102 protein-coding genes and 1 pseudogene (2 of these 103 only partly in view) are annotated in these 115343 nt (G+C 66.7%); 86 read left to right on the top strand and 17 right to left on the bottom strand.

The features are described 5' to 3' along the window. Positions 1–267, bottom strand: partial view of a DNA translocase FtsK gene (locus tag LMF57_RS09910; protein WP_117310385.1) — the 5' portion only. Its footprint begins 2097 nt before the window's first position; 267 of the gene's 2364 nt are visible here — the first part of the coding sequence; it begins with the start codon at positions 265–267; the stop codon falls past the left edge of the window. Positions 268–499: 232 nt separating this feature from the next. Here LMF57_RS09910 and trxB point away from each other — a divergent pair, with 232 nt between their 5' ends. After that, a complete protein-coding gene (gene trxB / locus LMF57_RS09905) occupies positions 500–1471 on the top strand; it encodes a thioredoxin-disulfide reductase (protein WP_099818427.1) in 972 nt (323 codons plus the stop codon). A 172-nt stretch (positions 1472–1643) separates the two neighbouring features. Then, positions 1644–2768 carry a GNAT family N-acetyltransferase gene (locus LMF57_RS09900; RefSeq protein WP_229291306.1) on the top strand — a complete coding sequence of 375 codons (1125 nt, stop codon included), beginning with the start codon at positions 1644–1646 and terminating at the stop codon, positions 2766–2768. A 61-nt stretch (positions 2769–2829) separates the two neighbouring features. Here the strand turns inward: LMF57_RS09900 and LMF57_RS09895 are convergent, their stop codons facing one another. After that, entirely contained in the window at positions 2830–4098 is a 1269-nt protein-coding gene (locus tag LMF57_RS09895) for a hypothetical protein (RefSeq protein WP_229291305.1), read from the bottom strand. A 71-nt stretch (positions 4099–4169) separates the two neighbouring features. Here LMF57_RS09895 and aat point away from each other — a divergent pair, with 71 nt between their 5' ends. The 3 genes from aat to LMF57_RS09880 all read left to right on the top strand — a co-directional run bounded on the left by aat (position 4170) and on the right by LMF57_RS09880 (position 5814). After that, positions 4170–4910 carry a leucyl/phenylalanyl-tRNA--protein transferase gene (gene aat / locus LMF57_RS09890; protein ID WP_208081593.1) on the top strand — a complete coding sequence of 247 codons (741 nt, stop codon included), beginning with the start codon at positions 4170–4172 and terminating at the stop codon, positions 4908–4910. A gap of 86 nt (positions 4911–4996) precedes the next feature. After that, complete coding sequence (gene infA, locus LMF57_RS09885; protein ID WP_005409596.1) at positions 4997–5215, top strand: translation initiation factor IF-1; 219 nt, start codon at positions 4997–4999, stop codon at positions 5213–5215. A 203-nt stretch (positions 5216–5418) separates the two neighbouring features. After that, positions 5419–5814: a hypothetical protein gene (locus tag LMF57_RS09880; RefSeq protein ID WP_208081590.1), complete on the top strand. Its 396-nt coding sequence runs from the start codon at positions 5419–5421 to the stop codon at positions 5812–5814. A gap of 73 nt (positions 5815–5887) precedes the next feature. Here LMF57_RS09880 and clpA read toward each other — a convergent pair whose 3' ends face one another. Continuing rightward, complete coding sequence (clpA, locus tag LMF57_RS09875) at positions 5888–8170, bottom strand: ATP-dependent Clp protease ATP-binding subunit ClpA (protein ID WP_117310381.1); 2283 nt, start codon at positions 8168–8170, stop codon at positions 5888–5890. A gap of 137 nt (positions 8171–8307) precedes the next feature. Here clpA and LMF57_RS09870 point away from each other — a divergent pair, with 137 nt between their 5' ends. Continuing rightward, a complete protein-coding gene (locus LMF57_RS09870; RefSeq protein WP_229291304.1) occupies positions 8308–9120 on the top strand; it encodes an APH(6) family putative aminoglycoside O-phosphotransferase in 813 nt (270 codons plus the stop codon). Positions 9121–9166: 46 nt separating this feature from the next. On the opposite strand, the gene clpS is transcribed toward LMF57_RS09870, so the two are convergent. After that, entirely contained in the window at positions 9167–9493 is a 327-nt protein-coding gene (clpS, locus tag LMF57_RS09865; protein WP_025879127.1) for an ATP-dependent Clp protease adapter ClpS, read from the bottom strand. A gap of 113 nt (positions 9494–9606) precedes the next feature. Here clpS and LMF57_RS09860 point away from each other — a divergent pair, with 113 nt between their 5' ends. The 7 genes from LMF57_RS09860 (at position 9607) to LMF57_RS09830 (ending at position 14537) form a co-directional block, all read left to right on the top strand. After that, a complete protein-coding gene (locus LMF57_RS09860; protein WP_117310379.1) occupies positions 9607–10095 on the top strand; it encodes a hypothetical protein in 489 nt (162 codons plus the stop codon). A gap of 1 nt (position 10096) precedes the next feature. After that, on the top strand, positions 10097–10558 hold the full coding sequence (locus LMF57_RS09855) for an NUDIX hydrolase (protein ID WP_025879125.1): 462 nt from the start codon (positions 10097–10099) through the stop codon (positions 10556–10558). Continuing rightward, positions 10555–11697, top strand: coding sequence for a tRNA 2-thiouridine(34) synthase MnmA (mnmA, locus tag LMF57_RS09850; protein WP_229291303.1), 1143 nt, complete (start codon positions 10555–10557; stop codon positions 11695–11697). Before LMF57_RS09855 ends, mnmA begins: the two co-directional genes overlap by 4 nt. Further along, entirely contained in the window at positions 11694–12308 is a 615-nt protein-coding gene (hflD, locus tag LMF57_RS09845) for a high frequency lysogenization protein HflD (protein WP_117310377.1), read from the top strand. Before mnmA ends, hflD begins: the two co-directional genes overlap by 4 nt. 129 nt (positions 12309–12437) lie before the next feature. Beyond that, complete coding sequence (locus LMF57_RS09840) at positions 12438–13628, top strand: methyl-accepting chemotaxis protein (RefSeq protein ID WP_093818271.1); 1191 nt, start codon at positions 12438–12440, stop codon at positions 13626–13628. Between the two features lie 98 nt (positions 13629–13726). Continuing rightward, on the top strand, positions 13727–13942 hold the full coding sequence (locus tag LMF57_RS09835; protein ID WP_025879121.1) for a hypothetical protein: 216 nt from the start codon (positions 13727–13729) through the stop codon (positions 13940–13942). Between the two features lie 67 nt (positions 13943–14009). Next, positions 14010–14537 carry a hypothetical protein gene (locus tag LMF57_RS09830; protein WP_229291302.1) on the top strand — a complete coding sequence of 176 codons (528 nt, stop codon included), beginning with the start codon at positions 14010–14012 and terminating at the stop codon, positions 14535–14537. A 137-nt stretch (positions 14538–14674) separates the two neighbouring features. Here LMF57_RS09830 and LMF57_RS09825 read toward each other — a convergent pair whose 3' ends face one another. Then, the gene (locus LMF57_RS09825; RefSeq protein ID WP_229291301.1) at positions 14675–17434 is read right to left on the bottom strand and encodes an EAL domain-containing protein; all 2760 of its coding nucleotides are present in this window, start codon (positions 17432–17434) and stop codon (positions 14675–14677) included. Between the two features lie 144 nt (positions 17435–17578). On the opposite strand from LMF57_RS09825, the gene LMF57_RS09820 reads away from it, so the two are divergent. Together LMF57_RS09820 and LMF57_RS09815 are read left to right on the top strand one after the other, a co-directional pair. Then, a complete protein-coding gene (locus LMF57_RS09820; RefSeq protein WP_208081645.1) occupies positions 17579–19681 on the top strand; it encodes a PAS domain-containing sensor histidine kinase in 2103 nt (700 codons plus the stop codon). A 4-nt stretch (positions 19682–19685) separates the two neighbouring features. Beyond that, complete coding sequence (locus tag LMF57_RS09815; protein ID WP_229291300.1) at positions 19686–21461, top strand: EAL domain-containing protein; 1776 nt, start codon at positions 19686–19688, stop codon at positions 21459–21461. A gap of 72 nt (positions 21462–21533) precedes the next feature. Here the strand turns inward: LMF57_RS09815 and LMF57_RS09810 are convergent, their stop codons facing one another. The 4 genes from LMF57_RS09810 to flgA form a co-directional block, all read right to left on the bottom strand. Then, positions 21534–22751, bottom strand: coding sequence for an ATP-binding protein (locus LMF57_RS09810; protein WP_229291299.1), 1218 nt, complete (start codon positions 22749–22751; stop codon positions 21534–21536). A 92-nt stretch (positions 22752–22843) separates the two neighbouring features. Further along, complete coding sequence (locus LMF57_RS09805) at positions 22844–23182, bottom strand: flagellar protein FlgN (RefSeq protein WP_208081380.1); 339 nt, start codon at positions 23180–23182, stop codon at positions 22844–22846. After that, the gene (flgM, locus tag LMF57_RS09800) at positions 23179–23484 is read right to left on the bottom strand and encodes a flagellar biosynthesis anti-sigma factor FlgM (RefSeq protein ID WP_025879113.1); all 306 of its coding nucleotides are present in this window, start codon (positions 23482–23484) and stop codon (positions 23179–23181) included. The genes LMF57_RS09805 and flgM overlap by 4 nt, the downstream gene beginning before the upstream one ends. Before the next feature lie 75 nt (positions 23485–23559). Beyond that, positions 23560–24216 (bottom strand): flagellar basal body P-ring formation chaperone FlgA, encoded by a 657-nt coding sequence (gene flgA / locus LMF57_RS09795; RefSeq protein ID WP_229291298.1) that lies wholly within the window; start codon positions 24214–24216, stop codon positions 23560–23562. A gap of 132 nt (positions 24217–24348) precedes the next feature. Between flgA and LMF57_RS09790 the strand changes: the two genes are divergently transcribed. The 65 genes and pseudogenes from LMF57_RS09790 to LMF57_RS09470 all read left to right on the top strand — a co-directional run bounded on the left by LMF57_RS09790 (position 24349) and on the right by LMF57_RS09470 (position 94301). Continuing rightward, the gene (locus LMF57_RS09790) at positions 24349–25293 is read left to right on the top strand and encodes a chemotaxis protein (RefSeq protein ID WP_117310372.1); all 945 of its coding nucleotides are present in this window, start codon (positions 24349–24351) and stop codon (positions 25291–25293) included. Positions 25294–25453: 160 nt separating this feature from the next. Further along, positions 25454–25849 (top strand): flagellar basal body rod protein FlgB, encoded by a 396-nt coding sequence (gene flgB / locus LMF57_RS09785; RefSeq protein WP_025879110.1) that lies wholly within the window; start codon positions 25454–25456, stop codon positions 25847–25849. A gap of 3 nt (positions 25850–25852) precedes the next feature. After that, entirely contained in the window at positions 25853–26260 is a 408-nt protein-coding gene (flgC, locus tag LMF57_RS09780; protein ID WP_025879109.1) for a flagellar basal body rod protein FlgC, read from the top strand. Positions 26261–26283: 23 nt separating this feature from the next. Next, positions 26284–26967, top strand: coding sequence for a flagellar hook capping FlgD N-terminal domain-containing protein (locus LMF57_RS09775; RefSeq protein ID WP_229291297.1), 684 nt, complete (start codon positions 26284–26286; stop codon positions 26965–26967). Between the two features lie 32 nt (positions 26968–26999). Continuing rightward, complete coding sequence (flgE, locus tag LMF57_RS09770) at positions 27000–28223, top strand: flagellar hook protein FlgE (RefSeq protein WP_117310370.1); 1224 nt, start codon at positions 27000–27002, stop codon at positions 28221–28223. Between the two features lie 32 nt (positions 28224–28255). Beyond that, on the top strand, positions 28256–29005 hold the full coding sequence (locus tag LMF57_RS09765; protein ID WP_117310369.1) for a flagellar basal body rod protein FlgF: 750 nt from the start codon (positions 28256–28258) through the stop codon (positions 29003–29005). A gap of 103 nt (positions 29006–29108) precedes the next feature. Next, a complete protein-coding gene (gene flgG / locus LMF57_RS09760) occupies positions 29109–29894 on the top strand; it encodes a flagellar basal-body rod protein FlgG (protein ID WP_025879105.1) in 786 nt (261 codons plus the stop codon). 22 nt (positions 29895–29916) lie between these two features. Further along, positions 29917–30609, top strand: a complete 693-nt coding sequence (gene flgH, locus LMF57_RS09755) for a flagellar basal body L-ring protein FlgH (RefSeq protein WP_117310368.1) — start codon at positions 29917–29919, stop codon at positions 30607–30609. A gap of 8 nt (positions 30610–30617) precedes the next feature. Next, positions 30618–31754, top strand: a complete 1137-nt coding sequence (locus LMF57_RS09750) for a flagellar basal body P-ring protein FlgI (protein WP_032952134.1) — start codon at positions 30618–30620, stop codon at positions 31752–31754. A 1-nt stretch (position 31755) separates the two neighbouring features. Further along, entirely contained in the window at positions 31756–32949 is a 1194-nt protein-coding gene (gene flgJ, locus LMF57_RS09745; protein WP_229291296.1) for a flagellar assembly peptidoglycan hydrolase FlgJ, read from the top strand. Positions 32950–32957: 8 nt separating this feature from the next. Then, a complete protein-coding gene (gene flgK, locus LMF57_RS09740; protein ID WP_229291295.1) occupies positions 32958–34838 on the top strand; it encodes a flagellar hook-associated protein FlgK in 1881 nt (626 codons plus the stop codon). Then, positions 34835–36037, top strand: coding sequence for a flagellar hook-associated protein FlgL (gene flgL / locus LMF57_RS09735; RefSeq protein ID WP_229291294.1), 1203 nt, complete (start codon positions 34835–34837; stop codon positions 36035–36037). Before flgK ends, flgL begins: the two co-directional genes overlap by 4 nt. Before the next feature lie 533 nt (positions 36038–36570). Further along, positions 36571–37788: a flagellin gene (locus LMF57_RS09730; protein ID WP_229291293.1), complete on the top strand. Its 1218-nt coding sequence runs from the start codon at positions 36571–36573 to the stop codon at positions 37786–37788. A gap of 72 nt (positions 37789–37860) precedes the next feature. Next, positions 37861–39051 (top strand): flagellin, encoded by a 1191-nt coding sequence (locus tag LMF57_RS09725; RefSeq protein WP_117310363.1) that lies wholly within the window; start codon positions 37861–37863, stop codon positions 39049–39051. A gap of 87 nt (positions 39052–39138) precedes the next feature. After that, positions 39139–40317 carry a flagellin gene (locus LMF57_RS09720; RefSeq protein ID WP_117310362.1) on the top strand — a complete coding sequence of 393 codons (1179 nt, stop codon included), beginning with the start codon at positions 39139–39141 and terminating at the stop codon, positions 40315–40317. A 442-nt stretch (positions 40318–40759) separates the two neighbouring features. Then, positions 40760–42178 carry a flagellar filament capping protein FliD gene (gene fliD / locus LMF57_RS09715; RefSeq protein WP_229291292.1) on the top strand — a complete coding sequence of 473 codons (1419 nt, stop codon included), beginning with the start codon at positions 40760–40762 and terminating at the stop codon, positions 42176–42178. Positions 42179–42307: 129 nt separating this feature from the next. Then, the gene (fliS, locus tag LMF57_RS09710) at positions 42308–42724 is read left to right on the top strand and encodes a flagellar export chaperone FliS (protein WP_117310360.1); all 417 of its coding nucleotides are present in this window, start codon (positions 42308–42310) and stop codon (positions 42722–42724) included. Further along, complete coding sequence (locus LMF57_RS09705) at positions 42721–43014, top strand: hypothetical protein (RefSeq protein WP_117310359.1); 294 nt, start codon at positions 42721–42723, stop codon at positions 43012–43014. The genes fliS and LMF57_RS09705 overlap by 4 nt, the downstream gene beginning before the upstream one ends. Continuing rightward, complete coding sequence (locus tag LMF57_RS09700; protein WP_229291291.1) at positions 43011–43589, top strand: PilZ domain-containing protein; 579 nt, start codon at positions 43011–43013, stop codon at positions 43587–43589. Before LMF57_RS09705 ends, LMF57_RS09700 begins: the two co-directional genes overlap by 4 nt. A 91-nt stretch (positions 43590–43680) precedes the next feature. After that, the gene (locus LMF57_RS09695) at positions 43681–44313 is read left to right on the top strand and encodes a response regulator transcription factor (protein WP_025879002.1); all 633 of its coding nucleotides are present in this window, start codon (positions 43681–43683) and stop codon (positions 44311–44313) included. Positions 44314–44613: 300 nt separating this feature from the next. After that, positions 44614–46023, top strand: coding sequence for an RNA polymerase factor sigma-54 (gene rpoN / locus LMF57_RS09690; protein ID WP_229291290.1), 1410 nt, complete (start codon positions 44614–44616; stop codon positions 46021–46023). 14 nt (positions 46024–46037) lie between these two features. Further along, a complete protein-coding gene (locus LMF57_RS09685; protein WP_025879000.1) occupies positions 46038–46415 on the top strand; it encodes a response regulator transcription factor in 378 nt (125 codons plus the stop codon). Beyond that, a complete protein-coding gene (locus LMF57_RS09680; protein WP_025878999.1) occupies positions 46412–47917 on the top strand; it encodes a sigma-54 dependent transcriptional regulator in 1506 nt (501 codons plus the stop codon). Before LMF57_RS09685 ends, LMF57_RS09680 begins: the two co-directional genes overlap by 4 nt. 249 nt (positions 47918–48166) lie before the next feature. Then, positions 48167–48583, top strand: a complete 417-nt coding sequence (locus tag LMF57_RS09675; RefSeq protein ID WP_080148827.1) for a hypothetical protein — start codon at positions 48167–48169, stop codon at positions 48581–48583. A 458-nt stretch (positions 48584–49041) separates the two neighbouring features. Beyond that, positions 49042–49407, top strand: a complete 366-nt coding sequence (fliE, locus tag LMF57_RS09670; protein ID WP_025878997.1) for a flagellar hook-basal body complex protein FliE — start codon at positions 49042–49044, stop codon at positions 49405–49407. A gap of 12 nt (positions 49408–49419) precedes the next feature. Further along, complete coding sequence (fliF, locus tag LMF57_RS09665; RefSeq protein ID WP_229291289.1) at positions 49420–51066, top strand: flagellar basal-body MS-ring/collar protein FliF; 1647 nt, start codon at positions 49420–49422, stop codon at positions 51064–51066. A gap of 10 nt (positions 51067–51076) precedes the next feature. Then, positions 51077–52063: a flagellar motor switch protein FliG gene (gene fliG, locus LMF57_RS09660; protein ID WP_099818764.1), complete on the top strand. Its 987-nt coding sequence runs from the start codon at positions 51077–51079 to the stop codon at positions 52061–52063. Between the two features lie 29 nt (positions 52064–52092). Continuing rightward, entirely contained in the window at positions 52093–52701 is a 609-nt protein-coding gene (locus LMF57_RS09655) for a FliH/SctL family protein (RefSeq protein WP_170919592.1), read from the top strand. Continuing rightward, complete coding sequence (gene fliI / locus LMF57_RS09650) at positions 52698–54098, top strand: flagellar protein export ATPase FliI (protein ID WP_117310354.1); 1401 nt, start codon at positions 52698–52700, stop codon at positions 54096–54098. Before LMF57_RS09655 ends, fliI begins: the two co-directional genes overlap by 4 nt. Next, positions 54095–54562 (top strand): flagellar export protein FliJ, encoded by a 468-nt coding sequence (fliJ, locus tag LMF57_RS09645; protein ID WP_208081829.1) that lies wholly within the window; start codon positions 54095–54097, stop codon positions 54560–54562. The genes fliI and fliJ overlap by 4 nt, the downstream gene beginning before the upstream one ends. Further along, positions 54562–55710 (top strand): flagellar hook-length control protein FliK, encoded by a 1149-nt coding sequence (locus LMF57_RS09640; RefSeq protein ID WP_229291288.1) that lies wholly within the window; start codon positions 54562–54564, stop codon positions 55708–55710. The genes fliJ and LMF57_RS09640 overlap by 1 nt, the downstream gene beginning before the upstream one ends. Positions 55711–55908: 198 nt before the next feature. Beyond that, a complete protein-coding gene (locus LMF57_RS09635; protein ID WP_025878990.1) occupies positions 55909–56424 on the top strand; it encodes a flagellar basal body-associated FliL family protein in 516 nt (171 codons plus the stop codon). 10 nt (positions 56425–56434) lie between these two features. Continuing rightward, positions 56435–57439: a flagellar motor switch protein FliM gene (gene fliM, locus LMF57_RS09630; protein WP_100465290.1), complete on the top strand. Its 1005-nt coding sequence runs from the start codon at positions 56435–56437 to the stop codon at positions 57437–57439. Further along, positions 57436–57771 (top strand): flagellar motor switch protein FliN, encoded by a 336-nt coding sequence (gene fliN / locus LMF57_RS09625; protein ID WP_025878988.1) that lies wholly within the window; start codon positions 57436–57438, stop codon positions 57769–57771. Before fliM ends, fliN begins: the two co-directional genes overlap by 4 nt. Beyond that, positions 57768–58175: a flagellar biosynthetic protein FliO gene (gene fliO / locus LMF57_RS09620; protein ID WP_093818248.1), complete on the top strand. Its 408-nt coding sequence runs from the start codon at positions 57768–57770 to the stop codon at positions 58173–58175. Before fliN ends, fliO begins: the two co-directional genes overlap by 4 nt. Position 58176: 1 nt before the next feature. Next, the gene (gene fliP, locus LMF57_RS09615; protein ID WP_117310351.1) at positions 58177–58956 is read left to right on the top strand and encodes a flagellar type III secretion system pore protein FliP; all 780 of its coding nucleotides are present in this window, start codon (positions 58177–58179) and stop codon (positions 58954–58956) included. A 77-nt stretch (positions 58957–59033) separates the two neighbouring features. Beyond that, positions 59034–59303, top strand: coding sequence for a flagellar biosynthetic protein FliQ (locus tag LMF57_RS09610; RefSeq protein WP_005413254.1), 270 nt, complete (start codon positions 59034–59036; stop codon positions 59301–59303). Between the two features lie 16 nt (positions 59304–59319). Continuing rightward, the gene (fliR, locus tag LMF57_RS09605; protein ID WP_032974840.1) at positions 59320–60111 is read left to right on the top strand and encodes a flagellar biosynthetic protein FliR; all 792 of its coding nucleotides are present in this window, start codon (positions 59320–59322) and stop codon (positions 60109–60111) included. Between the two features lie 161 nt (positions 60112–60272). Continuing rightward, on the top strand, positions 60273–62402 hold the full coding sequence (locus LMF57_RS09600; protein WP_229291287.1) for a bifunctional diguanylate cyclase/phosphodiesterase: 2130 nt from the start codon (positions 60273–60275) through the stop codon (positions 62400–62402). Positions 62403–62938: 536 nt separating this feature from the next. Then, a complete protein-coding gene (gene flhB, locus LMF57_RS09595; protein ID WP_033831035.1) occupies positions 62939–64069 on the top strand; it encodes a flagellar biosynthesis protein FlhB in 1131 nt (376 codons plus the stop codon). Then, a complete protein-coding gene (flhA, locus tag LMF57_RS09590) occupies positions 64066–66168 on the top strand; it encodes a flagellar biosynthesis protein FlhA (RefSeq protein WP_032974843.1) in 2103 nt (700 codons plus the stop codon). Before flhB ends, flhA begins: the two co-directional genes overlap by 4 nt. Before the next feature lie 145 nt (positions 66169–66313). Continuing rightward, a complete protein-coding gene (flhF, locus tag LMF57_RS09585; RefSeq protein WP_117310347.1) occupies positions 66314–67933 on the top strand; it encodes a flagellar biosynthesis protein FlhF in 1620 nt (539 codons plus the stop codon). Beyond that, the gene (locus LMF57_RS09580) at positions 67920–68807 is read left to right on the top strand and encodes a P-loop NTPase (RefSeq protein ID WP_025878980.1); all 888 of its coding nucleotides are present in this window, start codon (positions 67920–67922) and stop codon (positions 68805–68807) included. Before flhF ends, LMF57_RS09580 begins: the two co-directional genes overlap by 14 nt. Next, positions 68804–69547 (top strand): RNA polymerase sigma factor FliA, encoded by a 744-nt coding sequence (locus LMF57_RS09575; protein WP_025878979.1) that lies wholly within the window; start codon positions 68804–68806, stop codon positions 69545–69547. Before LMF57_RS09580 ends, LMF57_RS09575 begins: the two co-directional genes overlap by 4 nt. A 19-nt stretch (positions 69548–69566) precedes the next feature. Further along, a complete protein-coding gene (gene cheY / locus LMF57_RS09570; RefSeq protein WP_005413247.1) occupies positions 69567–69959 on the top strand; it encodes a chemotaxis response regulator CheY in 393 nt (130 codons plus the stop codon). Continuing rightward, positions 69959–70564: a protein phosphatase CheZ gene (locus LMF57_RS09565; protein ID WP_117310346.1), complete on the top strand. Its 606-nt coding sequence runs from the start codon at positions 69959–69961 to the stop codon at positions 70562–70564. The genes cheY and LMF57_RS09565 overlap by 1 nt, the downstream gene beginning before the upstream one ends. Positions 70565–70566: 2 nt before the next feature. Next, positions 70567–72393, top strand: a complete 1827-nt coding sequence (locus tag LMF57_RS09560) for a chemotaxis protein CheA (protein ID WP_117310345.1) — start codon at positions 70567–70569, stop codon at positions 72391–72393. 145 nt (positions 72394–72538) lie between these two features. Next, positions 72539–73279: a flagellar motor protein gene (locus LMF57_RS09555; RefSeq protein WP_049469710.1), complete on the top strand. Its 741-nt coding sequence runs from the start codon at positions 72539–72541 to the stop codon at positions 73277–73279. Between the two features lies 1 nt (position 73280). After that, a pseudogene (gene motD / locus LMF57_RS09550) lies at positions 73281–74165 on the top strand (flagellar motor protein MotD); the annotation flags it as partial. 133 nt (positions 74166–74298) lie between these two features. Continuing rightward, positions 74299–75081, top strand: coding sequence for a ParA family protein (locus LMF57_RS09545; RefSeq protein ID WP_032974847.1), 783 nt, complete (start codon positions 74299–74301; stop codon positions 75079–75081). Continuing rightward, a complete protein-coding gene (locus LMF57_RS09540) occupies positions 75078–76307 on the top strand; it encodes a chemotaxis protein CheW (RefSeq protein ID WP_117310343.1) in 1230 nt (409 codons plus the stop codon). The genes LMF57_RS09545 and LMF57_RS09540 overlap by 4 nt, the downstream gene beginning before the upstream one ends. Positions 76308–76401: 94 nt before the next feature. Then, on the top strand, positions 76402–76710 hold the full coding sequence (locus LMF57_RS09535; RefSeq protein WP_059064119.1) for an STAS domain-containing protein: 309 nt from the start codon (positions 76402–76404) through the stop codon (positions 76708–76710). Beyond that, entirely contained in the window at positions 76707–77072 is a 366-nt protein-coding gene (locus LMF57_RS09530; protein WP_025878971.1) for a response regulator, read from the top strand. The genes LMF57_RS09535 and LMF57_RS09530 overlap by 4 nt, the downstream gene beginning before the upstream one ends. A 45-nt stretch (positions 77073–77117) precedes the next feature. Next, positions 77118–79097, top strand: a complete 1980-nt coding sequence (locus LMF57_RS09525; RefSeq protein WP_025878970.1) for a chemotaxis protein CheA — start codon at positions 77118–77120, stop codon at positions 79095–79097. A gap of 384 nt (positions 79098–79481) precedes the next feature. Continuing rightward, entirely contained in the window at positions 79482–81728 is a 2247-nt protein-coding gene (locus LMF57_RS09520) for a methyl-accepting chemotaxis protein (protein WP_117310342.1), read from the top strand. A 213-nt stretch (positions 81729–81941) separates the two neighbouring features. Beyond that, positions 81942–82715, top strand: a complete 774-nt coding sequence (locus tag LMF57_RS09515; protein ID WP_117310341.1) for a flagellar brake protein — start codon at positions 81942–81944, stop codon at positions 82713–82715. Between the two features lie 340 nt (positions 82716–83055). Beyond that, positions 83056–83547 carry a chemotaxis protein CheW gene (locus LMF57_RS09510; RefSeq protein ID WP_117310340.1) on the top strand — a complete coding sequence of 164 codons (492 nt, stop codon included), beginning with the start codon at positions 83056–83058 and terminating at the stop codon, positions 83545–83547. A 137-nt stretch (positions 83548–83684) separates the two neighbouring features. Continuing rightward, positions 83685–84068: a hypothetical protein gene (locus tag LMF57_RS09505; protein ID WP_025878966.1), complete on the top strand. Its 384-nt coding sequence runs from the start codon at positions 83685–83687 to the stop codon at positions 84066–84068. A 98-nt stretch (positions 84069–84166) separates the two neighbouring features. Further along, positions 84167–86542 (top strand): methyl-accepting chemotaxis protein, encoded by a 2376-nt coding sequence (locus tag LMF57_RS09500; protein WP_208081406.1) that lies wholly within the window; start codon positions 84167–84169, stop codon positions 86540–86542. A 760-nt stretch (positions 86543–87302) separates the two neighbouring features. Beyond that, entirely contained in the window at positions 87303–89567 is a 2265-nt protein-coding gene (locus LMF57_RS09495) for a methyl-accepting chemotaxis protein (RefSeq protein ID WP_229291286.1), read from the top strand. 32 nt (positions 89568–89599) lie between these two features. After that, the gene (locus LMF57_RS09490; protein ID WP_032975462.1) at positions 89600–90469 is read left to right on the top strand and encodes a CheR family methyltransferase; all 870 of its coding nucleotides are present in this window, start codon (positions 89600–89602) and stop codon (positions 90467–90469) included. Then, positions 90466–91062 (top strand): chemoreceptor glutamine deamidase CheD, encoded by a 597-nt coding sequence (cheD, locus tag LMF57_RS09485; protein WP_025878962.1) that lies wholly within the window; start codon positions 90466–90468, stop codon positions 91060–91062. The genes LMF57_RS09490 and cheD overlap by 4 nt, the downstream gene beginning before the upstream one ends. Next, on the top strand, positions 91059–92132 hold the full coding sequence (locus LMF57_RS09480; protein ID WP_099783897.1) for a chemotaxis response regulator protein-glutamate methylesterase: 1074 nt from the start codon (positions 91059–91061) through the stop codon (positions 92130–92132). The genes cheD and LMF57_RS09480 overlap by 4 nt, the downstream gene beginning before the upstream one ends. Before the next feature lie 87 nt (positions 92133–92219). After that, a complete protein-coding gene (locus LMF57_RS09475; RefSeq protein ID WP_229291285.1) occupies positions 92220–93815 on the top strand; it encodes a hypothetical protein in 1596 nt (531 codons plus the stop codon). A gap of 129 nt (positions 93816–93944) precedes the next feature. Beyond that, a complete protein-coding gene (locus tag LMF57_RS09470) occupies positions 93945–94301 on the top strand; it encodes a hypothetical protein (RefSeq protein ID WP_229291284.1) in 357 nt (118 codons plus the stop codon). A 115-nt stretch (positions 94302–94416) separates the two neighbouring features. Here the strand turns inward: LMF57_RS09470 and LMF57_RS09465 are convergent, their stop codons facing one another. The 4 genes from LMF57_RS09465 to LMF57_RS09450 all read right to left on the bottom strand — a co-directional run bounded on the left by LMF57_RS09465 (position 94417) and on the right by LMF57_RS09450 (position 99566). Continuing rightward, positions 94417–96192: a WG repeat-containing protein gene (locus tag LMF57_RS09465; protein ID WP_229291283.1), complete on the bottom strand. Its 1776-nt coding sequence runs from the start codon at positions 96190–96192 to the stop codon at positions 94417–94419. A 113-nt stretch (positions 96193–96305) separates the two neighbouring features. Then, entirely contained in the window at positions 96306–98897 is a 2592-nt protein-coding gene (acnB, locus tag LMF57_RS09460) for a bifunctional aconitate hydratase 2/2-methylisocitrate dehydratase (protein WP_229291282.1), read from the bottom strand. Positions 98898–98936: 39 nt separating this feature from the next. Beyond that, positions 98937–99335, bottom strand: a complete 399-nt coding sequence (locus LMF57_RS09455) for a type II toxin-antitoxin system VapC family toxin (protein WP_008267153.1) — start codon at positions 99333–99335, stop codon at positions 98937–98939. 6 nt (positions 99336–99341) lie between these two features. Continuing rightward, positions 99342–99566 carry an AbrB/MazE/SpoVT family DNA-binding domain-containing protein gene (locus LMF57_RS09450; RefSeq protein ID WP_006364928.1) on the bottom strand — a complete coding sequence of 75 codons (225 nt, stop codon included), beginning with the start codon at positions 99564–99566 and terminating at the stop codon, positions 99342–99344. A gap of 299 nt (positions 99567–99865) precedes the next feature. On the opposite strand from LMF57_RS09450, the gene acnA reads away from it, so the two are divergent. Further along, complete coding sequence (gene acnA, locus LMF57_RS09445) at positions 99866–102619, top strand: aconitate hydratase AcnA (protein ID WP_099842411.1); 2754 nt, start codon at positions 99866–99868, stop codon at positions 102617–102619. A gap of 318 nt (positions 102620–102937) precedes the next feature. Here acnA and LMF57_RS09440 read toward each other — a convergent pair whose 3' ends face one another. Continuing rightward, positions 102938–103393, bottom strand: a complete 456-nt coding sequence (locus tag LMF57_RS09440) for a hypothetical protein (protein WP_208083269.1) — start codon at positions 103391–103393, stop codon at positions 102938–102940. Positions 103394–103490: 97 nt separating this feature from the next. Beyond that, complete coding sequence (locus tag LMF57_RS09435; RefSeq protein ID WP_229291281.1) at positions 103491–105041, bottom strand: BCCT family transporter; 1551 nt, start codon at positions 105039–105041, stop codon at positions 103491–103493. A gap of 170 nt (positions 105042–105211) precedes the next feature. On the opposite strand from LMF57_RS09435, the gene betI reads away from it, so the two are divergent. The 5 genes from betI (at position 105212) to LMF57_RS09410 (ending at position 112073) form a co-directional block, all read left to right on the top strand. After that, positions 105212–105802: a transcriptional regulator BetI gene (gene betI / locus LMF57_RS09430; RefSeq protein ID WP_025878951.1), complete on the top strand. Its 591-nt coding sequence runs from the start codon at positions 105212–105214 to the stop codon at positions 105800–105802. A 41-nt stretch (positions 105803–105843) separates the two neighbouring features. Continuing rightward, a complete protein-coding gene (gene betB, locus LMF57_RS09425; protein WP_208083267.1) occupies positions 105844–107316 on the top strand; it encodes a betaine-aldehyde dehydrogenase in 1473 nt (490 codons plus the stop codon). A gap of 101 nt (positions 107317–107417) precedes the next feature. Continuing rightward, entirely contained in the window at positions 107418–109100 is a 1683-nt protein-coding gene (betA, locus tag LMF57_RS09420) for a choline dehydrogenase (protein ID WP_229291280.1), read from the top strand. 262 nt (positions 109101–109362) lie between these two features. Next, positions 109363–111039 carry a long-chain fatty acid--CoA ligase gene (locus LMF57_RS09415; RefSeq protein WP_117310330.1) on the top strand — a complete coding sequence of 559 codons (1677 nt, stop codon included), beginning with the start codon at positions 109363–109365 and terminating at the stop codon, positions 111037–111039. 161 nt (positions 111040–111200) lie between these two features. After that, positions 111201–112073 (top strand): crotonase/enoyl-CoA hydratase family protein, encoded by an 873-nt coding sequence (locus tag LMF57_RS09410; protein WP_117310329.1) that lies wholly within the window; start codon positions 111201–111203, stop codon positions 112071–112073. A 106-nt stretch (positions 112074–112179) separates the two neighbouring features. On the opposite strand, the gene LMF57_RS09405 is transcribed toward LMF57_RS09410, so the two are convergent. Further along, on the bottom strand, positions 112180–114351 hold the full coding sequence (locus tag LMF57_RS09405) for a response regulator (RefSeq protein ID WP_208081559.1): 2172 nt from the start codon (positions 114349–114351) through the stop codon (positions 112180–112182). Further along, a protein-coding gene (locus LMF57_RS09400; protein WP_117310328.1) for a two-component system response regulator crosses the window boundary here: on the bottom strand, positions 114348–115343 show its 3' portion. Its footprint extends 150 nt past the window's final position; only the last 996 of its 1146 coding nucleotides appear in the window; its start codon lies beyond the right edge, outside the window; it ends in the stop codon at positions 114348–114350. The genes LMF57_RS09405 and LMF57_RS09400 overlap by 4 nt, the downstream gene beginning before the upstream one ends.

Here is a 115343-nt window from a genome sequence, read left to right as displayed (position 1 = left end):
CAGCACATCGGCGATCCACGCGCCCGCGCGGCCGCCCATGTTGTGCACCGGCGCAACCACGCTGCCGGTGTGCGACCAGCCCGGATCGGTAGCTGAATAGGTGAAAAGACTGGCGGCCAGATACAGCAGCGCCGGCGCGATGGCGATCAGACCCAGGTCGCGCCACAGGCGCTGACGGCGTGGGTTGTCGGTCGTGGCCGCTGCCGCCGAGCGACGCGATGCCTTTTTGTCGTCGGACCTGGAGCGTTCGGGGACCTGCTTCGCCACCTTAGACCATACCTTTGGAATGCGCTGTTAGTGTTTGATAATAAACGAGACGGCGTCAGTTTTCAGTTATCCGTTGCCGCATGGGCAGGGACAAGCCCCAAAACCGCCCATGGATGACGGCGTTCTGTTCATCGGCTTGAATCGCCCTGCCCCAGCCGCCACTCTATGACCAGCCAAGGATGCCGTGCAAACATCGCCGCGCCTTGTCCCATCTACCTTTTCGCGAGTCTACATGAGCACCAGCCTGCCCTCCCGCCACCAGCGTCTTGTCATCCTCGGTTCCGGCCCGGCCGGCTGGACTGCCGCCGTCTACGCTGCCCGCGCCAACCTGAAGCCGGTCGTCATCACCGGCCTGCAGCAGGGTGGCCAGCTGATGACCACCACCGAAGTGGACAACTGGCCGGGTGACGCCCATGGCCTGATGGGCCCGGACCTGATGGCGCGCATGCAGGCCCACGCCGAGCGCTTCGAGACCGAGGTCATCTTCGACCACATCCATACCGCAGACCTGTCGCAGCGCCCGTTCAAGCTGATCGGCGACAGCCACGAGTACACCTGTGACGCCCTGATCATCTCCACCGGTGCAACCGCCAAGTACCTGGGTATTCCGACCGAAGACGAGTTCAAGGGCCGCGGCGTGTCCGCCTGCGCCACCTGCGACGGCTTCTTCTACCGCGACCAGGACGTGGTCGTGGTCGGCGGCGGCAACACCGCCGTGGAAGAAGCGCTGTACCTGTCCAACATCGCCCGCAAGGTCTATCTGGTCCACCGCCGCGACACCCTGAAGGCGGAAAAGATCATGCAGGACAAGCTGTTCGCCAAGGTTGAAGCCGGCAAGATCGAAACCGTCTGGCACCACCAGGTGGAGGAAGTGCTGGGCAACGAGGCCGGTGTGACCGGCGTGCGCGTGAAGTCGACCCTGGACGGCAGCACCCGCGACATCGATGCCCACGGCTTCTTCGTGGCCATCGGCCACCACCCGAACACCCAGCTGTTCGACGGCCAGTTGGCGATGAACAACGGCTACCTGGAAATCCGTTCGGGCCTGGGCGGCAACGCCACCCAGACCTCGGTGGAAGGCGTGTTCGCCGCCGGCGACGTGGCCGACCAGCACTACCGCCAGGCGATCACCTCGGCCGGCTTCGGCTGCATGGCCGCACTGGACGCAGAGCGTTACCTGGATGCACAGGGCAAGGCCAGCTGAGGCTGGCTTCTGCAGCGTCGAGGTGTGGTTGACCGGGAAGGCCGACGCGAAAGCGTCGGCCTTTTCCTTTCAGCAGTGCCAGGCCATGCCTGGCAAGCACGACTGAGCCCGCAACAAACCGGACCGGTTACGTAAACCCAGCTCACATCCCACCTGCCCTATCCTTTCTCCCATGCCCACCGCCCGCTTCCTCGACTCCCTGCAGTCCGTTCCCGCCACGGCCTGGGACGCCCTGCACGATGGCCGCAATCCATTCGTCAGCCACGCCTTCCTGTCCGGCCTGGAAACCTACGGTTGCCTGCGCGAGGACTGGGGCTGGCAGCCGCAGCACTTCACCCTGTGGGACGGTGATGCCCTGGTCGGCGCCATTCCCGGCTACCTGAAGACCAATTCCCATGGTGAATTCGTGTTCGACCACGCCTGGGCCAATGCCTATGCGCGGCACGGGCGCGACTACTATCCGAAGTGGCTCGGCGCGGTGCCGTACTCGCCGGTGACCGGCCCGCGGTTGCTGGCCCGCGACGATGCGCAGCGCACCGCCCTGCTGACGGCACTGCGCGAACAGTTGCCCGCGCTGGATGTGTCATCAGCACACATCAACTTCCACACGGCGGCTGACGAAACGATCTTCGACGACGACTGGCTGCTGCGTGAGGACATCCAGTTCCAGTGGCAGAACCCGGGTGACTGGGTGACGTTCGAACAGTTCCTGGGTGCGATGGACCACAAACACCGCAAGAACATCCGCCAGGAGCGCGCCAAGGTCGGCCGCCAGGGCATCAGCTTCCGGGTGGTGCATGGCGATGAGGCCACCCGCGCCGATCTGCAGGCGATGTACCGCTTCTACCTGCAGACCTTCCTCGAATACGGCAATGCGCCGGCGCTGACCGAAGCGTTCCTGCGCCATCTGGCGATTTCACTGGGACGCGGGCTGGTGCTGTTCCTGGCCGAACAGGACGGCACCCCCATCGCCGGCGCGTTGTGCCTGCGCGGTGGCGACACGCTGTACGGCCGCTACTGGGGCGGTGCCACCCTGCCCGGCCTGCACTTCGAGGCCTGCTACTACCAGGGCATCGAGTACTGCCTGCGCGAGGGCGTGGCCCGCTTCGAGCCGGGTGCGCAGGGCGAGCACAAGCTGGCACGTGGCTTCCTGCCCGCCATCGTGCGCAGCCGGCACTGGGTGGCCGATGCGGAATTTGCCGAGGCACTGCGCGACTGGTGCCGGCAGGAGCGGCGGGATGTGCGGCGCTACCAGCAGGAGCTGCAGGGGCATGGCCCGTTTCGTGCGGAGCCGTAGTCTCGGAGAAGCGTGCCAACCAAGGTTGGCATCTACCACGGCAACGGCAGGGGTGCTGCGCTCAGGTGCACTGCCAGAAGTGCCCGCTCACCCGGCACTTCGCGCACCAGAAGCTGTACAGCATGCCGCCACTACCCCACAGCAACATGCCTTCATTGGTGGTCGGCAACGTTGAGTCCAGCTGCATCACGAAAGGCATCTGCTCGCCGCAATCGATGCACGCCGGGTAGTGCGCGCTCTGCACCCAGCTCGGTGCGCCACCCACCCGCGACAGGTTCTGCCGGTGATTGGACTGGCCCCAGTCCTGCTGCTGCCAGCGATGGCCGTCCATCGCGGCAAGACCCACCTCGGCCTGCAGCAGGTCGCCGCTGTCGGTGGGATTGATCGGCACCTGGCAGTGCTGGCTGGGGTGGCAGCTCGGCATGCCTTCTGCATCGTGCCGATAGAAACGCACGGGCGGGTCTTCCCAGCCACAGCAGTCCAGGCACAGCCCGAGCGTGACCTCACCCTCCGCGTCCGGCTGCAGCGCCGCAGCATCGGACTGCAGCAGACGCTGCAGCGGCGCATGACAGCTGCCGCACAAGGCATCGAGCAGCCCGCCCACGCGCCCGGCGTGAAGCACCTGGCCGCCATTCCAGGTGGGATGCAGCCGCCAGATCCGCTTGCGCCAGGCAGGCTCTTCGGCCACCTGTGCACGATGCTGTTCGCGCCCGAAGCGCAGGTGCAGCGGTTGCCGGCCATGCAGATGGCGCAGACGCGGGCCATCGGCCAAGCCCGCCCAGTGCGCCCAGACCTCGGCATCCAGATCGTTCCAGTCGGCCAGGTAGCCACGGGCGGCGGCATGGGTCTCCGGCTGGGTGGCCAGCAGCACTGCCTTGGCCCGCTCCAGTTCGCGATCGTCGTCTGCCTCGGTCAACCGATGCGCCCAGTCAGTCGCAACCGACGGTGGCAATGCCTGCCAGACCTGCGAGGCCAGCTGGATGTGATCCTCGATGGCGACCTCCAGCAGCGCCTCCCAATCGTCCTGCAGCGTGTGCGGCGCCTGGTAGCTGGCAAACTCCAGCACGCTGGTCAGCAGCTCGCCGCGCTCGCCGTCACGATAGCGCCGCCAGGCGTCAATACAGACCGGGGCGACAGCCTCGTCCGGCAGCAGATCCAGGGCGGTGTCGAGGAAGGTGGAGCTGGGCGAGCGGCGGTCCAGCGCCCGCAGCAGCAGCGCGCCAAGCTGGGGACGGTCTTCGCTGGCCAGGGTCAACAGCATGGCCAGGCTGTCATTGCGTTTGCTCGGCGCATCGTGCGCATCGAGGATGGCGGTGATCGGATCGCTCATGCGGGGCTCCTTGCCGGTAGTGCGTGATGGTGCCAGACATCGCGCATCGCCACGACGAATACAATGCCGGCATGACCCGTCAGTTGCCCTGGCGCCTGGCCGATGCGCCGGATGCCCCCTTCCCGCCGGCCGAGACAGCGCTGCGCCAACCCGATGGCCTGCTTGCGGTGGGCGGCGACCTGCATCCGCTGCGCCTGCTCAACGCCTATGCCGGTGGCATCTTTCCGTGGTTCAGCGAAGGCGAGCCAATCCTGTGGTGGTCGCCGGACCCGCGCATGGTGTTCCGTACCGACGGCGTGCACCTGAGCAGCAGGTTCCGCCGGCAACTGCGCGGCAACCGCTGGGAAGTGACCGCCGATACCGCCTTCAGCCAGGTGATGCGTGCCTGCGCCAGCGCGCCCCGCCCCGGCCAGGACGGCACCTGGATCAGCCCGGCGATGGTGGATGCCTACAGCCAGCTGCACGACCTGGGTTTCGCACATTCCTTCGAGGTGTGGGATCGGCAGACACTGGTCGGCGGCATCTATGGCGTGGCCATCGGCGAGATGTTCTTTGGTGAAAGCATGTTCAGTGGCGAAAGTGGCGGCTCCAAGGTGGCGCTGGCCGCACTGGCACGCACGCTGCACGGCTGGGGTTGGCCACTGATCGACGCGCAGGTGGAAAATCCGCATCTGCTGCGCATGGGCGCCGAGCATCTGCCGCGCGCGCCGTTTCTGCAGCAGGTCCGCAGCGCGGTACAGGCGCCGGGCCGGGAAGGCGCCTGGACCCGGCTCGTCGGGCGCGTGCCGGCAGCGGATTTTGCCGGGGAATAACACAATCTTTGCAAGCTGGGCGTTTGACGCGTAAAATGCTGCGCCTTAGGCCCAGCGTGGCCGTTTTCTGAACCGCACAGGACTACATGTCGAAAGACGATTCCATCGAGTTCGAGGGCACCGTCAGCGAGACGCTGCCGAACACCACTTTCCGCGTTCGTCTGGAAAATGGGCACGAAATCATCGCCCACATCTCCGGCCGCATGCGCAAGAACTACATCCGCATCCTCACCGGTGACCGGGTCAAGGTTGAAATGACCCCGTACGACCTGACCAAGGGTCGTATCACCTACCGAATGAAGTAAGCGGCTGGCGCGTTGCGCCACCTCGACAAGGCCAGCCCTGGACGCTGGCCTTTTGTCATGCCTGCAATCCGGCCCTGCCGGACGGCACCCTGACCGAATGCACCGTGACATCGGTCAGCCATGCTTGCGGCAGATTCGCATTCGCAGCGGCGGCGTCATCGTGGCATCCGATCCAGTCCGGATCGCCACCCCCTGCCCCTGCCATGAACGTGACCTCCCTGCCCGCTGGCTTCGCCGCCCTGGTACTCGGCACTGCCGCCCTGATCGCACCCGCCGCCCAGGCCGCCGACACGCCGTCGGCAAGCGCCGGTGACAGCTGCATTGCCTTGAGCGAAGACCAGCAGATCGTCCGCGCCGGCGCTGATCGCGATGTGCTGCTGCGCAATGGTGACCAGCACTACCGCGTGGTGTTCAAAGCCTCCTGCAGCAGCGCCGTGACCTCGCGGCGGCTGGCATTTGAAACCCAGGGTGAAGGCAACCAGCTGTGCGCCGGCTCCCGCAGCGTACTGAAGACCGACCGTGCCAGCTGCACGGTCGAGCGGATCGAACCCCTCGAAGCTGCCACCTTCCAGCGCATGGCCCGCCAACGCAGCCGGTAAGGCGCTGACACGACAAGGGCGGCCTGCGCCGCCCTGTCGTTGCTGCCAGTGCCGGGCAATGCCCGGCACATCCTTACTCCACCGTGGCCGGCAACAGCCGTTCCGGCTCGGCCTGCGCCTCGACCACCAGCTCGTCGTTGCGCACGTCGATGCTGACCTTGCCGCCGTTGACCAGCTTGCCGAACAGCAGTTCGTCGGCCAGCGGGCGCTTCACCTTGTCCTGCAGCACCCGCGCCATCGGGCGGGCACCCATCAGCGGGTCGAAACCGTGGTGGGCCAGCCAGTCGCGCGCAGTCGGCGTGGCCGACAGGCTGACGTGCTTCTCCTGCAGCAGCATCTCCAGTTCGATCAGGAACTTGTCCACCACGCGCAGGATGTGTTCGAAGCCCAGCGGCTGGAACTGCACCACCGCATCGAGGCGGTTGCGGAATTCCGGGGTGAACGCACGACGGATGGTCTCCATCGCATCGGTGGCGTGGTCCTGCTTGGTGAAACCGATCGAGCGCCGCGAGGCCTGCGCCGCGCCGGCGTTGGTCGTCATCACCAGCACCACGTTCTTGAAATTGGCTTCGCGGCCGTTGGTGTCAGTCAGCACGCCGCGGTCCATCACCTGCAACAGGATGTTGAAGATGTCCGGGTGCGCCTTCTCGATTTCATCCAGCAGCAGCACGCAGTGCGGCGTCTTGACGATCTTCTCGGTCAGCAGGCCACCCTGGTCGAAGCCGACGTAGCCCGGGGGCGCACCGATCAGGCGGCTGATCGAATGCGGCTCCATGTATTCGGACATGTCGAAACGGACCAGTTCGATGCCCAGCTGCAGCGCCAGCTGCTTGGTCACCTCGGTCTTGCCGACACCGGTGGGGCCGGCGAACAGGAAGTTGCCGATCGGCTTTTCCGGATTGCCCAGGCCCGAGCGTGCCAGCTTGATGGCCGACGCCAGGGTGCCGATGGCAGGATCCTGGCCGAAGATCACCATCTTCAGGTTGCGCTCCAGGTGCTGCAGCACATCCTTGTCGGTGGCGCTGACCTGCTTGGCCGGGATGCGCGCCATCTTGGCGACGATGGCCTCGACTTCCTCGACGTCGATCAGCTCCTTGCGCTGGTCTTCCGGCATCAGGCGCTGGCGGGCACCGGCCTCATCGATCACGTCGATGGCCTTGTCCGGCAGCAGGCGATCGGCGATGTGCTTGACCGACAGGTCGACGGCGGCCTGCAGCGCTTCATCGGCATAGGTGACGCCGTGGTGGGCTTCGTACTTGGACTTCAGGCCCTGCAGGATCTCGTAGGTTTCGCCCACGGTCGGCTCGACGATGTCGATCTTCTGGAAGCGACGGGCCAGCGCCCGGTCCTTCTCGAAGATGCCGCGGTATTCCTGGAAGGTGGTCGAGCCGATGCAGCGCAGCTCGCCCGACGCCAGTGCCGGCTTGATCAGGTTGGAGGCGTCCATGGTGCCACCCGACGCCGAACCGGCGCCGATGATGGTATGGATCTCGTCGATGAACAGCACTGCATTGGGCACCTTCTTCAGTGCGGTCAGCACGCCCTTCAGGCGCTTTTCGAAGTCGCCACGGTATTTGGTACCGGCCACCAGCGCGCCGAGGTCGAGCGAATAGATGACCGCATCGGCCAGCACGTCCGGCACCGAGCCTTCAACGATGCGTCGGGCCAGGCCCTCGGCAATCGCGGTCTTGCCGACGCCGGCTTCGCCCACGTACAGCGGGTTGTTCTTGCGGCGGCGGCACAGGACCTGGATGGTGCGCTCGATCTCGTCGGCACGGCCGACCAGCGGGTCGATGCGACCGGCACGCGCCTGCTCGTTGAGGTTGCTGGCGAACTCGGTCAAGGCATCGCCCTTGGGCTCGCCCTCGCCCCCTTCCATGCGGCCCTCACCGTCGGAGGAGGACGGCTGCTCGCCTTCCTCGCCCAGCTTGGCGATGCCGTGGGACAGGTAATTGACCACATCCAGCCGGGTGACATCCTGCTGGTTGAGGTAATAGACCGCGTGGGAGTCCTTCTCGCCGAAGATGGCGACCAGCACGTTGGCGCCGGTGACCTCCTTCTTGCCGGAGGACTGCACGTGGTACACGGCCCGCTGCAGCACGCGCTGGAAGCCCAGGGTTGGCTGGGTATCGCGGCCGTCATCTTCGGCCAGGCGGGACACGGAGGCCTCGATGGCCTGCTCCAGCTCCTGGCGCAGGCGGTCGGCGTCGGCGCCACACGCCTTCAATACGGCCTGGGCGGACGGGTTGTCGAGCAGTGCCAACAGCAGGTGTTCGACCGTCATGAACTCATGTCGGGCCTCACGGGCGCGCTTGTAGCACTGGCCGATGGTGTGTTCGAGGTCTTTGCTGAACATGGATTACTCCGGCGGCAGTTGGAGACAATATGCGGCCTGACTACACGATTTCCATCACCCTAGCGGATTGCGACGTTCAGATGGCGTTAGCACTACCAAACGCTTGATCATCGTTCACTCCAGGACAGCCCACCCACATGAGCGAACCCTACCTGAGCCGCTGGCGATTGCGACGTGATGGTCCTTCGATCCGTACCCCCCATGCCCGGCTCTGGCCAGTACTGACCGCCTCTGGCGAGGCGGCCATGTTGAAGGTGAGCACGGAGACAGAGGAACAGAACGGCCATCGCCTGCTGCGCTGGTGGAACGGCGACGGTGCCGCACGCCTGCTGGCCCACGAGGGGCCGGCGATCCTGATCGAACGGGCGCACGGCGATTCGCTGCGGCCACGCTCGATCAAGGGCGAGGACGACGCCTGCACCATGATCCTGTGCCAGGTCCTGCAGCAGCTGCACCGGCCACGGAGCGCGCCACCAGAAGATCTGGTCTGCCTGCGTAGATGGTTCGCCGATCTGCTGCAACCAAGGGCACCGCTGCCGCCATTGCTGGAACAGTGCAGATCGCTGGCGATGGCACTGCTGGAGGACGAGCAGGAGATCCGGCCCCTGCATGGCGACCTGCACCACGACAACGTGCTGGATTTCGGCGCGCGGGGCTGGCTGGCGATCGACCCGAAGCGGTTGCTGGGCGACCGCGCGTTCGACTACACCACGCTGTTCAGCAATCCGGACCTGTGCGGGCCGGGCATCCATGTGGCAACACGACCCGAGCGCTTCCACGCCCGGGTGGAACAGGTCTGCCGGCTGGCCGATCTCGAGCGCATGCGGCTGCTGCGCTGGATCGCGGCCAGTGCCGGCCTGTCAGCGGTGTGGTTCAGGGATGATGGCGACCCGGCCGACATCGATGAGGCGGTGGCCGAGATGGCCGTGCAGGCGCTGGCGGAGGCGTGACTCGAACCTGGCAGGCGCCCACCCTGGTGGGCACACCGCGCCAAGATCAGGCCTTTTCCATCGTGCACAGCAGCGGGTGCTGGTTCATCCGCGCGTACTCGTTGACCTGGGCCACCTTGGTTTCGGCCACTTCGCGGGTGAATACACCGCAGACGCCACGGCCACGGGTGTGGACGTGCAGCATCACCTGGGTGGCCTTGTCCAGGTCCATGTTGAAGAACTGCTGCAGGACGTCCACGACGAAATCCATCGGGGAGTAGTCGTCATTGAGCAGCATGACCTGGTAGAACGGCGGCGGCGCCACTTCCGGGCGCGCGGGCTCCACGGCAACGCCGTGCTCGTGGTGGGAATCGGGGGCGGACTCGCGAGGCATCTGCCGATTATAAAGGGTGCGACGGCCGTGCGCAGGCCCTGCGTGGAATGGACGGCACGGGCGCCCGCCGTCACAATTGCACCTTCCCACACTCTTGGTTTCACAGGATCTTCATGAAAAGGACCCTTCTCTCCGCCCTGCTGATCGCCCTGGCTGCCGCAGGTACTGCTGGCGCCGCGACCACCACTGACAGCGCGAAGGCCGACAAGGCCATTGCCCGTCACCTGGAAAAGCTGGGTTACACCTACGAGGTGGATGAAGACGGCGATTACCAGATGGTGTTCGACGTTGAAGGGGACCGCACCCAGATCGTCTATGTGCGCTCGGCGGTGGAAGACTTCGGCACCCACAACATCCGCGAGATCTGGTCGCCGGGTTACACCGCGCAGACCAAGCAGTTCCCGGTGGCCGTGGCCAACCGCCTGCTGGAGGATTCGCAGGACGCCAAGATGGGCGGCTGGGTGAAGCAGGAGTCGACCGCGATGTTCGTGGTGAAGATCGATGCCGATGCCACCGCCGACCAGCTCAGCGACGCCATCGATGCGGCCATCCGCACCGCCGACGCGATGGAGCTGGAGCTGACCAAGAAGGACGATCTCTGAGTTGAACACCTCGCCGGACCCGCGCTGGGCACCGCATGCAACCGTCGCCACCGTGGTGGTCGACGGCGGCAGGGTGCTGCTGGTGGAAGAAACCATCGAGGGCCGGCAGGTGCTGAACCAGCCGGCCGGGCATCTGGAGCCGGGTGAAAGCCTGGCCGAGGCCGCCCTGCGCGAGACCGTCGAGGAAACCGGCTGGACGGTGGAACTGACCGCCTTCATCGGCTGCTACCAGTGGACCGCCGGTGACGGCACCCCGTTCCTGCGCTTCTGTTATGCCGCGCGCCCGGTCTCGCACGACCCGGCGCGGCCGCTGGATGCCGGCATCGACCGGGCGCTGTGGATGACCCCGGCCGAACTGCAGGCCGCCGCCGGACGCCAGCGCAGCCCGCTGGTCTGGCAGGTGCTGGCCGACTACCTGGCCGGCCAGCGCTATCCGCTTGCACTGGTCCGGGAGGTCGCATGAGCAGCCCACGGGTGATGGTTGGCGTGTCTGGCGGCGTGGATTCTTCCGTGGCTGCCTGGCGCCTGGTGCAGCAGGGCGAGGCCGTGGCCGGTCTGTTCATGCAGAACTGGGCCGACGACGGCAGCGGTGACTGCCGCGCCGAGGACGACCGTCGCGACGCGGTAGCGGTCTGCGGACTGCTGGGCATTCCGTTCCATTTCCGCGACTTCTCCAACGAATACTGGCAGGGCGTGTTCGAGCACTTCCTGGCCGAGTACGCCGCTGGCCGCACGCCGAACCCGGACGTGCTGTGCAACCGCGAAGTGAAGTTCAAGCACTTCCTTGATGCGGCCCGCGAACTGGGCGCCGAGCGGATCGCCACCGGCCATTACGCGCGCATTGCCCAGCGCGGCCATCAGTGGCTGCTGCTGCGCGGCGCCGACCGTTCCAAGGACCAGAGCTACTTCCTGCACCAGCTGGGGCAGGAGCAGCTGGCGGCCACCCTGTTCCCGATTGGTGACCTGGAAAAGAGCGACCTGCGCCGGATTGCCCGCGACGTCAGCCTGCCGACCCACGCCAAGAAGGATTCCACCGGCATCTGCTTCATCGGCGAGCGCGATTTCCGTGAGTTCCTTGGACGCTACCTGCCGGCCAAGGCCGGGCAGATCCTCGATCCCAGCGATGGCAGCGTGATCGCCGAACATCCTGGCGTCTTCTATTTCACCCTGGGCCAGCGCGAAGGCCTGAACATCGGCGGCGTGCGCGGCCGCCCTGCCGCGCCCTGGTATGTGGTCGGCAAGGACGTGGCCAGCAACGTGCTGTACGTGGACCAGGACCGTGACAGCCCGTGGATGCTGTCCAGCCGGCTGCGCTCGGAGACCGCGCACTGGATTGCCGGCGCACCACCGGCACGGCGTTTTGAATGCAGCGCGCAGACCCGCTACCGCCAGCCCGATGAGCCGTGCACGGTGGATGTGCTGGACGACGGCAGCGTGCAGGTCACCTTCGCCCGGCCGCAGCGTGCAGTCACCCCCGGGCAATCGTTGGTGCTGTATGACGGTGAGGTCTGCCTGGGTGGCGCGGTGATCGCCGCCACCGACGCGCCGCTGGAACAGCGCCTGCGCACCACCCCTTCTCCTTTTGAGGTAATCGCTGCATGAGTTTCACTGTCGACGACCGCGTTCTGGCTTTGGCCGGCATTGCCCAGGCCCTGCAGCAGGTACGCCGTATCGCCGATACCGGCCACTCCGACGCCGCTGCCGTGCGCACTGCCGTGGACAGCGTGTTCCGCATCGATGCGGCCTCGCCGCAGGCGGTTTTTGGCGATCGGCACGCCCTGAAATCCGGCCTGCGCCTGCTGCACAATTATTTCCGCAGCCAGGGCCAGGACCCGATCCTGCCCAAGCTGGCCCTGTCGGTACTGCAGCTGGAGCGCCGCTTCGTGCAGGACGGCGCCACTGTGAACAAGGTCGCCTCAGGCATCGAGCGCGCCCAGCGCCAGGCCGCCGAGCTCGGCGACAGCGGCCACCCGGATGTTCTGGCTGCGCTGGGCGGCCTGTATGCAGACACCATCAGCCACCTCAAGCCGCGGGTCATGGTGCAGGGCAACCCGCATTACCTGGGCCAGGCCGGCGTGGTGGCCGAGATCCGCGCGCTGCTGCTGGCCGCCGTGCGCGCCGCCGTGCTGTGGCGGCAGCTGGGTGGCAGCTACTGGGACTTCCTGCTCAGCCGCAAGGCGATGGTCGAGGCCGTGGACCGGCAGCTGGCCTGAGGGCGGGGAGCCCGCCGGGCATGGCCCGGCGGACGGCGCCGGAAATCCGGCGCATTCAGAGAGCACATCGACGTTAAAGAGAAAGGGGGTACGGCCGATACATCCTCCGTGCACCTCCCGAGAACGTCCATGTACTCACGCATTTTCATCCGTCTGGCCGCCCCCCTGGCCCTGACCCTGCTGCTCCCCTTCGCCATCGGTTTCGAATGGCCGGCCGCCCTGCGCTGGGCGATCCTGACCACGATGACGCTGAGCTGGCTCGGCTTTGCGTGGTGGACCGCCCGCGCCCAGGCGCACCGTTCCCCGGAACATGCCCGTGTCCTGCGTGAGCAGGACCAGCTGCTGACCGAACTGCGCAACTTCGTCGGCAACGAGATCGACGGTTCGCGTGGTGAAGTGGAACGCGCCCGCGACCTGATCCGCCAGGCCGTCTCCAGCCTCGGCGGCAGCTTCGATGCCATGAACCGCAAGTCGCGCCAGCAGAGCCAGGCCCTGTCGCGCATCGTCGACCGCGCCGGTGACGAAGGCGGCGCCGGCCTCGACGTTGCCCGTTTCGCCCAGCACGCCAGCCACCGCATGGAACAGCTGGTGGAAGCGCTGGAGCAGGTCAGCGGCCAGAGCAGCACCACCGTGCAGCACATCGACCAGATGGCGCAGCACCTGGATGGCATCTTCGCGCTGCTGGAAGACGTCAAGTCGATTGCCGACCAGACCAACCTGCTGGCCCTGAACGCTGCCATCGAAGCTGCGCGTGCCGGTGAAGCCGGTCGTGGTTTCGCCGTGGTTGCCGACGAGGTCCGCAACCTGTCCGAGCGTTCGACCACCTTCAACGAGCAGATCCGCAAGCTGGCGCACAGCTCCAAGGATGCCATCGCCAAGGTCCGCGAGACGGTTTCGCACATGGCCTCGCGCGATATGGACCGCTCCCGTGAAGCGCGCCAGGAAGCGGCGGCGATGCTGGACAACGTGGCGCAGATCAACGCTTCGCTGGGTGACGGCATGCGCGAAGTGTCCGACTGCGCGCGCTCGATCGATGGCAGCGTGGCCGAAGCCGTGCGTGCCCTGCAGTTCGAGGACATCGCCACCCAGGCCCTGGGTGGCGTGCATACCCACCTGGACCGCCTGACCGCGATCAATCGCGAAGCGGTGGCCCTGCAGGAACTGCTGCATCGCAATGGCGGCGTGTTCGACGAAGAAATCGCCTCTGCCCTGCAGCGCACCGGCAACCGCCTGCGCGAACTGCGCAGCGAATGGGAGCGCCCGCCGCACAAGCCGGTTGCCCAGCAGAGCATGGGCGCCGGTACGGTCGAGCTGTTCTGATCCTGATGTCCGCTGCCCCGTCCGGCAGCGTGCGAGGCCCCGGTTCTGCCGGGGCCTTTGCGTGTGACCCGCCTTTGAATGCATCCTGCAAGCGCACCATGACCCTGATCCGCGCCCTGCCCCCGATCAACGAGAACGAGCGCCCGCGCAATGCGGGCGTACGTGAGCAGCTGCGCCAGCTGGAAGAGGTGGCCCGCGAAGAAATCCAGGAGCTGCAGAAGCTGGCCGACGCGCGCCCTGCCCCACCGGCAGCCGGCGATGACGTACTGGGCCTGGCGTGGGACCTGGGGCTGGATGGCAGTGCTTTGAAGTAGATCCACGCCATGCGTGGATGCAACTGCCCACATGGCATGATGCGCCGGCCCCGTTCATGGAAGACCGATGGCCATCGCCCTGATCGCATTGCTGCTGATCGAACTCCTGCTGCTGGCCCTCTGCGCGCCGTTCTTCTTCCGCACCGGCATCGCGCTGTTCAACCGGCGCATCGCCGCTACGCCGGCAGAGCTGGCGCAGCTTTCACTGGCCGGGCTGGAGCATGACCTGCCGCCCGATACCTGGCTTTGCCTGGTGTTCCGCGCGCTGCCGGACGGCAGTATCGCCTTTCGCGAGAGCTTCGTGCCGAGCGTTGGCCGTCGCTACTTTCCGCTGATGCGCGGGCGGGTGATGATCGACGCACGGCGCAGGGAGGTGCGGGTGGTCGGGCTGTGCAGCTGGTTCGCGCTGGGCCTGACACTGATGCTGGTGCCGGTCATCCTCGTCCGACCCGCTGCGTGGCCGATGCTGGTGGCCCTGCTGCTGTTCTACATGGGCTATTTCATCCAGCGCCGACGCTATGTAGAGGTGGTCGAAGCGGTACGCGCACGACTTCGCTCCGAATTTCCGCAGCGCTTGGTTGCCGCGCCGCAGTAGATCCACGCCATGCGTGGATGGCCGCGGGCGCAGGCATCAGTGCCGACCAACGGTCGGCACCCACCAAAACTTGCCCAAGGTCGGCACCCACCAGGGCGGGCCCAGAAGTAGATCCACGCCATGCGTGGATGAGTGCGTCAGCGCGCCAGCATCACTTCGCTGGCGGCATCGGTGCGGCCTGGGGCGAGGTGCTGCTGGCGCAGCCACTGCGCCAGGTCGCGCGGCGTGAGCGGGCGCGAGTACAGGTAGCCCTGGATCTCGTCGCAGCCCTGGCGGCGCAGCATGTCTTCTTCCTGGTGCGTTTCCACGCCCTCGGCCACCACCTTCATGCCCAGTGCGTGGCCAAGATGGACGATGGCCTGGGTCACCTCGGCGGTGCCCGAGTCATGCAGCATGCCCTGCACGAAGCTGCGGTCGATCTTCAGGCGGCCGACCGGGAAACGGTTGAGGTAATTGAGGTTGGAGAAGCCGGTACCGAAGTCGTCCACCGCCAGCGGCACGCCGTGCCGTTCCAGCACATCGAAGCAGTGGCGCAGGATGTCGGTGTCACGGATCAACGCAGATTCGGTCAGCTCCAGCTCCAGCCGCTGCGGCGGCCAGCCGTGCGCGTGGCAGATCTCGATCACGCGCTCGGCAAAGCCACGATCGCGCAACTGCACTGCCGACACGTTTACGGCGATGCGCTCGAACTGCAGGCCGGCACGATCCCACGCGGCTGCCTGGCGACAGGCTTCGGACAATACCCAGTCGCCGATGCGGACGATTTCGCCGCACTTCTCGGCGATCGGAATGAATTCTGCCGGGCTGCAGTAACCGATGCCCGGGCGATGCCAGCGCAGCAACGCCTCGATTGCGGGGGGCTCGCCGTGATGGGCGTGCAGCAGTGGCTGATAGGCCAGGCTGAACTCGTCGCGTTCGATGGCGCCGTGCAGGCCGTGCTCGATCTCCAGCCGGCGCTGGATCCGCGCCAGCGCGTCCTGGCTGTAATACTGATAGGTATTGCGACCAGCTTCCTTGGCCGCGTACATCGCTGCGTCGGCAGCGCGCAGAAGCGAATCGAAGTCGGTCTGGCTCTCGCCGAGCATGGCGATGCCCACGCTGGCGCCCACTTTCAAGGTGGTGTCGCCACGGCGCAGCGGCTCGGCCAGCGAATTGATCAGCTTGCGCGCCACGTGCCCGGCATCTTCCGGTTCGGCCAGGTCGCGCAGCACCACGATGAACTCGTCGCCGCTGAAGCGGCCGAACAGGTCGTTGTTGCGCAGGTTCTGGTGCAGCCGGGTGGCGGCGGCCTTCAGCAGCGCATCGCCGGTGGCGTGGCCGAAGCTGTCGTTGATGTTCTTGAAGCCGTCCAGGTCGATGAACAGCATCGCCAGCGAGGTGCCGCGATCGCGCGCCTCCTCGATGGCTTCGGAGGTCTGCTCGCCCAGCAGCACCCGGTTGGGCAGTCCGGTCAGCAGATCGTAGTGGGCCAGCAGTTCAATCCGCTCGTTCGCTTCGCGCTCGCGAGTGATGTCACGGAACAGGACCACAAAGCGCGGCGGCAGGCCATCACGACGGTCCAGTTCGATCAGCACCTGCACCCATACGCGCAACCCGGACTGGCGGTAGAAGCACAGATCCAGCTGCTCCGGCAGGCCGCCACCGGCGATCCGCCCCAGCGCCGCTTCAAACGCCGCACGCGAATCCTCGGCATACAACGCGAGCGCCTGGTCGAGGGTGATCGGTTCCTTGCGCAGGCCGTGGATGCGATAGCACTCCTCGGTCCATTGCATGTTGCGCGTCGCCACTTCGATCTCGCAACCACCGATGCGACCCAGCGCGGACACGCGGTTGAGCAGTTCGGTACGCCAGCGGATGAGGGCATCGGTCTGATGCTGTTCGGTGATGTTCTGCACCTGCCCCAGCAGGCGCCTGGGCTGCCCGTCCATGTCCAGCAACGGTTGCATCCACAACCGCAGATGCTGCGAGGGTTCGTTGCCGCGGGTCAGTTCCAGTTCCAGGTTGGCGGCCCGGCCATCGCGCCACAGGCGGCGCCAGGCCGCACGCAGTGCACCACGTGAGCGCGGGTGCAGCTGCTTGAGCCAGCGTCGCTGCCCCGGGATGCTGTCCTGCCGCAGCGCCAGCAGCGAGCGCAGTTCCGGCGACCACCAGAACTGGCGGCTGTGCGGATCGAACGACCAGCTGCCCATGCTGGCGATGCGCTGGGCTTCGCGCAGATGCAGTTGTTGCTCCTGCAGCAGGGCTTCCAGCTGCTTCTGCTGCTCGATGTCGGTATGGGTGCCGACCATGCGCAGCGGCTGGCCATCGGCGGTACGGGCCACCACCCGGCCGCGGTCCAGCACCCACCGCCACTGGCCATCGGCCTGGCGGAAGCGGAACTGGGCGCTGTACTGATCACTGTCGCCGTGCAGGTGTTCATCCAACGCGGCACGCACCTGGGTGATGTCGTCGGCGTGCACGCGCGCCAGCATCTGCGTGGCGGTTTCCTCACCCAGTGTCGGCGTGCGCGCCACCCGGTCGCTGGGGATGTCCCAGTCCCACAGGCTGTGGCCGGCGCTGTCCAGTGCAAGTTCCCAGCGACCGCCCCCATCAACCGGTACCGGCTCGGGCACGCTGAGGGTGAAGGCGAGCAGGTTGCCGCTGCCGTCGTGCACGGCGCGCAGGTGGCCATCGTAGTGACCGCGCGGGCCGCCCGGCAGCGTGCAGGCGACGATGCCACCGTCGGCAGCCAGCAGGCGCAGGTCTTCCAGCATCGGCGCGTAGGCGGCCACCGTGGCCGGCAGGCCATGCTCGCGCGCAGCCGGATTGGCCGCGAGCGGGCGCCCGCTGCGGTCGACGATGACCAGCGCCGAGGCAAGCGGATGCTGCAGCAGGCTGGCGATGATCCCTTGGTCCACGCGATCTTGCTCCGGATGAAACGCCCGACAGCGGGGCACGCAGTGGTTAACGGCGCCTGCGGCGGATAATTGAGTGGCCAGGGCACACCTGCGCGGTAAGATGGCCAGCACCCCTTCTTCCCTGCCCGCCTCCCTGCCCTGCCCATGCCCGTAGAACCGACCGGCACCGCCCCTGTTCCCGACCCGCGGATGGCGCAGGCGCTGGGGCGCGACCGTCGGCGCATCGTGCTGAGCTACCTGGCGATGGCGCTGGCCTGGATGATCGCCACCGACGGCGCGGTGACCGCGCTGGTGCCCGACCCGCAGCAGGCGGCGCTCTGGCAGAGCATGAAGGGCGCGTTCTTCGCCTTGGCCAGCGCCGGCCTGCTGTACCTGCTGCTGCGGCCGCTGGCCGAACACGTGCTGCACACCCATGCCCGCCTGCAGGCCTCCGAACTGCGCCTGCGGCAGATGTTCGAGGGCAACCCGGGCCCGATCCTGGTGTATGACCTGGACAGCCTGGCCATCCTTGATGCCAATCCCGCGGCCTGCAGCACCTTCGGCTGGGACCGCGAGGCGCTTCTGGCGCGGACCATCGACGTGCTCTGGCCACCCGGCCAGGACCAGGCGTTGCAGACCAAGCTGGAGGAGATCCGCGGCGCGCCCGAGCAGCTGTGCATCCTGCGCGCGCAGTTGCAGCTGCGTGATGGCAGCCTGCGGCAGATGGAACTGCGTTCGAACGCGATCGACTACGACGGCCACACTGCGCGCCTGCTGATCGCCATCGACCGCACCGCTGAAGACCTGGCCCAGCTGCGACGCGACCAGGCATTGGCCCGCGTGGAAGAAGCCCACGAGCTGGCCCGGATCGGCGCGTGGGAGCTGGACCCGTCCACCGGCCAGGGCCGTTACTCCAACCAGGTCTATCGCCTGCTGGGCCGTCGCCCGCCCGAGGCGCGACGCTGGCACCGTTTCGACGAGCTGCTGGTGGCAGCCGACCCGGCCACGGCCGCACAGACCGACCAGGTGCTGGCCGAGCTGTGCTCGGGTGAGCAGGTGCAGGTGGACGTGCTGCTGCCGGTACTGGCAATGGATGGCCGTGCACTGATGGTGCACCTGCGCGCCGCCAGCGGCGTGGATGAAGCCGGACGTGACCGGATACTGGGCACGTTGCAGGACGTGACCGAGCGTGAGCAGTCGCGGCGCCTGCTGCGCGAACGCGAAGAGCAGTTCCGCGAGCTGGTCCGAGTGCTGCCCGATGGCGTGGTGATCCTGTCCGACGAACATGTGCTGTATGCCAATGCGTGGGCGGCCGGCCTGTTCGGCTACGGCAGCCACACGCTGCTGGGCGAGCCGCTGTCAGCCCTGGTGGCAGCCGGCGACCTGGCCCGGATGCGCGCGCAGATGCGTGCTGGGCAGCCCCAGCACAGCCCGGGCCACAGCAGCGTGGTGGCCATGCAGCGCGCCGATGGCCGCAGCTTCCAGGCTGGCATTGCGGTAGGTGACGTGCGCTACGGCGGGCGCGACTGCAAGCTGCTGATCGTGCGCGACCTGAGTGAATCCGAACAGACCCGCAGCGCGCTGGAGACCAGCAACCGCGAACTGCAGGCGATGGCTGGCCGCCTGTTCTCGCTGCAGGAGGACGAGCGCCGGGCGATCTCGCGCGACCTGCACGATGACATCGGCCAGGCGATCACCGCGATCAAGCTGTCGGCCTATGCGGCGCAGGACGAGGACGATGCGCAGCGGCGCGGCGAGGACCTGGCGCAGATCGTCAGCCTGGCCGATACCACCGTTGCCAAGCTGCGCGACATCTCCACCCTGCTGCGGCCACCGCAGCTGGATGCGCTGGGCCTGGAAGCGGCATTGAGCTGGCAGGCACGCGTGCTGTTCCGCTCGTCCACCGTCGAGCTGCAGGCCGAGATCGAATCGCTGCCCACGCGCCCGGACAACAGCATCGAGCAGGCCTGCTTCCGCATCGCCCAGGAAAGCCTGACCAATGCGCTGCGCCACGCGCGCGCCAGCCAGGTGGTGCTGCAGCTGCGCGACGTCGACCAGCGCGGGCTGCACCTGATGATCCGTGACGATGGCGAAGGGTTCGATCCGGATGGCCCGCGCGGCCTCGGCCTGATCGTGATGCGCGAGCGCGCGCAGAGCGTGGGCGGCCACGTGCGGATCGAGTCGGCGCATGGCGCCGGTACCCTCGTCGATGTGCACCTTCCTTACCAGGCCGCTGTTACGGCGGCCGTCGAGTCAGCGGAATACTGAGCCCATGTGGAACCCCAACCTGCCCCCGGTCAGCATCGACGATGCGCCTGATCGCCTCGGCGCCGGCAACCCCGAGCTGCAGGCGATGGTCGCCGAAGCCGCCTCCGGAGGTACCCCGCTGATGCTGATGCATGTGGACATCGACCACTTCGCCTCGGTCAACGAGAACATGAGTGCGGAGGTTGGTGACCAGGCCCTGGTGCTGGTGGCCCAGCGCCTGCAGTCCTACCTGCGCGGACGCGGCATGCTGTGGCGGCATGGCAGCGATGAGTTCCTGATCGCCGTGCCGCGCACCGCGGATCTGCCCCTTGCCGAGGATTTCGCCGAAGAGATCCGCCAGCAGATGGAACTGCCCCTCTCGGTACTGCCCTATACGCTGTTCATGACCGGCAAGCTGGGGGTGAGCCTGTGCCCGGAGCACGCCAGCAATGCCTCGCGCCTGCTCGACCATGCCGAGGATGCGCTGTACCAGGCCGCCCGCGAAGGCGGCAATGCGGTGCGCATCCATGCGGTGGACACGCCGCCGAGCGCGCACAGCGAGAGCATCATCGCGCGGCAGATCGTCGATGCCATTCCCAACGGCGAACTGAAGCTGCGTTACCAGCCGCTGGTCAGTGCCCGCGATGGCCACGTGGTGGGCATGGAGGCGCTGCTGCGCTGGCAGTCGCCGACCCTGGGCATGCTGGTGCCGGAGCGTTTCATGCGCACCGCCGAGCGCCTGGGCATCATCGTGCAGATTGGTACGTGGGTGCTGGAAGGCGCGTTGAAGCAGGCCCGGCTGTGGCGCGACCAGGGCTTTGATGACTTCACCATCGCGGTGAATGTGTCCACCCTGCAGCTGCTGCGCCCGAATTTCTTTGCCGAAGTGATGGGCGTGATCCAGGCGTCCGGCGTGCCGGCGCAGATGCTGACACTGGAAATCAACGAAAGCGCGCTGACCAACAACGTCAACTTCGTCCACGAAACCCTGGCCAACCTGCGCAACGAAGGCATCAGCCTGAGCCTGGACAACTTCGGCACCGGCGATTCGAGCCTGAGTGCGCTGGTGCGCTACCCGGTGGACAAGCTGAAGATCGACCGCAGCTTCATCAAGAGCGCCCCGGCCGGTAACCGCGAAGCGGCGATCGCACGCGCGATCATTGCGATGGGCCACCAGCTGGGCATGACGGTGATCGCCAACGGCGTGGAATCGCAGGCACAGCTGGGCTTCCTGCGCCGCAACGACTGCGACGTGTTCCAGGGCTACCTGTTCGGCGAACCGATGTCCGCCGATGCCGCCGGCATGACCCTGCGCCGCCGCTACCTGCGCCCCGAAGCGTTCGCCGAAACCCGGTCGGACCGCACCCTGCTGCTGCTGGATGACGAGGAAAACGTGCTGCGCTCGCTGGTGCGCCTGTTCCGCCGCGATGGGTACCGCATCCTGGCGGCAGGCAACGTGCGCGATGCGTTCGATCTGCTGGCCATCAACGATGTGCAGGTGATCCTGTCCGACCAGCGCATGAGCGACATGAGCGGCACCGAGTTCCTGGGCCGGGTGAAGATGCTGTATCCGGACACGATCCGGCTGGTGCTGTCCGGCTACACCGACCTCAACACGGTGACCGATGCGATCAACCGCGGTGCGATCTACCGGTTCCTGACCAAGCCGTGGAACGACGACGAGCTGCGCAAGCACATCCACCAGGCCTTCCGCACCTACGAGGAACAGCGGCGAAGCAACGGTGGCCTGGCGGCTGTCGAGCCGGCCGACGGCGGTGAGGATCGTTCGCCGCTGCGGTAACCGCATCCGCCGGGCATGGCCCGGCGCTACGGGGGACCAGGGATAGCGCCAGGCCATGCCCGGCGACCACGATCAGCGCGGCTGCTTGGTCGGCAGCACCAGGCGGAAGCGCGAGCCGACGCCTGGGGTGCTGTCCAGATCGATGCGGCCGTGGTGCTTGTTGATGATGCTGTAGGAGATCGACAGGCCCAGGCCGGTACCGCTGCCCACCGGTTTGGTGGTGAAGAACGGATCGAAGATGCGCTGGCGCAGTTCCGGCGAAATGCCGCCGCCGGTGTCTTCGAACTCGACCCACACCGTGTCGCCGTCCACGCCGGTACGCACGGTGATCGTGCCGCGCTCGGCAATGGCATGGCCGGCGTTGAGCAGCAGGTTCATGTAGACCTGGTTCAACTCCGAGGGCAGGCATTCCACCAGCGGCAGCTGGCCGAACTCGCGCACCAGGTGCACCTTGTACTTGAGCTCGTTCCAGATGATGTTGATGGTCGATTCAAGGCCGGAATGCAGGTCGACCAGCTTCCACGATTCGTCGCGGCCGGAATAGGAGAAGTCCTTCAGGTCACGCACGATGCGGGTGACGCGCTCGATGCCTTCGCGTGACTCGGCCATCAGCTGCGGCAGGTCGCGGCTGATGAAATCGATGTCCAGGCGGTCACGGATATCGTCGATTTCCGGAATCAGCGCCTTCGGGTCGGGCGCGCGCAGGGCGCGTTCGTAGGCTTCGATCACCGTGAACAGGCTGCGCAGGTATTCCTGCAGGCTGCCCAGGTTGGAATGCACGTAGCCGATCGGGTTGTTGATCTCGTGCGCCACGCCGGCGGCAAGCTGGCCGATGGACGCCATCTTCTCCGACTGCAGCAGCTTTTCCTGGGTGCCGTTCAAGCGCAGGTAGGCCTGGCGCAGTTCGGCATGGCGCTGCTGCAGTTCGCGTTCGTAGTCTTCCTGGCCTTCGATATGGCGGAACAAGGCCAGGTAGTGCCCCGAACCGGGTTCGCCATGGAAGTACAGATGGGCGATGACCACGCCCTCGCCCAGCGGCAGGCTGCCGTTCCAGTGACCGTGCTGGCGCGCATGTTCCAGCGCATCCGGCGGCAGCAGCTGGCGCAGGCGCTGTGGCGGCGGCAAGGTGGCTTCATCGCTGCCCAGCAGGCTCTGCGCGGCCGGGTTGGCCAGGGCGACCTGCCCATCTTCGGTGAACAGCAGCAGGCCCTCGCGCAGGCGCTCTAGCAGGGCCTGCAGCACCGGTTGCGGCGGAAGGGGGGCGGTAACCAGAACGTTGGCGGCAGACACGGCGGCTCGGGGCGATCAAACAGGCGCCCAATATACGCGTTCATGCGGCGGCCTACAGCCGCCATCGGGCGGTCAGCCGACCGCCGGTCCTGTCAGGCGACGGCGAGCGGCCGCCGCGCGGTGACGGTATGTGACTGGCCCTTGGCATCGTATGCCGAGGACTCTTCGGTGCGGCCCATCTGGCGCAGCGCCCAGTTGACCTCGCGCCGGCGCCGCGACAGCAGCACGCCGTTGGCGCGGTTGCGCTCGGCCAGTTCCTGCAGCTGCTCGCCCTCGCCCACCGGCGGCGTGCCTTCCAGCGCACGCAGCGCTTCCAGCTTCGCACCGGTGGCACGGATCAGGGCGTGCACGTCGTGCTCGACCAGGGCCTGGCGCTCAACGTCCAGGGCCTGGGCAAGGCGCTGCAGCGGCTCGCTCATTGCCGCGGTCATCCTTGCAGCTGCTGGTCCAGTTCAAGCATGCGCGAAGCGATCGCGTCCGGATTGATCTTGTAGGTGCCGTTCTGCAGCGATTCGCGCACCGCTGCAACACGCTGGGCGTCGATCGCCGGGGCGGTGCTCAGCTCACGCTCGATGGCCTGCAGGTTGGTGGCTTCGCCGGTCAGGCGCAGGCTGTCGGCCGCCTCGACTGGACGTGCCGCCGAATCGGTGCTGACGCCGGGCTTGGCGGCCGGGGTGGTCACGCTGCGCAGTGCCTGGGGGACCTGCAGGTTGCCGTCGATTTTCTGGCTCATGGGGTGTCCTGGAGTTGCCGTACACAAGGGATAACGGCCGCAGGGCCGTGATCTTTAGGGGAATTCTGCATTATTTCAACGCGCCACGATTACGTCACCGGTCGCATCCACCGTGCCCTGCACGATACGGCGCGAGGACAGGTTTTCCACCGAGACGCGCTCGTTCTGCCCGGCATCGCCCAGTGCGCGTCCGGCAATGCGGACCTCGACCGAACCACGCCGCGATACCAGCGCCACACTGTCTCCTCGCCTGATGAGACGCTGTGCAACCAGATCGTTGCTCGACAACAGTGTTCCCGCCGGCAACGGCCGACGGGCGATGCGGCCGATCGCTGCGGCAGGATCGGCCAGCACTGCGCCGGCAATCCGTGCCGCGTCACGCTGGGCAGTACTGATATCGGCGGCGGCGATGGATTCTCCAGTGCCGATGCCGCGGGTCAGCACCAGCACGGTCTGGTTGCGGCGCACCTTCACCGGCACGAACAGGCGCCAGCCACCGGCGTCGGGACAACTCACTTCCACGGTGGTGTTGGCCGTGGGCTGCACCTGCAACGCGCCGCCGCATTTTGGAAGGCGCAGCGCATCGGCAACCACGGCCTCACCTTCAGTGCCGGCGGCCAGGGTCGACAGCGCGGCAGCACGGATGCTGGCCACCGGCTGCCAGTCGGCTGCGGTTGCCCACGGCGCGGCTACGGCCATGGCAGTGGCAAGGAATAGAGCAATGCGGCGCATGGCGCCTCCTGTCGGTAAGACCTGGCCCAGACGCGTGCAAGCTGCGTGCCACAGCCGCGCCACGGAAATCTCAATGGGCCCGGCCCTGCACTCGCCCTCAAGTTCCACCCTGCCCGCGCCGATACAGCAGCCATGTCCCATGACCTGCTCAACCGGATCGACCAGCGAACCCGACTGGCCGGCCACAATCGCCTGGCGCTGCTGCTGTTCCGCCTCGGCGGACGTCAGCTTTTTGGCGTCAATGTCTTCAAGGTGCAGGAAGTGCTGCGCCGCCCGGACCTGTTCCAGGTGCCCGGCCTGCCCGGCCAGTTCGCCGGCGTGGCCGACGTACGCGGCCGCTCGGTGCCGGTGCTGGACCTGGGCCTGGCCATCGGCCACCCCGAGCGCGAGCCCGACGCTGACACCGCACCCGGCTATCTGGTGGTGACCGAGTTCAACCGCTCGATCCAGGGCTTCCTGGTCAGCGGCGTGGAGCGCATCGTCAACATCGCGGTGGAGGACATCCACCCACCGCCGGAGCTGGGGGCGGAGTCGAGCTACCTGACCGCGGTGACCCGCTTCCAGGGCGAGCTGATCCAGGTGATCGACGTGGAAAGCGTGCTGGCCGACATAGCCCAGGTGCGCGGTGAAGCCGTGCTCGACCCGGCCATGGCGATGCCCGCCGACGCCCCGCAGCTGCAGGTGCTGGTGGTGGATGATTCGCGGGTGGCGCGCCAGCAGATCCGCAGCGTGCTGGACCAGCTGGGGGTGGGCGCGACCCTGCTCTCGGACGGCAAACAGGCGCTGGACCACCTGCTGCAGATCCATGCCTCGGGTGAAAACCCGGCCGAACGCTACGCCATGGTGATATCGGACATCGAGATGCCGGCGATGGACGGCTACACGCTGACGACGGAAATCCGGCGCCATGCCGGCCTGTCCGGGCTGTACGTGCTGCTGCATACCTCGCTGTCGGGCGTATTCAACAATGCGATGGTCGAGCGCGTGGGTGCCAACGCCTTCGTCGCCAAGTATTCGCCGCACGAGCTGGCCGACTTCGTGCTGGACCGCCTGCGCAAGGTGGCGATGGCGGCGTAAGGCCGCCGCACGCGTCTCCGCCGGGCATGGCCCGGCGCCACCAGACACCTGCTCCGACACACGGTAGCGCCGGGCCATGCCCGGCGAGCGCGATGTTGCGCACCACGGTTCTGGCACACCGCTTGCAGCTTCCCGGGCAACGTTCCCGTGGGAGTGCACCGTGCGCAACCTGATTACCGACTACCTGGGCGTCCATGCCCAGGCAATGCCGTTGCGCGAACAGCGCATGAAGCTGATCGCCAGCAACCTCGGCAATGCCGACACCCCCGGCTACAAGGCCCAGGACCTGGACTTCGATTCGGCCCTTCGCCATGCGCAGGGGCTGGATGCCAACGGCCTGATGACCACCACCAACGAGCAGCACTACGAAATCGGTAGTGGCCTCAACCCGTTCCAGGTGGCCCGCGAGGGCGTACAGCCCAGCATCGACGGCAACACCGTCGACCCCGATGCCGAACGCGCCGCCTATGGCCGCGCTGCACTGGAATACCGCGCTTCGCTGAGCTTCGTCGAAAGCAAGGTGCGTTCCATGCTCACCGCGATCACGGGGCAATAAGCCATGAGCAACCTGCCGATCTTCGATATCGCCGGCTCCGCGCTGCAGGCGCAGTCGGTGCGCATGAGCACCATCGCCTCCAACCTGTCCAACGCTGACAGCATCGCCGGCTCGGCCGATGCGGTGTACAAGCCGCTGGAACCGATCTTCCAGGCGGTGACCAGCAAGACCGATCCGAACATCACCTCGGTGCAGGTCAAGGAGATCACCCAGAGCAACGCGGCGCCGATCAAGCGCTACGAGCCGGGCCATCCGCTGGCCGACGGCGATGGCTACATCTACCAGCCCGACGTCGATCCGGTGGCGCAGATGGTCAACCTGATCTCGACCTCGCGCAATTACCAGGCCGGCGTGGAGATGTTGACCACCGCCAAGGAACTGGCCCTGGCCACCCTGACCATGGGCCGCTGAGGCCCGCTGCACCGGACACCGCCATGACCACTGCCGTCAACAACCAGAGCAACCAGGACGTCTACGCCGCACTCGGCCTGAACGCCCCCAACAGCAACGCCACCAAGAAGAAGAACACGCTGGACCAGGCCGATTTCCTGCGCCTGATGACCGAGCAGCTGCAGCACCAGGATCCGCTGAAGCCGATGGACAACACGCAGATGGTCTCGCAGATGGCGCAGATGTCGACCGTGCAGGGCATCACCGATCTGAACACGTCGGTGAAGGGCTTCCAGGAGTCGATGGCCAGCGACCAGGTGCTGCGTGGCGCCGCGCTGGTCGGCCACCAGGTGCTGGTGCCGTCGGAAAAGCTGGTGCTGGAGAAGGAGGGTTCGGTGGAGGGCACGGTCGCCGCACCGGCCGCCGGCATCGTCACCGTGGACGTCACCGACGCCAACGGCGCCAAGGTCACCTCGATCAGCGTTGAAGCCAAGGCCGCCGGCGAAACCGCGTTCACCTGGGATGGCAAGGATGCCAACGGCAAGCGCATGGAGCCGGGCAAGTACAACATCGTCGCCAACCACGTCGACACCACCGGCAAGAGCACCAAGCTGTCCACCTTCGTGCAGGCACCGGTGGAAAGCGTGACCGTCGGTTCCGACGGCCTCTACCTGAATCTCAAGGGCCTGGGCACGGCCCCTCTCGACTACGTGCTCCGCGTCAGCTGAGCCGCACCTACCGCATCCAACAGGAGCATCCCATGGGCTTCAACATTTCCCTGTCCGGCATCAACGCTGCCAACTCGGACCTGAGCGTCACTGCCAACAACGTGGCCAACGTCAACACCACCGGCTTCAAGCAGTCGCGTGCGGAATTCGCCGACCTGTTCGCCGCCACCAGCTACGGCCTGTCCAGGAACGCGATCGGTTCGGGCGTACGCGTTTCCAACGTGGCCCAGCAGTTCATCCAGGGCAACAACGAGCAGACCGGCCGCAGCCTGGACATGGCCATTTCCGGTGAGGGCTTCTTCACCATGAACATGAACGGTGCACGGGTGTACTCGCGTGCGGGCAACTTCCAGACCGACGCCGGCGGCTACGTGGTCAACCCGCAGGGCGCACGCCTGCAGGTGCTGGCACCGAACGCCGACGGCACCAACTTCGACGCCGGCCGCCTGGTCGATCTGCAGCTGCTGACCACCGACAGCCCACCCAAGCAGACCAGCGAGGTCAAGGTCGGCTTCACCCTGCCCGGCAACGCCAAGCAACCGACGGTGACCCCCTTCGACCCCACAAATTCCAACAGCTACAGCCACTCCAGCGGCGGCATCACCGTATATGACTCGCTGGGCGTCAGCCACACCCAGGTGTCCTACTTCGTCAAGGAAGCGGCCACCAATGCCTGGACGGTGCACAACTACGTCGACGGCCAGCCGGCCGGCACGCCGACCCCGCTGGCGTTCGACAACGCCGGCAAACTGACCGCGCCGGCCGACGGCAAGATCAGCCTGGGCACCTTCACCCCGACCACCGGCGCGGGTGTGCTCAACATGACCCTGGATGTGAACGGCTCGACCCAGTACGGCGAGAAATTCGCCCTGCGCAACACCCAGCAGGACGGCTACGCGGCGGGCAAGCTCAACGAGATCACCGTCTCGGAAACCGGCGTGGTGTACGCGCGCTACTCCAACGGCGACGACAAGCCGCTGGGCCAGGTTGCGCTGACCAGCTTCAACAATCCGCAGGGCCTTGAGCAGAAGGGCAACAACCTGTGGGTGGAGACCTTCGATTCGGGCACGCCGCGCACCGGCGCCGCCGACACCTCCAACCTCGGCAAGATCCAGGCCGGTTCGCTGGAATCCTCCACCGTCGACCTGACCGAACAGCTGGTCAACATGATCACCGCGCAGCGCAACTTCCAGGCCAACGCGCAGATGATCACGACTCAGGACCAGATCACCCAGACCGTCATCAACATCCGTTGATGACCTGCTGACCCTGTCACGGAACTCCCCGCATGGATAAAGCCCTTTACGTGGCGATGACCGGTGCCCGCGCCTCCCTGCAGGCGCAGGGAACGCTCAGCCACAACCTCGCCAACTCCGACACCCCCGGCTTCAAGGAAGCGCTGGCCAACACCGAAGCCTTCCCGATCCGTGGCCCGGGCTTTGCCTCGCGGGTGGATGCACTGCACGTCGATGCGGGCTTCAACCGCACGGCCGGCGCGCAGCACATCACCGGCAAGCCGCTGGACCTCGCATTGCAGACCGGCACCTGGCTTGCCGTGCAGTCGACCGATGGCAGCGAGGCGTACACCCGTGGCGCCGCGCTGTCGGTGACCCCGAACGGCCAACTGGTGACCTCCAGCGGCCGTCCGGTGCTGGACGACAACAACAACCCGATCGCGATTCCGCCCTACCAGGCGATGGAGATCGGCAACGACGGCACGATCTCGATCATCCCGCAGGGCGAAGGCCCGCAGACGATGGCGATGATCGGCCGGATCAAGGTGGTGCAGGCGCCGGATGATCGCCTCGAACGTGGCCTGGACGGCCTGTTCCGCAATACCGATCCGCTGCAGCCGTTCGCCCAGGCACAGGGCACGGCGGTGCACAGCGGCCAGTTGGAAGGCAGCAACGTCGATGCCGCCGGTGCGCTGGTGCAGATGATCCAGCTGCAGCGCCAGTACGAAATGCAGGTGCAGGTGATCAAGCACGGCGATGACAACGCGCGCAGCGCCAACAGCCTGTTGCGCCTGGGCAGCTGACGGAATTCCGGCACCGGCCCGCGCCGGTGCTGGCACGCCGCTTGCACTCCCTCCCCCATGGGCCGCACCACGCGGCCGGCTTCACCCAGACAGGACTCCGAAGATGAACCAGGCATTGTGGATCGCGAAAACCGGACTGGATGCGCAGCAGATGCGCATGTCGGTGGTTTCCAACAACCTCGCCAACACCAACACCACCGGCTTCAAGCAGGACCGCGCCAGCTTCGAGGACCTGTTGTACCAGCAGGTGCGCCAGCCCGGCGGTTCCTCTTCGGCACAGACCCAGCTGCCCACCGGCCTGCAGATCGGCACCGGCGTGCGCGTGGTGGCCACCGCCAAGAACTTCGAACAGGGCAGCCAGCAGCAGACCGGCCGCGCGCTTGACGTGATGGTCAACGGTCGCGGCTTCTTCGAAGTGCAGATGCCCGACGGCAGCTCGGCCTACACCCGCGACGGCTCGTTCAAGATCAACCAGGACAGCGAGCTGGTCACCAACAGCGGCTACCCGGTGCAGCCGGGCATCCAGATTCCCGAAGGCGCGCAGTCGGTGACCATCGGTACCGACGGCACCATCAGCGTGAAGATGGCCGACGGTGCGGCATCGGTGGAAGTCGGTGCATTGACCCTTACCGACTTCGTCAATCCGGCGGGCCTGCAGGCACGTGGTGAAAACCTGTTCCTGGAGACCACCGCCTCCGGCCCGGCGCAGAACGGCAATCCCGGCCTGAACGGCCTGGGCACCGTGGTGCAGGGGGCGCTGGAAGGCAGCAACGTCAACGTGGTGGAAGAGCTGGTGTCGATGATCGAAACCCAGCGTGCCTACGAAATGAACGCCAAGGCGATCTCGACCACCGACTCGATGCTGGGCTACCTCAGCAACAAGCTCTGACCGCCCTCACCGGGAACCTGCCATGTCGCCCCTTTCTTCCTTCGCCCGTACTGTCCTCGCCTGTGCCGTGGCTGCCCTGCTCGGTGGCTGCGTGATCGCTGGCGACGTGCGCCCCTATCCGGCGATGGCACCGCTGCAGCCGATCATGCCGCCGCAGGCCGAACCGACCGCAGGCGCGATCTACGCCGCCGGCCCGACCCTGCAGCTGTACTCGGACCGCCGTGCGCGCGATGTCGGCGACCTGTTGACCATCACCCTGCTGGAAAACACCACCGCGCAGACCAGCGCCAACACCGCCACCAACAAGGAATCGAACCTGAGCCTCGGCACGCCTTCGATTCTCGGTGCACCGGTCACTTTGGGTGGCAAGGACATCCTGAGTGCAACGGCCAAGGGCGCACGCGACTTCACCGGCAAGGGCAACAGCGCGCAGAGCAACCGCCTGCAGGGCAACGTGACCGTGACCGTGGTGCAGCGCCTGCCCAACGGCAACCTGGTGGTGCAGGGGCAGAAGAACCTGCGCCTGAACCAGGGTGATGAGCTGGTGCAGGTACAGGGCATCGTGCGCCCCGGCGACATCAGCGCGGACAACACCGTGCCTTCCAGCCGCGTGGCTGAAGCGCGCATCGTCTATGGCGGCCGCGGCCCTGTCGCGCAGTCCAACGCGATGGGTTGGCTGAGCCGCTTCTTCAACTCCGGCCTGACGCCGTTCTGAGTATGGCCATGAAACTCTCCTTCTCTTCTTCCTGGCAGCGACGCGCAGCGTCGCTCTACTGTGCCGTGTTCATGGTCTTCGCAGTGGCTGCCCCCGCCAGCGCCGAGCGCATCAAGGACCTGGCCCAGGTGGGTGGCGTGCGCGGCAATGCACTGGTGGGTTACGGCCTGGTGGTCGGCCTGGATGGCAGCGGCGACCGCACCAGCCAGGCGCCCTTCACCGTGCAGAGCCTGAAGAACCTGCTGGGCGAGCTGGGCGTCAACGTACCGGCCAACGTCAACCCGCAGCTGAAGAACGTGGCGGCGGTGGCGATCCACGCCGAGCTGCCGCCGTTCGCCAAGCCCGGCCAGCCGATCGACATCACCGTGTCCTCGATCGGCAACGCCGTGTCGCTGCGCGGTGGCTCGCTGCTGATGGCGCCGCTGCGCGGTGCCGACGGCCAGGTCTACGCGATTGCCCAGGGCAACCTGATCGTGGGCGGCTTCGGTGCACAGGGCAAGGACGGTTCGCGCGTCTCGGTGAACGTGCCCAGCGTCGGCCGCATCCCCAACGGTGCGACCGTTGAACGCGCCCTGCCCGATGTGTTCGGTGCCAGCGGCGAGATCACCCTGAACCTGCACAACAGCGACTTCACCACCATCTCGCGGATGGTCGGTGCGCTCAACAATGCCTTCGGCGAGGGTTCGGCGCGTGCCGTGGACGGCGGCACGGTTGCCGTGCGTGCGCCCACCGATGCCGGTGCGCGCATCGGCCTGCTGGCCCGTATCGAAAACCTGGAACTGACCCCGGGCGCTGCACCGGCCAAGGTAGTGGTCAACTCGCGTACCGGCACCGTGGTCATCGGCCAGCAGGTGCGTGTCGGCCCGGCCGCGATCTCGCATGGCTCGTTGACGGTGACCATCCAGGAAAACACCAACGTCAGCCAGCCCAACGCCTTTGCCGGTGGCCAGACCGTGGCCACGCCGCAGTCGACCATCACCGCCACCAACGATGGCAGCCGCATGTTCAAGTTCAACGGCGGCACCACCCTGGACGAGATCGTGCATGCGGTGAACGCCGTTGGCGCGGCACCGGGTGACCTGATCGCGATCCTGGAAGCACTGAAGCAGGCCGGCGCCCTGAGCGCCGAGCTCGAGGTGATCTGACATGCGCATCACTCCCGCATTCGAACTCAGCCCGGCCCAGCAGAACGACCCGGCCAGGATCGACAAGGTCGCGCGCCAGCTTGAAGGCCAGTTCGCGCAGATGCTGGTCAAGAGCATGCGTGACGCCAGCTTCGGCGATTCGCTGTTCCCGGGTGAAAACAAGATGTTCCGGGAGATGTACGACCAGAAGATCGCCGAGGCGATGACCCGCGGCAAGGGCCTGGGCCTGTCGAGCATGATCACCCGCCAGTTGTCCGGCGCGCAGGCCGACGGCCCGGCGCTGGACACCCGGGTGGACCCGGCCAAGGCCAGCCGTGCCTACCAGCTCAATGCGCCGGCGGCGCCGTCGCTGCCGCTGCAGGACGCCGACCAGGCCGTGCGCATGCTGCAGCAGATGGCGGCCGGTGTGCAGGATGGCGCGCAGTCCTCCGTCGCCCCGATGGAGCAGGCGCTGGACCTGATTGCGGGCCGGGAAAGCAGCGGCATGCACCGTTCGCTGGGTACCGACGACCCCTATGCCGGTGCCATCGGTGGCGCCGATTGGGCCGCTGCCAGCGACCAGTGGGCGCCGACCGCCAGCAACCGTGGCAGCAGCGGCACCCCGGCCGATGCACTGGCCACGCGCACCGCCGTCGCCCAGTTGGGCGCACACACCCCGGAAGGCTTCGTCGCCAGCATCTGGCAACACGCACAGAGCGCGGCCAAGGAACTGGGCGTGGACGCCCGCGCCCTGGTTGCCCAGGCAGCGCTGGAAACCGGCTGGGGCAAGCGCCAGATCAAGCATGCCGATGGCAGCACCTCGCACAACCTGTTCGGCATCAAGGCCACCGGCTGGAAGGGCCAGAGCGCTACCGCCGGCACCCATGAGTACGTCGATGGCGTGCGCCGCAGCGAGACCGCCAGCTTCCGCGCCTACACCTCGCCCGCAGAGAGCTTTGCCGACTACGTGCGCCTGCTGAAGACCAGCCCGCGCTACCAGCAGGCACTGCAGGCCGGCACCGATGTGCAGGGCTTCGCGCGCGGCCTGCAACGCGCCGGCTACGCCACCGACCCGCGCTACGCGGCCAAGATCGCCGCGATCGCCGGCGGCCCGACCATCGAGCGCGCCGTGGCCGCCGTGGCCGACGCCGGCTCACGCATCGGCCAGACCTTCGCCAGCACCGCAACCGCGGCGCTGGGTATCACCCGTCGTTGAGGAACCCCATGTCCAGCGTACTTTCCACCGGTACCAGTGCCCTGCTCGCCTTCCAGCGTGCGTTGGCCACCACCAGCCACAACGTGGCCAACCTCAACACTCCCGGCTACAGCCGGCAGAAGGTCGACTTCGCCACCGCCACCCCGCAGAACTACGGCTATGGTGACGTTGGCAACGGCACCCGCATCGTCGACATCCGCCGCGCCGCCGACCAGCTGGCGATCTCGCGCCTGCTCGACAGCGGCGGCGAACTGGCACGCCTGAAGCAGCTCTCGGGCATGGCCGACCGGGTCAATGCCCTGTTCTCCGACGCGGCCACCAACGTGGCCGGGGTCTGGTCGAACTTCTTCGATACCGTCAGCGGCCTGTCCTCCAACGCAGCGGGTACCGCCGACCGGCAGAACATGCTCGATGGCGCCAAGGCCTTGGCCAACCGCTTCAGCCAGCTCAACACCCACCTGAACAACCTCAATGGCGAGGTCAACAATGGATTGATGGCCGGTGCCACCGAAGTCAACCGGCTGGCGTCGGAGATCGCGCAGATCAACGGTGCCATCGGCACCAACATCGCCAACGCCGCGCCCGACCTGCTGGACCGCCGCGACCAGCTGATCTCGCAGCTGGTGGGCTACACCGGCGGCACCGCAGTGATCCAGGACGGCGGCATCATGAACGTCTACACCGCCGGCGGCCAGGCGCTGGTGGTGGGTACCACCGCATCGAAGGTCACCACGGTGGCCGACCCGTACCAGCCCGAGCGCCTGCAGCTGGCGCTGCAGACCCAGGGCGGCACCATCACCCTGGACCCGAAGGCCGTGGGCGGCCAGATCGGCGGCCTGCTCGAGTTCCGCGACACCGTGCTGACACCGGCCCAGGCAGAGCTGGGCAAGCTGGCTGTGGGCCTGGCCGAGACGTTCAACAGCACCCATCGCCAGGGCGTGGACCTGTACGGACAGATGGGCGGCGACTTCTTCAACATCGGCACGCCGCGTGTCTCCGGCAATGCCGGCAACACCGGCACCGGCACGATCACCGCCAGCTACGGCGACCTCGGCAAGCTGGAAGCACAGAACATCGTGCTCAGGTTCGATGGCAGCAACTGGGCCGCCAGCCGCGCCGACACCGGCGCCAGCGTGCCGCTGACCGGCACCGGTACCGCTGCCGACCCGTTGATCATCAACGGCGTGAAGCTGGTGGTGGGCGGTACCCCGGCGGCCAACGACCGCTTCCTGCTGCAGCCCACGGCTGGCGTGGCCGGCAGCCTGGAGATGGCGATCACCGATCCGTCGCGCATTGCCGCGGCCGCCGCCATCAAGGGCGCTGCCGCACTGGCCAACACCGGCACCGGCAAGCTGAGCGGCGTGACCGTGACCGATGCGGCCAACGCCAACCTGCGCAATCCGGCTGCGATCGTGTTCACCTCGGCCACCACCTACACCATCGATGGCGGCCCGCCGCAGACCTATACGCCCGGGCAGACCATCAGCGCCAACGGCTGGAGCTTCGTGCTCGATGGCGTGCCGAAGAATGGCGACACCTTCAACATCACCCCGACCCCGGCCGGCTCGTCGGATAACAGCAATGCCACCAAGCTGTCCAAGGTGGAATCGGCCAAGGCGTTCAACGCCGGCACGGTGACGCTGGGCGGCGCATTGGGCGGGCTGACCACCCAGGTCGGTGCGGCAGCGCGTTCGGCAGAGTATTCGCTGGGGGCGCAGCAGGTGATCGCCGACCAGGCACAGGCAGCGCGTGACGAAGTGTCCGGCGTCAACCTCGACGAGGAAGCGGCCGACATGCTGCGCCTGCAGCAGGCCTACCAAGCCGCCTCGCAGCTGATCTCCACCGCCGATTCCATGTTCCAGACCATCCTGGGAGCCGTGCGCCGATGAGCAACCGCATCTCCACCGGAATGATGTACAGCCAGTCGGTAGCGCTGATGATGGCCAAGCAGGCCAAGCTCAGCCACCTGGAACAGCAGATCGCCACCGGCAGCAAGATCGTCAGCGCCAAGGACGATCCGGTCGCCGCAGGTGCTGCGGTGGGCCTGGACCGCAGCCTGGCCGCACTGGAACGCATGAAGCTCAATGGCAACAACGTGCAGAACCGCCTGGGTGTGCAGGAAAACACCCTGGCCCAAGTCAACGACCTGATGGCGCGCGTCAACGATCTGACCATCCAGGCCAGCAATCCCGCGCTGGGCGCGACCGACAAGAAGACCCTGATCACCGAGTTGAACCAGATCCGCGAGGGCCTGCTGTCGCTGGCCAACAGCAGCGACGGCACCGGGCGCTACGTGTTCGGTGGCACCAACGACAGCGATCCGCCGTTCGCCAGGATTGACGGCAAAGTCGTCTATCGCGGCGACCAGACCCAGCGCCAGGTGGAAGTCGGCCCGGATACCTACGTGCGCGATGCCCTGCCCGGCAGCGAGATCTTCCTGCGCATCCCCACCGGCGATGGCTTCGTCGATGGCAGCGCAGCGGCAGGCAACGCCGGCAACGGCGTGCTGACCAACATCACCCGTGATGGCAGCGACAGCTGGAACGGGCAATCGTTCAGCGTGCGCTTCACCGCGGCCGACCAGTACGAAGTGCTCGACGGTGCCGGCAACGTGACCGGCACCGGCACCTACAAGGCCGGCAGCGAACTGGAGATCAACGGCGTTCGCCTGCAGATCGCTGGCGCGCCAGCAACAGGTGACAGCTTCAACGTGCAGGCCGCCAGCAGCCGCGACATCTTCGGCACCATGGACAAGCTGATCGCCGCACTGGATGCCGATACCGGTACCCCGGCGAAGATGGCCGCGCAGCAGAACGAACTGCAGAGCGCATTGCGTGATGTCGGCCGCGCGGCGGAACGGATGATCGATTCGCGCGCTGCCGGTGGCGCGCAGCTGAAGGCGCTGGACAACGCGGCGGAGATGCGTGAGGCCAATGGCGTGACGCTGAAAACCACGCTGTCGGAGATGCGCGACCTGGACTACGCCGATGCGTTGAGCCAGTACCAGCTGGAAAGCACCGCGCTGCAGGCGGCACAGACGCTGTTCTCGCAGATGCAGTCGATGTCGCTGTTCAACAAGATACGCTGATTCCACGCGCCAGCACTGGAGCCCAAGGCCGCGATGCCCTGCATCGCGGCCTTTTTCGTTTCTGCGGTCATGTACCGCTGCGCTCGCCGGGCATGGCCCGGCGCTACCGAAGGATCGGCCCTGGTAGCGCCGGGCCATGCCCGGCGGATGTTCCGAAGGCTTCGCTCTGGTAGCGCCGGGCCATGCCCGGCGGATGTTCCGAAGGCTTCGCCCTGGTAGCGCCGGGCCATGTCCGGCGGATGTTCCGAGATCGCCCATCAAGCCCAGCCGGCCCCCGCCGATACCTTCATCAGCGTGGGTTGGGCATGCCCGACCGCCCCTACCAGGAGTTGCCTTGACGCTTCTCCAGGGCGGAAATCCCCGGAAAAACAGCTTTCAGCGATGAAATTCGGCTGCAACGAAATTCCCGGCTAAAGGTTGTTGACAAAGCGCCGTTATTCATTTGGCAACGGCGAAGCACACAGCCAAACAAAAAAACCAGGCGGCGCTTCGTTCCATTCACCAACGGGTTCCACATAAGAGGAGACGACCCCATGGCACAGGTAATCAACACCAATACGATGTCGCTCAACGCTCAGCGCAACCTGAGCACCAGCGGCAGCTCGCTCGCTACCACCATCCAGCGTCTGTCGTCCGGCCTGCGCATCAACAGCGCGAAGGACGACGCCGCCGGCCTGGCCATCAGCGAGCGCTTCACCACCCAGATCCGTGGTCTGGACGTGGCCATCCGCAACGCCAACGACGGCATCTCGCTGGCCCAGGTGGCCGAGGGCTCGCTGAACGAAGTGGGCAACAACCTGCAGCGCATCCGCGAACTGGGCGTGCAGGCCTCCAACGCCACCAACTCGGCCAGTGACCGCAAGGCGCTGCAGGCTGAAGTCACCCAGCTGGTCAGCGAGATCGACCGCGTCGCCAAGCAGGCCGACTTCAACGGCACCAAGCTGCTGGACGGTTCGTTCACCAGCCAGCTGTTCCAGGTGGGCGCCAACGCCGGCCAGGCCATCGCCATCAACAGCGTGGTCAACGCCAAGGCCGATTCGCTGGGCGCGGCCAGCTTCGCCAACGCCTACACCGGCACCGCACTGGCCGTCGACAAGGCCACCGCCGATACCACCTACTCCGGCCTGCAGATCTCGGTGACCCCGCCGGGCGGCACAGCCACCACGGTCACCATCAGCGACTTCACCGTGAAGGCTGGCGAATCGATCACTTCGGCCACCGCGGCCGCGATCAACAACAAGCTGGGCGAAACCGGTGTGGTCGCCTCCGTCAGCGCCGGCGTGGTCAGCCTGGCCTCGGTCAAGGACGGCCAGACCTTCGCTCTGGGTGTCAGCGCGGCGACCCCGCCGGCCGGCGCCACCGCCGCCACCATCGCCGGCCTGGGCCTGACCGAGACCAGCACCAACGGCGGCACGCTGACCGGTGCAACGGCCAGCTTCGTCAAGGACCTGAACGTCACCACGGCCGAAGGCGCACAGAAGGCGATGTCCATCGTCGACAAGGCCCTCGAATCGGTCAACAGCGTGCGCGCCGACCTCGGCGCGATCCAGAACCGCTTCACCTCGGTGGTCGCCAACCTGCAGACCTCCTCGGAGAACCTGTCCGCATCGCGCAGCCGCATCCGCGATACCGACTTCGCCAAGGAAACCGCCGAGCTGACCCGCACCCAGATCCTGCAGCAGGCCGGTACGGCCATGCTGGCCCAGGCCAACCAGGTACCGCAGAACGTGCTCAGCCTGTTGCAGCGCTGACATGAGCCGCCCCTGAAGCACGTCAGGGGCGTCTGACCCAACTCACGTGCAACCGCTCAAGGACCTCTCCTCATGGCACAAGTAATCAACACCAACACGATGTCGTTGAATGCTCAGCGTAACCTGAGCACCAGCGGCAGCTCGCTGGCCACCACCATCCAGCGCCTGTCCTCCGGTTCGCGCATCAACAGTGCCAAGGACGATGCGGCCGGCCTGGCGATCTCCGAGCGCTTCGGCACCCAGATCCGCGGCACCGACGTGGCCATCCGCAATGCCAACGACGGCATCTCGCTGGCACAGGTCGCCGAAGGTTCGCTGACCGAAATCGGCAACAACCTGCAGCGCGTCCGCGAGCTGTCGGTGCAGGCTTCCAACGCCACCAACTCGGCCAGCGACCGCAAGGCCCTGCAGGCCGAAGTGACCCAGCTGGTTTCGGAAATCGACCGCGTTGCCAAGCAGTCGGACTTCAACGGCACCAAGCTGCTGGACGGTTCGTTCTCCAGCCAGCTGTTCCAGGTCGGCGCCAATGCCGGTCAGGCAATTGCCATCGACAAGACCATCGATGCCAAGGCCAATGCCCTGGGCGGCGCCAAGTTCGACACCAACGCGCTGGCCCTGGCCGATCCGGGCACCAACGCTGACTTCAGCACCACCGGCCTGTCCATCAATGGCGTGGCCATCGCCGACGTGTCGGTCAAGCAGGGCGCCGACGCCGCTGCCACCGGCAAGGCCTCGCGCGAAGCACTGGTGACCGCGATCAACGCCAAGATCGGCGAAACCGGCGTCTATGCCGAAGTGAACGGCACCACCGGCGTGACCCTGACCTCGGTCAAGGACAGCACCAACGCTGACGGCTCGTTCAAGGCCATCACCGCAACCCCGGGCACCTGGACCGGCGCCACCGCGCCGACCTTCACCGCCACTGCCGATACGGCGGCGCCGGCCTCGAAGTTCGCCAGCGATCTGGACGTCAGCACCGTGAAGGGTGCCCAGCAGGCGATGGAAGTGGTCGACAAGGCCCTGGGTGCGATCAACAGCACCCGCGCCGACCTCGGCGCGATCCAGAACCGCTTCACCTCGGTGGTGGCCAACCTGCAGACCTCGTCGGAGAACCTGTCCTCGTCGCGCAGCCGCATCAAGGACACCGACTTCGCCAAGGAAACCGCCGAGCTGACCCGCACCCAGATCCTGCAGCAGGCCGGTACGGCCATGCTGGCCCAGGCCAACCAGGTGCCGCAGGGCGTGCTCAGCCTGCTGCGCTGATCCGCTTCCTGATCGACCATCGGGCGGTGGCTGAGCTGCCGCCCGGCTCCTGAACTACGTTCCACCTTCGCCAAAGGAAAAAGCACCATGGCACAAGTCATCAACACCAACACCATGTCCCTGAATGCTCAGCGCAACCTGAGCACCAGCGGCAGCTCGCTGGCCACCACCATCCAGCGCCTGTCCTCCGGTTCGCGCATCAACAGTGCCAAGGACGATGCGGCCGGCCTGGCGATCTCCGAGCGCTTCGGCACCCAGATCCGCGGCACCGACGTGGCCATCCGCAATGCCAACGACGGCATCTCGCTGGCCCAGGTCGCCGAAGGTTCGCTGACCGAAATCGGCAACAACCTGCAGCGCGTCCGCGAGCTGTCGGTGCAGGCTTCCAACGCCACCAACTCGGCCAGTGACCGCAAGGCGCTGCAGGCCGAAGTGACCCAGCTGGTTTCGGAAATCGACCGCGTTGCCAAGCAGTCGGACTTCAACGGCACCAAGCTGCTGGACGGTTCGTTCTCCAGCCAGCTGTTCCAGGTCGGCGCCAACGCCGGCCAGGCCATCGCCATCGACAAGACCATCGATGCCAAGGCCGGCTCGCTGGGTACCTCGACCTTCGCCACCGGCGCGACCGCTGCCCTGGCCGCCAGCACCGACGGCGCCCGCTTCTCCGGCACCGTGATGGGCGTGGACATCGGCACGGTTGAAGTGAAGGCCGGTGCCACCACCGCTGACGCGTCCAAGGCTGTGGCCACCGCCATCAACGCCAAGATCGGCGAGGCCGGCATCTACGCCGAAGCCAATGACGATGGCACCCTGAAGCTGAGCTCGGTGAAGGAAGGCAAGGCCGTTGCCGCAGCCGATATCGCCCTGATGCGCAGCGACTACGATGCCACCGGCAAGACCTGGGGCGCTGCAGCAGCAGCCGGCGCCTACACCGCCGGTACCGACACCGCGGCCAACGTGCAGAAGCTGGACGTGAGCACTGTGCTCGGCGCCCAGCAGTCGCTGGAAGTGGTCGACAAGGCCCTGGGTGCGATCAACAGCACCCGCGCCGACCTCGGCGCGATCCAGAACCGCTTCACCTCGGTGGTGGCCAACCTGCAGACCTCGTCGGAGAACCTGTCCTCGTCGCGCAGCCGCATCAAGGACACCGACTTCGCCAAGGAAACCGCTGAGCTGACCCGCACCCAGATCCTGCAGCAGGCCGGTACGGCCATGCTGGCCCAGGCCAACCAGGTGCCGCAGGGCGTGCTCAGCCTGCTGCGCTGATCCACGGCAAGAAGGCGCCGCTACCGTCGGGTTGAACCGACGGTAGCGGCAACCCGACAGCCACGGCGTACTCAGGTGCCGGCCATGCCCGGCCCGGGAAGCTTCCCGAACCGGCTTGGCATCGCCCGCCCCTGCGGACCTCTCTTTCAGCGTTGTGCATGTTGACTGTACGTACCGGGCGGCTTCGTCTCCCCCCGATTGTCAGTAGCCTGATCCCTCCCCTGCATTGGGGGAGGGCTTTTTACAGACCCCGGCAGCCCGCGGTGAACCCACCCGCACCCTGCCCCGGACCTCCTGCAACCGGCGTGCCAGAACCGCCCCAGCGGCCGGTGGCACGGCGCATGCATCAACGAAGTCCTCAAGACCCAGCGGCACAGGCCGCTATTTTCGTTGACGACGGGCCGCTGCACGACGGCCAGGCCCGTATACCAGGAGAAACGACGTGGCAGACTTTGGATACGGTGGCATTGGCTCAGGGCTGGACATCTCCAGCATCGTCAACCAGCTGGTCGCAGCGGACCGCAAGCCGGCCGACAATGCGCTGAACCTGCAGCAGTCCAAGACCAAGATGCAGCTGTCGTCGCTCGGCACGGTCACCTCGGCCTTCGACAAGCTGAAGACTGCCCTGACCGCATTGAAGGCCACCACCGCCTTCGACACCCGCACTGTCAGCGCAACCGGCAAGGCCGGCCCCAACAACGCCGACGACGTGCTGACCGCATCGGTGGCGCTGTACGACCTCGGCACCAGCAAGGCGGCCGCAGCCAACGGTACCCACAAGATCGAGGTGAAGAACCTGGCGTCGGCGCACAAGCTGATCGCCGACACGTCGGTGCCCAAGACCGATACCTTCGGTGCCGGAACCTTGACGCTGACCGTCGGCGTGGGCGACAAGGCCAAGACGATGAACGTGCAGGTGGAGGAAGGCGACACGCTTACCACCGTCCGCAACAAGATCGACGCCGCCGGCCGCAAGGAGGGCGTGCAGGCCACGCTGATCAGCTCCGGCGACAACCAGTACCTGTCCATCGCCCAGGAAAAGACCGGCGCGGCCAGCGCGATCAAGCTGGAATACGCCGGCAGCGATCCGAAGCTGAGCGCGCTGGTCGGCAGCCTGAAGGAGAACAGCCCCGCCAAGGATGCGCTGCTGACCATTGACGGCGTGGAAGTGGTGAGTGCCAGCAACACCGTGACCGACGCGGTGCCAGGCCTGACCCTGAACCTGAAAGTGCCGGGCCTGAGCACCGTCACCATCAGCACCGACACCACCGCCGCGACCAAGGTGATGCAGGAGTTCGTCACCGCCTACAACGCGGCCATTGCGGCGATCAACACCGAAACCAAGTACGACGCGAAGACCAAGGAAGCCGCTGCACTGACCGGCGATGCGCAGATGCGGGGCGCGATCGCGCAGCTGCGTTCGACGATGTCCGGCGTGCTCAAGGACCTGGCAGGCGACCAGCTGGACGCCAAGGCGCTGGGCCTGCAGACCCGCGGCTACCCCAATGCCGACGGCACCCTGGTGCTGGACAGCACCAAGTTCGCCGCAGCCCTCGCCGCCCAACCGGAGAAGATCCGCCAGGCAGTTACCGGCGATACCGGTGGTGCCGGCCGGCTGTATTCGCTGGTTGACGGCTACGTCAGCACCACGGTGGGCAAGGAAGGCGCCTTCGTCGCCCGCACCAAGGGGCTGAACACCACGCTGGACAACATCGACAAGCGCCGCAAGGACCTGGACGCACGCATGGTCGGCGTCGAGGCCCGTTACAAGAAGCAGTTCGTGGCATTGGACAGCCTGATGGGCAAGCTGCAGCAGAGCAACACCGCCCTGCAGCAGCAGCTGGCCCAGTTGAACCGCTGAGGAAACACGCACGGCGCTCAAGTTTGGCGCCGCATGCACCGATAACGGACGCAACAGCAATCATCGCAGTGCCGGCGTCAACGGTCCCTTCGACCGCCCCCCGGCACCCCGCGCAAGGGAGAATCACGAATGTACGGTTCCAGCCGTCAGTACGCCGAGCAGTACCGCCAGGTGGGTGTGACCAGTGCGGTCGCCGATGCCGATCCGCACAAACTGGTGGCGCTGCTGCTGTCCGGCGCACTGGAGCGCGTGCGCCGTGCACAGGCCACCCTCGACCAGGGCGACCAGGCCGGCAAGGGCAAGGCGATCGGCGAAGCATGCGCGATCGTCGCCCACCTCAACGGCTCGCTGGACCATGAAGCCGGCGGCGAAATCGCCGGCAACCTGTCGGCGCTGTACGACTACCTGCTGCAGCGCCTGACCGAAGCCAACCTGCACAACGACCGCGCCGCACTGGACGAATCGCTGCAGCTGCTGGGCGAGATCGACGGCGCCTGGAATGCCATTCCGTACGAGCAGCGCCGTCCTGCGGCGGTGTCGCCGTGAGCCTGCTTGCGCTCAACGCACAGCTGGATGCCTTCGAGAAGGCCCTCGACGAAGAGGCCTTCGAACAGGCCGACAGCCTGCTCGATGGCCATGACAGCACCCTGCACGCACTGCTTAGCCAGCCGCTGGGCAGCGCCGACCACGCGCCGCTGTCGGCCCTGCTGGAGCGCCAGCAGAGCCTGCTTGGCCTGCTGCGCCAGCGTCGCGATGCAGTTTCCGTGCAGATGCAGGACGGCCGCCGCTCCCTTCGCGCCGCGCATGCTTACCTGCAGGCAGAATCACTGGCATGACCCTCCTGCCGACCACGTCCCTGCACCACCCGGCTGAAAGCGAGCTGTTCGACGAAACGCTCAGCTGTGAACTGGCCCTGCCCGCCGAGTTCCAGGCCGGCAGTGCAGTGGGCCGGACCAGCAGTGCCGAAGGCCTGCTGCGCAGCCTGGCGCTGGTCGAAGACAGCCGCATCGACGAACACGAAGAGCGCAGCGAAGCCAGCCTGCAGCTACAGCGCCTGGAAGCCAAGGTGGACCTGACCATGGTCCTGCTCGGGCGCCTGATCCGCCAGCAGGGCCAGGAGCCGACGCTGCGCCCGGTGCGCTGGTCGCGCCGCGGCATCCGCCTGCAGCTGGGCCCACGCAGCGGCAGCACGCCCGGCCAGGCCGGCGTTGTCCGCCTGCAACCCAGCGACTGGCTGCCCGACCATATCGACCTGCCGGTGGAAGTCATCGCCGAAGCGGCCGATGGCGGTGGTGGCCACTATCTGTGGCTGCGCTTCCATCGCCTCGGCGATGGCCTGGAAATGGCGATGGAACGGCATCTGTTCCGGCTGCATCGCCGGCAGGTGGCCGAGGCCCGCCGCGCACGCTGAGATCTGCCACCATGACGGTGGACGGTCGGCCCTTGGCGCGCCCGTTCAGCTAAGTTAAGGTGGACCCCCCTCCCCAACCTCCAGCGTGCCTGTGCGAGTTCTCATCGTCGACGATCACACCCTGGTTCGCGCCGGCCTGGCGCGGCTGCTGCAGGGGTTTGCCGACGTGCAGCTCGTCGCCGAGGCCAGCAATGCCGAACAGGCACTGCAGATGGCCCTGCAGCACGCACCGGACGTGGTGTTGATGGACCTGTCGCTGCCCGGCCGCACCGGCCTGGAAGCACTGAGCGACATCCGCCTGAGGGCACCAGGCACGCGCATCGTGATGATGACCATGCACGACGACGCTGCCCACGTGCGCGACGCCCTGGATCGGGGTGCCGTCGGTTTCGTGGTCAAGGATGCCGCACCGCAGGAGCTGGAACTGGCGCTGCGTGCCGCGCATGCCGGCCAGGTATTCCTGAGCCCGCAGATCTCGGCCAAGATGCTGGCGCCGATGCTCGGTCGCGAAAAGCCGACCGGCATTGCCGCACTGTCGCCGCGCCAGCGCGAGATCCTTCGCCGCATCGGCAAGGGCGAGAGCAACAAGGAAATCGCCGCCGATCTTGGCATCAGCGTCAAGACGGTGGAGACCCATCGCGCACGCATGATGGAATCGCTGGGTTGCCGTCGCGCCAATGATCTGCTGCTGCTGGCCGCGCGCCACCAGCACGAACTGGAATGACGTCCCCGCGCCAGCGGTAGTACCGCAGCGCCACTGGCTGGGCCGGCGCCGAAATACCGTCACCCACACGCATCCCGACGGGATTCCGTACAGAACGCACGACCTGCCGCCATGGCCACTGACCACGAATCAATGACTTGGCGCGCATGATCGTCAAAATCCCGCGCTTGTGTAGGGGTTTTCCCTACAAGGTGTCGGGAACGCCACCAACACCCTCAGGAACCCCCCGATTCCGCCCTTGCCGGATCAAAAGCAAGATGTGTTCCACAAGGCGTCGGGGAGCGGCGCCGGGGAACCACGATGAAGGCTGCACTCTCGACCCAGCTGGGCCAACAACTTCACCTCACCCCGCAGTTGCTGCAGTCGATCCGGCTGCTGCAGCTCGACGGCCTGCACCTGGAACAGGAAATCCAGCGCCTGCTGGACTCCAATCCGCTGCTGGAAATCGAAGACGCCGAAGCGCCCGCCGCCGAAGCCACCGATCCGGCCACCACCACGCTGGATACGGCCGCGTTCGACGAACTGCCCGAATCCTCGATGTGGGAGGTGTCCGGCGCCAACTGGCAGGACGGCGACGACGACCGCATGGCGCGCATCGCCGCGGGCGAGTCGAGCGACCCGCAGCTGCGCGTGCTGCAGCGCCTGGCGCTGGACCTGGACGAGCACGAACTGGCCGTGGCCGCCTTCTGGCTGGAACACTGCGACGATGCCGGCTACCTGCAGGCACCGCTGGCGCAGCTGCAGCTGCTGGCCAGTGCGCAGTTCGACATCGATGCCGACGGCGTTGAAGCTGTCCGCCAGCACCTGCTGCAGGGCGAGCCGGCCGGCATGGCCGCGCAGGACCTGCGCGAATCGCTGCTGGCCCAGCTGTGCAGCCTGCACGGCGTGGTGCCGGCCCGGCATCTGGCTGCGCGCATCCTGCAAGGCGCGCTCGATGCCTTGGCCGCGCACGACTACCTCGCCCTCGCCCGCCAGCACGATGCCGAGATCGAGGACGTGCGCGAGGCCGTCCGCCTGATCCTGTCGCTGCAGCCGCGCCCGGGCGACAGCCTGCTGCCCGAGCGCAATGCAGTGGTGGTGCCGGACGTGGTCGCCTGGCACGCCGACGAACAATGGAAGGTCGCGCTGAACCCGGCAACCAGCCGCAGGGTGTCGATCAACAGCCAGTACGAACAGGCTCTGGCTGACAGCGGTGAGGCTGCGCCGGCCCTGCGCGAGATGCTGCAGGAGGCGCGCTGGTTCAGCCGCGGCCTGTCGATGCGTTACGACACCCTGCTGCGCACGGCGCGGGTGATCGTCGAGCGCCAGGCAGCCTTCCTGGTGCGTGGCGAGGAAGCCATGGCACCGCTGACACTGAAGGAAGTGGCCGAAGAAATCGGCATGCACGAATCCACCGTTTCGCGCATCACCACCGGCAAGTACCTGCAGACCCCGCGCGGCACCTTCGAACTCAAGCACTTCTTCGCCGTGCGCCTGGAAGGGGCCAGCGTGTCCGGCCAAGCGGTCAAGGCCATGGTCCGCCGCCTGATCGACGCCGAGCCGGCCGGACGCCCGCTGGCGGACGAGGCCATCGCTGGCCTGCTGTCCCGCCAGGGGGTGAACATTGCCCGTCGAACCGTCGCAAAATACCGCGAACAACTGGATATCGCCCCGGCCCGCGAACGGCGCCGGGTCAACGCCAGGCAACCGCAGCTGGCCCGGGTGGGCTGAAAAGGATGTTGGACATGAACAAGCTCACAGTTCTGCTGGTCGATGACCACGAGGGCTTCATCAACGCGGCCATGCGCCACTTCCGCAAGATCGACTGGCTGCAGATCGTCGGCAGCGCCGGCAACGGCCTGGAAGCGATCGAACGCTCGGAAAGCCTGCGCCCGCAGGTGGTATTGATGGATCTGGCGATGCCGGAAATGGGCGGCCTGCAGGCCACCCGCCTGATCAAGTCGCAGGATGATGCCCCGTACATCGTGATCGCCAGCCACTTCGATGACGTCGAGCATCGCGAGCACGCGCTGCGCGCCGGCGCCGACAACTTCGTCAGCAAGCTGTCCTACATCCAGGAAGTCATGCCGATCCTGGAAGGCCTCAGGGAGGAACGGTCGTGAGCGAATCGCGCATCCTGGTACTGGACAACGACGCGGTGCGTGCCGAGCGCACCGTGGCCCTGCTGGAATTCATGGACTTCAACCCGCGCTGGGTTTCCGACGCGGCCGATTTCGACCTGACGCGCCAGCGCCAGAACGACTGGATGGCGGTGATCGTCGGCAGCCTGGACGACAGTGCCGCCAGCACCGCCCTGTACGCCTGGCTGGGGGGCAGCAGCCTGCCGCCGCCGGTGCTGCTGGCCGACGGTGACGCGACTGCGTTCGCGCAGCGGCATGGCCTGCACGAAGCCAACATCTGGCCGCTGGAAGCACCGTTGCGTCACGCACAGATGGAAGCCCTGCTGCGCCGCGCCAGCCTCAAGCGCCTGGATGCCGAACACCAGGCCGGTGCCGTGCAGGACCAGGGCCCGACCGGCAACGGTCCGGCGGTCAGCGCACTGCGCACGATGATCGAGCAGGTCGCCGCGTTCGACACCACCGTGCTGGTGCTGGGCGAATCGGGCACCGGCAAGGAAGTGGTATCGCGCAGCATCCACCAGCGCTCGCCGCGCCGCGATGGCCCGTTCGTGGCGATCAACTGCGGCGCGATTCCGGCCGAACTGCTGGAAAGCGAGCTGTTCGGCCACGAAAAGGGCGCCTTCACCGGCGCGCTGACCGCGCGCAAAGGGCGTTTCGAAATGGCCGAGGGCGGCACCCTGCTGCTCGATGAGATCGGCGACATGAGCCTGCCGATGCAGGTCAAGCTGCTGCGCGTGCTGCAGGAGCGCAGCTTCGAGCGCGTCGGCGGCAACCAGACCATCCGCTGCAACGTGCGGGTGATCGCCGCAACCCATCGCGACCTGGAAAGCCGCATTGCCGATGGCAAGTTCCGCGAGGACCTGTTCTATCGCCTCAACGTGTTCCCGATCGATGTGCCGGCCCTGCGCGAACGTCGCGAAGACCTGCCGGCGCTGGTGGAAACCATCGCCACCCAGCTGGCGCGCACCGGTCGCGGCGAAGTGCGCTTCACCCCGGAAGCGCTGCAGGCGCTGGCCGGCTACGAATGGCCGGGCAACGTGCGCGAACTGACCAATCTGGTCGAGCGCCTGGCCGTGCTGCACCCGGGTGGCTCGGTGCGCGTGCAGGACCTGCCGGCACGCTACCGCGGCGACGCCGCGTTGGCCGTGCCCGCGGTGGTCGCGGCCGCTCCGGTAGTCGCCAGCGAAGAACGCCTGGACCTGCGCAGCTTCTCGTTCCACACCCCGGGCAGCGGCAACCAGCCGTCGCTCGAGCATGGCATCGCCGTCAACCGCGCCGCAGCGCCGGCCGCGTTGCCGGACGACGGCCTGGACCTGCGCAACCACATGGCCAACATCGAACTGGGCCTGATCAACGAAGCACTGGAACGCACCCAGGGCGTGGTTGCCCACGCCGCCCAGCTGCTCGGCCTGCGCCGCACCACCCTGGTGGAAAAGCTGCGCAAGTACGGCATCGAACGCGAAGCGGCCGAACTGGCCAGCTGACACGCGTTACCAGCATGAAGGGGGCACGAACGCCTGGGCTTGCCCGGGCGTTGGTGTTTGTGGGGGTCCGCCTGATGCGCGGGCGGGTCCGGCGGTTCCATGGCAGCGGCCGGATCGCTCAGTAGATCCACGCCATGCGTGGATGACGGGCGACGGTACCGAGAATATTTCGCTGCATTTGCACGTTTTCCTACAGACAACGCAACCGCACCGCGGAGCATGGCAAGGACATCCCTACGAGGTTCCGCCATGCACCGCCTGACTCTGCTTGCCGCCCTGCTCTGCCCGGCCTTGGCCGCAGCATCCAACTGCACACTGCCCACTACCCTCGACCAGCGCCAGTTCACCAACCTCAGCGATCCGCTGTACCAGCCAGATAATCCGAATGCCGGGCGCATGGTGCAGGTCAGCTTCGGCAGCAATCAGTACGTGCTGCACATCCTCGGCACCGACCTCCGCATCGGCGGCAGCTACCGTTACCAGCAACTGGCTCCGCACATTGCGGAAATCCAGATGACAGAAGCCCACCCCGCCGGCCCCGCCCGCTACACCCTGCTGCTGACCTGCCTGACCGACCACCAGGGCCGCTTCATCTACACCCAGCACGACGGCCCCATCGCCCCACGCCAGCGCCAGAATTCCGGCCGCTGGACCCTGCAGCCATAGGCCAAAAAACCGACGCCGGTGAAATGACGCGTCACACGCCTCGAGAGCAGCATCCACGCATGGCGTGGATCAAGCGTGTCGACCAAGGTCGACACCTACCAAGAGCAGCGTGCCGACCAACGGTCAGTACCCACCAACAGCAGCGGGAACCTGTCGAAGGCGGGGTGGGTCCGGTTGCGGGGGCGTGAGCCGCATGGATGCGGCGACCGAGCTTACATGGACGTACTTGCAGCGGCCCCCGCAACCGGACCCACCCCGCCATCCCTCAGGAAACCCGACTTTGACTTTGGCTGTTGCTGTAGAGGTTGCCGGCCAGCGGCCGGCACTACTGCGGGGCGGGGTGCAACCCCGCACGCACACCCAACCTCCTCACTTCACTGAATCGAAAACCGGTTTCGGCACGGCACTTGCACTAGCTCCAGCAGACACCCCCATCCCTGTTTCTGGAACCGTTGCAGATGTCCCACTCCGTCACTTCGATCCTTTCCCAGATCCGCTCCTACCAGACCCAGGTGGGACAGCCCGCGCTCAACCCGCTGGCCGAAGCGCCGCGTAGCAATGCCCTGCCGGGCACGGTGCTGGATGCGCCGCAGGTCCAGCCTGCCAGCTTCACCGAAACCCTGCGCGGCGCCATCGCCGGCGTCAACGATGCGCAACAGAAATCCGGCGCGCTGGCCAAGGCCTTCGAACTGGGTGAACCCGGTGCCGACCTGGCCAAGGTGATGGTCGCCTCGCAGCAGTCCCAGATCGCCTTCCGCGCCACCGTGGAAGTCCGCAACCGTCTCGTCCAGGCCTACCAGGACGTGATGAACATGCCGCTGTAAGGATAGAACCGCATGGCCCTGTCGCTCTCCAAGGAATCCCTGAACGCCGAAAAGGCGGGCCAGTGGTTCGATCGGCTGCAAAGCCTGCAGATCACCCGTCGGCTCGGACTGATGGCGATGATCGCCGTGGCCGTCGCGGCCGGGCTGTTCGTGTTCTTCTGGTCGCAGAAGCCGGGCATGGTGCCGCTGTACACCGGCCTGGACCAGAAGGCCACCGCTGAAGCGACCGATCTGCTGCGTGCCGCACAGATTCCGTTCCAGCTGGACCCGGCCACCGGTGGCATCACCGTGCCGGAGAAGAACCTGCACGATGCCCGCCTGAAACTGGCGGGCTCGGGCCTGACCGACAGCGGCAAGCTCGGCTTCGAGCTGATGGAGCGCGACCCCGGCTTTGGCGTCAGCCAGTTCGTGGAAAGTGCGCGCTACCAGCACGCGCTGGAAACCGAGCTGTCGCGCACCATCAACACGCTGCGCCCGGTGCGCGATTCGCGCGTGCATCTGGCCATTCCCAAGCCCAGTGCGTTCACCCGCCAGCGTGATGTGGCCAGTGCCTCGGTCACTCTGGAACTGCGGGGCGGCCAGCAGCTGGAACGCAGCCAGGTCGATGCGATCGTGCACATGGTCGCCGCAGCCATTCCCGATCTGGCACCGGAACGGGTGACCGTGGTCGACCAGAGCGGTCGCATGCTCAGCGTCAGCGACCCGAACAGCGAAGCGGCCGTCAATGCTGCCCAGTTCGAACAGGTGCGCCGCCAGGAAACCTCGTTCAACCAGCGTATCCGCGAGCTGCTGGAACCGATGACCGGCCCCGGCCGGGTCAACCCCGAAGTCAGTGTCGACATGGACTTCTCGGTGACCGAGGAAGCGCGCGAGCTGTACAACGGCGAACCGCAGAAGCTGCGCAGCGAGCAGATGAGCGAGAACACCAGCAGGACACCGGGCCCGCAGGGCGTACCGGGTGCCACCAGCAACAGCCCGCCGGGCCAGGCCGCTGCACCGGCCACCGCGCAGGCGCCGACCGAAAGCAGCAAGAACGCGACCCGCAACTACGAGCTGGACCGTACCCTGCAACACACCCGGCAGCCGGCCGGCCGCATCAAGCGCGTGTCGGTGGCGGTGCTGGTGGACAACGTGCCGCGCGCCGGCGCCAACGGCAAGGTTGCGCCGCAACCGCTGTCGGCGGCCGAACTGACCCGGGTCGAGGCACTGGTCAAGCAGGCTGTCGGTTTCAGTGCCGAGCGCGGCGACACCGTGTCGGTGATGAATGCCCCGTTCGTGCGTGACACCACGCCGGTAGAGGGCCCGAACTGGTGGGAACTGCCGTGGGTGCACGATGCCGGGCGCATGCTGCTGGGTGCACTGGTGGTGATGGCATTGCTGTTCGGCGTGCTGCGCCCGGCACTGCGTGGCATCACCGGGCAGAACCGCAAGAACGAAGAACTGGCGCTGGAACCGCACACCGCGGACGTGCAGCTGGTCGATGACGATGGCACCCCGCTGCCGGCACTGGGCGCCGACCGGGTCAGCCTGGGCGGGCCGGAAGCGCTGGCCCTGCCGGTGGATTCTTATGAGGAACGATTGCGGATGGCCCGTGAAGCCGTGAAGACCGACTCCAAGCGCGTGGCCCAGGTGGTCAAGGGCTGGGTGGCCAATGACTGACGTCGCGCCCCTGACCGGCGTGCAGCGCGCCGCCGTCCTGCTGCTGTCGCTGGGTGAACTGGACGCGGCCGAAGTGCTGCGCCACATGGAGCCGAAGGAGGTGCAGAAGATCGGCATCGCCATGGCCACCATGTCCGACATCACCCGCGAACAGGTGGAACGGGTGATGGACCAGTTCAGCCAGGAACTGGGCTCGAAGACCTCGCTGGGCGTGGGCTCGGACGATTACATCCGCAACATGCTGGTGCAGGCGCTGGGCAGCGAGAAAGCCGGCAACCTGATCGACCGCATCCTGCTCGGCCGCAACACCACTGGCCTGGATGCACTGAAGTGGATGGACCCGCGTGCGGTGGCCGACTTGGTGCGCAACGAGCACCCGCAGATCATCGCGATCGTGATGGCGCACCTGGAAACCGACCAGGCTGCCGACGCGCTGAAGCTGCTGCCCGACCGCACCCGCGTAGACGTGCTGCTGCGCATCGCCACCCTCGACGGCATTCCGCCCAATGCGCTGAACGAGCTCAACGAGATCATGGAACGCCAGTTCGCCGGCAACCAGAACCTGAAGTCGTCCAACATCGGCGGCGTGCAGTGCGCGGCCAACATCCTCAACTTCATGGACAGCGGCCAGGACCAGGCGATCCTGGGCGAGATCGCACGCATCGACGCACCACTGAGTGGCCGAATCCAGGACCTGATGTTCGTGTTCGACGACCTGGTGGACCTGGACGACCGCGAAATGCAGCTGGTGCTGCGCGAAGTCAGCGGCGAGCGACTGGGCCTGGCCCTGCGCGGTGCCGACATCAAGGTACGCGACAAGATCACCCGCAACATGTCCCAGCGCGCTGCCGAGATCCTGCTGGAAGACATGGAAGCGCGCGGCCCGGTACGCCTGTCCGACGTGGAAGTGGCGCAGCGCGAGATCCTGGCCATCGTCAAGCGCATGGCCGATGAGGGCACTGTCACCATCGGTGGCAGCGCGGAGGCGATGCTGTGAGCAACGTCGTGCGCTGGCTTGCCCCGGACCTGCTGGCCCAGCCCGAACCGGTGCTGGACCACGACGAGGCCTTCGAGCTCACCGAGCCGGATCCCGAGCATGAGCCGGAACCGCCGCTGCAGCTGCCGACCCTGGAGGAAATCCAGGCCATCCAGGACAGCGCCGAGAAGGAAGGTTTCGACCAGGGCCATGCCGATGGCTTCAGCCAGGGCCAGGCCGAAGTGCGCCGCTTGGTCGCGCAGATCGAGGGCATCCTCGACAACTTCGGCCGGCCGCTGGCACGCCTGGAAAATGAAGTGGTCGGCGCGCTTGGCGAACTGGCGGTGCGCATCGCCGGTGCGCTGGTAGGGCGTGCCTACGAGGCCGATCCGGCGCTGCTGGGGCAGCTGGTCGGCGAGGCGATAGACGCCGTCGGCGGCAGCAACCGCGAGGTGGAAGTGCGCCTGCACCCCGATGACATCACCGCCCTCGCCCCGTTGCTGACCCTGTCGCCGCAGCAGCGCCTGGTGCCTGACACCAGCCTGAGCCGTGGCGACCTGCGCGTGCATGCCGAAGCGGTACGCATCGACGGCACCCTGGAAGCCCGCCTGCGCGGCGCGCTGGACGCCGTGATCCGCCAGACCGGAGCCATCGCATGAATACCAATACCGCTTCGCAGCCGTCGCCGCCGGCCGACTGGGCCGTGGCCCGCAACCTGCGCCTGGCCAACCGCCTCGACGGCCTGAAGGTCGACACCGCGCACGGTCGCGGGCTGATCCGCGAAGGCGTGCTGCGGCGGGCGGTCGGCCTGACCCTGGAAGCGGTCGGCTGCGAAGCGCCGCTCGGCGCCAGCTGCAAAGTGGAAGTGGTTGACGGCGGCTGGGTCGATGCCGAAGTGGTCGGCTTCGCCGGCGAACGCACCTACCTGATGCCCAGTGCCGAACTGCACGGGCTGCTGCCGAATGCGCGGGTGGTGCCCTCGGCCCGTCGCGGCGGCGTGGAAGTGGGCGAAGGCCTGCTCGGCCGTGTCATCGACAGCGATGGCGTACCGCTGGATGGCAAGGGCCCGATCCGCGCTGAAGGCCACGTCGGCATGGCCGGCGTGTCGATCAATCCGCTGGCGCGCGAACCGATCACCCAGCCGCTGGACGTGGGCGTGCGCGCGATCAATGCGCTGCTGCCGATCGGCCGCGGCCAGCGTGTGGGCCTGTTCGCCGGCTCCGGCGTCGGCAAGTCGACGCTGCTGGGCATGATGACCCGCTACACCGCCGCCGACGTGATCGTGGTCGGCCTGATCGGTGAGCGTGGTCGCGAAGTACGCGATTTCGTTGAAAGCACGCTGGGCGAGGAAGGCCTGCGCCGCGCGGTGGTAGTGGCCAGCCCGGCCGACCGGCCGCCGCTGGCCCGCCTGCATGGCGCCTACCGCGCCACGGCCATCGCCGAGTGGTTCCGCGACCAGGGCCTGAACGTCCTGCTGCTGATGGATTCGCTGACCCGCTTCGCGCAGGCGCAGCGCGAGATCGGCCTGTCGGTGGGCGAGCCGCCCACCACGCGCGGCTATCCGCCATCGGTGTTCGCCAAGCTGCCGGCACTGGTGGAACGTGCAGGCAACGGCGCCAAGGGGCGCGGTTCGATCACCGCCTTCTACACCGTGCTGACCGAAGGCGACGATCCGCAGGATCCGATCGCCGATGCAGCGCGCGCGATTCTTGACGGCCACATCCTGCTCTCGCGCCGCGTGGCCGACAGCGGCCTGTACCCGGCCATCGACGTGGAATCGTCGGTCAGCCGCGTGGTCACGGAAATCGCCGACGAAGCGTGGCGCCTGCGCATCCGCAAGTTGAAACGGCTGGTCTCGGCCTACTCGGCCAACCGCGACCTGATCGCCATCGGCGCCTATCAGCGCGGCAACGACGCGGCGACCGATGAAGCCCTTGAGCGCTGGCCGGAAATCATGGAATTCCTGGGCCAGGATGTGGCCAAGGCCGCAGATCTACCGCACAGCCAGGCGGCGTTGCAGCGCCTGGTGGAACAAGAGAACCAGAGGCTGACATGATCCAGTCCAAGCGCATCGACCCCCTGCTGAAGCGGGCCCAAGAACACGAGGACGCGGTCGCCCGCGACCTGGCCGAACGTCAGAACGTGCTCGACACCCATCTGTCGCGCCTGGACGAACTGCGGCGCTACGCCGAGGAGTACGCCAACGCGCAGATGGCCGCGACCAGCCCGGCGCAGCTGCTGAACCGGCGCGCATTCCTGGACCGGCTGGACAGCGCGGTGGAACAGCAGCAGCAGACGGTCAACGGCAACCTCGAAAAAGTGGAGGCCGAACGCGCGCGCCTGATCCTGGCCAGCCGTGACAAGGCCGTGCTGGAGCAGCTGGCCGCCAGCTACCGCGCGCAGGAAAAGGTGGTGACCGACCGCCGCGACCAGCGCGAGATGGACGACATCGGCGCACGCCGCGCGCGCCTGGCACAGACCGGAGACCAGGATGATGGCGAGCAGGGAGGCCGGTCGTGATGCCCTCCCCGTTGAGCAGCAACGCCAGCGCACCGACGCCCGGCGGCAGTGGCAACGCCGGCAGCACCCGCGCCTCGCGCAGCGATGCCGGCAAGGATTTCGGCCAGATGCTGCAGGGCGGCAGCGCCTCGACCGGCACTACCGGTCCCGCGACAACCGCCAGCAATCCGGCAACACCGGCCAAGGCCGCATCAACACCCGACGGCAACCCGGCCAAGGCGACGCCGCGGCCGACCGACGGTGACGCAGCCGCCACGGACGCCAGCACTTCGACACCTGCTGTACCGGCAACGTCGGCAGCCAGCGACGACAAGGACACCCCGGCCAACGCGGACGACCCGCCCTGGCCGCCGCTCGGCTTGGCCGGCCTGGTGCTGGCCGTGCCAACCGGTGTCGATCCGGCGCCTGTGCTGCCACCGCCAGCGGCCGGCGATGCCGAAGGCGGCGCGCTGCCCTCCGCTGCGCTGGCACCTGCGGCGGCCGCGATTGCCGCCAATGCCGCGCAGAGCACCGGCGCCCCGGCATCCGCTGCCGGCGATGATGAGGCCAGTGGCCTGCCGTTGCCGGAGCTGGTGATGGGTGGCAAGGCATTGGATCGTGCCGACGACGGAGACAGCCTGCAGATCGGCGACCGTGCACCTCCGGCGCCGCTGCAGCCCCCCCTGCCCGCCGCCCTGCAGGACCTGAAGGCCGCACTGGCCAGCAATACCGTCTTCAATGGCGAACCCACCCCGAAGCCGGTGCTGGGCGATGATGGTTTCGACCAGGCCATCGGCGCGCGCATCGGCTGGCTGGCCGACCAGAAGATCGGCCATGCCCACATCCGCCTCAACCCGGAAGACCTGGGGCCGGTGGACGTGCGCCTGCAGATGAACGGTGACAAGGTCCATGCCAGCTTCAGCAGCCCGCATGTGGATGTACGCCAGGCGCTGGAAAGCAGCCTGCCGCGCCTGCGTGAACTGCTGGGCGAGCAGGGCTTCCAGCTGGCCCATGCCGATGTCGGCCAGCAGCACAGTGGCGACGGCACTCCGGGCAGCCCGGCGGGCGGCGGCGGGCGCGGTGGTGACGGAGAACCGTCACTGGGCGACACCACGGTGTCGGCGTCGCAGTTGATCCGCCAGCGCGGGTTGTTGGACGCGTACGCCTGACAGCGCGTGCCGACCAAGGTCGGCACCTGGCAGAGCACGGGTAGCGCGGGCCATGCCCGGCGGATTTCCGACATTCCGCCGGGCATGGCCCGGCGCTGCCGGTATGAACACCCGACGGAATTCCGTCACCGCCCTCCCCGGCCACTCCGGCACACCCCTTGCATATCACGGTGAAGCAACCCTCAGGAGCTTCACCCCGTGGCCGCAGCCGCTGACAAAACCAAGAAGACCGCCGACAAGGACAAGACCGCCAAGCCGCGCAGTCCGATCCTGATCACCGCCCTGGTCGCCGTACTGGCCGCCGGTGCCGCCGGTGGCGGCGTCTGGTTCTTCACCCAGTCCAAGCACGAAGACAAGACCGCGCAGGCGCCGAAGAAGACCACCACCCCGGCCCCGGCCCAGTACTTCGCGCTGGAACCGGCATTCGTGGTCAACCTCAACGGCTCGATCGACGGCCCGCGCTACCTGCAGGTGGAAGTGCAGCTGATGACCCGCGATCCGGCCGCGCTGGAAGCGATCAAGACCCATGCCCCGGCCATCCGCGCGCGCCTGCTGATGCTGTTCTCGCAGGTCAGCCCGCAGCAGATCGCCGACATCGCCGGCAAGCAGAAGCTGCAGGCCGATTCGCTGGCCGAAGTGCAGAAGGTGCTGAAGGCCGAGACCGGCAGCAACGGTGCCGACGACCTGCTGTTCACCAGCTTCGTGACCCAGTAAGGGCTCCCCGATGAATGACCTGCTGTCCCAGGATGAGATCGATGCCCTGTTGCATGGCGTGGACAGTGGCGCGGTCGAAACCGAGCCGGACGCCCCCAGTGGCGAAGCACGCTCCTACGATTTCGCCAGCCAGGACCGCATCATCCGCGGTCGCATGCCGACCCTGGAAATGGTTCACGAGCGCTTTGCGCGCCTGTGGCGGATCGGCCTGTTCAACCTGATCCGGCGTTCGGCCGAACTATCCGTGCGCGGCATCGAGCTGATCAAGTTCAACGACTACATGCACTCGCTGTATGTGCCGACCAATCTGAACCTGATCCGCTTCAAGCCACTGCGCGGTACCGGCCTGATCGTGTTCGAACCGACCCTGGTGTTTGCCATCGTCGACAACTTCTTCGGCGGCGACGGACGCTACCCGACGCGCATCGAAGGCCGCGAGTTCACCGCCACCGAAATGCGGGTGATCCACCTGCTGCTGAAGCAGACCTTCGCCGACCTGCGTGAAGCGTGGGCACCGGTGATGGACGTGGAATTCGAGTACATCAACTCGGAGATCAACCCGCACTTCGCCAACATCGTGACGCCGCGCGAATACGTGGTGGTGTGCCGCCTGCATGTCGAACTCGACGGCGGTGGTGGTGACATCCACGTGACCCTGCCCTACTCGATGCTCGAGCCGATCCGCGAACTGCTCGATGCCGGCATCCAGAGCGACCGCAACGAACGCGACGAGAGCTGGGGCCGCACCCTGCGCGAGCAGCTCAATGTGGCCGAAGTCACCCTGTCCAGCGTGCTGGCCAGCAAGCGCATGACCCTGCGCGACCTGACCCGGTTGAAGGTCGGCGACATCCTGCCGATCGACCTGAGCCCGCAGGTGCCGCTGTGCGTTGAGAACATCCCGGTGTTCACCGGTGAGTTCGGCGTCGCCAACGGCATGAACGCCGTAAAGATCACCGCTACCCATCCGCCGGGCACCCGTCCGCGCGTACCCGTCATCCAGGAAGACCCGCAATGAACGATATCGACGCCCTCGAACCGACCCCGGCCCAGTTCAGCAACCTGCAGGCCGATGAAGCGACCGGCCCGGATTTGAACCTGGACGTGATCCTCGATGTGCCGGTGACGCTGTCGCTGGAAGTCGGCCGCGCTCGCCTGCCGATCCGCAACCTGCTGCAGCTCAACCAGGGTTCGGTGGTCGAGCTGGAACGGGGTGCCGGCGAATCGCTGGACGTGTTCGTCAACGGCACGCTGATCGCCCATGGCGAAGTGGTGGTGATCAACGACCGCTTCGGCGTGCGCCTGACCGATGTGGTCAGCCCCAGCGAGCGGATCCGGAGACTGCGTTGAGCCTGCTCGCCGCCACCACCCTGGCCGTCGCCAGGACGGCCCCGCAGATCGGCCAGCATGCGCCGGCCGCACCGAGCCTGTTCGGTGCGGTGCTGGCCCTGCTGGCAGTGCTGGCCCTGGTCATCGGCCTGGGCTGGCTGCTCAAGCGCCTGCCCGGCAGCGGCTTCCGCCCGGCCGAGGGCATGAAGCTGGTGGCGAGCCTGAATGTCGGCGCCAAGGAACGCGTGGTGGTGGTCGAGGTCAATGGCCAGCAACTGCTGCTGGGCGTCACCGCCGGTGGCATCAACGCCCTGCACACCCTGCCCGAACCGCTGCCACCGCCTGCGCCGGTACGCGTACCCGACCTGAAGAACCTGCCGAATTTCGCCCAGCTGCTGCAACAGCGGCTGCGCAAGGACCCCTGACATGCGTGTGACCCGTCCCCGTCCTGCCACCCTGCTGCCGTGGCTGACCCTGATCGCCCTGTGCCTGCTGCCTGCACTGGCGTTCGCCGCCCCGGGCGCGCCGACCACGCCGCTGCCGGACATCAACGTCGGCAAGATCGGCGGTGCGCCGGTCAGCCTGCCGTTGCAGACACTGCTGTTGATGACGGCGATCACCCTGATCCCGTCGATGCTGCTGGTGCTGACCTCCTTCACCCGCATCATCATCGTGCTGGGCCTGCTGCGGCAGGCGCTGGGCACCGGCCAGACGCCGTCCAACCAGGTACTGCTGGGGCTGGCCCTGTTCCTCACCGCGATGATCATGCTGCCGACCTGGGACAAGGCCTGGAGCACCGGCATGGCACCGTACCTCAATGGCGAGATCGATTTCCAGACCGCCTGGACGCTGACCACCACACCGCTGCGTGCCTTCATGCTGGCGCAGATCCGCGAGACCGACCTGATGACCTTCGCCGGCATCGCCGGTCACGGCACCTACGCCAGCCCTGATGCGATTCCGTTCCCGGTGCTGGTCGCGTCGTTCGTCACCAGCGAACTGAAGACCGCCTTCGAGATCGGCTTCCTGATCTTCATCCCGTTCGTGATCATCGACCTGGTCGTGGCCAGCGTGCTGATGTCGATGGGCATGATGATGTTGTCGCCGATGCTGGTCTCTGCGCCGTTCAAGATCCTGCTGTTCGTGCTGGTCGATGGTTGGGTGCTGACCGTCGGCACGCTGGCGGCCAGCTTCAATCCGGCCTGAAAGACGCGACGCCGGGCAGTGCCGGCCGCCGCATTGACCACCGCCGGGCGTGGCCCGGCGCTACCGATGGAACCATGATGTCCCCCGAACTTGCCTTGACCGAACTGCGTGGCGGCCTGATTACCGTGCTCTGGGTGGCCGGCCCGCTGCTGCTGACCGTACTGGTGGTCGGCGTCGTGGTGGGCGTGGTGCAGGCGGCGACCCAGCTCAACGAGCCGACCATCGCCTTCGTTGCCAAGGCCGCAGCCCTCACCGCCGTTTTGTTTGCACTGGGCAGCCTGCTGATCGGCCATCTGGTCGAATTCACCACGCTGCTGTTCCAGCGCATCCCGCACCTGATCGGCTAGACGGACGCGCACGCAGATGGACGCCGCCACCCAGATGGCTGCCGACGGCCTGAACGCCTTCGGCATGATCGGCACCGTGCTGTGGACCATGCTGCGCATCGGCGCAGTGGCCATGGCGATGCCGATGATCGGTACCCGCGCGGTGCCCGGCCGGGTGCGGGTGATGCTGGCCGGCACCCTGGCCATTGCGTTGGCGCCGCTGCTGCCGCCGGTACCGGACTGGACCGGTTTCGACGCTGCTACCGTGCTGACCATCGCCCGCGAGCTGGCGATCGGCGTGGCCATCGGTTTCATGCTGCGGCTGGTGTTCGAGGCTGGCGCCATGGCAGGCGAACTGGTCGCCCAGGGCACCGGCCTGGCGTTTGCGCAGATGAGCGACCCGCTGCGCGGCGGCACCTCCGGTGTCATCGGCCAGTGGTTCTATCTGTTGTTCGGCCTGCTGTTCTTCACCGCCAACGGCCACCTGGCGTTGATCTCGCTGGTGGTGGACAGCTACCGCGCCCTGCCCATCGGCGCGCCCCTGCCCGACCCGCACGCGTTCTTCAGCATCGCCCCGACCTTCCTGCTGACCGTGCTGCGTGGCGCGCTGACCCTGGCCATCCCGCTGACCGTGGCGATGCTGGCGGTCAACCTGGCCTTCGGCGTGCTGGCCCGCGCCGCGCCGGCACTGAATCCGATCCAGCTGGGCCTGCCGGTCTCGCTGCTGCTGGGCCTGTTCCTGCTGACCCTGCTGGTTGGTGAAATGGGGCCGCCGGTGCAGCGCCTGTTCGATGCTGCCTTCCAGGCGGCCGGTGCGGTGACCCGCTGACGTGGCCGTCACGTTCTGCTGCTTGCCGTCCCCCCCGGTGCCCGCGTTAGAGTGAATGCGCAGCGACCGGGGGGACGCTGCAACCGGCGGCTCTGGTCGCCCGCCTTGCGCATGCCCCACCGTAGTTTTTCCGTTGACAGGCAGGTCCGGGAGACTGACGAATGCTGGTAGGCACGTACAACCCATGGCTGGTGGCGACCTCATTGCTGGTTGCCGTGATGGCGTCCTACACCGCACTGGCGATGGCCGGGCGCACCGTCACCGCGCCCGGCAAGGGCGCGACCTGGTGGTGGCGCCTGGGCGGCGGTTTTGCGATGGGGCTGGGCATCTGGTCGATGCACTTCATCGGCATGCTCGCCTTCGACCTGCCCATTCCCTTGGGCTACGACCTGCCCATCACCCTGCTGTCGCTGGCACTGGCGATCGGCTCGTCGGTGTTCGCGCTCTGGCTGGTATCGCTGCGCACCCTGCCCCATCCCCGCCTGGCCGGCGGAGCGCTGCTGATGGGCAGCGGCATCGCCAGCATGCACTACGTGGGCATGGCCGCAATGCGCATGCAACCGGGCATCGACTACCAGCCGGTGTGGCTGCTGCTGTCGCTGCTGGTCGCGGTGGCCGCGTCGTGGACTGCCTTGTACGTGGCCTTCCGCCTGCGCGCGCAGCACACCCGCATCGGCGACCGCCTGGCCGCCGCCGGCCTGCTCGGCCTGGCCATCGTCGGCATGCACTACACCGGCATGGCCGCCGCCCGCTTCCCGGAAGGCAGCGTCTGCGGCGCAGCGGTGGGCGATGGCCTGCAGAACAACTGGCTGGCGATGCTGGTGGTGGTGCTGACCGTGGCGATCCTGGCGGTGGTGCTGGTGGTTTCCTGGCTGGACCAGCGGGTGGAAGCGCAACTGTTGCGCCTGCGCAATTCGCTGCTCAGCACCTCCTTGACCGACGCCCAGCAGGAACTGACCCAGGCCGCGCTGCACGACCCGCTCACCCGCCTGCCGAACCGGCTGCTGCTGCAGCGGCGCATCGTGCAGGCGCTGGCCGAGGCCGAACAGGGCGGCAGCCGCTTCGCGGTGATGTTCATGGACCTGGATGGCTTCAAGCAGGTCAACGATGCCTATGGCCACCAGGCCGGCGATGCGCTGCTGGTAGCCGTGGCAGAACGTACCCGCCAGCTGCTGCGGCCGCACGACATGCTGGCACGGCTGGGCGGCGACGAATTCGTGCTGGTGGTGCGCATCGAACAGGACGAGGACCTGCCGACCCTGGCCCGGCGCATCCTGCAGGCGGTGGGCAGCGGCCCGCTGCTGCCGGACCACGAGCTGCAGGTGAGCGCCAGCATCGGCATCGCGATCTGCCCCGACCATGCCGCCAGCGAACGCCAGCTGATGGCCTTCGCCGATGCAGCGATGTACCAGGCCAAGGAGTCGGGCCGCAACGCGTTCGTGCTGTTCGCCGACTGGATGAACGACAGCGCCGAGCAGCAGTTCCGCCTGCTGGCCGACCTGCGCCGGGCAATCGGCAGCGAGCAGCTGTTCCTGCATTACCAGCCGAAGATCCGCGTGGCTACGCAGAAGGTGGCTGGCGCCGAAGCACTCATCCGCTGGCGTCATCCGGAACAGGGCCTGATTCCGCCGGACCGCTTCATCCGCCTGGCCGAGCGCAGTGGCGCGATCAACGAGATCGGCCGCTGGGCGCTGGACCAGGCCTGCCAGCAGCTGCGGCACTGGCACGATGCCGGCCATGAAAGCTGGACGATGTCGGTGAACCTGTCACCGGTGCAGTTCAGTTCGCCGCACCTGCTGCAGGACGTGCGCGAGGTGATCGAGCGCTACGCGATCGCCCCGCGCAACCTGGTGCTGGAGATCACCGAAAGCACGGTGATGCGCGATACTGATACCAGCCTGCGCCTGCTGCAGAGCTTCTCCGCCCTGGGCGTGGGCATCTCGATCGATGATTTCGGCACCGGCTACTCCAGCCTGCTGTACCTCAAGCGCCTGCCGGCCACCGAAATCAAGATCGACCACGCATTCGTGCGCGACCTGGAACACAGCGCCGAAGACGTGGTGATCGTGTCGGCCATCGTTGCGCTGGGCCATGCGCTGGACATGGACATCGTGGCCGAGGGCGTGGAGACCGCCGCGCAGCGCGCCTACCTGGAACGGCTGGGCTGCGACTACCTGCAGGGCTTCCTGCTGGGCCGGCCAGTGGACGCGGCCCGCTTCATGCAGCTGCACGGCCTGCCACGGCCACGGGTGGAGCTGGCGCAGGGCCCGCAGGACCGGCCCGCGGGGTAGCGCCGGGCCATGCCCGGCGGATGCAATGATCCAGGCTGCCCGCTCGCCGGGCATGGCCCGGCGCCACCGGTACCTGCTCCGGCAGGCGCCAACTTCGGTTGGCACATGCACCCGTAACGGAACGAATCCTGCCACGGCCACGGGTGGAGCTGGCGCAGGGCCCGCAGGACCGGCCCGCGGGGTAGCGCCGGGCCATGCCCGGCGGATGCAATGATCCAGGCTGCCCGCTCGCCGGGCATGGCCCGGCGCTACCGGTACCTGCTCCGGCAGGCGCCAACTTCGGTTGGCACATGCACCCGTAACGGAACGATTCCTGCCGCGGCCACGGGTGGAACTGGCGCAGAGCCAGCAGGACCGGCCCCCGGGGTAGCGCCGGGCCATGCCCGGCGGATGCAATGATCCAGGCTGCCCGTTCGCCGGGCATGGCCCGGCGCTACCGGTACCTGCTCCGGCAGGCGCCAACTTCTGTTGGCACATGCACCCGTAACGGAACGATTCTTGCACGCACTCCGGCATCCCCTGCTGCAGTGCCTGTGATGTCCGAGAACGAATCCGCCGGCGAAAAAACCGAACAACCTACCGAAAAGCGCCTGCGCGACGCCCGTGAACAGGGCAACCTGCCGCGCTCGCGTGAACTGGGCACGGCCGCCGTGTTCGGTGCCGGGGTGATCGCGGTGATGGCCATGAGCGGCTCGATGGCAAGCGGCGCCAGCGCCTGGATGCGCCATGCGCTCAGCCCCGAACAGAGCCTGCGCCAGCACCCGAAGGCGCTGTTCGGCCACTTCGGCGACCTGCTGCTGCAGCTGATGTGGGTGATCGCCCCGCTGGTGCTGGTCTGCCTGCTGGCCAGTTTCCTGGCGCCGGTGGTGATGGGCGGCCTGCGCTGGTCGGCCAAGGCGATGATGCCCGACATCAACCGCATGAACCCGATGAGCGGGCTCAAGCGCCTGTATGGCCCCGAAGCCATCGCCGAGTTCATCAAGTCGCTGCTGCGGGTGGCCTTCGTCGGCGTCGCCGCCGGCATGGTGGTCTGGACCAGCTTCAACACCCTGCGCGGGCTGATCCACCAGCCGCTGGAAACGGCCATCGGCGACGGCCTGGGCTTCACCCTGCGCCTGTTGCTGGCCACCGCCGGGGCGATGCTGGTGCTGGCCGCCATCGACGCGCCGTACCAGCGCTGGAACTGGATGCGCAAGCTGAAGATGACCCGCGAGGAGCTGCGCCGGGAGATGAAGGAAAGCGAAGGCAGCCCGGAAGTGAAGGGCCGCATCCGCCAGCTGCAGCAGCAGATGGCCAACCGCCGGATGATGGAGGCGGTCCCCACTGCCGACGTGGTGGTGGTCAACCCCACCCACTACGCGGTGGCCCTGAAGTACGAAGGCGGGGCCATGAATGCCCCCACCGTGGTCGCCCTGGGCGTGGATGAAACCGCCCTGCGCATCCGTGAAGTGGCCGACGGCAACAAGGTCGCCATCGTCTCTGCCCCGCCTTTGGCACGCGCCTTGTATCGGGAAGGCCAACTCGGCAAGGAAATCCCCGTGAGACTGTATTCAGCCGTCGCCCAGGTCCTCTCTTACGTCTACCAGCTGCGCAGCTGGCGGACCGGCCCGATGCCGTCCACGCCGCACATCCAGGTTGATGAGTTCGGCAACGGGGGCCGTCCATGAGCGCCCAGGCATCCAGCTTCAATACCCGCCGCGCGCTTGAAATGATCCGCCAGGGCCTTGGCGCGCCGCTGATCGTGCTGGCCCTGCTGGCCATGGTCGTGGTGCCGCTGGCCGCACCGGTGCTCGATGCGCTGTTCACCTTCAACATCGCCATCTCGCTGATGGTGCTGCTGGCGGTGGTCTACGTGAAGCGCCCGCTGGACTTCACCATCTTCCCGATCGTCCTGCTGATCACCACCATGCTGCGGCTGGCGCTGAACGTGGCCTCCACCCGCGTGATCCTGCTCAACGGCCAGAACGGCCACGAAGCGGCCGGCAAGGTGATCGCCGCATTCGGCGAGTTCGTGATCGGCGGCAACTACGCCGTCGGCATCGTGGTGTTCGCGATCCTGACCATCATCAATTTCGTGGTCATCACCAAGGGCGCCGGCCGCGTTTCGGAAGTGACTGCGCGCTTCATCCTCGACGCCATGCCCGGCAAGCAGATGGCCATCGACGCCGACCTCAACGCCGGTTTGCTGACGCGCGAGGAAGCCAAGCTGCGCCGCGAGGAAGTACGCGAGGAAGCCGACTTCTACGGTGCGATGGACGGTGCCAGCAAGTTCATCCGCGGCGACGCGATCGCCGGCATCCTGATCCTGTTCATCAACATGCTGGGCGGCCTGGCCGTGGGCGTGCTGCAGCATGGCATGCCGTTCGGCGATGCCGCCGCCACCTACACCCTGCTGTCGATCGGTGACGGCCTGGTGGCGCAGCTGCCGGCGCTGCTGGTCTCCAGCGCGGTGGCGATGCTGGTCACCCGTGCCTCGCGCTCGCAGGACATGGCGCAGGCGATGACCGGCCAGGTGTTCGGCCAGTACCGTGCGCTGGCCATCACCGCCGGCATCCTCGGCGTGGTCGGCCTGGTACCGGGCATGCCCAACGTCGCTTTCCTGACGCTGGCGGCGATCCTCGGCTTCATCGCCTGGAAGGTGTACCGCAAGGGCCTGGTGCCGGCGCAGGCCGACACCGCTGCAGGCGACGCCAACGCACTGAACGCGCTGGGCCGCCCCGCGGCCCCCGCACCCACCGCGGAACTGAGCTGGGACGAGCTGCGCCCGGTCGATCCGCTGGGCCTGGAAGTGGGCTATCGTTTGATTTCGCTGGTGGACAGCAACCAGGGCGGCGAGCTGATGCCGCGCATCAAGGGCGTGCGCCGCAAGCTGACCCAGGACGTCGGCTTCCTGATTCCCTCGGTGCACATCCGCGACAACCTGGAACTGCCGGCCAACGGCTACCGGGTACTGGTACATGGCGTGCCGGTGGCCACTGCCGAGATCCATCCCGACCGCGAACTGGCGCTGGACCCGGGCAGTGCCCTCGGTCCGCTGGAAGGCATCGCCGGCAAGGACCCGGCCTTCGGACTGGACGCGACCTGGATCCAGCCACACCAGCGCGCCCAGGCCGAAACCCTGGGCTATACCGTGGTCGACCCGGCCACGGTGGTGGCCACCCACCTTTCGCACCTGATCCGCGAGCACGCACCGGAACTGCTCGGCCACGAGGAAGTGCAGCACCTGCTGGCCAACCTGGCCAAGAGCGCGCCCAAGCTCGTCGAAGATCTGACGCCGAAGGCGCTGCCGCTGTCGGCGGTGGTGCGCGTGCTGCAGAACCTGCTGGTCGAGCGCATTCCGATCCGCCAGCTGCGCAAGATCGCCGAAGCACTGGTCGAACACGCCCCGCACAGCCAGGACCCGGCCACGCTGACCGCCGCAGTGCGCACCGCACTGGGCCGCTTCATCGTGCAGGAGATCGCCGGAATGTCGGCGGAGCTGCCGGTGTTCACCCTCAACCCGCAATTGGAACGTGTCTTGCAGGAGTCCACGCAGGGCAACGGCGCCGCGCTGGAACCCGGACTCGCTGAGCGACTGCACCAGAGCCTGGCCGAATGTGTCAGCAAGCAGGAAGCCCGCAACGAGCCCGCGGTGGTGCTGGTACCTGGCCCGGTGCGAGCCGCGCTGGCCCGCCTGGTCCGCCACAGCGTTCCGTCGCTGTCGGTCCTGGCCTACAGCGAGGTGCCGGAGGACAAGCGCCTGAAGCTGGTCGGAACGATCAGCTGACGCCGCCCTGCAACGCGCCAGAAAACAGACACCACTTTCAAACACCCGCAACAGACAGATTCCAAGGGGAACCCGAACCGTGCAGACCACCGACCATCCGCGTTCTCCGACCGCCACTCCGCCGACTTCGTCCCGTGACCACAGCATGAAAATCAAACGATTCGTTGCCGCCGACATGCGCTCGGCCATGAACCTGGTGCGCAAGGAACATGGTCCTGATGCCGTGATCCTGTCCAACCGCCGGATCGAGGAAGGCATCGAGATCGTGGCCGCCGCCAACTACGATGAGAGCGCCGTGCAGCGCGCCCTGGAAGCATCGCGCCGTGACGTGGCAGCGCCGCCCGCGCCGAAGCCGCGCAGCGCCGCCGACGCAGTGATCGCCGCAGTCACCCGCCGTCGCAGCAGCACCCCGGCACCGGAGCCGGTGGCCGCCACCACCTCGGCCGTTGCCGCCCTCGCCCGCGCCGCCGTCGGCGCTACCGGCCGCACCCTGGACAGCGCCGACGAGATCGTGCCGACGCGTGGCAGCACCGGCTTCGCCACCACCCTGGCGCGTGCCGCCGTCAATGAATCGACGCTGCCGGAACAGATCTTCGCCCCGTTTGCCGACGCCATCGTGGCGCCCTCGCCTGCGGCAGCCGCGCCGCTGAACCGCGCCCGCTTCCAGATCGATCCGCCGCTGGAAGACAGCGCGCAGATGCCGGCCGTGTCGCCGCCGCCGTTGCCGGTTGCCGTCCAGGCCACCTCCGCACCCGAGGACCAAGCCTCACACGCGCCGGTTGCCGTACAGCCGAAAGAGGCTGCACCGTCACCGATGCCGGCGCTGGCGCCAGCACCGGCGCTGACCCTGATCGCCGATGACGCTGAGATCCGCCACCTGCGCCAGGAAGTGGCTGGCATGCGCCAGGTGATCGAGCGCGAGATGAACCGCTTCACCGACGAGCGCCTGCGCGGCAGCCCGGTGCGCGCTACGGCACTGGACCTGATGGACGAGTACGGCTTCGATGCCGGCATCGCCCGCGACGTGGCCATGCAGATCCCGCTGGAAACCGAAGCGCATCGCGGCCGCGGCCTGATGCTGGGGCTGATCTCGCGCAAGCTGCCGATCGCCCCGGTCGATCCGATGGAGGAAGGCGGTGTGATCGCCCTGGTCGGCCCGACCGGCGCCGGCAAGACCACCACCATCGCCAAGCTGGCCTCGCGCTTTGCCGAAGCCCATGCCGCCCGCGACGTCGCCCTGGTCACCACCGATACGATGCGAATCGGTGCCCGCGAACAGCTGTACGGCTACGGCCGCCAGCTCGGCATCGCCGTGCACGAGGCCAACAGCGGCACCGACCTGGACCAGCTGCTGGAACGCCTGAAGGACTACAAGCTGGTGCTGATCGACACCGCCGGCCTGGGCCCGCGCGACCGTGCGCTGGCCGCCCAGCTGCAGTGGCTGCGCGCCGCCCGCCAGGTCCGCACCCTGCTGGTACTGCCGGCCAACACCAGCTTCGGCGACATGGACGAGGTGGTCCGCCGCTTCGGCGCGGCCAACCTGCAGGGCCTGGTGCTGAGCAAGCTGGACGAGACCGGCCGCTTCGGCAACGCCCTGTCGGTGGCGGTGGACCACAAGCTGCCGATCACCTGGGTGACCGATGGCCAGGACGTCCCGGACGACCTGCACCGGGCCAGTGCAGCCAATCTTGTACTTCGCCTTGAAGATTTGCGCCGCGCGGCCGATATGCCCTGCAACCCGGAGTTGAACCATGCCGTCGCGTGAGTACGCCAAGCTGACCACCACCTTCCCGCTGACGGCGACCCGCAGCGAGCCGCTGGGCCCTGTGCGCACGATTGCCGTGACCGGCGGCAAGGGCGGCGTCGGCAAGACCAACGTATCGGCCAACCTGGCCGTGGCGCTTGCGGGAATGGGCAAACGCACCCTGTTGCTGGACGCCGACCTGGGCCTGGCCAACATCGACGTGATCCTGGGCCTGAGCCCCACCAACACCCTGGCCGACCTGGTCGCTGGCCGCTGCAGCCTCGATGACGTGATCATCGAAGGCCCGAACGGCGTGCTGGTGGTGCCGGCTGCGTCCGGCCGCCGGCACATGGCCGAGCTGGCCCCGGCCGAGCATGTCGGCCTGGTCAACGTGTTCTCCGAACTGGAGCGCGAGCTGGACATCATGGTGGTGGACACCGCCGCCGGCATCACCGATGGCGTGCTGACCTTCTGCCAGGCCGCGCAGGACACCGTGGTGGTGGTCTGTGATGAACCGGCCTCGATCACCGACGCCTATGCGCTGATCAAGGTGCTGTCGCGCGAACGTGGCGTGGACCGCATCCAGGTGGTGGCCAACATGGTGCGCGACCCCAACGAAGGCCGCGTGCTGTACGAGAAGCTGACCCGCGTCTGCGAGAAATTCCTCGCCGATGTCTCGCTGAACTACCTCGGCTGCGTGCCGCAGGACGACTGGCTGCGCCTGTCGGTGCAGCGCCAGCAGCCGGTGGTGAAGGCCTATCCGTCCAGCCCGTCGGCACTGGCGATCACCGAGATCGCCCGCCGCACCGCCCGCTGGCAGGCACCGACCGAGCCGCGCGGCGGCGTCGAGTTCTTCCTCGAACGCATCATCAAGCAGCGCGGGGTGGCCGCATGAAAGGCGCCGCCCAGTACAGAGAGGTCCAGCGCACGGCGGCCAACGAGGTCATCGCCCAGCACTCGGACCTGGTGCGGCGCATCGCCCACCATCTGGCCGCACGCCTGCCGGCCAGCGTTGAGGTGGACGACCTGATCCAGGCCGGCATGATGGGCCTGATCGAAGCCTCGCGCAGCTACGACGCCGACCAGGGTGCCTCGTTCGAGACCTACGCTTCGATCCGCATCCGCGGTTCGATGATCGATGAGATCCGTCGTGGCGACTGGGTACCGCGTTCGGTGCACCGCCGCGCACGTGACGCTGCGGCCACCATCCGCCGCCTGGAGCAGAGCACCGGCCGCGCCGCCAGTGCCACCGAAGTGGCCGCGGCGATGGAGATGCCGCTGCCCGAGTACCTGCGCCTGATGGAGGACGCCTCGCGCGGCCAGGTACTGAGCCTGGAGTCGCGCATTGAAGACCAGGGCGAGCTGGACACCGTCGCCCAGGGCGGCCCGACCCCGCAGCAGGTGCTGGAGCGCGGTGAATTCGGCCGCGAGCTGGGCAATGCCATCGGCCACCTGCCCGAGCGCGAACAGCTGGTGCTGTCGCTCTACTACGAGCAGGAACTGAACCTGAAAGAGATCGGCGCAGTGCTCGGCGTGAGCGAGTCGCGGGTCTGCCAGATCCACGGCCAGGCGGTCCTGCGCCTGCGTGGCCGACTGAAGATTTTCGAGGCGGCCGACGCCGGCCTCGAGAGCTGATCAACAAAGGAACTCTGCTTTGAACAAGAACATGCGCATCCTGATCGTCGACGACTTCTCGACCATGCGTCGTATCGTCAAGAACCTGCTGGGCGATCTGGGCTTCACCAATACCGCCGAAGCCGAGGACGGGCATGCCGCGCTGTCGCTGCTGCAGAGCCAGCCGTTCGACTTCGTGGTCACCGACTGGAACATGCCGGTGATGACCGGCATCGAACTGCTCAAGGCCATCCGTGCCGATGCCAAGCTGAAGACCCTGCCGGTGCTGATGGTGACGGCCGAAGCCAAGCGCGAGCAGATCATCGAAGCGGCGCAGAACGGCGTGAACGGTTACATCATCAAGCCGTTCACCGCACAGACGCTGGAAGAGAAGCTCGGCAAGATCTTCGAACGCCTGGCGGCCAGCGCCTGATGGATACCACGGTCGACAAGAGCGCCCTCGCCCTGCGCCTGCAGGAAGCCCTGGATGCACTGGAATCCGGCGACGAGGCGGCATGGCGCCAGCGCATCGACAGCCTGGTGGCGCTGCGCACCCAGCCGATGATGAGCGGCCTTTCGCGGCTGGCCCGCGAGCTGGGCCAGGCGCTGGGCGAACTGCCGACCGTGCCCGATGAAGCCGGCGAGCTGGACGATGCCTGCGCGCGCCTGGACCACGTGGTGGCGATGACCGAACAGGCCACCCACCGTACCCTGGACCTGGCCGAAGAGTGCCGCAGCCTGACCGAACAGCTGCGCGCCGATGGCCTGCAACCGGGCCAGGACGTGCAGCTCGACCGCATCCGCCACAACCTCACCGAGATAGCCCTGACCCAGAGCTACCAGGACCTGACCGGGCAGATCATCCGCCGCGTGGTGGGCATCGTCCGCCGCGTTCACGAAGGCTTCGGCGCGCTCGGCCTGCCGCCGGAACAGCATCGCACCGATCCGCAACTGGCTGGGCCGGCACTGAAGGGGCTGGACCGCCATGCGGTCTCGCAGAACGACGCCGACGACCTGTTGTCGGATCTGGGACTGTAACCATGGGCGCAGTAGCCGACGACATCACTGCCGATTTCATCATCGAGGCCCAGGAAATCCTGGATCGCCTCGGCGAACAGCTGGTGTCGCTGGAACAGGCACCGCAGGACAATGAACAGCTCAACGCCGTATTCCGTGGCTACCACACGCTGAAAGGCGGCGCAGGTTTCCTCGGCATCACCGCGATGGTCGAGCTGTGCCACGCCGCCGAGGAAGCACTGGGCGCTGCGCGTGCCGGCCAGGCCGTCCTGCAGGCGCATCACTTCGATGCCGCCCAGCAGTCACTGGATTATCTGCAGTCGATGCTTGACGCGGTATCTTCGGGCACCGAACCGGGTTTTGCCCCGCCCGAGCTGGTCGCCCAGTTCGACGTGCATGGCGGTGGCGCTGCCGCACCTGCCGCCGCGACGCCGAGTGCGGGCGGCGGCGACCTGATCACCGACGACGAATTCGAGGCGCTGCTCGACCAGCTGCACGGCGGCAAGGCACCGACAACCGTGGCGGCGGCAAAGAAGGCCGACGACATGATCAGCGAGGACGAGTTCGAGGCATTGCTCGACCAGCTGCATGGCGGCGCCGCCCCGGGCAGCACCCCCACCGCAGCGGTTGTCGCCGTACCGGCACCGCGACCGGCGCCCTCACCGGCCCCGCCCGCTGCCAAGCCCGCACCCAACAAGCCTGTCGCCGAAGCCGAACACACCGTGCGTGTGGACACCAAGCGCCTGGATGCCATCGTCAACCTGATCGGCGAACTGGTGTTGTCACGAAACCGGCTGAAGACGCTGCGCGCACGCCTGCGCGATGAAGAGCTGGACCGCGCCGTGTCCACGCTGGATATCGCCACCGCGCGCCTGCAGTCGGCGGTGATGCGCACCCGCATGCAGCCGGTCGGCAAGGTGTTCTCGCGCTTCCCGAAGGTGGCGCGCGACGTTGCGCGTTCGCTGAAGAAGGAAGTGGATCTGGAACTGATCGGCGCCGAAACCGAGCTCGACCGCAACCTGGTCGAAGCGCTGGCCGACCCGCTGGTGCACCTGGTCCGCAACGCCATCGACCATGGCGTGGAAATGCCTGACCTGCGCGAAGCGCAGGGCAAGCCGCGGATGGGCCACGTGCGCCTGTCGGCGCAGCAGGAAGGCGACTACGTCAGCATCGAAGTGCAGGACGACGGTGCCGGCATCGATCCGGAAAAGCTGCGCGCCAAGGCGCGCGAGAAGGGCCTGATCGACCCGGAAGCCGCCGCCCGCCTGAGCAGCGAGGAATGCCTGCACCTGGTGTTCCTGCCGGGGTTCTCGACCAAGCAGCAGGTCACCGACATTTCCGGCCGCGGCGTCGGCATGGACGTGGTGCAGTCGCGCATCCGCGAGCTGAGCGGGCAGATACAGATCCAGTCGGAACTGGGCCGCGGCAGCCGCTTCATGATCCGCGTACCGCTGACCTTGGCGATCCTGCCGACCCTGCTGGTGCAGGCCGGCGAAGACGTCTACGCGCTGCCGCTGGCCCGTGTGATGGAAGTGCTGCATGCACCGCGCACCTCCTTGGGCTGGTTCGATGGTCGTGCCGTGCTGGACCGTCGCTCGCACACGTTGCCGCTGGTGGACCTGCGGCAATGGCTGGATGTGACGCCGGCCGCCTCGCCCCTGCTGACCATCGTCGTGCTGCAGGCCGGTGAAGCGCGCTTCGGGCTGGTGGTGGACCAGGTGCGCGGGCGTGAGGAAGTGGTCATCAAGCCCCTGCCCAAGGCGCTGCGCGGCCTGCGTGGTTATGCCGGTGCAACCTTGATCGGCGATGGTCGCATGGCCCTGATCCTGGACGTGGACGGACTGCGCTAAGCCTGCCGGGCATGGCCCGGCGCTACCGGAAACGGCCCCGCAGGGTAGCGCCGGGCCATGCCCGGCGACCCGAAAACTGTGACTACCGTCTGTACACGACCTCCCGGTGTCTCAAGTCCCATTCATACAAGCCGATACCGGACCCATGGATAGACTCAGCCTCATTGGACTTTTCCTCGCCCTGGCCTCGCTGGTCGGTGGCAGCATCCTCAAGGGCGCCGGCCTGGCGTCGCTGTGGTCGCCTGCGGCGTTCGTGATCGTCATCGTCGGCACCATCGCCGCCATCCTGCTGCACACCTCGCCAGCGGTGTTCAAGCACGCCTTCAGGATCGTGCGCTGGGTCGTGCGGCCGCCGCACAGCGACCGTCGTGAACTGATCCAGCAGATCGTGGAGTGGAGCAACATCGCCCGCCGCCAGGGCCTGCTCGGCCTGGAATCGCAGGTGGAAGCACAGCAGGACCCGTTCCTGCGCAAGGGCCTGCAGCTGCTGGTGGACGGCGTTGAACCCGAATCGATCCGGCACATGCTGGAGATCGAACTGGGCAGCCAGGAGCACCAGGACCAGGCCGCTGCCAAGGTGTTTGAAAGCATGGGCATCTATGCACCCACGCTGGGCATCATCGGCGCCGTGCTCGGCCTGATCGCGGTGATGAAGAACCTCGCCGACCCGAGCAAGCTCGGCCACGGCATCGCCGCCGCGTTCACCGCCACCATCTACGGCATCGCCTCGGCCAACCTGCTGTTCCTGCCCATCGCCGCCAAGCTGAAGGGCGTCATCGCCCATTCCAGCCGCGACCGCGAAATGGTCATCGAAGGCCTGATCTCGATTGCCCAGGGCGAGAACCCGCGCAACATCGAAACCAACCTCTCCGGCTTCCTGCACTGACATGGCCCGCCGCAAGCACCACGAAGAGCACGCCAATCACGAGGCATGGGCCATCCCCTATGCCGACCTGATGACGCTGCTGCTCGCCTTCTTCGTGGTCATGTACGCGATTTCCTCGGTCAACGAGGGCAAGTACCGGATCATGGCCGACGCCCTCACCGACGCCTTCGGTGGTGCGCCGCGCACCATCAATCCGGTGCAGGTGGGCAACAAGCAGGTGCAGGGCGGCGGCTGGGACAGCCCGTCGGTGATCAAGTCCGGCACCAGGATCGGGCCGTCCGCTCCCGCGCCCTCGCATGACCCCACCCTGCTGCCGGCGATGGCCTCGCAGATGCGCATGCCGGTGTCGGTGCACAACCAGGAACAGATCGCGCGCGCCGAGCGCCAGCTCAACAGCATCGCCGACCGCCTGACCGCCGCGCTGGCGCCACTGATCGACCGCGGCATGATCAGCGTGCGCCGTACCGAACTGTGGATCGAAGTGGAGATCAACAGCGACATCCTGTTCCCGACCGGCTCGGCGGCGCTGGACGTGCATGCGCGCGACACCCTGGCCAGCCTGGCCGGCGTGCTGCGCGACGTGCCCAACAGCGTGCGCGTGGAAGGCCACACCGACAACGTGCCGATCGCCACCGCCACCTTCCCGTCCAACTGGGAACTGTCGGCCGGGCGCGCGGCCAGCGTGGTGCATCTGTTTGCCGACCAGGGGCTGCAGCCGTCGCGGCTGGCGATGGTCGGCTACGGCCAGTTCCGCCCACGCGAAGACAACGACAGCGCACAGGGCCGCAATCGCAACCGGCGGGTGATGGTCATCATCCTGGCCGACACCAGTCATTCGGTGGACCCGCTCGGCGAACGCCTGAATGCCGCCACTGGCGCTGCCGGCGGCGCCAGCGAACAGGCCGCCGCAGCATCGGTCACCACCCCCACTTCCCCCATCGCACCGGTGCAGTTGCCACCGGTGCCGGCTGGCAGCCGTGTCGGCGCCGCCGTTCCCCCGGCAATGAAGGAGTAATCCGATGCGCATCTGGGCAGTCGCCAACCAGAAGGGCGGAGTCGGCAAGACCACCACCACCCTCGCCCTCGGTCGCGGCCTGGCCGCGCTCGGCCACCGCGTGCTGCTGATCGATCTCGATCCGCATGCCTCGCTGACCCGCGCCTTCGGCGTGCCGATCGAGCCGGCACCGGCCGGCGTGCTGGAACTGTTCGGCGCACCGCCAGCCGACCTGTCCGCGCTCAGCCATGCCAGCAACATCGGCGGACTCGATTACGTGTGCGCGCAGGCCTCGCTGGCCACGCTGGAACGACGCAGCGCCAACCAGCCCGGCCTCGGCCTGGCCCTGCAGAACGCGCTCGCCCGCCACCAGGGCCAGCACGACTACATCCTGCTGGACTGCGCACCGACCCTGGGCCTGCTGATGATCAATGCGCTGGCCGCGGCCGATCGCCTGATCATTCCCACCCAGGCCGAGCCGTTGGCCCTGCACGGCCTGGATGGCATGGTCCGCACCGGCGAGATGGTCGAGCGTTCGCGCCGCCGGCCGCTGCCGATCTCGATCCTGCCGACGCTGTTCGACCGCCGCACCCGCACCGGCAATGAATCGCTGCGCGCCATGCAGGACCGCCACGCAAGCCGCGTCTGGGAAGACGCGATTCCGATCGACACCCGGATCAGCAACGCGGCCGGCCTGACCCTGCCGAGCATCGGCGAGGACTATCCGGGACGCGGCCTGGCGGCCTATCGGCGTGCGTTGAACTGGATCCTCGGTGAGGACGCACGTGCCCTGGAGCAGGCGGCATGAACACCACCGGCATGCTGGACGACTATCTGGACGAGCTGCTCGGCGACATTGCCGTCGCACCGGTCGCCGCTGACGCCGCGCCACGCCCGACGAGCGCAGCAGCCGACGGCGAGCGCGAGCCGACCTGGGACGATCTGCCGGCAGAAGTGATCTACGAAACCGACGCCGTCGCAGCCGCCCCGGCCAGCGACGATGCTTCGCTCGAAGCCGCCTTCGACGCCGCCAACCTGCCTGCGGTCGACACCGAACGCGAGCCGACCTGGGACGATCTGCCGGCCGAAGTGATCTACGAAACCGACGCCGTCGCAGTGGCCCCGGCCAGCGACGATGCTTCGCTCGAAGCCGCCTTCGATGCTGCTGCCGCACCTGCCGCCGACGCCGACCGCGAGCCCACCTGGGATGACCTGCCGGCCGAGGTCGTCCATGAAGCCGCGCCCGTGGCCATTGCCGTTGTCGCACCGCCCGCGCCGGAACCTACCTGGGATGACCTGCCGGACGAAGTGATCTACGAAACCGACGCCGCCGACAGCCTGGCGCACACCGACAGCCCTGGATTGCAGGCCGCCTTCGAAGCCGCCGCCGACGGCGAAGTGGTTGCTGACATCGCTGCGCCGGCCGTTGCCAAGGCCGTCGCGCGCCCCGCAGCAGCACCGATGCCATCGATGACCCGCGCCGCCGTCGCACCGCCACCACGGCTCGCGGTGGACACCCCCTCCAGCAACCGCCCCGGCTCCTGGCAGGAGCTGCAGGCCCAGGCGCATCAGCCCGCCAGCAGCCCGCATCCGCAGAACCGCCGCGCCGCTGAACGCACGTCGCGTTGGCTGCGCCTGCGCTGCGGCGCCCAGGCCTACGCGCTGGAACTGCTGAAGGTGCAGGAAGTGGTGCTGCCGGTGCCGTTGCTGCCATTGCGCGGCACTGCCCCGGCAATGCTCGGCATCATGAACCTGCGTGGCCAGGTGGTGCCGGTGATGGATCTCGGCCTGCACCTGGGTGCGGCCTCCGCCGAGGATGACGCACAGACCCGCATTGTCGTGCTTGAAGAGAACGGCGAGACCCTGGGCCTGCGTGTGTCGGCCGTGGAGGACGTGGCCAACCTGACCGACTCGCAGATCGAGCCACCCGATACCGCCCGCATCTGCCAGATCTCCAATGAACTGTTCCGTGGCGTGGCCCGCATCAGCCAGCGGCCGATGATCCTGCTCGACGCCACGCAGCTGCTGGGGTGAATCCGTGCTCTGAATCGGTGCACGGCGCCGATACCCCTAAAGAACCGCCCCACGGTGCCGTTATGAATGCTGGAACCGTTTGTCCGGAGCAACGATGAGCACTGTCGAACTGGGTGAGGATCTCGGCATCGAGAGCAGCACCGAGCTCAAGAACCGCCTTTCGCCCTTGGTGGCGGAAGCAGGCGAGCTGACCCTGGATGCAAGCCAGGTCGGCCGCATCCACACCGCCAGCGTGCAGGTGCTGTGCGCCTTCGTGCAGGCCCGCCGCGAGGCAGGCCTGGGCACCGGCTTCCACGGTTGCACTGCAACCTTCCGTGACGCTGCACGCCTGTTGGGCGTCACCCAGGCCCTGGGCCTGGACGTACCCCATGACAACCTGAAATCTGTGGAGAACGCTGCATGAGCGCACGTATCTTGGTGGTGGACGATTCGGCGTCGATGCGCCAGATGGTTTCCTTCGCCCTCACCTCGGCCGGTTTTGCCGTCGAAGAAGCTGAAGACGGCGCGGTCGCGCTCGGACGTGCCAAGGGCCAGCGCTTCAATGCGGTGGTCACCGACGTCAACATGCCGAACATGGACGGCATCGCGCTGATCCGCGAACTGCGCCAGCTGCCGGACTACAAGTTCACGCCGATGCTGATGCTGACCACCGAGTCGGCAGCGGACAAGAAGTCCGAAGGCAAGGCCGCCGGTGCCACCGGCTGGCTGGTCAAGCCGTTCAATCCCGAACAGCTGGTCGCCACCGTGCAGAAAGTGCTGGGCTGATCGCCCCGCACTGCTCCCCCTCTTCGCTTCCGGATTGCCACTGCCATGAGCATGGACCTGCAACGCTTCCACGCCACCTTCTTCGAGGAGAGCCGCGAAGGCCTCGACGCCATGGAGGCTGGCCTGCTGGCCCTGGAATCGGGACAACAGGACCCGGAGATCATCAACTCGGTGTTCCGTGCCGCCCACTCCATCAAGGGTGGCGCAGGCACGTTCGGCTTCGATGCCATCGCCGGGCTGACCCACGTGCTGGAAACGCTGCTCGATGAGCTGCGGGCCGGCAAGCGCGCACTGGAAGGCAACGCCGTCGATGCGATGCTGTCGTCGGTGGACGTACTGCGCGCCCTGTTGCGCGAGGCCGAGCACGGCCAGCCCGCCGATCCTGCAGCGGTCGCTGCGGTGAAGGCGCGCCTGGAAGCGGTGCTGTCCGGCCAGGCACCCGCCGCCGCTGCACCCGCTGCCGCCAGCAAGGTGGACGACACGCCGGAAGCCTGGCAGATCGGCTTCACCCCGGCGCCGTCACTGTTCATGAGTGGCAACGACCCGTTGCGCATCATCCGCGAACTGGAACACCTGGGTTCGCTGCAGGTGGCCGCGCGCATGGATCGCCTGCCCGGCTTCGCCCAGCTCGACCCGCTCGAAGCCCACCTGGCGTGGGACCTGGGCCTGGTCGGCAAGGTGCCGCGGAGCAAGATCGAAGACACCTTCGCCTGGGTGCTGGACGACTGCGAACTGGACATCCGTCCGGCCGCACCGCCAAGCCTGGCCACCCAGGCACCGGCCGCCGCGCCGGTCGCTGCCCCTGCGCCCGCCGCTGCCGCACCGACGGCCAGCACCGGGGCCAGCCAGGAAGCAGAAACCTCCATCCGTGTCAGCGTCGACAAGGTCGATGCACTGATCAACCTGGTCGGTGAACTGGTCATCACCCAGGCCATGCTCAAGCAGGTTTCGCACGCGCTGGACCCGGTGCATGCCGAGAGCCTGTTCGCCGGCCTCGACCTGCTTGAACGCAATACCCGTGACCTGCAGGAGGCTGTGATCGGCGTGCGCATGCTGCCGGTCGACGCAGTGTTCCGCCGCTTCCCACGCCTGGTCCGCGACCTGTCCGGCCGCCTGGGCAAGCACGTGCGCCTGCGCACCATCGGCGAAGGCACCGAGCTGGACAAGGGCCTGATCGAGAAGATCGCCGATCCGCTGGTGCATCTGGTCCGCAATTCCATCGACCACGGCCTGGAAATGCCGGACGTGCGTCGCGATGCCGGCAAGGACGAGACCGGCACGATCACCTTGGCCGCTTCGCACCAGGGCGGTCATATCGTCATCGAAGTCAGCGACGATGGCCGCGGCCTGAACCGCGAGAAGATCCTGGCCAAGGCGCAGGAACGGGGCCTGGCCGTACCGGACAACCCCACCGACTCGCAGGTCTGGGACCTGATCTTCCAGCCCGGCTTCTCCACCGCCGATGCGGTCACCGACCTGTCCGGCCGCGGCGTGGGCATGGACGTGGTCCGCCGCAACATCCAGGCGCTCGGTGGCGAGGTGCAGATTGAAAGTGGCCTCGGCACCGGCACCCGTACGCTGATCCGGCTGCCGTTGACCCTGGCCATCCTCGACGGCATGACCGTGGCGGTGGCCGGCGAAACCCTGATCCTGCCGCTGGCCTACGTGCTTGAAGCACTGCAGCCGCAGCCTGACGACATCCGCAGCATGGCCGGCGAAGGCCGCGTGCTGCGCGTGCGCGGCGAATACCTGCCGATCCTGTCGCTGAGCGAGTACTACGGCTATGGCCAGCGTGCACCCGGCAGTGAATCGCTGGTGGTGGTGGTTGAAGGCGATGGCCAGAAGATCGCGCTGGAAGTGGACGAACTGGTCGGCCAGCAGCAGGTCGTGGTGAAGAACATCGAGAACAACTACCGCCGCATCGGCGGAGTCTCCGGTGCCACCATCCTCGGCGATGGCCGCGTCGCCCTGATCGTCGACATCGGCGGCCTGGTGCGTTCGCTGCGGGTGCCGCAGGCCGCCTGAGCTGCGCTACACGTTGTACCTGACCGCCGCCCTCCGGGGCGGCGGTTTTCGTTTGCGCGCGGGCACGGCAACAATCGTACCCACGCGCAACGCGGCGGCGCCGACAACCGTGAACTCCGTCTTGCTGCACCGTGAACCCGATCGGCGGCTTGGTTTCACCTGAAACCGCGCCATCAGTGCAGAAGGCCCGCCGCTGCGTGCTTTCCGTTGGTTTCCCCTACGCCAGCGAATGTGACATCGGTCCATAAAGTACGGCGCAGCTGCGCCGCTATCTCGGGTTGACGGCAGTCACCGATCCTTCACCCGACACCACCGTTCCCTCCTGCAACGACCTTTTGCCTGCGGCGCCGCCGCCGGTATTCTGCCCACCTTGGAGCACCCTGCATGAAGTGGTTCCACGATCTGCCCATCGCCCGCAAGCTGGCTGTGGGATTCACCCTGACCACCCTGATGACCGTCGTGCTGGGTGCGTTCGCCCTGGTCCGCCTGTCCGAAGCCAACGCCAAGCTGACCTCGATGGCGACCAACGACATTCCATCGGTGCAGTACCTGGGTGAAGTGCGCTCGCAGCTGGGTGAGTTCCGCACCTATGAGCTGGCCCAGATCAGCATGCTGGACCAGCCGGAGAAGGTCGCCGACTACAACAAGCGCATGAACGACACCGCTGCAGTGGTGCGCGAGCAGCTGACGGCCTATGCCAAGCTGCCGGCCGGCGACAAGGAACGCGCGCTGTACCAGACCGTGCAGGCCGACGTCGATGGCTACTTCGCCGCCAATGCCAAGCTGCGTGAAGCGGCTACCGCCGGTGATGGCGAAGCGGCCCGGCAGATTTCCGACGAGCAGTCCCGCCCACTGCGTCGCAAGGCGTTCGAAGACCTGAAGGCGCTGGGTGCGCTGCTGGGTACCCAGATGCAGGGCAAGATCGACGACGCCAACGCGACCCACCGCAACAGCATGCTGGCCATCATCGCCGCCATCGTGCTGCTGGTGGTGGTCGCCGCGACCCTGGCCGTGATCATCTCGCGCGCCGTGGTCGGCCCGCTGGGCAAAGCCGTGCATGCCATCCAAGCCGTCGCCCGCGGCGATCTCAGCGTCACCACCCAGGCCACCGGCAAGGATGAGGCGGGCCGCATGCTGGCGGCTACCGCGGAGATGACCGCGATGCTGCGTCGCTTCTCCGAGCAGACCCAGCTGATGGCACAGATGCATGCCGGCCCCGATATCAGCCACCGCATTCCGGAAGACTTCCCGGGCGTCTATGGCCAGCTCGCCGGCGGCATCAACACGGTGATCTTCGAACACCTCGATGCGATCCGTGATGCCATCGATGTGCTCAACCAGTACGCCACCGGCAACCTCACCCCCGATGCGCGCCGGTTGCCGGGCAGCCGCGCGATCCTGCACGAATCGATGGATGCGGCCAAGGCCAGCCTGCTGGCCATCAACACGCAGATCCAGCACCTGGCATCGGCCGCCGCCGCCGGCGACTTCAGCCAGCGCGGCGATGCACACCGCTTCGATCACGATTTCCGCGTGATGATCGAGCAGCTCAACAGCATGATGGAGGTCGCCGACGGCAATCTTGGCCAGCTGTCGCAGCTGCTGCAGTCCATCGCCGCGGGCGACCTGACCGCACGCATGGACGGCCAGTTCCACGGCGTGTTCGCCCGCATGCGTGACGATGCCAACACCACCGTCGCCCAGTTGACCCAGATCGTCAGCCAGATCCAGGCCAGCACCTCGAGCATCACCCTGGCCTCGGGCGAAATCGCCTCGGGCAACAGTGACCTGTCGCGCCGTACCGAACAGCAGGCGGCCAACCTGGAAGAAACCGCCGCCTCGATGGAGGAACTGACCTCCACCGTGCGCCAGAACGCCGAACATGCGCGCCAGGCCAACCAGCTCGCCATCGGTGCGCATGGCGTGGCCTCGCAGGGCGGTGAAGTGGTCGGCCAGGTGGTCACCACCATGTCGGCCATCGAAGCGTCCTCGAAGAAGATCGCCGAGATCATCTCGGTCATCGACGGCATCGCCTTCCAGACCAACATCCTGGCGCTCAATGCCGCAGTGGAAGCGGCCCGTGCCGGCGAACAGGGCCGTGGCTTTGCCGTGGTCGCCAGCGAGGTGCGCACTCTCGCCCAGCGCTCGGCCGCCGCCGCCAAGGAGATCAAGGGGCTGATCGACGACTCGGTCGGCAAGGTCGCCGAGGGTTCCAGCCTGGTCCACCAGGCCGGCAGCACCATGGGCGAGATCGTCGCGTCGGTGCAGCGCGTGACCGACATCATGGCCGAGATCTCCGCCGCCTCGCAGGAACAGTCGGCCGGCATCGAGCAGGTCAACCAGACCGTGGTGCAGATGGACGAAACCACCCAGCAGAACGCCGCGCTGGTGGAAGAAGCCACCGCTGCAGCACGGGCGATGGAAGACCAGGCCGCACAGCTGGGCGAGGCCGTCGCACGCTTCCGCCTGGCCGCACCGAGCGCGGGCAATGCGATCCCGCGCGCAGCCATGGCCGTGGCCGGCAGTGCTCCGCGCAAGGCGGCGCCCGCATCCATCGCCGCACCTGCGCGCGTACGCAAGCCCGTTGCGCAGCCGGCCCTGGCCGGTGACGGCGACTGGCAGGAGTTCTGATCGCAGCATCGGGGTGGCCGCGCGCCACCCCGTCAGCGGAAAGGCAGCGCCGGGCCATGCCCGGCCCGGGCACCACGCTTGCCCGACCGCCGCGGGCATGGCACAACGGAGCAAACGAGTGCGTTCGGTGCTACATAAATCCGCAACGCAGCCGATACCTCTTTCGAGCCACGTGCCCACACGCGTCGGCGCCCGCCCCTGACCACAGATTCCATGTCCGACGGCCACGACACTGCACTGCCCGAAGTCCATGCGGCCGACGCCGCGGATGATCGCTTTCTGGTCCGCAACCCGCGCCAGGTGCGGCAGCTGCTGCGTTCGCTGATCGAGCAGCGATCACTGATCAACGCCCATATCGACGGCCGCGATCGCTCCTTCCCCACCGCCCTGCTGGAACTGGACGACGACGAGGATTTCCTGCTGCTCGATGGCAGCCCGCAGGAGGCCTCCAACCGCGCCGCCGAACAGTCCGACCACCTGCTCTGCTTCGCCCAGCTGGAACGGGTACTGGTGCGTTTCCGCCTGCATGACCTGCAGCGCGTGGACAACGAGGGCCATGTTGCGTTCCGTGCACCGCTGCCCGATGAACTGGTGCACCTGCAGCGGCGCGAGCTGTACCGGCTGGAAACCCCCATCACCGACTCACCGCAATTGCTGCTGCCACCGGGCGAGGCCCGCGCCGAAGCCTTCTCGATGCGGGTGGTGGACATCAGTGGCGGCGGCCTGGCGGTAACCGTTCCCACCGACTGCGCCATCTTCAGCCTGCAGCAGCGCTACCGGGCGCAGCTGTCGATGCCCGATGGCCCGGACCTGCAGATCGAACTGGTGGTCTGCAACCTGCTGCCGCAACGCCTGCCCAACGGCACCGAAGTCAAGCGCGTCGGCATGCGCTTCGACGACCTGCCTCGCGGTGGCGACAGCGCCATCCAGCGCTACATCTTCCGCATCGACCGCCAGCGCAAGGCACGCCGCAACGGCGAGCTCTGACACCCCCACGGCGGGTAGTGCCGGCCGCTGGCCGGCAACCTCGAAACCGCGTGGATACCGGTGCCAGTAGATCCACGCCATGCGTGGATGCATGCCTCCCCGGTAGATCCACGCCATGCGTGGATGCATGCCTCCCCGGTAGATCCACGCCATGCGTGGATGCATGCCTCCCCGGTAGATCCACGCCATGCGTGGATGCAGGATTGCCGGCCAGCGGCCGGCACTACCCCGCCCAGGTGGATCCACGCCATGCGTGGATGCAGGAACTGCCTAAAGTCCCCCACCCAGGGGCCGATATCGAGCCTGACACCGGCACTTCCGGCAGAACCAGGACCCCTCGATGAACGACAAGAACAGCTCCGCCGCCGGCGCCGATGGCGAATTCCTCAGCTTCACCCTCGGCGCCGAGCACTACGGCGTGGATATCCTCAAGGTGCAGGAAATCCGCGGCTACGACGCCGTCACCCGCGTCCCCGATGCGCCCGACTACATCAAGGGTGTCATCAACCTGCGCGGCACCATCGTGCCGGTGATCGACCTGCGCCTGAAACTGCGCCTGGAAGACGCCCGCTACGACGCCTTCACCGTGATGATCGTGCTCAACGTAGAAGACCGCGTGGTCGGCATCGTGGTCGACAGCGTCTCCGACGTGATCCCGCTGTCGGCCGAGCAGATCCGCCCGACCCCGGAATTCGGCGCAGCCGTCGACACCCGCTTCATCTCCGGCATCGGCACCCACGACGACCGCATGCTGATCCTGCTGGATATCGAAACCCTGCTGGACAGCGCCGACATGGGCCAGACCAACGTCGCCGAAGACGCTGCTGCCTGAACAAACGGACCCTCTTCACGTTTCTGTTACGCAGCCCTTCAGTTCCCCTCATCCACGCCGATAGGGGGACAGAAGCCGGTCGCGCAGGAACGCGCCAAGGCCGGATCCACCATCACCATCCCCGGAGAATCACCCCGATGAAGTCCCTGCTTGCGTTCGTTTCGGCTGCCGTCCTGGCCACCACCGCTTCCTCCGCCTTCGCGCAGTCGGCCGAGATGATTCCGCCGGAGATGGCACCGCGCGCCGTCGGCAAGGACGGCATGGTCTGCGGCAAGGTTGAAAAGGCCCGCTTCGCAGAAGGTTCGGAAGGCCAGCCGACCTTCCTGTACATGGGCGGCGCCTTCCCGCGCCACACCTTCTCGGCACGCATCGCCGGCGAGAACCGCGGCAAGTTCTCCTTCCCGCTGGAAACCCTGGAAGGCAAGACCGTGTGCGTGATCGGCAAGATCCAGCGCGACGCCTCGCGCGCGGAAATCGAAGTCAGCTCGCCGTCCAGCCTGAAGCTGGCCAACATCAAGTAATCCGCTGTCCGTCAGACCGCGCCGGCCAGCGTGCCGGCGTGGCTGTTGCAACCGGGCCCCGCGCCCGGCCGCGTCTGCCTTAGGAGATCGCAACGCCCATGCCGTGGATCAACAACCTGAAACTGATGCCGAAGCTCATGCTGACCTTCGGTGTCCTCTTGCTGGTGATGCTGCTGCAGGGCATCGTCGCCTACCGTGGCCTGCATTCGCTGAACAACGTGACCACCGAACTGGCCGGTTCACGGATGGAGAGCATCCGCATGGCCGGCGAGATGCGCGGCATGCTCGGCGAGTACCGCAACAGCGCCTACCAGCAGCTGATCCGCGCCAGCGACGACGTCAAGGCCGACGCCCGCAAGCAGGCCGTGGAACTGCGCACCAGCATGGACAAGTCGATCAAGGACTATCCGAAGCTGGTCGACAACGCACAGCAGAAGAAGCTGTTCGACACCTTCGCCAAGGACTGGAAGGACGCGCTGGCCTCCTATGACAGCGTCACCGAAATGCTGGAGCTGGACCTGCCCGACGATGCGATCGACACCTTCGTCGGCGAGACCCGCACCAAACACCGCAAGGCCGGCGCCGCGCTTGAAGCGCTGATCGCCGAAGACAACCGCCTCGCCCGCGCCTCGCGCGACGAAGCCGCCTCCACCTACTCCGCCTCGGCCGTGCTGACCGTCGTCGCCCTGCTCGGCGGCGCCGCGCTCGGCCTGGTGCTGGTGTGGCTGTTCGCCCGTGCACTGGTCGGCAGCGTGCGTGGCGCCGTCTCGGTGGCCAACGACGTTGCCGGTGGCAAGCTTGATGGCCATATCGACGTCAGCCGCCAGGACGAAGTGGGCGAACTGATGCAGGCCATGCAGCGCATGCAGCGCGACCTGCGCGAGCGCACCGAAACCGACCAGGCCATCGCCCGCGAGAACCTGCGCATCCGCACCGCGCTGGATTACAGCTCGACCGGCGTCTACCTGACCGACCCCAACAACACCATCGTCTACAGCAACCGCGCCCTGCAGCAGACCCTGGCCCAGTACCAGGACGAGCTGCGCCGCGACCTGCCCGACTTCGACGTCCACGCCTCGCTGGTCGGCAAGCCGGTCACCGTGCTTGAACACCGCGGCGAGATGGACAACACCCTGCTGGCCAACCTCAAGCAGCATGGCGTTGCGCGCCGCCCGATGCAGTACGGCGATGCCCAGTTCGCCCAGGTCGTGTCGACCATCCGCAACGAAGACGGCGACACCGTCGGCTACGTGGTGGAATGGCGCGACCGCACCCAGGAAGCGCAGGTCGAGGCGGAAGTGGCACGGGTGATCGCCCAGGCCGCTGCCGGCGACCTGTCCGGCCGCATCGATGCCAACGACAAGGAAGGCTTCTTCCTGCAGCTGGCCCAGCAGATCAACGGCCTGCTGGACGCCAACTCGGGCAGCATCGAACAGATCTCCGGCCTGCTGGCCGCACTGTCGCAGGGCGACCTGACCGTGCGCATGCATGGCGACTACCAGGGCGTGTTCGCCCGTATGCGTGACGATGCCAACGCCACGGCCGCGCAGCTGAGCGAGATCGTCACCCGCATCAAGCAGTCCAGCCGTGCGATCAGCTCGGCCGCCGGTGAAATCGCCTCCGGCAACAGCGACCTGTCGCGCCGCACCGAACAGCAGGCCGCGAACCTGGAAGAAACCGCCGCCTCGATGGAGGAGCTGACTTCCACCGTGCGCCAGAACGCTGAGCACGCACGCCAGGCCAACCAGCTCGCCATCGGCGCGCACGGCGTGGCATCGCAGGGCGGCGAAGTGGTCGGCCAGGTGGTCACCACCATGTCGGCCATCCAGGCCTCGTCGAAGAAGATCGCGGAAATCATCTCGGTCATCGACGGCATTGCCTTCCAGACCAACATCCTGGCGCTGAACGCGGCGGTGGAAGCGGCCCGTGCCGGCGAACAGGGCCGTGGTTTCGCCGTGGTCGCCAGCGAAGTCCGTACCCTCGCCCAGCGTTCGGCCGCCGCCGCCAAGGAGATCAAGGGCCTGATCGACGACTCGGTCGGCAAGGTCAATGATGGTTCGGCGCTGGTGCACAAGGCCGGCGCAACCATGGGCGAGATCGTCGCCTCGGTGCAGCGCGTGACCGACATCATGGCCGAGATCTCCGCCGCCTCGCAGGAGCAGTCCGCCGGCATCGAGCAGGTCAACCAGACCGTGGTGCAGATGGACGAAACCACCCAGCAGAACGCCGCGCTGGTGGAAGAAGCCACCGCCGCCGCACGTGCGATGGAAGAACAGGCGAGCCACCTCAGCGAGGCGGTCTCGATCTTCGTGGTCGACGAAGCCGAAGCCGTGGTCGCCACGCGCGCACCGGCACCACGCGCGCCGGCACCGGCAGCCCCGGCTCCGGCAGCGGCCGCAGCGCCAGCCCGCCGCAGCACTGGCGGCCGCTCCATGGCCACCGAACTGGCTGATGGAGACTGGCAGGAATTCTGATGCCTGCCTGATCTGACGCACGAGAACGCCCTGGCCCCGCGCCGGGGCGTCTTCGTTTACGGGGCATCTGGATATCCAGCCAACGGCGAAGCCCCTCGGGGTGGTCGGTCGAAAAGCTGGGCTGCTGAGGGTTGGCCGTGAGGGTGGGTTGCGCAGGGGACGCCGTGAATACGTCCTTGTAGGCTCGGGCGCGCCATCCATGGCGCTTACGCCCCTGCGCAACCCACCCTCCCGGCCACGGACAGTTTCCGTGCGCGTCCACCCCGGATTGAAGAAAGAAGAGCAGAAGCAACAGCCGCACCGCTTCCGGGGTCGGATCCGTTTCCGCAGGAAAACGGATCCGACCCCTCTCTCCAATTGGAAACCCAACGCTCTTGCTGTCCGACACAGTGGACGACGCGAGGGTTGGGCCGGGGTGGGGTGGCGGGACCGTTGGCGGCAAGGATGGCGCCATCGAGCCCCATGGATGGGTTCATGCGTGTCCTGCCACCCCACCCCGGCCCGACCCAGCACGCAGCAACACAGAGCCGACCAACCTGCCGTTGCCGTTGCCGTTGCCGTTGCCGTTGCTGTTGCTGTTGCTGTTGCTGTTGCTTCAAAAGCCTGCCGCAGGCAGCGCCGCAGCCGCCGCTGCAAACGAACCTGAATACGTTCGAACAGCCCATCTCAATCCCCCGCCCCCGCGGCCGATAACGGTCATGTCACCGCTGCTCCCGACCAGCACCGGCGCCTCCACCCACCACCACCCGGGTACTGCTCGATGAATCTCCTGCATCGCTGGCAACACTACTTCAGCAATCTCTCCGTCCGACGCAAGCTCAATCTGCTCACGCTGCTGATCGCACTCGGCGTGATCGCGCTCTCGGTGATCGCTGCCCGCATGCAGTACCTGGACCTCAATGAAACCCGCAAGTCGTCGTTGAAGACCCAAGTTGAACTGACATACGGCATCCTCGACCACTACCACGGGCTGGCCGCCAGCGGCGAACTCACCGAACCCGCCGCCCGCCAGGCCGCGCTCGACGCGCTGGCGCGCATGCGCGCCGACAGCGATACGTATTACTACAGCGTCTACGACACGAACTACCGCGTGCTGATGCATCCGTTCCGCAAGGACCTGATCGGCAAGGACATGAAGGACTTCCGCTCCGAGGACGGCGTGCAGCTGTTCCACGACCTGGTGGAAGTGGCTCGCAAGGGTGGTGGGGTGGTCTCCTACAAGTGGGCCAAGGCCAACAGCGAAGGCCTGTACGACAAGGCGTCCTACGCCGGCCTGTTCAAGCCCTGGAACTGGGTGGTCAGCAGCGGCGTATACATGGATGACGTGCAGCAGCAGGCACTGGTCTTCACCGCCATCATGACCCTGGCCGGCGGCATGCTGGTGCTGATCGTGCTCGCATTGAGCTGGGTCATCGGCAACCGCATCGCACGCCCGCTGAAGCAGGCCACCGCCGTGGCCGAAGGCATCGCCGGCGGCAAGCTCGACAGCCACATCGGCCCGCAGCCGCATGACGAAACCGGTCGCCTGCTCGAAGCCATGTCGCGCATGCAGCAGCAGCTGCACGCGGTCATCAGCGGCCAGCGCGAGATGGCGCGCCGCCACGATGGCGGTGAACTCAGCTACCGCATCGATGCCAGCAGCTTCCCCGGCGAATACGGGCTGATGGTGCAGGAAACCAACGCGCTGGTCGGCAGCCACGTGCAGACCCTGCACGATGTACTGCACGTCGTGCAGCAGTACGCCGTGGGCGACCTCAGCAGCGACATCGCGCGCTATCCGGGCGAAAAGGCGGCGATGACCACCACCGTCGACACGGTCAAGGCCAACCTCGGCCGCATCAACGCCGAGATCAAGCAGCTGGCCAGTGCCGCCGCCGCAGGCGACTTCAGCCAGCGCGGCGACGCACAGCGCTTCGATCATGATTTCCGCACCATGCTGGAAAACCTCAATGCCATGATGGCCGTCAGCGATGACAACCTCGGCAAGCTCTCGCAGCTGCTGTCGTCCATTGCCGACGGCGACCTGACGGCACGCATGCACGGTGACTACCAGGGCGTGTTCGCCCGCATGCGCGACGATGCAAACGCCACGGTCAGCCAGCTGACCCAGATCGTCGGCCAGATCCAGGCCAGTGCCTCCAGCATCACCCTGTCGGCCGGTGAAATCGCCTCGGGCAACAGCGACCTGTCGCGCCGTACCGAACAGCAGGCCGCCAATCTGGAAGAAACCGCCGCCTCGATGGAGGAACTGACCTCCACCGTGCGCCAGAACGCCGAGCATGCGCGCCAGGCCAACCAGCTCGCCATCGGTGCGCATGGCGTGGCCTCGCAGGGCGGTGAAGTGGTCGGCCAGGTAGTCACCACCATGTCGGCCATTGAAGCCTCCTCGAAGAAGATCGCCGAGATCATCTCGGTCATCGACGGCATCGCCTTCCAGACCAACATCCTGGCGCTCAATGCCGCAGTGGAAGCGGCCCGTGCCGGCGAACAGGGCCGTGGCTTCGCCGTGGTCGCCAGCGAGGTGCGTACCCTCGCCCAGCGCTCGGCCGCCGCCGCCAAGGAAATCAAGGGGCTGATCGACGACTCGGTCGGCAAAGTCAATGATGGTTCGGCGCTGGTGCACAAGGCCGGCGCCACCATGGGCGAGATCGTCGCCTCGGTGCAGCGCGTGACCGACATCATGGCCGAGATCTCCGCCGCCTCGCAGGAGCAGTCCGCCGGCATCGAGCAGGTCAACCAGACCGTGGTGCAGATGGACGAAACCACCCAGCAGAACGCCGCGCTGGTGGAAGAAGCCACCGCTGCAGCACGGGCGATGGAGGACCAGGCCGCACAGCTGGCCGACGCCGTAGCGATCTTCCGTCTCGACAACCAGGTCGCGGTCGCAGTGAAGGCGGTGACCGCCAAGGTCGCGCCGGCGCCTGCCAGCGCTGCGCCGTCGCGGCCGCTGTCGACGCCCGCACCGATCCGCCGTACCCACTCCAGCACCGTCGTCTCCAACGACGGTGACTGGCAGGAATTCTGATCCTCGCGGCGGCTTCGGCCGCCGCCCCGCCGATGGACACGTCACCCGTGCAGAGCCCTACCCCCATCGTCAGCGGTACGCGCGAATTCGAATTCGCCGACCGTGATTTCCGCCGCGTCTGCGACCTGATCTACCAGCGCGTGGGCATCGCCCTCGCCCCGGCCAAGCGCGACATGGTGTACGGACGCCTGTCGCGCCGCCTGCGTACGCTGGGCATGCGCAGCTTCCAGCAGTACCTGGACCACCTGGAACAGGGTGATGGTGACGAGTGGCAGGCATTCACCAATGCGCTGACCACCAACCTCACTGCGTTCTTCCGCGAGCCGCACCATTTCGACAAGCTGCGCGAAGAGCTGCAGCAGCGCAACGGGCGCGGTCCGCTGCTGTTGTGGTCGTGCGCCGCCTCCACCGGCGAAGAGCCCTACTCGATGGCGATCACCGCCTGCGAAGCGTTCGGCACCCTGAAGCCGCCGGTACGCATCGTCGCCACCGACGTCGACACCCAGGTGCTGGCCACCGCCGGGCGCGGCGTCTACAACATCGACCGTGTCGCCGGCCTCGATCCGGACCTGCGTCGCCGCTATTTCCAGCGTGGCAGTGGTCCCAACGAAGGCCAGTGCCGCGTGCTGCCGGCGCTGCGCGAGCTGATCGAATTCCGCCCGTTGAACCTGCTGGCACCGCGTTACGACGTCGGCGGCCCGTTCGATGCACTGTTCTGCCGCAACGTGATGATCTACTTCGACAAGCCGACCCAGCGCGCGATTCTTGGCCGCCTGGTCAACCACCTGGCCGACGACGGCCTGCTCTATACCGGCCACTCGGAGAACTACCTGCACGCGGCCGATCTGATCCAGCCCTGCGGCCGCACCCTGTACCGTCGTGCGGCAAAGGCCGGCGCATGAACGCATCACTGCGTACCGACGATGTGATGCGCTACCAGGACGCACGCTTCAAGACCATCGCCGCCAAGCTGCTGCCAACCCAGTACCTGGTGGTGGATGACACCACCGCACTGACCACTACGCTAGGCTCCTGCGTGGCGGCTTGCCTGCGCGACCCGGTACTGAAGATCGGCGGCATGAACCACTTCCTGCTGCCCGAAGGCAACGCCGGCGACGGCGCGCCCGCACGTTATGGCAGCTATGCGATGGAACTGCTGATCAACGACATGCTCAAGCGCGGCGCCCACCGCAAGCGCATCGAGGCGAAGGTGTTCGGCGGCGCCAACGTGCTGAAAGGCTTCACCAGCAATCCGGTAGGTACCCGCAACGCCGAATTCGTGCGCCAGTACCTGCAGGCCGAACACATCCCGATCCTCGCCGAGGACCTGTGCGGCATCCATCCACGCAAGATCTGGTTCTTCGCCGATACCGGCCGCGTGGTGGTGCAGCGCCTGCCGCACGCCCACGAAGCCGAAGTCGCCGCGACCGAATCGGCCGTGCGCGCACGCCTGTCCAAGGCCCCGGTCACCGGTGGCGTGGAGCTGTTCGAATGACCCTGACCGGCAACGCCCCCTGCCGGGTCCTGATCGTCGACGACTCCGCCGTCGTGCGGCAGATGCTTACCGAGATCCTGTCCAGCGATCCGGCCATCGACGTGGTCGGCACCGCCGCCGACCCGCTGCTGGCCCGCGAGAAGATCAAGCGCCTGGCCCCGGACGTGATCACCCTGGACGTGGAAATGCCACGCATGGATGGCCTGGCGTTCCTGGAAAACCTGATGCGCCTGCACCCGCTGCCGGTGGTGATGATCTCTTCGCTGACCGAACGCGGCGCCGATACCACCCTGCAGGCACTGGGCCTGGGCGCGGTGGACTTCGTGTCCAAGCCCAAGCTCGACGTGGCCCGCGGCCTGCAGGGCTATGCCGATGAAATCATCGCCAAGGTGAAGATGGCTGCGCGTTCCCGGGTGCGCCCGCTGGTACGCGTGGCCACGCCGAAACTCACGCTGGACGCAGCACCTGCCGCGCGCCCGGCAGCAACGCAGTTCCGCACCACCGACCGCCTGATCGCCATCGGCTCGTCGGCTGGCGGTACCGAAGCATTGCGCGTGGTGCTGGAAGGCATGCCCGCCGACGGTCCGGCCGTGGTGATGACCCAGCACCTGCCCGCCAGCTTCAGCACCGCCTTCGCCGAACGACTGGACCGTCACTCGGCAATGGCCGTGCGCGAAGCCAGCGACGGTGAAGCGGTGCTGCCCGGCCACGCCTACCTGCCTCCGGGCGGCAAGCACCTGCGGATCATCCGCGACGGTGCGCGCTGGCGCTGCCGTGTCGACGATGGTCCTGCGGTGAACCGGCACAAGCCGGCGGTGGACGTGCTGTTCCGCTCGGTGGCACAGAGCGCGGGCGGCAATGCCATCGGCGCGATCCTCACCGGCATGGGCGACGACGGTGCACGCGGCCTGCTGGAAATGCGCCAGGCCGGCGCGCCGACGCTGGTGCAGGACGAGGCGACCAGCGTGGTCTGGGGCATGCCCGGCGCGGCCTTCAAGCTCGGCGCCGCCGAAGAACAGGTGCCGCTGGAGCGCATTGCCGAACGACTGCTGGCGCTGGCCCGCGGCTGACCGACCACAGCGCCGCAGCGCTTCATCCCGTCTTTCAAACGCCGGGCCCGGAGGGGCCAGCTGTTTCGTTCTTCAAGGAGCTTCACCATGGCCCAGCGCCGCTTCCCCACCCGAACCTCGCTGCTGACTGCCGCGCTGCTGGCCCCGCTGGCGGCCACGTCTGCCGCACAATCAGCACCGCCGCACACACCACCCGTCGCTGCCACCGCCACCGCTACCACCACCGACCACCCTGCCCCCTGGACTGATCGCGTACAGATCCAGAGCGGTCCGGCCGGCGCGCTGAAGCGTATGCACGCACCCGACGTGGCGCTGCGCATCGTCACTCCCGATGACAGCGAGGCGCTCACGCCTAAGGGGCTCGCGCTTCTCTTCAGCGGCAACGAGCCGGACTACTTCCAGCGTAACAACCTGCCCGGCAGCATCATCGAAGGACAAGCCAGTCCCGCCATCACGCTGATGCCAAACGTGGCCAAGGCGCTGGTGGGCGGCTACTTCCGCTATGCACCCGACGCGCTGCCCGCGCAGACCAGTACCCTGCGCTTCAGTGCAGACACGTGGGCACTGGTGCACCAGGGCAACACGCGCAAGGATCCCCTCTACCGCCTCAACCATTCCAGCACCATCGAGCAGCGGCGTGCCGACGGTACGCTGGCGGAAATCATCAGCTGCAATGACAGTGACAACCGCGCAACCCTGGAAGCATGGCAGGCCGATGATTACGCGCGGCTCAAAGGGGCCGCGCAGATGATCACGATGAAATGCATCGAGAAGCTGGTCAAGAGGATCCCCGCAATGTACCCGCGCCCGTTGGCCGCTGAAGATGTCAGCGCCTATGCTGACGGCGCCGCTCCCCCGGCACGGGTGCGCGTCTACGCAGCCTTGGGGCGCACCACCACCCTGTACACCGATGCCGCCTGCCGCGAGGATTACCGCGACAGGATCGACGTCAAGTACAACAACGCCGGCGACAAAGGCGTGCTCGGCATCCCCGTCACGGAAACCCTGCGCAGCAAAGAGAACGAGCGGTTTTCCACGCTCAGCTACCAGGAATACGAAGTACCCGGTGGCAAGCCGCTGATCTTCGAGGCACGCTTCGACGCAAGCAGTCGCGTGTACTGCGACGGCAAGCTGTCAGGTCAGTTCGTGGCCAGGCCCGGTCAGGATTACGAAGTGGAATTTGAAGTGGCCGACAAGATCTGTCGGCTGCATATCCGCCAGGTGCATGCCGACGGCAGCATGACACCGCAGCAGACGCGGCCAACCCCCACGATCTGCGAGGGCACCCGCGCGCCGGTGCGCATCGAACCGCGGCAGGAAATGCAGGTCCTGCTGTTCACCCCGGGCAGGCTGCAGATCCAGGACACCACGCAGAACAGTGCGCCGCAGCAGCTGAGCGACGACGCCAGCGCCAACGCCGCACTGCAGCAGGTGCTGCAGCAGGCCAGCAGCGCCCCCGGTACGCGGTTGTGCATCGTGACGCCCGGCAGCACCTACAGCAGCCCACTGCGCGACGCGCTCTGGAACCGGGTGCTGGAGTCGCCACAGGCGCTGCCCAGTCTGTGGCTGGAGGCTGCCGCAGTCACTCCGTCGCACAGCGCCGCAGCAGGCGCCCAGGTCGACCTCGCCACCGCCATGACCCACTGCAAGGCCATCCCGATCAAGGAATTCGCCGCGTACTGATGGCCGTGCAACACGGGCGGGATGGGTCATGTCATCCCGCCTGCGTGTCGGCCGCGGTGCCGGCATGGGCCGGATGTGCTTTCATTGCAGCAACGCATAACGGATGCTGCGCGTGTCGACACGGATGTGGTGGAAAGCCCACCTGCTGGCCCTACTGGTGTCGGTGCCCGTGGTTCCGGCCGTCGCCAGTGGCGACCTTTCTACTTCGAGGCCCAGCACGGCGAGATATTCTTCACGCTGATGATGCTCGGCCGTGAGGACCCCGGCGAAGTAAACGTCAGCTGGAAGGGCCCATCGATTGCGGAGGTACCGAATGTTCGCCGCCGGTACTACATCGAATTCAACCGCGCCAAGCGGCGGGCCTACGTCCGCCCGCTCACCCGCGACGGCCTGCCCTGGTTCGAGATGGACGTCTCCGGCGGGCGCCGCAACGTGCTGTTCGCCGGCCAGCGCCTGCAGGGCACGGCGGACTGGACCATCCAGTAACAAAAAGCCCCCGGCTTGCACCAGGGACTTTCATCTCAACAGTATTCTCACCCGCTCGGGTAGCGCCGGGCCATGCCCGGCGTGATCTTCAATCCGCGTCAACCTGCCCCGACTGTCATCTGGGGCTCGGTCGCAAGCTCGCCAGAACGGATCGGTCAGGCTTCATCAGCTCCAAGGTCCGGTCTGCCTTCAATATCTCAAATAGACCATCCGCGCGATGATGAATCGATAGGATTCTCTGCTCAAACAGCATTGTTCCTGTGTCTGGATCAAGAAGATTAACCGTAACATCACCGGCACTGTTTCGCTCACGCACGAAAACCAAGCCATTCGAAACACTCACGTAGCCGTAGCGTGGCGCCAGCCTCCACCGCCCCGACCCATCCAGAAGCCCCCAGCGACCATGCAGTGAGAGGGCGTAGGCCCTCGTTCCATCCGCCAAGAGCGCCGGTGAGGGATCATTCGGCGTGAAATCAGCTAGCGCATTACCGCGCAGATCGAGTATGTGATACCCCGGGTCATACCCCGGCTGTTCGAATGCCGCGATCAGATTCGCACCCAGCGGCTCGATCCGTGGGTAGCGAGGAGGAATCAGCCAAGCGCCCCTGGCATCTATTACACCCCATCCTCCATCGGCTTGGGCCAACAGCAGTTGGTCATCCAGTCCTGCCGCGGTTTGAAAAGGCGCAAGTCGGTAGTACAGGGAAGACGAGATGCTGCCATCATCCAGCATCATGAAACGCACCCCCGCTTCGCCGGGCTTTTGATACTGGACCATCCTGCGGTTCAACGGATACAGGCCTGCAGTGTGTTGCGCAGAGCGCAGCGATCCATCCAGGCCTACAACGTATTCATCATCTTCCGAACTGAAGATTACATAGCCCACGCGTTCGGCGAACTCATCGGTCTTCATACAGTTGCCTGCAGGCGTCGGAAATATCGAACCCGCGCGCGTGAAGTGCAGGCACTCGCCGTCCTCGGTGACCGCCGAAAGCAGGTACCCACCTATTCCAAACTTGAACCGATATCGCCCCATCGGCGCCACTTGCACCCCGTGGGGATCCAACACGGTGTCGTTCCCGGCTTGGGTGGCGAGCGCGAAACCCGACCTGTTGAAGGTCATCCGGTCGTAGTCCTGGCGGCCTACGCCTGCCAGTGATCGATCGACCAGGCCGAAGTGCACACCATCCCGCGAAGCGATGGCAACTTCCGCATCATCAATGGCAATAAAGTCATTGAAGACTGGACCGGACTTGCCCTTCGCATCAAGGAAACTGGTCCTGCAACGTCGCCTTTCCTCGCTGCAGATTTCGACAGCCGGGCTTCCAGCCCAGGCCGTCGAGCGCAGAAGATCCTTTTCTACCACTACCGTAAAGCGCCGAACCAAGCGGCCCCGTCCATCAAAGAAATCTATGCGTTTACGTACATCGGGCTCGTTCTGCAGCAACACCTCAGCCTCAATCAGCCCGTTGCCATGCGTCTGTACATGATCGTAGTGTCCTTTCACGACGACGCGTCCTGCTGAATTGATGACTCCCCAGTTCGTGCCACTTTTGAAGACCGCTGCCCCATTCTCGAACCCACGGATGTACTCCATTCCCCGATGCTCGGCCAGTCGTCGGCCCGTGCCATCCAGCACCACGCAGCGACCCTCATGACAGAGGCCGTGGCGTGTAGTGCTATCGAAACGTGGCGGCGGTTCGATGGGCTGTGGCATTGCGGGCGCCGGCGTTGCGCCTGCCGATGGCGCAATGGTCAAAAGTACAGAAGCCAATAGAATGCCCAGAGCCTGGGTGGTGACGGTACGGCGATGCGTAGGGCAGGAAGTCAGCAGAAATGAGCGGCGCATCTCAGTCGAGACCGAAGAGGGGGCATCCACGGTAGGCGCCATGCATCTCCACAGAAATACAACTTCTACGAAAGTGCTCCGTCCACAAAAAACCCCCGGCTCTCACCGGGGGTTCTTCGTTTCAACGGGCTGCCGGCCAGCGGCCGGCACTACCCTCAGGCGGCGACCGTGTTGGCCACGTCCTGGTATTCCTCGATCTGGTCGAAGTTCATGTAGCGATAGATCTCCGCGCCGCTGGCGGCGATCACACCCACATCGGCCATGTACTCTTCCTTGGTCGGGATGCGGCCCAGGCGCGAGCAGATTGCCGCCAGTTCCGCCGAACCCAGGTACACGTTGGTGTTGCGGCCCAGGCGGTTCGGGAAGTTGCGGGTCGAGGTCGACATCGCGGTGGAGCCTTCGCGGATCTGCGCCTGGTTGCCCATGCACAGCGAGCAGCCCGGCATTTCCATGCGTGCGCCGGTCGCGCCGAAGGTGCCGTACACGCCTTCCTTGGTCAGCTCGGACGCATCCATCTTGGTCGGCGGGGCCACCCACAGGCGGGTCGGCAGGTCACGCTTGCCTTCCAGCAGCTTCGCAGCCGCACGGAAGTGACCGATGTTGGTCATGCACGAACCGATGAACACTTCGTCGATCTTGGCGCCAGCGACGTCGGACAGGGTCTTCACGTCGTCCGGGTCGTTCGGGCACGCCACGATCGGCTCGTGGATGTCGGCCAGGTCGATCTCGATGACGGCGGCGTACTCGGCGTCGGCATCCGGCTCCAGCAGCTCCGGGTTGGCCAGCCACGCTTCCATCTTCTCGATGCGGCGCTGCAGCGAGCGCGGATCCTGGTAACCCTCGGCAATCATCCACTTCAGCAGCGTGATGTTGCTGGTCAGGTACTCGATGATCGGCTCCTTGTTCAGGCGCACCGAGCAGCCGGCCGCCGAACGCTCGGCCGAGGCATCGGACAGTTCGAAAGCCTGTTCGACCTTCAGTTCCGGCAGGCCTTCGATTTCCAGGATGCGGCCGGAGAAGATGTTCTTCTTGCCAGCCTTGGCCACGGTCAGCAGGCCCGACTTGATCGCGTACAGCGGGATTGCGTTGACCAGGTCACGCAGGGTCACGCCCGGCTGCATCTTGCCCTTGAAGCGCACCAGCACCGACTCCGGCATGTCCAGCGGCATCACGCCGGTGGCAGCGGCGAAGGCGACCAGGCCCGAACCGGCCGGGAACGAAATGCCCACCGGGAAACGGGTGTGCGAGTCGCCACCGGTGCCGACGGTGTCCGGCAGCAGCATGCGGTTGAGCCAGCTGTGGATCACGCCGTCGCCCGGGCGCAGCGAAATGCCGCCACGGGTGGAGATGAACTCCGGCAGGGTGTGGTGGGTCTTGACGTCCACCGGCTTCGGGTAGGCCGCGGTGTGGCAGAACGACTGCATCACCAGGTCGGCCGAGAAGCCCAGGCAGGCCAGGTCCTTCAGCTCGTCGCGGGTCATCGGGCCGGTGGTGTCCTGCGAGCCCACCGAGGTCATCTTCGGTTCGCAGTAGGTGCCCGGGCGCATGCCCTTGCCTTCCGGCAGGCCACAGGCGCGGCCGACCATCTTCTGTGCCAGCGAGAAGCCCTTGCCGGTGTCGGCCGGCTGCACCGGCAGGCGGAACAGGTCGGTCGGGGCCAGGCCCAGCGCTTCACGCGCCTTGCCGGTCAGGCCACGGCCGATGATCAGCGGAATGCGGCCACCGGCACGCACTTCGTCGAACAGCACTTCGGACTTGACCTGGAACTCGGCGATCACTTCACCGTTCTTCAGTGCCTTGCCTTCGTACGGACGCAGCTCGACCACATCGCCGTGCTCCATCTTCGACACGTCCAGCTCGATCGGCAGCGCGCCGGCATCTTCCATGGTGTTGTAGAAGATCGGGGCGATCTTCGAACCCAGGCAGACGCCACCGGCGCGCTTGTTCGGGATGTACGGAATGTCATCGCCGGTCCACCACAGCACGCTGTTTGTGGCCGACTTGCGCGAGGAACCGGTGCCGACCACGTCGCCGACATAGGCGACCAGATGGCCCTTGTCCTTCAGCGAGAGGATCTGCTGGATCGGGCCGCGCTTGCCATCTTCTTCCGGGGTGAACGGCGCGTCGTCGCGCTTGTTCTTCAGCATCGCCAGGGCGTGCATCGGAATGTCCGGGCGGGTGGTCGCGTCCGGTGCCGGCGACAGGTCGTCGGTGTTGGTTTCGCCCGGCACCTTGAACACGGTGACGGTCAGGCTCTGCGGCACTTCCGGATTGCTGGTGAACCACTCGGCATCGGCCCAGCTCTGCAGTACGGCCTGGGCGTTGGCGTTGCCCGCCTTGGCCTTTTCCTGCACGTCGTGGAAGGCATCGAACACCAGCAGGGTCTTCTTCAGCGCGTCGGCAGCGATGGCGCCAACGCTGGCATCGTCCAGCAGCTGCACCAGCGGCGCGACGTTGTAACCGCCCAGCATGGTGCCCAGCAGTTCGGTGGCGCGCTCGCGGCTGATCAGCGGGTTCTGCTCGCTGCCCAGCGCGATCGCAGCCAGGTACGAGGCCTTGACCTTGGCCGCGTCATCGACGCCGGCCGGTACGCGGTGGGTCAGCAGGTCGAGCAGGAACTCGGCCTCGCCCTGCGGCGGGTTCTTCAGCAGTTCGATGACATCGGCCGTCTGCTGCGCGGTCAGCGGCAGGGGCGGGATGCCAAGCGCAGCGCGCTCGGCGACGTGGTGGCGGTAGGCTTCCAACATGACAACTCCCGGGTAATACGATTTGAGGATTGGACGGGCTCAGGCTTGCGGCACGATCAGCTTCAGGCCCTTGAAGTAGTCGCGGTAAAACGTGTCGTTCCAGGTGATCAGGCCATCGCACTGCAGCAGTGCGTGGGCGCCAACCATGAATTCATCCAGGCTGCGGCGGCTGCCGCTGCGCTGGCGGTGACGGCGGTGCATCTCGCCAGCGCGCAGCGCCGACTTGGCTTCCATCGGGTTGAAGTGCACGCCCATTTCTTCCAGCGCTTCGAGCACCTCGGCACCGCCGCGGAGCGATGCGCAGACCTCAGCCAGGGTCGCGCCGCAGACCACCACGCGGCCACCCACCAGGCTCTGCCTGAGGATGGCCTCCACGGCATCGGCCTGCGGACCATTGCTGAGCAGCTCGACCAGCACCGGTGAATCAACGGCGATCATCACGGCTTATTCCTCGTCGCGCACCGAACGCACGGCGGCGTCGGAGGATTCGAAGCCATCCAGCGCGAACTTGCCGCGTGCCCGTGAAATGGCATCGTCAACACTCTTGCGCAGGATGATGCGGCTGCCATCCAGTTCGACCTTCAGCAAGGTGCCCTTGGTCAGGCCGAGGGCATCACGCACCGCCTTGGGCAGGGTGATCTGTCCGCGTTCTGCAACAGTGGCTTCCATCGGTAGGCCCTCCAGAGTATGCACAAATTATACATACTCCCCCGGGCATACTTCCACCCTGAACCGGCTCGGTGCTTTGCCAGCCGTTGTCTCGCAATGGACCGGCCACAAACGTGACATACGCCATACACCTTCCCCTGTAGTCTGGAACCAATGCCGCCGGCCGGTACCCGGCCCGGGTGAATCCATTCAGTTCGGGGTTCATACTGGGAAGACCGGGGCCACCAGGCCCGCGGCGACCGCAAGCAGGCCCGTCCAGGCGGGCCACTGCAAGCCATCCGCAAGAGGAGTCATCCCGCATGAGCGATTCGTTCTCCACCCGCAGCCAGCTGGACGTCGGCGGCAAGACCTACGACTACTTCAGCCTGCCCAAGCTGGGCCAGCGCTTCGACATCTCCCACCTGCCCTACTCGATGAAGATCCTGCTGGAGAACCTGCTCCGGCACGAGGATGGCGGCGTCACCGTCGGCAAGGACCACATCGAAGCCGTCGCCCGCTGGCAGCCCAGCGCCGAACCGGACACCGAAATCGCCTTCATGCCCGCGCGCGTGGTCCTCCAGGACTTCACCGGCGTGCCCTGCGTGGTTGACCTGGCCGCGATGCGCGATGCGGTGGTCAAGCTGGGCGGCCGCCCCGAACAGATCAATCCGCTGATTCCCTCCGAACTGGTCATCGACCACTCGGTGCAGGTGGATGTATTCGGCAAGCCCGACGCCCTGGACCTCAACGGCAAGATCGAATTCCAGCGCAACCAGGAACGCTACGGCTTCCTGCGCTGGGGCCAGAAGGCCTTCGACAACTTCAAGGTGGTTCCGCCCAACACCGGCATCGTCCACCAGGTGAACCTGGAAAACCTGGCCCGCGTGGTGATGACCGCGGACAAGGACGGCAAGGCCGTTGCGTATCCGGATACCGTGTTCGGCACCGACAGCCACACCACGATGATCAACGGCATCGGCGTGCTCGGCTGGGGCGTGGGCGGCATCGAAGCCGAGGCGGCCATGCTCGGCCAGCCTTCGTCGATGCTGATTCCGCAGGTGGTCGGCTTCAAGCTGACCGGCAAGCTGCCCGAAGGCGCCACCGCCACCGACCTGGTGCTGACCGTCACCCAGATGCTGCGCAAGCTCGGCGTGGTCGGCAAGTTCGTCGAGTTCTACGGTGATGGCCTGCAGCATCTGCCACTGGCCGACCGCGCGACCATCGGCAACATGGCCCCCGAATACGGCGCCACCTGCGGCATCTTCCCGATCGACAACGAATCGCTGACCTACCTGCGCCTGTCCGGCCGCAGCGAAGAGCAGATCGCCCTGGTCGAAGCCTATGCCAAGGCGCAGGGCCTGTGGCACGACGCCAACAGCCCGCATGCGCAGTACAGCACCACGCTGGAACTGGACATGGGTACGGTGAAGCCCTCGCTGGCCGGCCCCAAACGCCCGCAGGACCGCGTGCTGCTGGAAGACGTGCAGAAGAACTACCGCGACGCGCTGGTCGGCATGACCGCCAACCGCGACAAGCGCAGCGAGGATGTCTCCACCTTCGTCAATGAAGGCGGCGGCGCCGCAGTGGGCAACGAGCAGCTGGCCAAGGGTTACGCTGACATCGAGATGGATGGCAGGAAGGTGAGGCTGAAGGATGGTGCGGTGGTCATCGCCGCCATCACCTCGTGCACCAACACCTCCAACCCGGCGGTGATGATCGGCGCCGGCCTGCTGGCCCGCAACGCGGCCGCCAAGGGGCTGGACCGCAAGCCGTGGGTCAAGACCTCGCTCGGCCCAGGCTCGCGCGTGGTCACCGACTACCTTGAGAAGGCCGGCGTTCTCACCGAGCTGGAGAAGATCGGCTTCTACGTGGTGGGCTATGGCTGCACTACCTGCATCGGCAACTCCGGTCCGCTGCCGACCGAAGTCAGCGCCGGCATCGCCAGTGGCGACCTGGTGGTGACCTCGGTGCTGTCGGGCAACCGCAACTTCGAGGGCCGCGTGCACCCCGAAGTGAAGATGAACTACCTGGCCAGCCCGCCGCTGGTGGTGGCCTACGCCATCGCCGGCACCACCGACATCGACCTGACCACCGAACCGCTGGGCACCGGTAGCGATGGCCAGCCGGTGTACCTGCGCGACATCTGGCCGAGCAACAAGGAGATCGGCGACGTCATCGCCGCCACCGTCGGCCCGGAAATGTTCAAGCAGAACTACGCCGACGTATTCAAGGGCGATACCCGCTGGAACACCATCGCCTCGCCGGACGGTGACCTGTACGAATGGAGCGATGCATCCACTTACATCAAGAACCCGCCGTACTTCGATGGCATGACCATGCAGGTCGGCAGCATCGATGATGTCCACGGCGCACGGGTGATGGGCCTGTTCGGCGATTCGATCACCACCGACCACATCTCCCCGGCCGGCAACATCAAGAAGGATTCGCCGGCGGGCCGCTTCCTGCAGGAGCGCGGCGTGCAGCCGGCCGACTTCAACAGCTACGGCAGCCGCCGCGGCAACGATGACGTGATGGTCCGCGGCACCTTCGCCAACATCCGCATCAAGAACCTGATGTTCGGTGGCGAAGAAGGTGGCAACACCCTGTACTACCCGGGTAACGGCGGCCAGCCGGAAAAGCTGGCGATTTACGATGCGGCAATGAAGTACAAGGCCGACAAGGTGCCGCTGGTGGTGCTGGCCGGCAAGGAATACGGCACCGGCTCGTCGCGTGACTGGGCCGCCAAGGGCACCCTGCTGCTGGGGGTGAAGGCGGTCATCGCCGAGAGCTTCGAACGCATCCACCGCTCCAACCTGGTCGGCATGGGCGTGCTGCCGCTGCAGTTCCGCAACGGCGAAAACGCACAGTCGCTGGGCCTGGATGGCTCGGAAGTGATCGATGTCACCGGCCTGCAGGATGGCGCCAGCAAGCGCGCCACGGTCACCGCGACCAAGGCCGATGGCACGAAGAAGACCTTCGAAGTCTCGGTGATGCTGCTGACACCGAAGGAAGTGGAGTACTTCCGCCACGGTGGCCTGCTGCAGTACGTGCTGCGCCAGCTGGCAGGTCGCTGAACCCTTCCGTGGACCCAATGGGCGGAAGCCCGGCCCCCGCGCCAGCGCGGGGGCGCTGCGGAGGCGCGCGAACCCGTGGTTCGCAAGCGCGCCTCCTCGCCCACCACGGTGGCCTGCTGCAGTACGTGCTGCGCCAGCTGGCTGCACGTTGATCGAACGTACTGCGCAGGTAGAGCCAGGCCGCGCCCCATGAAAGGTGCGCGCCATCGTGGCAAGCGCATCGCCATGCGCGCGGAATCGGCCGCCCGGCAGTGGGCTTGATTCATGCCTGGCTGCAACACAGCGAAGGGCCGGACCCGCAGGGATCCGGCCCTCGCTTCATGGGCGGACCCCGTAGATCCGCCACGGCGCCCGGCTCTGGCCGACGTCATAGACCAGGCTGCGGAGTCCATCGGGCATGACCACCTCGCCTTCGGCCGCTCCCGTATTGAGCACCGTTATGACCATCTCGAACGCCGGATGTGGCGACTGGCCCACGCGCGAACAGGCAACGCCCCGCTCTTCGTAGTGCACCACCGGCGTAAAGCCGCCATCGCTGCAGGCCACCGCAATGAACCGGTAGCCCCGATCCTCGTCACTGCCGGGCATCAGCGCGTGTGCAGCATAGGACACGCGACCCTGGCCGCCAGCATAGGCAGGTACCTGGACACGGAAGTGGCCGATATCTCCGATCGCCAGCACCGGAAAATCCAGCTGGCGCATCGGCGGCGGCAGAGGTTCGGCGCCCGCCGAACCGGAGGCGATCAACAACAGACCACAGACACAGCGTTTCATCGGATTCTCCTGATTGCAGAGCCCCCTATGCTCGATCACCAGGGCCTGCGAGGTATCTAGGAATTCAATGAAACGAAGCCGATGAAATCCAATGTCATCACCGCCGCGGCGCGTCCGGATCGGTACGCAGCGCCTTCAGCAGGCCCCACATGTAGAACGCCAGGGTGAACGAGAACGGCAGGCCGCACAGCACCACCGCCGTCTGCATCGCGCTGAAGTTACCGGCCAGCAGCAGGCCGACGCTGGCCACGGTGATGCCCGCCGCCCAGAACACGCGCAGCCAGATCGGCGCGTCATGCCCATCCTCCACGCCATCATCGACACGCCGGGTGCACAGGTTGGCGATCATCAGCGTGCCCGAATCGACCGGGGTCAGGAACAACACGAAACCAATGACCACTGCCGCACCAGCGATGTACGGCGCCGCAGGCAAGTACTCCAGCAGCTTGAACAGGGTCATCGCCGCATCGTGCTGAGCCACTTGGCCCAGCACCGCCTGGCCGTGGTTCAGCACCAGGTCGATGGCGGTGTTGCCGAAGATCGACAGCCAGGCCAGCGTGAAACCCAACGGGATCAGCAGCACGCCCATGATCACTTCGCGGATGGTGCGGCCGCGCGAGATGCGCGCCACGAACAGGCCCACGAACGGCGCCCAGGCAATCCACCACGCCCAGTAGAACAACGTCCACGAGCCCATCCACTCACGCCCCTTCGGGTCGTTGAGGTACATGTCGAAGCTCTTGCGCACGAACGCGCCCAGGTAGTCGCCGGTGTTCTGTACCAGGCCATCGAACAGGTGCAGGGTCGGCCCGGTCACCAGCACGAACAGCAGCAGCAGGCACAGCAGGCGCACGTTGAGGTTGGACAGCCAGGCGATGCCCTTCTCCACGCCGGCAACCACGCCGATGGTGGCCACGACCATCATCACCAGCACGATGGCCACCAGCACCTGCGGCGTATCCGGGATGTGGAACAGGTAGACCAGGCCGGACTGCACCACCAGCGCACCGATGCCGAGGTTGGTGACCATCGAGATCAGTGTCGCCAGGATGCCGAAGCCATCGACCATGTCGCCGATGCGGCCATGGATGCGCTCGCCGAAGATCGGGTACAGCGCCGAACGCAGGGCCAGCGGCAGGTTGCGGCGGTAGGCGAAGTAGCCCAGCGCCACGCCGACCAGCGCGTACAGCGCCCAGCCATGCAGGCCCCAGTGCAGGAAGGTCAGCACCATCGCTTCGCGGCCAGCGGCGACGGTGCCGCCGGGCTGCCCGGGCGGGCTGAGGAAATGGTCGAGCGGCTCGTAGGCGCCGTAGTACAGCAGCGCGATGCCGATGCCGGCCGAGAACAGCATCGACACCCAGGCCACGTAGCCGAAGGCCGGCGATTCCTCGTTATGGCCCAGGCGGATGCGCCCATACGGCGAGAACGCCAGCCACAGCACGAAGCTCAGGCAGGCCACGATCAGCAGCATGTACCACCAGCCGAACGCCGCCGAGACCTCGGCCTGTGCCCATTGCAGCCAGTGCTCGCTGGCCTCCGGGAAGAACACGGTCAACGCACCGAGGATGCCGATGGAGACCGACGAACTGAAGAACACGAAACGGTTCAAGCGCAGGGGCGAGCGCTTGGGATGAGCCAGGGAAGACATGGGGTCGTCTCATCAGTCCAAGGGGGCACATGGGCGGGGCCGGACCGGAAACCGGGCCCATGGCGTGGGGGCGCGACGGGCATCGTAGGGTTTATTGATTGAACGTTCAATCAATAAAAAGTATGATCTTCACCAGCCCGGCATTCCGGGTCGCAATCCGTGGAGAGACAATGCCGAAGAAAGGCGTGGAACCGGTCCGCCGCGAGCAGCTGATCCGGGCCACTTTCCAGACCATCGACGAGATCGGCATGGCCGATGCCACCGTCGCCACCATCGCAAGGAAGGCCGGCCTGTCCAGCGGCATCGTCGCCCATTACTTCGGCGACAAGGACGGCCTGCTCAATGCGGCGATGCGGCAGATCCTGCGCGAGCTGAAGGCAGCCGTTGCCCGCTATCGCGACGCCGCCGCCGGCGACGCACGTTCACAGCTTCGCGCCATCGTCGATGGCAACTTCGACGACAGCCAGACCAACGGAACCGCCATGCGCGTATGGCTGACCTTCTGGGCCGCCAGCATGCATCAGCCGGAACTTGCGCGGCTGCAGCGCGCCAACGACCAGCGACTGTTCTCCAACCTCTGCCATCAGTTCAACCGCCAGCTGCCGCATGCACAGGCACGCCTGTCCGCACGCGGGCTGGCCGCGATGATCGACGGCCTGTGGCTGCGCGGCAGCCTGGTCGGTGGTGACTTCAACGCCGACAAGGCGCGCCGCATCGCCTACGGCTACATCGATTTCCAATTGCAGGCCAACGCGCCCTGAGCGCGCCACGACCCCGCCCCATCCCTTCCAGGAGCAAGCCGATGACCACCCTGCCCGTGCAACAGCTGTACATCCACGGCCGCCGCGTCGACGCCACCAGCGGCAAGACCTTCCAGACCGTCAACCCTGCCAATGGCCAGGTGCTGGCCGACGTGCAGATCGCCAGCCAGGCCGATGTCGAACGCGCCGTTGAAAGCGCCAGCGAAGGCCAGAAGGTGTGGGCAGCGATGACCGCCATGGAGCGCTCGCGCATCCTGCGCCGTGCCGTGGAGATCCTGCGCGAGCGCAACGACGAGCTGGCCCACCTGGAAACCCTGGATACCGGCAAGGCGCTGGCCGAAACCACCACGGTGGACATCGTCACCGGTGCCGACGTGCTGGAGTACTACGCCGGCCTGGCCACCGCCATCGAAGGCATCCAGCTGCCGCTGCGCGAATCGAGCTTCTTCTATACCCGCCGCGAGCCGCTGGGCGTGGTCGCCGGCATCGGCGCGTGGAACTACCCGATCCAGATCGCCATGTGGAAGTCGGCCCCGGCCCTGGCCGCCGGCAATGCAATGGTGTTCAAGCCGTCCGAAGTGACCCCGCTGACCGCGATCAAACTCGCCGAGATCTACACCGAAGCCGGCGTGCCGGACGGCGTGTTCAACGTCGTGCAGGGCCCGGGCCGCGAGATCGGCAACTGGCTGACCGAGCACCCGGTGATCGAGAAGATCTCCTTCACCGGCGGCGTGGCCACCGGCAAGAAGGTCATGGCCAGCGCCGCGTCCTCGTCGCTGAAGGAAGTGACGATGGAACTGGGCGGCAAGTCGCCGCTGGTGATCTGTGACGACGCCGATCTGGACCGTGCCGCCGACATCGCGGTGATGGCCAACTTCTTCAGTTCCGGCCAGGTCTGCACCAACGGCACCCGCGTGTTCGTGCCGCGCAGCATGCTGGCCGCGTTCGAAGCCGCCGTGGTGGAGCGCGTCAAGCGCATCCGCATCGGCGACCCGATGGCTGAACAGACCAACTTCGGCCCGCTGACCAGCTTCCCGCACATGGAAAACGTGTTGCGCTTCATCGAAAGCGGCAAGAGCGAAGGCGCGCGCCTGCTGACCGGCGGCGGTCGTGCCACCGACGGTGCCCTGGCCGACGGCGCCTATGTCCTGCCGACCGTGTTCTCCGACTGCCGCGACGACATGACGATTGTCCGCGAAGAGATCTTCGGGCCGGTGATGAGCATCCTCGCCTACGACGATGAGGATGAAGTAGTCCGTCGCGCCAACGACACCACCTTCGGCCTGGCCGCAGGCGTGGTCAGCAAGGACATCAGCCGCGCACATCGCATCATCCATCGCCTGGAAGCCGGCATCTGCTGGATCAACACCTGGGGCGAGTCGCCGGCGGAAATGCCGGTCGGTGGCTACAAGCAGTCCGGCGTTGGCCGCGAGAACGGCATCTCCACCCTCGGCCACTACACCCGCATCAAGTCGGTGCAGGTCGAACTGGGCGACTACGCCAGCGTGTTCTGATCGCCACGGCCTGAGCACCGCCCATCGTCCGGCCACCGCGCCGATCCGACATTCCGCCGGGACGCCTGCATGCAGCGCGTCCGGCCTGCAGGAGATCAACCATGAGCACCCATAACGAGTACGACTACATCATCATCGGCGCCGGTTCGGCCGGCAACGTGCTGGCCACCCGCCTCACCGAAGATGCCGATGTCAGCGTGCTGCTGCTGGAAGCCGGTGGCCCGGACTACCGGCTCGATTTCCGTACCCAGATGCCCGCCGCTCTGGCCTTCCCGCTGCAGGGCCGCCGCTACAACTGGGCGTACAAGACCGATCCCGAGCCCTTCATGAACAACCGCCGGATGGATTGCGGTCGTGGCAAGGGCCTGGGCGGTTCGTCGCTGATCAACGGCATGTGCTACATCCGCGGCAACGCGATGGACTACGACAACTGGGCCGGCATGCCGGGCCTGGAGGACTGGACCTACCTGGACTGCCTGCCCTACTTCCGCAAGGCCGAAACCCGTGACATCGGCCCGAACGACTACCACGGCGGCGACGGCCCGCTGCGCGTCACCACGCCCAAGGCCGGCAACAACGAACTGTTCGCGGCGATGGTCGAGGCCGGCGTGCAGGCCGGTTACCCGCGCACCGACGACCTCAATGGCTACCAGCAGGAAGGCTTCGGCCCGATGGACCGCACCGTCACGCCGAAGGGACGCCGCTCCAGCACCGCCCGTGGCTACCTGGATCTGGCCAAGCCGCGCCCGAACCTGACCATCGTCACCCACGCGCTGACCGACCGCATCCTGTTCTCGGGCAAGCGCGCGGTGGGCGTGCAGTGGCTGCACAACGACCAGCCGCAGCGCGCCACCGCACGCCGCGAAGTACTGCTCTGCGGCGGCGCCATCGCCTCGCCGCAGATCCTGCAGCGCTCCGGCGTCGGCCCGGCCGACCTGCTGCGCAGCCTGGACATCGACCTGGTGCACCACCTGCCCGGCGTCGGCGCCAACCTGCAGGACCATCTTGAGATGTACCTGCAGTACGAGTGCAGGAAGCCGGTCTCGCTGGCCCCGGCACTGAAGCTGTACAACCAGCCGGCAATCGGCGCCGAATGGCTGTTCCTGGGCACCGGCATCGGCGCCAGCAACCAGTTCGAAGCTGGCGGCTTCATCCGCAGCGATGCCGAATTCGACTGGCCCAACCTGCAGTATCACTTCCTGCCGGTGGCGATCAACTACAACGGCTCCAACCCGATCAAGGCGCACAGCTTCCAGATGCATGTCGGCTCGATGCGCTCGCCCAGCCGTGGCCGCATCCACGTGCGCTCGAAGGACCCGCGCGAAGATCCCAGCATCCTGTTCAACTACATGTCGCACGATCAGGACTGGCGCGAGTTCCGCTCGGCGATCCGGATCACCCGCGAGATCTTCGCGCAGCCGGCGCTGGCACCGTACAGCGGCCGCGAGATCTCGCCGGGCAGCGCGCTGCAGACCGACGCGCAGATCGATGCGTTCGTGCGCGAGCATGCCGAGACTGCCTACCACCCGTCATGCTCGAACAAGATGGGCCACGCCGATGATCCGATGGCGGTGGTCGACGGCCAGGGCCGCGTGCATGGCCTGGAAGCCCTGCGCATCGTCGATGCCTCGATCATGCCGCAGGTGGTCACCGGCAACCTCAACGCACCGACCATCATGATCGCCGAGAAGCTGGCCGATGTGATCCGTGGCCGCGCGCCGCTGCCGCGCAGCACGGCTGCGTACTACAAGGCCAACGGCGCGCCGGTGCGCAACAAGGGCTGAGCCTCCGGCCATCGGAATCATCCGCCGGGCATGGCCCGGCGCTACCAAGCGAGCTTTGCCTTCGGACGCCGGGCATGGCCCGGCGCTACCAGGCGGGCTTTGCCTTCGGTAGCACCGGGCCATGCCCGGCGGCTTTTGGCGCATACGGCCGCGCAGTGTCCACCCTCTTCGCGTTTTCCCTACGGGGCGGTATGCTGCGGAGAGCGGTTCTGGCGGATACTGTCCGCGCCGCACCCATCATTACGATTCCTGGAGGGGGAATATGAGTCTGGATCGTCCCTGGCTGCAGAGCTATCCGAAAGGCGTTCCCGCCGAAATCGACGTCAACGAGTTCCATTCGGTAGTTTCGGTCTTCGACGCCTCCGTCGCGAAGTACCGCGACCGACCGGCCTACTCCAGTTTCGGCAAGACCCTCACCTACGGTGAGACCGACGCCCTGGTCGAACAGTTCGCCGCTTACCTGCTGGGCGAGCTGAAGCTCAAGAAGGGCGACCGCGTCGCCCTGATGATGCCCAACTGCCTGCAGTACCCGATCGCCACCTTCGGCGTGCTGCGTGCCGGCCTGACCGTGGTCAACGTCAACCCGCTGTACACCGCGCGCGAGCTGAAGCATCAGCTGGTCGACGCCGGCGTGACCGCGCTGGTGGTGGTGGACAACTTCGGCGACACCGTCGAACAGGTCATCGCCGATACCCAGGTCAAGCAGGTCATCACCACCGGCCTGGGCGACCTGCTCGGCGCCAAGGGCACGATCGTCAACTTCGTGCTCAAGTACGTCAAGAAGATGGTGCCCAACTACCATCTGAACGGCGCGATCCGCTTCAAGCAGGCGCTCAGGCTGGGCAGCCGCCACACCCTGCCGAAGGTCGAGATCGACCATGACGACGTGGCGTTCCTGCAGTACACCGGCGGCACCACCGGTGTGGCCAAGGGCGCGATGCTGACCAACCGCAACCTGATTGCCAACATGCAGCAGGCCTCGGCCTGGATCAGCGCATCGGGCATCGAGATGGGCAAGGAATGGATCATCACCGCCCTGCCGCTCTACCACATCTTCGCGTTGACGGCGAACGGCCTGGTCTTCATGAAGTTCGGTGGCTGCAACCACCTGATCACCAACCCGCGTGACATGAAGGGCTTCGTCAAGGAGCTCAAGTCGGTGCGCTTCACTGCGATCACCGGCGTCAACACGCTGTTCAACGGCCTGCTCAACACCCCCGGCTTCGACACCGTCGATTTTTCCTCGCTGAAGGTGACCCTGGGCGGCGGCATGGCCGTGCAACGTGCAGTCGCCGAGCGCTGGAAGAAGACCACCGGCGTCACCCTGGTCGAGGCCTACGGCCTGACCGAGACCTCGCCGGCGGCCTGCATCAACCCGCTTACCCTGGCCGAGTACAACGGCTCGATCGGCCTGCCCATCCCTTCCACCGATGCCTGCATCAAGGACGACAACGGCAACATCCTGCCGCTGGGCGAAGTGGGCGAGCTGTGCATCCGCGGCCCGCAGGTGATGAAGGGCTACTGGCAGCGCCCGGAGGAAACGGCCAAGGCCATCGACGCCGACGACTGGCTGCACACCGGCGACATGGCGAAGATGGACGAGCACGGCTTCTTCTACATCGTCGACCGCAAGAAGGACATGATCCTGGTGTCCGGCTTCAACGTGTACCCCAATGAGGTCGAAGACGTGATCGCGATGATGCCGGGCGTGCTGGAAGTGGCCGCGGTCGGCGTCCCGGACGAGAAGTCCGGCGAGGTGGTCAAGGTGGTCATCGTCAAGAAGGACCCGAACCTGACCGCCGAGATGGTCAAGGAGCACGCCCGGGCCAACCTGACCGGCTACAAGCACCCCAGAATCGTTGAATTCCGAAAAGAGCTGCCGAAGACCAACGTCGGCAAGATCCTGCGTCGCGAACTGCGCGACACACCCGCTCAGTAAGGGTTTGCGGAAAGTTGAACGCGCTCGGGCCCGGGTCGGCAACGACCCGGGCCTTTTCGCATGCGCGGGGCCGGGCCCGGTGTAGCATCGCCGCGTGAGTGGACCGTTCGGCCCGCCGGCCACCACCTTCAACTGCGGGCCGCACCGCCGAGGACCCTTCCATGAGCACCATCGAAAAGCTGCCCAGCAGCAGCTCCCCCTATGCCACCATCCGCACCCAGGACAGCGCTGACGGCGCCGCACACTGGCTGTTCATGCACGCCGATGCCTCCACCGGCGTGCGTCCCTGCTGCCGCAAGGACATGCTGGACGAGATGTGGAGTTACATGAACGCCATCACCCGCGGGCCGGCGCAGCGCCACAGCGGCCAGCTGCGCCATTTCGTGCTGGCCTCCGACGCCGCCGCCTACAACCTGGGCGGGGACCTGGACCTGTTCACCCGCCTGATCCGGGAAGGTAACCGCGACCTGCTGCTGACCTACGCCCAGCGATGCGTGGAAGGCGTTCACCATCTGCACACCGGTTTCGGCGGCGACGTCCGCTCGATCGCCCTGATCCAGGGCGATGCGCTGGGGGGCGGCCTGGAAATGGCCCTGGCCTGCCACACCATCGTTGCCGAGGAAGGCAGCGGCATGGGCCTGCCCGAAGTGCTGTTCGGCCTGTTTCCGGGCATGGGCGCCTACTCGTTCCTGTGCCGCCGGGTGTCGCCGCAGCTGGCCGAGAAGATCATCCTCGACGGCCGTATCTACAGCGCCGAGGAGATGCACGCGATGGGCGTGGTCGACGTGCTGGTCAGGAAAGGTGAAGGCCGCGGCGCGGTCGAAGAGATGATCCGCCAGCAGCAGCGCCTGCCGCAGTCGTACCTGGCAATGAATGCCGCGCGCAACCTGGCGCAGGCGGTCAGCTACGACGAACTGCTGGAAATCACCAAGGTCTGGGTCGATTCGGCACTGGCCCTGGGTGATCGTTCGCTGCGCACCATGGACCGTTTGATCAAGGCCCAGACCCGACGCGCCAATCTGGACGTGGCCTGATATTTCCCCCTCCCCCGCAGGGTTCAAGCCCGGCTGGCCGCCGGGCTTTTTTTATGGGGCGTGCGAGCATCGACAACCGGTATTACAGGCCAGGCTGGCCCCCGTTCTATCGCTCGCTGTCATCGGCCACGCCACGCGCCTTGCGTTGGGCGCGTGCATCCAGCGCCTGCCGGCCTTCCTTGATAGCCCCCTGCAGCACCGCAAGACGCTGCCGCCATTCGGCCTTGAGCTGCCAGTCGGCCATCCGCATCAACTCACCGGCGCGGTTGGACGCACGCACCAGGCCCAGATTGCTGGCCACGCCCTTGATCGCGTGCGACTGCTCGCGGAAAGCCCCCCAGCGTGCCGCTTCACCGTCACCTTCGGCCTTGCGCAGGCATGACTCGGCATCGTCCAGGCACTGGCGGATGAACTCGCGCTCGAAGCCTTCGCCCATTCCCAGCGACGCCAGCTCATCAAGCACGCCGGTGTCGAGCACGCCATCGAGGTTGGTGACGGTGCGCACGATCGGCGGAGCACTGGCCTTGAGCTGGGCGTTGTTGGCGATCTCGGCCAGGGTGTCCAGCAGGCGCACGGCCACCACCGGCTTGGCCAGGAACGCATGCGCACCGGCCTGGGTACAGCGCTGGATGGCTTCGGGAGTGACGTCGGCGCTGAGCACCAGCACCGGCGTGCGCGGGCCGCCACCAGCCTGCATCACCCGCAGCTCCTTCAGCATGTCCAGGCCACTCATGCCGGGCATGTGCAGATCGACAATGGCCGCATCGAACTCACTTTCAGCCAGTGCATCCAGCACCGCTTCGCCCCCATCGACGCACAGCACCTTGTGTCCGGCCTTCTGCAGCAGCCGTTGCAGCACCATGCGGTTGGCCTCGTGGTCGTCGGCGACCAGGATCTGCATGCTGCGCACCCGCGCGCGATGGCGCAGGAACGGATCGGCGAAGGCGATGACGTTGCCGCCGGCGCCGGTTTCGTCGCCAGCAGCGAGGGTCGGCACCGCGCCCGGGACCACCGGCTGCGGCGGCGCGAACGGCAGTTCCACCCAGAAGTGGCTGCCCTGCGGCGGGTTGTCCAGGTAACCGATCTCACCGTCCATCGCTTCGACCAATCCCTTGGCGATGGTCGTGCCCAGGCCGGTACCTTCATGACGGCGGGCCATGCTGACGTCGGCCTGCTCGAAGGCCTCGAACAGGCGTGGGCGCATGGCTGGAGCGACGCCGATGCCGGTATCGAGAATGTCGAAGCGCAGCCGCACTCCCCCCTGGGTGTCGGCGTGGACAACACTGACACGGATCTCGACCCGGCCGTGATCGGTGAACTTGACCGCGTTGCCGGCCAGGTTGAGCAGGATCTGCCGCAGATGACCGACGTCGCCGCGCAGGGTCGGCGGCACGGTCTCGGCTACCTTCACCCTGTAATCCAGGCGCTTGGCCTTGGCCTGCGGCAACAGGATCAGGCCGATCGCCTGCATCACGTCGGAAAGCACGAAATCCTCGGCGACCACGCGCAGCTTGCCGGCCTCGATCGCCGAGATGTCCAGCACTTCCTCGACCAGCGCCAGCAGGCTGCGCGACGACGCCTGGATGGTACTCACGCACTCACGCTGCTCGTCGTCCAGGCGCGTGGTCGCCAACACTTCCGTCATGCCATTCAATCCATTGAGTGGGGTGCGGAACTCGTGGCTCATGTTGGCCAGGAATCGACTCTTGGCTTCGCTGGCGCGCCGCGCCTCGGCCATCGCCTCGGTCAACTGCCGCAGCAGCGTGGAGAAATACAGGGGTACCGCCGCAAGGCCAAGCCACAGGCCAATGGCCAAGCGTGCGTTCTGCTGCCAATAGGGGGTGGACAGCGCGGTAATGCCGAAGCTGACCATCGCCATCGCCACGGCCACATAGAGGTAGTGGTTGCCAAAGCGCATGCCATTGCCCACCGTCACCCACATCACCACGATGTAGACCCACGACAGCGGCTCGCCCATCTGGATCATGCCGGCAGCAATCAGGCCGTAGTCGGCCAGCATGCCCAGTACACGGCGCGCATCGGAACGCCCCGGCCGCCACAGCAGCCAACCGAACAACAGCAGCGACAGGCTCAGGCCGGTCAGCACGATCGCCAGCACACCGACATACTGGGTGTGCGGCAGATCATGCCGCGCCGAAGGCAGCAGCACGTAAGCCATGATCAGGCTGATCAGGACGATGCGGACGATCTGCTGCCCGTGCTCGCTGTCCTGCCGCTGGGACAGGCGCAATCGCAATCGCGACAGCAGTCGTTTCACGCGCCCAGTCCCGGCCGTGCAGAGGCGGTGGAGTGGTCGGCACAGATCTGTTCCAGCTGCTCGCGGCCGCGCAGCAATGCATCCACGCAGCGCGGATCGAACAGGCGCCCACGCTGGGCATACAGGTAGGCCAAGGTGGCTTCCATCGTCCACGCTTCCTTGTAGGGGCGCGGCGAGATCAACGCATCGAACACGTCGGCCACCGCGACGATGCGCGCTTCCAGCGGAATCGCATCGCCCACCAGGCCATCGGGATAGCCACTGCCGTCGTAGCGCTCGTGGTGACGCAGCGCGATCAATGCACCGACCTGGATGAAACGGTTCTGGCTGCCGCTGAGCAGTTCATGGCCGATTCGCGGATGCCGGCGCATGATCGCCAGCTCCTCATCATTGAGCTTGCCCTGCTTGAGCAGCACCGCATCGGGAATGGCGATCTTGCCCATGTCGTGCAGCGGTGCGGCCATCTCGATCAGCTTGACGTCCTCTTCCGGCAGGCCCAGCTGCTCGGCAATCAGGCCAGCCACGCGCGCCATCCGCTCAAGGTAGGCACTGGTGCCGGCATCACGGAATTCGATCGCACGCGCCAGCCGCGAAAGCGTCTCGCGCTCGCGCTCCTCCACCTCGTGCATGCTGGCCAGCAGCCGCTGCTCCAGCGACAGCGCGCGCTGCTTCACGTTCTCGGTCTGCTGGCGCAACTGCAACAGGTTGTAGCAGCGTGCGCGCAGTTCGCGCGGGCGGATCGGCTTGACCAGGAAATCGATCACGCCGGCTTCCAGTGCTGCCTGGCGGATCGGCTCGTCACCCACCACGGTGATCAGGATCACCGGAATATCGCGATGCTTGGGCAGCCGGCGGAAGCGGCGGGCGAACTCCAGCCCATCCATCTCCGGCATGCGGTAATCGAGAAGCAGCAGGTCGACCGGGTACGATTCGCACCATGCCAACGCCGTCAACGGATCGCCGAAGTCATGCACGCTCAGTTCCGGTGCGAT

It is taken from the genome of Stenotrophomonas sp. SI-NJAU-1 (assembly GCF_020883215.1).
GTDB lineage: Bacteria > Pseudomonadota > Gammaproteobacteria > Xanthomonadales > Xanthomonadaceae > Stenotrophomonas > Stenotrophomonas indicatrix.
Note: the sequence above shows the minus strand (reverse complement) of the source record. Positions and strands in the feature narration are given on the sequence as shown.

What these genes read in the sequence shown, in the direction of transcription:
- trxB (WP_099818427.1), top strand. Translation starts at nt 500, where the DNA reads ATGAGCACCAGCCTGCCCTCCCGCCACCAGCGTCTTGTCATCCTCGGT.
- LMF57_RS09900 (WP_229291306.1), top strand. Translation starts at nt 1,644, where the DNA reads ATGCCCACCGCCCGCTTCCTCGACTCCCTGCAGTCCGTTCCCGCCACG.
- LMF57_RS09895 (WP_229291305.1), bottom strand. Translation starts at nt 4,098, where the DNA reads ATGAGCGATCCGATCACCGCCATCCTCGATGCGCACGATGCGCCGAGC.
- aat (WP_208081593.1), top strand. Translation starts at nt 4,170, where the DNA reads ATGACCCGTCAGTTGCCCTGGCGCCTGGCCGATGCGCCGGATGCCCCC.
- infA (WP_005409596.1), top strand. Translation starts at nt 4,997, where the DNA reads ATGTCGAAAGACGATTCCATCGAGTTCGAGGGCACCGTCAGCGAGACG.
- LMF57_RS09880 (WP_208081590.1), top strand. Translation starts at nt 5,419, where the DNA reads ATGAACGTGACCTCCCTGCCCGCTGGCTTCGCCGCCCTGGTACTCGGC.
- clpA (WP_117310381.1), bottom strand. Translation starts at nt 8,170, where the DNA reads ATGTTCAGCAAAGACCTCGAACACACCATCGGCCAGTGCTACAAGCGC.
- LMF57_RS09870 (WP_229291304.1), top strand. Translation starts at nt 8,308, where the DNA reads ATGAGCGAACCCTACCTGAGCCGCTGGCGATTGCGACGTGATGGTCCT.
- clpS (WP_025879127.1), bottom strand. Translation starts at nt 9,493, where the DNA reads ATGCCTCGCGAGTCCGCCCCCGATTCCCACCACGAGCACGGCGTTGCC.
- LMF57_RS09860 (WP_117310379.1), top strand. Translation starts at nt 9,607, where the DNA reads ATGAAAAGGACCCTTCTCTCCGCCCTGCTGATCGCCCTGGCTGCCGCA.
- mnmA (WP_229291303.1), top strand. Translation starts at nt 10,555, where the DNA reads ATGAGCAGCCCACGGGTGATGGTTGGCGTGTCTGGCGGCGTGGATTCT.
- hflD (WP_117310377.1), top strand. Translation starts at nt 11,694, where the DNA reads ATGAGTTTCACTGTCGACGACCGCGTTCTGGCTTTGGCCGGCATTGCC.
- LMF57_RS09840 (WP_093818271.1), top strand. Translation starts at nt 12,438, where the DNA reads ATGTACTCACGCATTTTCATCCGTCTGGCCGCCCCCCTGGCCCTGACC.
- LMF57_RS09835 (WP_025879121.1), top strand. Translation starts at nt 13,727, where the DNA reads ATGACCCTGATCCGCGCCCTGCCCCCGATCAACGAGAACGAGCGCCCG.
- LMF57_RS09830 (WP_229291302.1), top strand. Translation starts at nt 14,010, where the DNA reads ATGGCCATCGCCCTGATCGCATTGCTGCTGATCGAACTCCTGCTGCTG.
- LMF57_RS09820 (WP_208081645.1), top strand. Translation starts at nt 17,579, where the DNA reads ATGCCCGTAGAACCGACCGGCACCGCCCCTGTTCCCGACCCGCGGATG.
- LMF57_RS09815 (WP_229291300.1), top strand. Translation starts at nt 19,686, where the DNA reads ATGTGGAACCCCAACCTGCCCCCGGTCAGCATCGACGATGCGCCTGAT.
- LMF57_RS09805 (WP_208081380.1), bottom strand. Translation starts at nt 23,182, where the DNA reads ATGACCGCGGCAATGAGCGAGCCGCTGCAGCGCCTTGCCCAGGCCCTG.
- flgM (WP_025879113.1), bottom strand. Translation starts at nt 23,484, where the DNA reads ATGAGCCAGAAAATCGACGGCAACCTGCAGGTCCCCCAGGCACTGCGC.
- flgA (WP_229291298.1), bottom strand. Translation starts at nt 24,216, where the DNA reads ATGCGCCGCATTGCTCTATTCCTTGCCACTGCCATGGCCGTAGCCGCG.
- LMF57_RS09790 (WP_117310372.1), top strand. Translation starts at nt 24,349, where the DNA reads ATGTCCCATGACCTGCTCAACCGGATCGACCAGCGAACCCGACTGGCC.
- flgC (WP_025879109.1), top strand. Translation starts at nt 25,853, where the DNA reads ATGAGCAACCTGCCGATCTTCGATATCGCCGGCTCCGCGCTGCAGGCG.
- LMF57_RS09775 (WP_229291297.1), top strand. Translation starts at nt 26,284, where the DNA reads ATGACCACTGCCGTCAACAACCAGAGCAACCAGGACGTCTACGCCGCA.
- flgE (WP_117310370.1), top strand. Translation starts at nt 27,000, where the DNA reads ATGGGCTTCAACATTTCCCTGTCCGGCATCAACGCTGCCAACTCGGAC.
- LMF57_RS09765 (WP_117310369.1), top strand. Translation starts at nt 28,256, where the DNA reads ATGGATAAAGCCCTTTACGTGGCGATGACCGGTGCCCGCGCCTCCCTG.
- flgG (WP_025879105.1), top strand. Translation starts at nt 29,109, where the DNA reads ATGAACCAGGCATTGTGGATCGCGAAAACCGGACTGGATGCGCAGCAG.
- flgH (WP_117310368.1), top strand. Translation starts at nt 29,917, where the DNA reads ATGTCGCCCCTTTCTTCCTTCGCCCGTACTGTCCTCGCCTGTGCCGTG.
- LMF57_RS09750 (WP_032952134.1), top strand. Translation starts at nt 30,618, where the DNA reads ATGAAACTCTCCTTCTCTTCTTCCTGGCAGCGACGCGCAGCGTCGCTC.
- flgJ (WP_229291296.1), top strand. Translation starts at nt 31,756, where the DNA reads ATGCGCATCACTCCCGCATTCGAACTCAGCCCGGCCCAGCAGAACGAC.
- flgK (WP_229291295.1), top strand. Translation starts at nt 32,958, where the DNA reads ATGTCCAGCGTACTTTCCACCGGTACCAGTGCCCTGCTCGCCTTCCAG.
- flgL (WP_229291294.1), top strand. Translation starts at nt 34,835, where the DNA reads ATGAGCAACCGCATCTCCACCGGAATGATGTACAGCCAGTCGGTAGCG.
- LMF57_RS09730 (WP_229291293.1), top strand. Translation starts at nt 36,571, where the DNA reads ATGGCACAGGTAATCAACACCAATACGATGTCGCTCAACGCTCAGCGC.
- LMF57_RS09725 (WP_117310363.1), top strand. Translation starts at nt 37,861, where the DNA reads ATGGCACAAGTAATCAACACCAACACGATGTCGTTGAATGCTCAGCGT.
- LMF57_RS09720 (WP_117310362.1), top strand. Translation starts at nt 39,139, where the DNA reads ATGGCACAAGTCATCAACACCAACACCATGTCCCTGAATGCTCAGCGC.
- fliS (WP_117310360.1), top strand. Translation starts at nt 42,308, where the DNA reads ATGTACGGTTCCAGCCGTCAGTACGCCGAGCAGTACCGCCAGGTGGGT.
- LMF57_RS09700 (WP_229291291.1), top strand. Translation starts at nt 43,011, where the DNA reads ATGACCCTCCTGCCGACCACGTCCCTGCACCACCCGGCTGAAAGCGAG.
- rpoN (WP_229291290.1), top strand. Translation starts at nt 44,614, where the DNA reads ATGAAGGCTGCACTCTCGACCCAGCTGGGCCAACAACTTCACCTCACC.
- LMF57_RS09685 (WP_025879000.1), top strand. Translation starts at nt 46,038, where the DNA reads ATGAACAAGCTCACAGTTCTGCTGGTCGATGACCACGAGGGCTTCATC.
- LMF57_RS09675 (WP_080148827.1), top strand. Translation starts at nt 48,167, where the DNA reads ATGCACCGCCTGACTCTGCTTGCCGCCCTGCTCTGCCCGGCCTTGGCC.
- fliE (WP_025878997.1), top strand. Translation starts at nt 49,042, where the DNA reads ATGTCCCACTCCGTCACTTCGATCCTTTCCCAGATCCGCTCCTACCAG.
- fliF (WP_229291289.1), top strand. Translation starts at nt 49,420, where the DNA reads ATGGCCCTGTCGCTCTCCAAGGAATCCCTGAACGCCGAAAAGGCGGGC.
- fliI (WP_117310354.1), top strand. Translation starts at nt 52,698, where the DNA reads ATGAATACCAATACCGCTTCGCAGCCGTCGCCGCCGGCCGACTGGGCC.
- fliJ (WP_208081829.1), top strand. Translation starts at nt 54,095, where the DNA reads ATGATCCAGTCCAAGCGCATCGACCCCCTGCTGAAGCGGGCCCAAGAA.
- LMF57_RS09640 (WP_229291288.1), top strand. Translation starts at nt 54,562, where the DNA reads ATGCCCTCCCCGTTGAGCAGCAACGCCAGCGCACCGACGCCCGGCGGC.
- fliM (WP_100465290.1), top strand. Translation starts at nt 56,435, where the DNA reads ATGAATGACCTGCTGTCCCAGGATGAGATCGATGCCCTGTTGCATGGC.
- fliN (WP_025878988.1), top strand. Translation starts at nt 57,436, where the DNA reads ATGAACGATATCGACGCCCTCGAACCGACCCCGGCCCAGTTCAGCAAC.
- fliP (WP_117310351.1), top strand. Translation starts at nt 58,177, where the DNA reads ATGCGTGTGACCCGTCCCCGTCCTGCCACCCTGCTGCCGTGGCTGACC.
- LMF57_RS09610 (WP_005413254.1), top strand. Translation starts at nt 59,034, where the DNA reads ATGTCCCCCGAACTTGCCTTGACCGAACTGCGTGGCGGCCTGATTACC.
- fliR (WP_032974840.1), top strand. Translation starts at nt 59,320, where the DNA reads ATGGACGCCGCCACCCAGATGGCTGCCGACGGCCTGAACGCCTTCGGC.
- LMF57_RS09600 (WP_229291287.1), top strand. Translation starts at nt 60,273, where the DNA reads ATGCTGGTAGGCACGTACAACCCATGGCTGGTGGCGACCTCATTGCTG.
- flhB (WP_033831035.1), top strand. Translation starts at nt 62,939, where the DNA reads ATGTCCGAGAACGAATCCGCCGGCGAAAAAACCGAACAACCTACCGAA.
- flhA (WP_032974843.1), top strand. Translation starts at nt 64,066, where the DNA reads ATGAGCGCCCAGGCATCCAGCTTCAATACCCGCCGCGCGCTTGAAATG.
- flhF (WP_117310347.1), top strand. Translation starts at nt 66,314, where the DNA reads ATGAAAATCAAACGATTCGTTGCCGCCGACATGCGCTCGGCCATGAAC.
- LMF57_RS09580 (WP_025878980.1), top strand. Translation starts at nt 67,920, where the DNA reads ATGCCGTCGCGTGAGTACGCCAAGCTGACCACCACCTTCCCGCTGACG.
- LMF57_RS09575 (WP_025878979.1), top strand. Translation starts at nt 68,804, where the DNA reads ATGAAAGGCGCCGCCCAGTACAGAGAGGTCCAGCGCACGGCGGCCAAC.
- LMF57_RS09565 (WP_117310346.1), top strand. Translation starts at nt 69,959, where the DNA reads ATGGATACCACGGTCGACAAGAGCGCCCTCGCCCTGCGCCTGCAGGAA.
- LMF57_RS09560 (WP_117310345.1), top strand. Translation starts at nt 70,567, where the DNA reads ATGGGCGCAGTAGCCGACGACATCACTGCCGATTTCATCATCGAGGCC.
- LMF57_RS09555 (WP_049469710.1), top strand. Translation starts at nt 72,539, where the DNA reads ATGGATAGACTCAGCCTCATTGGACTTTTCCTCGCCCTGGCCTCGCTG.
- LMF57_RS09545 (WP_032974847.1), top strand. Translation starts at nt 74,299, where the DNA reads ATGCGCATCTGGGCAGTCGCCAACCAGAAGGGCGGAGTCGGCAAGACC.
- LMF57_RS09540 (WP_117310343.1), top strand. Translation starts at nt 75,078, where the DNA reads ATGAACACCACCGGCATGCTGGACGACTATCTGGACGAGCTGCTCGGC.
- LMF57_RS09535 (WP_059064119.1), top strand. Translation starts at nt 76,402, where the DNA reads ATGAGCACTGTCGAACTGGGTGAGGATCTCGGCATCGAGAGCAGCACC.
- LMF57_RS09530 (WP_025878971.1), top strand. Translation starts at nt 76,707, where the DNA reads ATGAGCGCACGTATCTTGGTGGTGGACGATTCGGCGTCGATGCGCCAG.
- LMF57_RS09525 (WP_025878970.1), top strand. Translation starts at nt 77,118, where the DNA reads ATGAGCATGGACCTGCAACGCTTCCACGCCACCTTCTTCGAGGAGAGC.
- LMF57_RS09520 (WP_117310342.1), top strand. Translation starts at nt 79,482, where the DNA reads ATGAAGTGGTTCCACGATCTGCCCATCGCCCGCAAGCTGGCTGTGGGA.
- LMF57_RS09515 (WP_117310341.1), top strand. Translation starts at nt 81,942, where the DNA reads ATGTCCGACGGCCACGACACTGCACTGCCCGAAGTCCATGCGGCCGAC.
- LMF57_RS09510 (WP_117310340.1), top strand. Translation starts at nt 83,056, where the DNA reads ATGAACGACAAGAACAGCTCCGCCGCCGGCGCCGATGGCGAATTCCTC.
- LMF57_RS09505 (WP_025878966.1), top strand. Translation starts at nt 83,685, where the DNA reads ATGAAGTCCCTGCTTGCGTTCGTTTCGGCTGCCGTCCTGGCCACCACC.
- LMF57_RS09500 (WP_208081406.1), top strand. Translation starts at nt 84,167, where the DNA reads ATGCCGTGGATCAACAACCTGAAACTGATGCCGAAGCTCATGCTGACC.
- LMF57_RS09495 (WP_229291286.1), top strand. Translation starts at nt 87,303, where the DNA reads ATGAATCTCCTGCATCGCTGGCAACACTACTTCAGCAATCTCTCCGTC.
- LMF57_RS09490 (WP_032975462.1), top strand. Translation starts at nt 89,600, where the DNA reads ATGGACACGTCACCCGTGCAGAGCCCTACCCCCATCGTCAGCGGTACG.
- cheD (WP_025878962.1), top strand. Translation starts at nt 90,466, where the DNA reads ATGAACGCATCACTGCGTACCGACGATGTGATGCGCTACCAGGACGCA.
- LMF57_RS09480 (WP_099783897.1), top strand. Translation starts at nt 91,059, where the DNA reads ATGACCCTGACCGGCAACGCCCCCTGCCGGGTCCTGATCGTCGACGAC.
- LMF57_RS09475 (WP_229291285.1), top strand. Translation starts at nt 92,220, where the DNA reads ATGGCCCAGCGCCGCTTCCCCACCCGAACCTCGCTGCTGACTGCCGCG.
- LMF57_RS09465 (WP_229291283.1), bottom strand. Translation starts at nt 96,192, where the DNA reads ATGGCGCCTACCGTGGATGCCCCCTCTTCGGTCTCGACTGAGATGCGC.
- acnB (WP_229291282.1), bottom strand. Translation starts at nt 98,897, where the DNA reads ATGTTGGAAGCCTACCGCCACCACGTCGCCGAGCGCGCTGCGCTTGGC.
- LMF57_RS09455 (WP_008267153.1), bottom strand. Translation starts at nt 99,335, where the DNA reads ATGATCGCCGTTGATTCACCGGTGCTGGTCGAGCTGCTCAGCAATGGT.
- LMF57_RS09450 (WP_006364928.1), bottom strand. Translation starts at nt 99,566, where the DNA reads ATGGAAGCCACTGTTGCAGAACGCGGACAGATCACCCTGCCCAAGGCG.
- acnA (WP_099842411.1), top strand. Translation starts at nt 99,866, where the DNA reads ATGAGCGATTCGTTCTCCACCCGCAGCCAGCTGGACGTCGGCGGCAAG.
- LMF57_RS09440 (WP_208083269.1), bottom strand. Translation starts at nt 103,393, where the DNA reads ATGAAACGCTGTGTCTGTGGTCTGTTGTTGATCGCCTCCGGTTCGGCG.
- LMF57_RS09435 (WP_229291281.1), bottom strand. Translation starts at nt 105,041, where the DNA reads ATGTCTTCCCTGGCTCATCCCAAGCGCTCGCCCCTGCGCTTGAACCGT.
- betI (WP_025878951.1), top strand. Translation starts at nt 105,212, where the DNA reads ATGCCGAAGAAAGGCGTGGAACCGGTCCGCCGCGAGCAGCTGATCCGG.
- betB (WP_208083267.1), top strand. Translation starts at nt 105,844, where the DNA reads ATGACCACCCTGCCCGTGCAACAGCTGTACATCCACGGCCGCCGCGTC.
- betA (WP_229291280.1), top strand. Translation starts at nt 107,418, where the DNA reads ATGAGCACCCATAACGAGTACGACTACATCATCATCGGCGCCGGTTCG.
- LMF57_RS09415 (WP_117310330.1), top strand. Translation starts at nt 109,363, where the DNA reads ATGAGTCTGGATCGTCCCTGGCTGCAGAGCTATCCGAAAGGCGTTCCC.
- LMF57_RS09410 (WP_117310329.1), top strand. Translation starts at nt 111,201, where the DNA reads ATGAGCACCATCGAAAAGCTGCCCAGCAGCAGCTCCCCCTATGCCACC.